General features: G+C 68.5%; 104 protein-coding genes, 1 tRNA gene, 1 other RNA gene and 1 pseudogene (1 of these 107 only partly in view). 46 read left to right on the forward strand and 61 right to left on the reverse strand.

Going from position 1 to position 112143, the window contains the following annotated elements; translation table 11 throughout:
* Positions 1 to 472: 472 nt before the first annotated feature.
* A complete protein-coding gene (gene tyrS / locus BM297_RS11080; RefSeq protein ID WP_092431804.1) occupies positions 473 to 1672 on the reverse strand; it encodes a tyrosine--tRNA ligase in 1200 nt (399 codons plus the stop codon).
* A 178-nt stretch (positions 1673 to 1850) separates the two neighbouring features.
* On the opposite strand from tyrS, the gene BM297_RS11085 reads away from it, so the two are divergent.
* Together BM297_RS11085 and BM297_RS11090 are read left to right on the forward strand one after the other, a co-directional pair.
* On the forward strand, positions 1851 to 3224 hold the full coding sequence (locus BM297_RS11085; protein ID WP_092431367.1) for a peptidoglycan DD-metalloendopeptidase family protein: 1374 nt from the start codon (positions 1851 to 1853) through the stop codon (positions 3222 to 3224).
* Between the two features lie 3 nt (positions 3225 to 3227).
* Entirely contained in the window at positions 3228 to 4316 is a 1089-nt protein-coding gene (locus tag BM297_RS11090; RefSeq protein WP_092431368.1) for an anhydro-N-acetylmuramic acid kinase, read from the forward strand.
* A 60-nt stretch (positions 4317 to 4376) separates the two neighbouring features.
* On the opposite strand, the gene erpA is transcribed toward BM297_RS11090, so the two are convergent.
* From erpA to argC, 3 genes are all read right to left on the reverse strand, one after another.
* On the reverse strand, positions 4377 to 4727 hold the full coding sequence (gene erpA / locus BM297_RS11095) for an iron-sulfur cluster insertion protein ErpA (RefSeq protein WP_090312722.1): 351 nt from the start codon (positions 4725 to 4727) through the stop codon (positions 4377 to 4379).
* A gap of 165 nt (positions 4728 to 4892) precedes the next feature.
* Entirely contained in the window at positions 4893 to 5603 is a 711-nt protein-coding gene (locus tag BM297_RS21865) for a DUF6776 family protein (RefSeq protein ID WP_092431369.1), read from the reverse strand.
* Positions 5603 to 6637 carry an N-acetyl-gamma-glutamyl-phosphate reductase gene (argC, locus tag BM297_RS11105; protein ID WP_092431371.1) on the reverse strand — a complete coding sequence of 345 codons (1035 nt, stop codon included), beginning with the start codon at positions 6635 to 6637 and terminating at the stop codon, positions 5603 to 5605. Before argC ends, BM297_RS21865 begins: the two co-directional genes overlap by 1 nt.
* 141 nt (positions 6638 to 6778) lie before the next feature.
* On the opposite strand from argC, the gene hemJ reads away from it, so the two are divergent.
* Positions 6779 to 7207 (forward strand): protoporphyrinogen oxidase HemJ, encoded by a 429-nt coding sequence (hemJ, locus tag BM297_RS11110; protein WP_092431372.1) that lies wholly within the window; start codon positions 6779 to 6781, stop codon positions 7205 to 7207.
* A 79-nt stretch (positions 7208 to 7286) separates the two neighbouring features.
* Positions 7287 to 8075, forward strand: coding sequence for an SDR family NAD(P)-dependent oxidoreductase (locus tag BM297_RS11115; RefSeq protein WP_092431374.1), 789 nt, complete (start codon positions 7287 to 7289; stop codon positions 8073 to 8075).
* Between the two features lie 9 nt (positions 8076 to 8084).
* On the opposite strand, the gene BM297_RS11120 is transcribed toward BM297_RS11115, so the two are convergent.
* A complete protein-coding gene (locus BM297_RS11120; RefSeq protein ID WP_092431377.1) occupies positions 8085 to 9566 on the reverse strand; it encodes an AAA family ATPase in 1482 nt (493 codons plus the stop codon).
* Positions 9567 to 9664: 98 nt separating this feature from the next.
* Between BM297_RS11120 and BM297_RS11125 the strand changes: the two genes are divergently transcribed.
* Together BM297_RS11125 and coq7 are read left to right on the forward strand one after the other, a co-directional pair.
* Positions 9665 to 10003, forward strand: coding sequence for a histidine triad nucleotide-binding protein (locus BM297_RS11125; protein ID WP_092431379.1), 339 nt, complete (start codon positions 9665 to 9667; stop codon positions 10001 to 10003).
* Positions 10004 to 10087: 84 nt separating this feature from the next.
* Positions 10088 to 10735 carry a 2-polyprenyl-3-methyl-6-methoxy-1,4-benzoquinone monooxygenase gene (coq7, locus tag BM297_RS11130; RefSeq protein ID WP_092431380.1) on the forward strand — a complete coding sequence of 216 codons (648 nt, stop codon included), beginning with the start codon at positions 10088 to 10090 and terminating at the stop codon, positions 10733 to 10735.
* A gap of 65 nt (positions 10736 to 10800) precedes the next feature.
* Here coq7 and speD read toward each other — a convergent pair whose 3' ends face one another.
* Complete coding sequence (gene speD / locus BM297_RS11135; RefSeq protein WP_092431385.1) at positions 10801 to 11595, reverse strand: adenosylmethionine decarboxylase; 795 nt, start codon at positions 11593 to 11595, stop codon at positions 10801 to 10803.
* A gap of 245 nt (positions 11596 to 11840) precedes the next feature.
* A complete protein-coding gene (locus BM297_RS11140; RefSeq protein ID WP_092431390.1) occupies positions 11841 to 12263 on the reverse strand; it encodes an OsmC family protein in 423 nt (140 codons plus the stop codon).
* A 236-nt stretch (positions 12264 to 12499) separates the two neighbouring features.
* On the opposite strand from BM297_RS11140, the gene crp reads away from it, so the two are divergent.
* Entirely contained in the window at positions 12500 to 13144 is a 645-nt protein-coding gene (gene crp / locus BM297_RS11145) for a cAMP-activated global transcriptional regulator CRP (protein WP_092431395.1), read from the forward strand.
* 63 nt (positions 13145 to 13207) lie between these two features.
* Here the strand turns inward: crp and trpC are convergent, their stop codons facing one another.
* The 15 genes from trpC to BM297_RS11220 form a co-directional block, all read right to left on the reverse strand.
* The gene (trpC, locus tag BM297_RS11150) at positions 13208 to 14011 is read right to left on the reverse strand and encodes an indole-3-glycerol phosphate synthase TrpC (protein ID WP_092431399.1); all 804 of its coding nucleotides are present in this window, start codon (positions 14009 to 14011) and stop codon (positions 13208 to 13210) included.
* Positions 14008 to 15054 (reverse strand): anthranilate phosphoribosyltransferase, encoded by a 1047-nt coding sequence (gene trpD / locus BM297_RS11155; RefSeq protein WP_092431403.1) that lies wholly within the window; start codon positions 15052 to 15054, stop codon positions 14008 to 14010. The genes trpC and trpD overlap by 4 nt, the downstream gene beginning before the upstream one ends.
* A complete protein-coding gene (locus BM297_RS11160; RefSeq protein WP_092431406.1) occupies positions 15054 to 15647 on the reverse strand; it encodes an aminodeoxychorismate/anthranilate synthase component II in 594 nt (197 codons plus the stop codon). Before BM297_RS11160 ends, trpD begins: the two co-directional genes overlap by 1 nt.
* Before the next feature lie 13 nt (positions 15648 to 15660).
* Positions 15661 to 17139, reverse strand: coding sequence for an anthranilate synthase component I (trpE, locus tag BM297_RS11165; RefSeq protein ID WP_092431411.1), 1479 nt, complete (start codon positions 17137 to 17139; stop codon positions 15661 to 15663).
* A gap of 176 nt (positions 17140 to 17315) precedes the next feature.
* On the reverse strand, positions 17316 to 17969 hold the full coding sequence (locus tag BM297_RS11170; RefSeq protein ID WP_394328016.1) for a phosphoglycolate phosphatase: 654 nt from the start codon (positions 17967 to 17969) through the stop codon (positions 17316 to 17318).
* A gap of 59 nt (positions 17970 to 18028) precedes the next feature.
* Entirely contained in the window at positions 18029 to 18703 is a 675-nt protein-coding gene (gene rpe, locus BM297_RS11175; RefSeq protein WP_092431420.1) for a ribulose-phosphate 3-epimerase, read from the reverse strand.
* Positions 18704 to 18860: 157 nt separating this feature from the next.
* Complete coding sequence (locus BM297_RS11180; protein ID WP_092431425.1) at positions 18861 to 19688, reverse strand: ABC transporter permease; 828 nt, start codon at positions 19686 to 19688, stop codon at positions 18861 to 18863.
* A 13-nt stretch (positions 19689 to 19701) separates the two neighbouring features.
* Entirely contained in the window at positions 19702 to 20949 is a 1248-nt protein-coding gene (locus BM297_RS11185) for an ABC transporter permease (RefSeq protein ID WP_092431428.1), read from the reverse strand.
* A 125-nt stretch (positions 20950 to 21074) separates the two neighbouring features.
* On the reverse strand, positions 21075 to 22106 hold the full coding sequence (locus BM297_RS11190) for an ABC transporter substrate-binding protein (protein WP_092431430.1): 1032 nt from the start codon (positions 22104 to 22106) through the stop codon (positions 21075 to 21077).
* A gap of 55 nt (positions 22107 to 22161) precedes the next feature.
* On the reverse strand, positions 22162 to 23271 hold the full coding sequence (locus BM297_RS11195) for an ABC transporter ATP-binding protein (RefSeq protein ID WP_092431432.1): 1110 nt from the start codon (positions 23269 to 23271) through the stop codon (positions 22162 to 22164).
* A 333-nt stretch (positions 23272 to 23604) separates the two neighbouring features.
* The gene (locus tag BM297_RS11200) at positions 23605 to 24234 is read right to left on the reverse strand and encodes a response regulator (protein WP_092431435.1); all 630 of its coding nucleotides are present in this window, start codon (positions 24232 to 24234) and stop codon (positions 23605 to 23607) included.
* Positions 24231 to 26660, reverse strand: a complete 2430-nt coding sequence (locus BM297_RS11205) for a PAS domain-containing sensor histidine kinase (protein WP_092431437.1) — start codon at positions 26658 to 26660, stop codon at positions 24231 to 24233. The genes BM297_RS11200 and BM297_RS11205 overlap by 4 nt, the downstream gene beginning before the upstream one ends.
* Before the next feature lie 89 nt (positions 26661 to 26749).
* Positions 26750 to 27499, reverse strand: a complete 750-nt coding sequence (locus tag BM297_RS11210) for a DnaJ domain-containing protein (RefSeq protein ID WP_092431440.1) — start codon at positions 27497 to 27499, stop codon at positions 26750 to 26752.
* Positions 27499 to 28167 carry an N-acetylmuramate alpha-1-phosphate uridylyltransferase MurU gene (gene murU / locus BM297_RS11215; RefSeq protein WP_092431446.1) on the reverse strand — a complete coding sequence of 223 codons (669 nt, stop codon included), beginning with the start codon at positions 28165 to 28167 and terminating at the stop codon, positions 27499 to 27501. Before murU ends, BM297_RS11210 begins: the two co-directional genes overlap by 1 nt.
* Positions 28164 to 29180, reverse strand: a complete 1017-nt coding sequence (locus BM297_RS11220; RefSeq protein ID WP_092431455.1) for an aminoglycoside phosphotransferase family protein — start codon at positions 29178 to 29180, stop codon at positions 28164 to 28166. The genes murU and BM297_RS11220 overlap by 4 nt, the downstream gene beginning before the upstream one ends.
* Before the next feature lie 130 nt (positions 29181 to 29310).
* Between BM297_RS11220 and BM297_RS11225 the strand changes: the two genes are divergently transcribed.
* The 11 genes from BM297_RS11225 (at position 29311) to BM297_RS11275 (ending at position 43367) form a co-directional block, all read left to right on the forward strand.
* Positions 29311 to 32070, forward strand: coding sequence for an LPS-assembly protein LptD (locus tag BM297_RS11225; RefSeq protein ID WP_092431459.1), 2760 nt, complete (start codon positions 29311 to 29313; stop codon positions 32068 to 32070).
* Positions 32051 to 33346 carry a peptidylprolyl isomerase gene (locus BM297_RS11230; RefSeq protein WP_175526639.1) on the forward strand — a complete coding sequence of 432 codons (1296 nt, stop codon included), beginning with the start codon at positions 32051 to 32053 and terminating at the stop codon, positions 33344 to 33346. Before BM297_RS11225 ends, BM297_RS11230 begins: the two co-directional genes overlap by 20 nt.
* Positions 33343 to 34344 carry a 4-hydroxythreonine-4-phosphate dehydrogenase PdxA gene (gene pdxA / locus BM297_RS11235; RefSeq protein ID WP_092431465.1) on the forward strand — a complete coding sequence of 334 codons (1002 nt, stop codon included), beginning with the start codon at positions 33343 to 33345 and terminating at the stop codon, positions 34342 to 34344. Before BM297_RS11230 ends, pdxA begins: the two co-directional genes overlap by 4 nt.
* A gap of 213 nt (positions 34345 to 34557) precedes the next feature.
* Positions 34558 to 35364, forward strand: a complete 807-nt coding sequence (rsmA, locus tag BM297_RS11240; RefSeq protein ID WP_092431468.1) for a 16S rRNA (adenine(1518)-N(6)/adenine(1519)-N(6))-dimethyltransferase RsmA — start codon at positions 34558 to 34560, stop codon at positions 35362 to 35364.
* Between the two features lie 43 nt (positions 35365 to 35407).
* Positions 35408 to 35794 carry a Co2+/Mg2+ efflux protein ApaG gene (gene apaG, locus BM297_RS11245; RefSeq protein WP_090312691.1) on the forward strand — a complete coding sequence of 129 codons (387 nt, stop codon included), beginning with the start codon at positions 35408 to 35410 and terminating at the stop codon, positions 35792 to 35794.
* On the forward strand, positions 35794 to 36618 hold the full coding sequence (locus BM297_RS11250; protein WP_092431471.1) for a symmetrical bis(5'-nucleosyl)-tetraphosphatase: 825 nt from the start codon (positions 35794 to 35796) through the stop codon (positions 36616 to 36618). Before apaG ends, BM297_RS11250 begins: the two co-directional genes overlap by 1 nt.
* Positions 36615 to 36944: a thiosulfate sulfurtransferase GlpE gene (glpE, locus tag BM297_RS11255; protein WP_092431474.1), complete on the forward strand. Its 330-nt coding sequence runs from the start codon at positions 36615 to 36617 to the stop codon at positions 36942 to 36944. Before BM297_RS11250 ends, glpE begins: the two co-directional genes overlap by 4 nt.
* Before the next feature lie 235 nt (positions 36945 to 37179).
* A complete protein-coding gene (locus BM297_RS11260) occupies positions 37180 to 39102 on the forward strand; it encodes a PrkA family serine protein kinase (RefSeq protein ID WP_092431477.1) in 1923 nt (640 codons plus the stop codon).
* A gap of 92 nt (positions 39103 to 39194) precedes the next feature.
* The gene (locus tag BM297_RS11265; protein ID WP_092431480.1) at positions 39195 to 40469 is read left to right on the forward strand and encodes a YeaH/YhbH family protein; all 1275 of its coding nucleotides are present in this window, start codon (positions 39195 to 39197) and stop codon (positions 40467 to 40469) included.
* On the forward strand, positions 40466 to 42025 hold the full coding sequence (locus BM297_RS11270; protein ID WP_092431483.1) for a SpoVR family protein: 1560 nt from the start codon (positions 40466 to 40468) through the stop codon (positions 42023 to 42025). Before BM297_RS11265 ends, BM297_RS11270 begins: the two co-directional genes overlap by 4 nt.
* A 94-nt stretch (positions 42026 to 42119) precedes the next feature.
* The gene (locus BM297_RS11275) at positions 42120 to 43367 is read left to right on the forward strand and encodes a multifunctional CCA addition/repair protein (protein WP_092431486.1); all 1248 of its coding nucleotides are present in this window, start codon (positions 42120 to 42122) and stop codon (positions 43365 to 43367) included.
* Between the two features lie 110 nt (positions 43368 to 43477).
* Here BM297_RS11275 and folK read toward each other — a convergent pair whose 3' ends face one another.
* Both folK and folB read right to left on the reverse strand, forming a co-directional pair.
* Positions 43478 to 44029, reverse strand: a complete 552-nt coding sequence (gene folK / locus BM297_RS11280) for a 2-amino-4-hydroxy-6-hydroxymethyldihydropteridine diphosphokinase (protein ID WP_092431489.1) — start codon at positions 44027 to 44029, stop codon at positions 43478 to 43480.
* Entirely contained in the window at positions 44020 to 44376 is a 357-nt protein-coding gene (gene folB / locus BM297_RS11285) for a dihydroneopterin aldolase (protein ID WP_092431492.1), read from the reverse strand. The genes folK and folB overlap by 10 nt, the downstream gene beginning before the upstream one ends.
* A gap of 74 nt (positions 44377 to 44450) precedes the next feature.
* Between folB and plsY the strand changes: the two genes are divergently transcribed.
* A complete protein-coding gene (gene plsY / locus BM297_RS11290) occupies positions 44451 to 45020 on the forward strand; it encodes a glycerol-3-phosphate 1-O-acyltransferase PlsY (RefSeq protein ID WP_092431495.1) in 570 nt (189 codons plus the stop codon).
* Between the two features lie 19 nt (positions 45021 to 45039).
* On the opposite strand, the gene tsaD is transcribed toward plsY, so the two are convergent.
* Positions 45040 to 46077 carry a tRNA (adenosine(37)-N6)-threonylcarbamoyltransferase complex transferase subunit TsaD gene (tsaD, locus tag BM297_RS11295; RefSeq protein WP_092431497.1) on the reverse strand — a complete coding sequence of 346 codons (1038 nt, stop codon included), beginning with the start codon at positions 46075 to 46077 and terminating at the stop codon, positions 45040 to 45042.
* 240 nt (positions 46078 to 46317) lie between these two features.
* Here tsaD and rpsU point away from each other — a divergent pair, with 240 nt between their 5' ends.
* The 6 genes and pseudogenes from rpsU to BM297_RS11325 all read left to right on the forward strand — a co-directional run bounded on the left by rpsU (position 46318) and on the right by BM297_RS11325 (position 54524).
* A complete protein-coding gene (rpsU, locus tag BM297_RS11300) occupies positions 46318 to 46533 on the forward strand; it encodes a 30S ribosomal protein S21 (protein ID WP_003085057.1) in 216 nt (71 codons plus the stop codon).
* 228 nt (positions 46534 to 46761) lie between these two features.
* Positions 46762 to 48714, forward strand: a complete 1953-nt coding sequence (gene dnaG / locus BM297_RS11305; protein WP_092431500.1) for a DNA primase — start codon at positions 46762 to 46764, stop codon at positions 48712 to 48714.
* Positions 48715 to 48782: 68 nt separating this feature from the next.
* Entirely contained in the window at positions 48783 to 50636 is a 1854-nt protein-coding gene (rpoD, locus tag BM297_RS11310) for an RNA polymerase sigma factor RpoD (RefSeq protein WP_092431502.1), read from the forward strand.
* Positions 50637 to 50865: 229 nt separating this feature from the next.
* Positions 50866 to 53775, forward strand: a pseudogene (locus BM297_RS11315) (EAL domain-containing protein); the annotation flags it as partial.
* A gap of 104 nt (positions 53776 to 53879) precedes the next feature.
* Positions 53880 to 53956 (forward strand) — tRNA-Ile (locus BM297_RS11320).
* Between the two features lie 232 nt (positions 53957 to 54188).
* Complete coding sequence (locus tag BM297_RS11325; protein ID WP_092431508.1) at positions 54189 to 54524, forward strand: DUF2388 domain-containing protein; 336 nt, start codon at positions 54189 to 54191, stop codon at positions 54522 to 54524.
* Between the two features lie 56 nt (positions 54525 to 54580).
* On the opposite strand, the gene gcvP is transcribed toward BM297_RS11325, so the two are convergent.
* The 9 genes from gcvP to BM297_RS11370 all read right to left on the reverse strand — a co-directional run bounded on the left by gcvP (position 54581) and on the right by BM297_RS11370 (position 66526).
* Positions 54581 to 57460, reverse strand: coding sequence for an aminomethyl-transferring glycine dehydrogenase (gcvP, locus tag BM297_RS11330; protein WP_092431510.1), 2880 nt, complete (start codon positions 57458 to 57460; stop codon positions 54581 to 54583).
* Between the two features lie 111 nt (positions 57461 to 57571).
* Positions 57572 to 57955 carry a glycine cleavage system protein GcvH gene (gene gcvH / locus BM297_RS11335; RefSeq protein ID WP_092431514.1) on the reverse strand — a complete coding sequence of 128 codons (384 nt, stop codon included), beginning with the start codon at positions 57953 to 57955 and terminating at the stop codon, positions 57572 to 57574.
* Positions 57956 to 58058: 103 nt separating this feature from the next.
* Positions 58059 to 59144: a glycine cleavage system aminomethyltransferase GcvT gene (gene gcvT, locus BM297_RS11340; protein ID WP_092431517.1), complete on the reverse strand. Its 1086-nt coding sequence runs from the start codon at positions 59142 to 59144 to the stop codon at positions 58059 to 58061.
* Positions 59145 to 59233: 89 nt separating this feature from the next.
* Positions 59234 to 60850, reverse strand: a complete 1617-nt coding sequence (locus BM297_RS11345; protein ID WP_092431520.1) for an ABC transporter permease — start codon at positions 60848 to 60850, stop codon at positions 59234 to 59236.
* Positions 60851 to 61005: 155 nt separating this feature from the next.
* Positions 61006 to 62007: an extracellular solute-binding protein gene (locus BM297_RS11350; RefSeq protein ID WP_092431523.1), complete on the reverse strand. Its 1002-nt coding sequence runs from the start codon at positions 62005 to 62007 to the stop codon at positions 61006 to 61008.
* 76 nt (positions 62008 to 62083) lie between these two features.
* Positions 62084 to 63334, reverse strand: coding sequence for a 2-octaprenyl-3-methyl-6-methoxy-1,4-benzoquinol hydroxylase (locus BM297_RS11355; RefSeq protein WP_092431526.1), 1251 nt, complete (start codon positions 63332 to 63334; stop codon positions 62084 to 62086).
* A gap of 61 nt (positions 63335 to 63395) precedes the next feature.
* Positions 63396 to 64601 (reverse strand): 2-octaprenyl-6-methoxyphenyl hydroxylase, encoded by a 1206-nt coding sequence (gene ubiH, locus BM297_RS11360; RefSeq protein ID WP_092431808.1) that lies wholly within the window; start codon positions 64599 to 64601, stop codon positions 63396 to 63398.
* A 4-nt stretch (positions 64602 to 64605) separates the two neighbouring features.
* The gene (gene pepP, locus BM297_RS11365) at positions 64606 to 65940 is read right to left on the reverse strand and encodes a Xaa-Pro aminopeptidase (RefSeq protein WP_092431528.1); all 1335 of its coding nucleotides are present in this window, start codon (positions 65938 to 65940) and stop codon (positions 64606 to 64608) included.
* A gap of 22 nt (positions 65941 to 65962) precedes the next feature.
* On the reverse strand, positions 65963 to 66526 hold the full coding sequence (locus BM297_RS11370; protein ID WP_092431531.1) for a UPF0149 family protein: 564 nt from the start codon (positions 66524 to 66526) through the stop codon (positions 65963 to 65965).
* Between the two features lie 144 nt (positions 66527 to 66670).
* On the opposite strand from BM297_RS11370, the gene BM297_RS11375 reads away from it, so the two are divergent.
* From BM297_RS11375 to BM297_RS11390, 4 genes are all read left to right on the forward strand, one after another.
* The gene (locus BM297_RS11375; protein ID WP_092431533.1) at positions 66671 to 66880 is read left to right on the forward strand and encodes a TIGR02449 family protein; all 210 of its coding nucleotides are present in this window, start codon (positions 66671 to 66673) and stop codon (positions 66878 to 66880) included.
* Positions 66877 to 67188: a cell division protein ZapA gene (locus tag BM297_RS11380; RefSeq protein ID WP_092431536.1), complete on the forward strand. Its 312-nt coding sequence runs from the start codon at positions 66877 to 66879 to the stop codon at positions 67186 to 67188. Before BM297_RS11375 ends, BM297_RS11380 begins: the two co-directional genes overlap by 4 nt.
* 31 nt (positions 67189 to 67219) lie before the next feature.
* A non-coding RNA gene (gene ssrS, locus BM297_RS11385) (6S RNA) lies at positions 67220 to 67397 on the forward strand.
* 106 nt (positions 67398 to 67503) lie between these two features.
* Entirely contained in the window at positions 67504 to 68157 is a 654-nt protein-coding gene (locus tag BM297_RS11390) for a 5-formyltetrahydrofolate cyclo-ligase (RefSeq protein WP_092431539.1), read from the forward strand.
* Between the two features lie 69 nt (positions 68158 to 68226).
* On the opposite strand, the gene BM297_RS22290 is transcribed toward BM297_RS11390, so the two are convergent.
* The 5 genes from BM297_RS22290 to trxA all read right to left on the reverse strand — a co-directional run bounded on the left by BM297_RS22290 (position 68227) and on the right by trxA (position 73106).
* A complete protein-coding gene (locus tag BM297_RS22290; RefSeq protein ID WP_281250246.1) occupies positions 68227 to 68361 on the reverse strand; it encodes a hypothetical protein in 135 nt (44 codons plus the stop codon).
* Between the two features lie 198 nt (positions 68362 to 68559).
* A complete protein-coding gene (locus BM297_RS11395; protein WP_092431542.1) occupies positions 68560 to 69540 on the reverse strand; it encodes a CDP-6-deoxy-delta-3,4-glucoseen reductase in 981 nt (326 codons plus the stop codon).
* Between the two features lie 76 nt (positions 69541 to 69616).
* Positions 69617 to 71083, reverse strand: a complete 1467-nt coding sequence (ubiD, locus tag BM297_RS11400; RefSeq protein ID WP_092431544.1) for a 4-hydroxy-3-polyprenylbenzoate decarboxylase — start codon at positions 71081 to 71083, stop codon at positions 69617 to 69619.
* Positions 71084 to 71291: 208 nt separating this feature from the next.
* Positions 71292 to 72551, reverse strand: a complete 1260-nt coding sequence (gene rho / locus BM297_RS11405) for a transcription termination factor Rho (protein ID WP_092431547.1) — start codon at positions 72549 to 72551, stop codon at positions 71292 to 71294.
* Positions 72552 to 72779: 228 nt separating this feature from the next.
* A complete protein-coding gene (gene trxA / locus BM297_RS11410; RefSeq protein WP_090312661.1) occupies positions 72780 to 73106 on the reverse strand; it encodes a thioredoxin TrxA in 327 nt (108 codons plus the stop codon).
* A 203-nt stretch (positions 73107 to 73309) separates the two neighbouring features.
* On the opposite strand from trxA, the gene ppx reads away from it, so the two are divergent.
* Complete coding sequence (gene ppx, locus BM297_RS11415; protein WP_092431549.1) at positions 73310 to 74812, forward strand: exopolyphosphatase; 1503 nt, start codon at positions 73310 to 73312, stop codon at positions 74810 to 74812.
* A gap of 67 nt (positions 74813 to 74879) precedes the next feature.
* On the opposite strand, the gene ppk1 is transcribed toward ppx, so the two are convergent.
* Both ppk1 and hemB read right to left on the reverse strand, forming a co-directional pair.
* A complete protein-coding gene (gene ppk1 / locus BM297_RS11420; RefSeq protein ID WP_092431552.1) occupies positions 74880 to 77108 on the reverse strand; it encodes a polyphosphate kinase 1 in 2229 nt (742 codons plus the stop codon).
* 20 nt (positions 77109 to 77128) lie between these two features.
* Positions 77129 to 78142 (reverse strand): porphobilinogen synthase, encoded by a 1014-nt coding sequence (gene hemB, locus BM297_RS11425; protein WP_092431555.1) that lies wholly within the window; start codon positions 78140 to 78142, stop codon positions 77129 to 77131.
* Positions 78143 to 78398: 256 nt separating this feature from the next.
* On the opposite strand from hemB, the gene elbB reads away from it, so the two are divergent.
* The gene (gene elbB, locus BM297_RS11430; protein WP_092431558.1) at positions 78399 to 79052 is read left to right on the forward strand and encodes an isoprenoid biosynthesis glyoxalase ElbB; all 654 of its coding nucleotides are present in this window, start codon (positions 78399 to 78401) and stop codon (positions 79050 to 79052) included.
* Between the two features lie 81 nt (positions 79053 to 79133).
* Here the strand turns inward: elbB and BM297_RS11435 are convergent, their stop codons facing one another.
* The 5 genes from BM297_RS11435 to BM297_RS11455 form a co-directional block, all read right to left on the reverse strand.
* A complete protein-coding gene (locus BM297_RS11435) occupies positions 79134 to 79592 on the reverse strand; it encodes a YaiI/YqxD family protein (RefSeq protein ID WP_092431561.1) in 459 nt (152 codons plus the stop codon).
* 96 nt (positions 79593 to 79688) lie between these two features.
* The gene (locus BM297_RS11440; protein ID WP_092431564.1) at positions 79689 to 80321 is read right to left on the reverse strand and encodes a LysE family transporter; all 633 of its coding nucleotides are present in this window, start codon (positions 80319 to 80321) and stop codon (positions 79689 to 79691) included.
* 104 nt (positions 80322 to 80425) lie between these two features.
* Positions 80426 to 81184, reverse strand: coding sequence for a TerC family protein (locus BM297_RS11445; RefSeq protein WP_092431567.1), 759 nt, complete (start codon positions 81182 to 81184; stop codon positions 80426 to 80428).
* A gap of 6 nt (positions 81185 to 81190) precedes the next feature.
* Complete coding sequence (locus tag BM297_RS11450) at positions 81191 to 81778, reverse strand: mechanosensitive ion channel family protein (protein WP_092431570.1); 588 nt, start codon at positions 81776 to 81778, stop codon at positions 81191 to 81193.
* On the reverse strand, positions 81775 to 83685 hold the full coding sequence (locus tag BM297_RS11455) for an ATP-binding cassette domain-containing protein (protein ID WP_092431576.1): 1911 nt from the start codon (positions 83683 to 83685) through the stop codon (positions 81775 to 81777). The genes BM297_RS11450 and BM297_RS11455 overlap by 4 nt, the downstream gene beginning before the upstream one ends.
* A 65-nt stretch (positions 83686 to 83750) precedes the next feature.
* Here BM297_RS11455 and BM297_RS11460 point away from each other — a divergent pair, with 65 nt between their 5' ends.
* Complete coding sequence (locus tag BM297_RS11460; protein ID WP_092431580.1) at positions 83751 to 84239, forward strand: TIGR02444 family protein; 489 nt, start codon at positions 83751 to 83753, stop codon at positions 84237 to 84239.
* Here the strand turns inward: BM297_RS11460 and BM297_RS11465 are convergent.
* From BM297_RS11465 to BM297_RS11505, 9 genes are all read right to left on the reverse strand, one after another.
* A complete protein-coding gene (locus BM297_RS11465) occupies positions 84227 to 84949 on the reverse strand; it encodes an AlgP family protein (protein ID WP_139231053.1) in 723 nt (240 codons plus the stop codon). The two genes, BM297_RS11460 and BM297_RS11465, sit on opposite strands and share 13 nt — an antisense overlap.
* 98 nt (positions 84950 to 85047) lie before the next feature.
* Entirely contained in the window at positions 85048 to 85506 is a 459-nt protein-coding gene (gene rsd / locus BM297_RS11470; RefSeq protein WP_092431585.1) for a sigma D regulator, read from the reverse strand.
* Between the two features lie 201 nt (positions 85507 to 85707).
* Positions 85708 to 86199 (reverse strand): disulfide bond formation protein B, encoded by a 492-nt coding sequence (locus BM297_RS11475; protein ID WP_092431588.1) that lies wholly within the window; start codon positions 86197 to 86199, stop codon positions 85708 to 85710.
* 129 nt (positions 86200 to 86328) lie between these two features.
* Positions 86329 to 87549 carry a heme biosynthesis HemY N-terminal domain-containing protein gene (locus BM297_RS11480; RefSeq protein WP_092431592.1) on the reverse strand — a complete coding sequence of 407 codons (1221 nt, stop codon included), beginning with the start codon at positions 87547 to 87549 and terminating at the stop codon, positions 86329 to 86331.
* The gene (locus tag BM297_RS11485) at positions 87546 to 88790 is read right to left on the reverse strand and encodes a uroporphyrinogen-III C-methyltransferase (RefSeq protein ID WP_092431594.1); all 1245 of its coding nucleotides are present in this window, start codon (positions 88788 to 88790) and stop codon (positions 87546 to 87548) included. Before BM297_RS11485 ends, BM297_RS11480 begins: the two co-directional genes overlap by 4 nt.
* 51 nt (positions 88791 to 88841) lie before the next feature.
* The gene (locus BM297_RS11490; protein WP_092431596.1) at positions 88842 to 89615 is read right to left on the reverse strand and encodes a uroporphyrinogen-III synthase; all 774 of its coding nucleotides are present in this window, start codon (positions 89613 to 89615) and stop codon (positions 88842 to 88844) included.
* A complete protein-coding gene (hemC, locus tag BM297_RS11495; RefSeq protein ID WP_092431599.1) occupies positions 89612 to 90550 on the reverse strand; it encodes a hydroxymethylbilane synthase in 939 nt (312 codons plus the stop codon). The genes BM297_RS11490 and hemC overlap by 4 nt, the downstream gene beginning before the upstream one ends.
* Positions 90551 to 90709: 159 nt before the next feature.
* Entirely contained in the window at positions 90710 to 91453 is a 744-nt protein-coding gene (locus tag BM297_RS11500; protein ID WP_092431602.1) for a LytR/AlgR family response regulator transcription factor, read from the reverse strand.
* The gene (locus tag BM297_RS11505; protein WP_092431604.1) at positions 91450 to 92529 is read right to left on the reverse strand and encodes a sensor histidine kinase; all 1080 of its coding nucleotides are present in this window, start codon (positions 92527 to 92529) and stop codon (positions 91450 to 91452) included. The genes BM297_RS11500 and BM297_RS11505 overlap by 4 nt, the downstream gene beginning before the upstream one ends.
* A 188-nt stretch (positions 92530 to 92717) precedes the next feature.
* On the opposite strand from BM297_RS11505, the gene argH reads away from it, so the two are divergent.
* From argH to BM297_RS11520, 3 genes are all read left to right on the forward strand, one after another.
* Entirely contained in the window at positions 92718 to 94112 is a 1395-nt protein-coding gene (gene argH / locus BM297_RS11510) for an argininosuccinate lyase (protein WP_092431606.1), read from the forward strand.
* A gap of 158 nt (positions 94113 to 94270) precedes the next feature.
* Positions 94271 to 94732: a hypothetical protein gene (locus tag BM297_RS11515; RefSeq protein WP_175526640.1), complete on the forward strand. Its 462-nt coding sequence runs from the start codon at positions 94271 to 94273 to the stop codon at positions 94730 to 94732.
* Between the two features lie 63 nt (positions 94733 to 94795).
* Entirely contained in the window at positions 94796 to 95032 is a 237-nt protein-coding gene (locus tag BM297_RS11520; RefSeq protein ID WP_090312640.1) for a TIGR02647 family protein, read from the forward strand.
* Between the two features lie 90 nt (positions 95033 to 95122).
* Here the strand turns inward: BM297_RS11520 and rnk are convergent, their stop codons facing one another.
* Both rnk and cyaY read right to left on the reverse strand, forming a co-directional pair.
* Positions 95123 to 95527: a nucleoside diphosphate kinase regulator gene (gene rnk / locus BM297_RS11525; protein ID WP_092431608.1), complete on the reverse strand. Its 405-nt coding sequence runs from the start codon at positions 95525 to 95527 to the stop codon at positions 95123 to 95125.
* A 274-nt stretch (positions 95528 to 95801) separates the two neighbouring features.
* Positions 95802 to 96134: an iron donor protein CyaY gene (gene cyaY / locus BM297_RS11530; protein WP_092431610.1), complete on the reverse strand. Its 333-nt coding sequence runs from the start codon at positions 96132 to 96134 to the stop codon at positions 95802 to 95804.
* Positions 96135 to 96285: 151 nt separating this feature from the next.
* Here cyaY and lptM point away from each other — a divergent pair, with 151 nt between their 5' ends.
* From lptM to BM297_RS11565, 7 genes are all read left to right on the forward strand, one after another.
* Positions 96286 to 96420 (forward strand): LPS translocon maturation chaperone LptM, encoded by a 135-nt coding sequence (gene lptM / locus BM297_RS11535; RefSeq protein ID WP_090312635.1) that lies wholly within the window; start codon positions 96286 to 96288, stop codon positions 96418 to 96420.
* A 55-nt stretch (positions 96421 to 96475) separates the two neighbouring features.
* Positions 96476 to 97723 (forward strand): diaminopimelate decarboxylase, encoded by a 1248-nt coding sequence (gene lysA / locus BM297_RS11540; RefSeq protein WP_092431612.1) that lies wholly within the window; start codon positions 96476 to 96478, stop codon positions 97721 to 97723.
* Positions 97724 to 97736: 13 nt separating this feature from the next.
* On the forward strand, positions 97737 to 98567 hold the full coding sequence (dapF, locus tag BM297_RS11545; RefSeq protein ID WP_092431614.1) for a diaminopimelate epimerase: 831 nt from the start codon (positions 97737 to 97739) through the stop codon (positions 98565 to 98567).
* Positions 98564 to 99250, forward strand: coding sequence for a DUF484 family protein (locus BM297_RS11550; RefSeq protein ID WP_092431616.1), 687 nt, complete (start codon positions 98564 to 98566; stop codon positions 99248 to 99250). The genes dapF and BM297_RS11550 overlap by 4 nt, the downstream gene beginning before the upstream one ends.
* A 139-nt stretch (positions 99251 to 99389) precedes the next feature.
* Complete coding sequence (gene xerC / locus BM297_RS11555; protein WP_092431617.1) at positions 99390 to 100361, forward strand: tyrosine recombinase XerC; 972 nt, start codon at positions 99390 to 99392, stop codon at positions 100359 to 100361.
* A gap of 79 nt (positions 100362 to 100440) precedes the next feature.
* A complete protein-coding gene (locus tag BM297_RS11560; RefSeq protein ID WP_092431619.1) occupies positions 100441 to 101142 on the forward strand; it encodes an HAD family hydrolase in 702 nt (233 codons plus the stop codon).
* Entirely contained in the window at positions 101142 to 101957 is an 816-nt protein-coding gene (locus BM297_RS11565; RefSeq protein ID WP_092431621.1) for a CPBP family intramembrane glutamic endopeptidase, read from the forward strand. Before BM297_RS11560 ends, BM297_RS11565 begins: the two co-directional genes overlap by 1 nt.
* A gap of 76 nt (positions 101958 to 102033) precedes the next feature.
* Here the strand turns inward: BM297_RS11565 and sutA are convergent, their stop codons facing one another.
* The 4 genes from sutA to glnK form a co-directional block, all read right to left on the reverse strand.
* Positions 102034 to 102345 carry a transcriptional regulator SutA gene (sutA, locus tag BM297_RS11570; protein WP_092431813.1) on the reverse strand — a complete coding sequence of 104 codons (312 nt, stop codon included), beginning with the start codon at positions 102343 to 102345 and terminating at the stop codon, positions 102034 to 102036.
* 225 nt (positions 102346 to 102570) lie between these two features.
* Positions 102571 to 103824 carry an ammonium transporter gene (locus BM297_RS11575; protein ID WP_092431623.1) on the reverse strand — a complete coding sequence of 418 codons (1254 nt, stop codon included), beginning with the start codon at positions 103822 to 103824 and terminating at the stop codon, positions 102571 to 102573.
* A 74-nt stretch (positions 103825 to 103898) separates the two neighbouring features.
* Positions 103899 to 105218: an ammonium transporter gene (locus tag BM297_RS11580; RefSeq protein ID WP_092431625.1), complete on the reverse strand. Its 1320-nt coding sequence runs from the start codon at positions 105216 to 105218 to the stop codon at positions 103899 to 103901.
* Between the two features lie 54 nt (positions 105219 to 105272).
* On the reverse strand, positions 105273 to 105611 hold the full coding sequence (gene glnK, locus BM297_RS11585) for a P-II family nitrogen regulator (RefSeq protein ID WP_090312626.1): 339 nt from the start codon (positions 105609 to 105611) through the stop codon (positions 105273 to 105275).
* 465 nt (positions 105612 to 106076) lie between these two features.
* On the opposite strand from glnK, the gene BM297_RS11590 reads away from it, so the two are divergent.
* The 4 genes from BM297_RS11590 to rep form a co-directional block, all read left to right on the forward strand.
* The gene (locus tag BM297_RS11590) at positions 106077 to 106337 is read left to right on the forward strand and encodes an accessory factor UbiK family protein (protein ID WP_092431627.1); all 261 of its coding nucleotides are present in this window, start codon (positions 106077 to 106079) and stop codon (positions 106335 to 106337) included.
* A 41-nt stretch (positions 106338 to 106378) separates the two neighbouring features.
* Positions 106379 to 107875: a YifB family Mg chelatase-like AAA ATPase gene (locus tag BM297_RS11595; RefSeq protein WP_092431628.1), complete on the forward strand. Its 1497-nt coding sequence runs from the start codon at positions 106379 to 106381 to the stop codon at positions 107873 to 107875.
* Positions 107876 to 108068: 193 nt separating this feature from the next.
* Positions 108069 to 110030, forward strand: a complete 1962-nt coding sequence (betT, locus tag BM297_RS11600) for a choline BCCT transporter BetT (protein WP_092431630.1) — start codon at positions 108069 to 108071, stop codon at positions 110028 to 110030.
* A gap of 125 nt (positions 110031 to 110155) precedes the next feature.
* On the forward strand, positions 110156 to 112143 hold the 5' portion of the coding sequence (gene rep, locus BM297_RS11605) for a DNA helicase Rep (RefSeq protein WP_092431634.1). It continues 22 nt past the right edge of the window; 1988 of the gene's 2010 nt are visible here — the first part of the coding sequence; the start codon lies at positions 110156 to 110158; its stop codon lies off the right edge, out of view.

Genomic DNA, 112143 nt, shown 5'->3' on the forward strand with positions numbered 1-112143 from the left:
CAATCTGAGCCATGATCAAACTCTTCAGTTCACATCATTGCGGGTTTTGAGAAAACCCTAAACTTGGCTCAGCAATCGCAAATAAACTCATGAATTCACGAGACTACTTGTGACGCTGATAATCTTGCGACCATCAGTCTTATCTCACAAGCACCCACACGAATTGCTTGATTCAACTTGTTAAAGAGCGTTTCGATCAAGTCTTTCGTCTCAACCGAGGCCGCGAATTCTACAGCAGCCTTGCAACCTGTCAAGCGTTTTTCGAAATTTTCTTTTCTACTCAACCACTTGCGTAACTCTTCCGCTGAGACAACCCGGGGGCCGCTGCAGCGAGGAGGCGAATAATACAGCCTGGAAAAATACTGTCAACGCCCAGAGCACACTTTTTTCAGCAGCCGCATGGTCGACACCATGCCGGCCATGCGGCAGGGCAGGGCTTCCTTTTACAGAAGCCTCACCCCACCTACTCTACTTACTCAGCAAGCACGGCAATGCGCGCAAAGGCTTTCTTCCCCGCCTGACAAACATGCGTCTTGCCCGGCACGAATACGAAGTCACGATCCACCACCGCGCCATCCACTTTCACGCTGCCGGCATTCAGCATGTCGCGCGCCGTGGCCGCATTCTTGACCAGCCCCGCCTTGTTCAGCACCGCCGCCACCGACATCGGCTCGGCAGACACCAACTCCACCTCAGGCAGATCCTCGGGCAGCTCGCCATCCTTCAGGCGATTGCCCGCCGCACGATGCGCACCAGCCGCGGCTTCCTCGCCATGGAAGCGCGCCACAATCTCTTCGGCCAGCTTGATCTTGATGTCGCGCGGGTTGGCGCCCTGCTCGACATCGCGACGGAACTCGTCGATCTCCGCCATCGGGCGAAAGCTCAACAGCTCGAAGTAGCGCCACATCAATGCATCGGGGATCGACACCAGCTTGCCATACATGACGCCCGGAGCCTCCTGGATACCGATGTAGTTGCCGAGCGACTTGGACATCTTCTTGACCCCGTCCACTCCCTCGAGCAACGGCATGGTCAGAATCACCTGAGACTCCTGCCCGTAAGCGCGCTGCAGCTCGCGACCCATCAGCAGGTTGAACTTCTGGTCGGTGCCGCCCAGCTCGACATCAGCACGCAGCGCCACCGAGTCGTAGCCCTGCACCAGCGGATAGAGGAATTCGTGGATGGCAATCGACTGGTTGCCGGTGTAGCGCTTGTGGAAATCGTCGCGCTCGAGCATCCGCGCCACGGTGTACTGCGAGGCCAGCCGAATGAAGTCGGCCGGCGACAGCTGATCCATCCAGGTCGAGTTGAAGGCCACTTCGGTTTTCGCCGGATCTAGGATTTTGAACACCTGGGCCTTGTAGGTCTCGGCGTTCTCGAGCACCTGATCGCGGGTGAGCGGCGGACGGGTGGCGTTCTTGCCGCTGGGGTCGCCGATCATCCCGGTGAAGTCGCCGATCAGGAAGATGACTTGATGCCCCAGCTCCTGGAACTGGCGCAGTTTGTTGATCAGGACAGTATGCCCAAGGTGCAGGTCCGGGGCCGTTGGATCGAAACCGGCCTTGATCCGCAGCGGCTGGCCGCGCCGCAGCTTGGTCACCAGTTCCGCCTCGACCAGAATCTCTTCTGCACCGCGCTTGATCAGCGCCAGTTGCTCTTCGACCGACTTCATGAAGCTGCCCATACCGACAGGAAAAAAGGGGCAGTCACCATACAAGATCGCGCAAAATTTACAAAGTCTGCGCGGCCGTCCGCAACCACGCATCGCAAAGCAGGCACCCTCAGGTTGCCTCAAAGACCCTTTGGTTATAATTTAGGCGGTTATTGCACCCCAAAGAACCCTACCCGCCATGACGGATTCGTCCAGGAACTCACCCCTATACCCGAAAAGCCACCTACTGGCGGCAAGCGGGATTGCGGCGCTGCTGAGCCTGACCCTGCTGGTTTTCCCCAGCAGCCAGGTAGAAGCCAAGAAAACCCTGCTGTCCCTCGACGTGGAGAGCAGCACCAGTCTGTCTACGGACAAAGACGCCCAGCCCGCCGAACTGGTCACCGCCGCCGCAGGTCAAGGCACGCAACCGGGCGCCGGCGCCAACCAGCAAGCCCCCGCAGCAGAGTCTCCGCGCGAGACTCTGATCACCGTTAGTAGCGGTGACACCTTGTCCAGTGTTTTTGCCAAAGCGGCCCTGCCGGCTGACACCCTGCACACCTTGCTGGCCAGCAACAAGGAAGCCAAACAGCTGACCCACATCAAGCCGGGCCAGATCATCCAGATCACTCGCAACGCCCAGGGCGAACTCGAGTCGATGACCTCGCGCCTGAGCAGACTTGAAAGCGTGCATGTCACCCGCACCGCCAAGGGCTTCAGCGTCAAGCGCGAACTGATCAAGCCAGCCATTCGCCAGGCCTATGCCCACGGCACCATCGACAGTTCGCTGTTCGTTGCCACCAAGCGTGCCGGGCTGCCGCACAAGCTGGCCCTGGACCTTGCGAACATCTTCGGTTACGACATCGACTTTGCCCTCGACATTCGCGAAGGCGACGAATTCGAAGTGGTCTACGAGGAAAAAGTGGTCGATGACAAGACGGCCGGCAGCGGCAACATCCTGGCTGCCCGCTTTACCAACCGCGGCAAGACCTATACCGCCGTGCGCCACACCGACCGCCAGGGCAACAGCACCTACTACCGGGCGGACGGCAGCAGCATGCGCAAGGCCTTCATCCGCACCCCGGTCGACTTTGCTCGCATCAGCTCACGCTTCACCAACGCCCGCCGCCATCCGGTGCTGAACAAGATCCGCGCACACAAGGGGGTTGATTACGCCGCCCGCCCCGGCACCCCGATCAAGGCTACCGGCGACGGCAAGATCGTCCTCGCCGGGCGCAAGGGCGGCTATGGCAATACCGTGGTCATCCAGCACGGCCAGCGCTATCGCACCCTGTATGCCCACATGAAGGGTTTCGCCAAGGGCATCCGCAACGGCAGCCACGTCACCCAGGGACAGATCATCGGCTACGTCGGCACTACCGGCCTGTCGACCGGACCGCACCTGCACTACGAGTTCCAGGTCAATGGCACGCACGTCGACCCGCTGAGCCAGAAACTGCCAATGGCCGACCCCATCGCCGGCGCCGAGCGCAAGCGCTTCCTCCAGCAGAGTCAGCCGCTGCTGGCCCGCATGGACCAGGAGCGTACGTCGCTGCTGGCCCTGAACAAGCGCTAGACCATGCCGCTCTATATCGGCGTGATGTCCGGGACCAGCCTGGACGGCCTGGACATCGCGCTGGTGGAGCAGGCGCAGACGACTCGTCTGCTCGCCTCGCACTACACCGCCATGCCGGCCGACCTCGGCTGCCAACTGCTCGAGCTTTGCCACAGCGGCGACGATGAAATCGCCCGCAGCGCAGTGGCCGAGCAACAGTGGGCCCGGCTCGCCGCACAGGCCATTCACGAACTACTCCAGCGCGAACAGCTGCAGCCCCAGCAGATTCGCGCCATCGGCAGCCACGGGCAGACCGTGCGCCACGAGCCGCAGCGGGGCTTCACCGTACAGATCGGCAACCCGGCGCTGCTCGCCGAGCTCACCGGCATCGCCGTGGTGAGCGACTTCCGGCGCCGCGACGTGGCGGCCGGCGGCCAGGGCGCCCCGCTGGTGCCGGCCTTCCACCAGGCGCTGTTCGGCAGCCAGCAGCGCCGCGCCATTCTCAATGTCGGCGGCTTCAGCAACCTGACCCTGCTGGCGCCGCAACAGCCCGTACGCGGCTTCGACTGCGGACCCGGTAACGTGCTGCTGGATGCGTGGATTCACCGCCACCGCGGCGAGGCCTTCGATCGCGACGGCGCCTGGGCAGCCAGTGGCCACGTGGACCCCGCGCTGTTACAGACCCTGCTGGCGGACAGCTATTTCGGCCGGCGCGGCCCGAAAAGCACCGGCCGGGAGCACTTCAACCTCGACTGGCTGCTGGAGCGGCTGCAGCACGCGCCTCCCCTCGCCGCCGCAGATGTGCAGGCGACCCTGCTCGAGCTGACCGCCAACAGCGTCGCCAGCGCCCTGCAGCACAACCTGCCGGGCGCGGAAGAGCTGCTGGTCTGCGGTGGTGGCGCGCACAACCTGCGCCTGATGCAGCGCCTCTCCGAGCTGCTGCCGGGTTGCTCGGTCGCCAGCACCGACACCCGCGGCTTGCCGGCCGACTGGATCGAGGCCATGGCTTTCGCCTGGCTGGCCCACTGCTGCCTGGAGGGCATTGCCGCCAACTGCCCGGAAGTGACCGGCGCGCGCGGCCCGCGCATTCTCGGCGCGATCTACCCGGCCTGATCCGCACCAACGAAAACGCCGCGCAAAGGCGCGGCGTTTTCTCAGCAATACCCCCTCGACTCAGATCGAGAACGATTGCCCGCAGCCACAGGTGGTGGTGGCGTTCGGATTCTTGATCACGAAGCGCGAGCCCTCCAGGCCCTCCTGATAGTCCACCTCGGCACCCACCAGGTACTGGAAGCTCATCGGGTCGACCACCAGCCTCACGCCATCACGCTCGATCACGGTATCGTCCTCGGCCTGCTCCTCATCGAAGGTGAAACCGTACTGGAAGCCCGAGCAGCCTCCTCCGGTCACGAACACTCGCAACTTGAGGCGGGGATTGCCCTCCTCTTCAACCAGGCTCTTCACCTTGTTGGCCGCCCCCTGGGTGAACTGCAGCGAAGCGGGGGTGAAGGTTTCAATACTCATGTCAAAAACTCCAGGCGCGCAGCCGTCTTGCAGCACTGAGGCGACGCATTATCGCTCACCTAGCGAAACGGTCAACTAATCTGCCAAATCAACTGCACAGCGCATATCGGACCGCAGCGATTGCCGCGGCTGTTGTTCGACGGCGTCAATCGCAGTGACGCTCGGTCACTGCAACTCCGCCCAACTGAATCGCCGCTCCAGCGGTTGCGACTGCCCTTTCACGCTTGCCCGCAGACGGACCTCCAGCGGCTCGAAATCCTCCGGCAGCTGCAGCTCGGCAAACCGCACGCCTTCGGGAATGGCCTGAAAATGCCGAAAGGCAAAAGCCAACCCCTCGGCCGGCAGCACCTCGACCAGCGGCAGGGTCTTGACTTGTCCCCGGAGGTGACCGCGCAGCTCGATCTGCAGGCTGCCCTCCAGCATCTGCTCGGCAGCACCGACCCGACTGAGCAGAATCTTGTAACGGAAGCGCCGCGGGTCCTTCGTGCCCTGCAGCTCGAATGCGCGAATCTGCAAGCCATGGCGAACACTCTCCGGCGCCAGCACCTCCTTGTAGGTCGCCAGCTCCTGCTGCAGCTGGAAGATCTGCTCCCCCAGCAGCTTGATGGTCTGACGGCTCCGCTCGGCGGCCTGCTGGGCCAGACGCGCACCACTTTCCTGCACGGCCAGCTGGCGGCGCAGCTGCTCCAGCTCGGCCGTACGCACCTGCAGCTGCTCCGCCTGCACCCGCGCCTGCGCGAGCTGCTCGCCGAGCTTGCGCTCGCTCTGCCAGTAGCCAGCGAAGAAGGCCGCCGGCAGTGCCAGCAGCAGCGCGAGGGGTGCCCCGTAGCGGGCGCGTCCGCGCAGCGCTGGCAAGTCGCCGCGCGGAACCTTCATCAGGGCAGCAGTGCCGCGTGCGACAGCCCCATCCGCTCATCCAGACCGAACAGGATGTTCATATTCTGCACCGCCTGACCGGAGGCGCCCTTGACCAGATTGTCGATCACCGACAGTACCACCACCAGATCGCCGCCCTGCGGCCGGTGCACGGCGATGCGACAGACGTTGGCGCCGCGCACGCTGCGGGTTTCCGGGTGGCTACCGGCCGGCATCACGTCGACGAACGGCTCGCTGGCGTAGCGCTGCTCGAACAGCGCCTGCAGGTCGACGCTGCGGTCGGCCACGCGCGCATAGAGGGTGGCATGGATGCCGCGGATCATCGGCGTCAGGTGCGGCACGAAGGTCAGGCCGACGTCGCCGCCCGCGGCACGGCGCAGGCCCTGGCTGATTTCCGGCAGGTGGCGGTGCCCCTTGACCGCGTAGGCCTTCATGCTTTCGCCGGCTTCGCTGAACAGCGAACCGACACTGGCACCGCGACCGGCACCGCTGACGCCCGACTTGCAGTCGGCGATCAGGGTCGTCGGATCGGCCAGGCCGGCCTCCAGCAGCGGGATCAGGCCGAGCTGGGTGGCGGTCGGATAGCAGCCCGGCACGGCGATCAGCCGTGCGCCCTTGATCGCCTCGCGGTTGACCTCCGGCAGGCCGTAGACCGCCTCGGGCAGCAGCTGCGGCGCGCCATGCGGCTGACCGTACCACTTGCCCCACTCCTCGGCATCCTGCAGGCGGAAGTCGGCGGACAGGTCGATCACCCGGGTGCCGGTCGCCAGCAGCTCGCCAGCCAGGGCATGGGCGACACCGTGCGGCGTGGCGAAGAACACCACATCGCAGGCGCCCAGACGGGAAACGTCCGGCACGCTGAAGCACAGCTCGTCGTAGTGGCCGCGCAGGTTGGGGTACATGTCGACGACCCGCACGCCCTCCTCCGAACGCGAGGTGATCACCTCCACCTGCGCCTGCGGATGCTGGGCCAGCAGACGCAGCAACTCCACACCGGTATACCCGGTACCCCCAACAATGCCGACCTTGATCATCTCGTGTCCCCGCGGGCCATCTGTGAAAAACAATAGTACGCCATGATAAGGCCGCGGCCCGGCCCGGCCAACCGCGGGATGACGTAGCCACCGGCCTGCGACTACCATCTGCGCTGCCCCCATCGAGAAGGACACCCCGGCATGCTCTACCTGTGGCTCAAGGCCCTGCACATCATCGCCATCGTCTGCTGGTTCGCCGGCCTGTTCTACCTGCCGCGCCTGTTCGTCTACCACGCCATGAGCGAGGATGCGCCCAGCCGCGAGCGCTTCTGCATCATGGAGCGCAAGCTGTACCGCGGCATCATGATCCCCTCGATGGTCGCCACCCTGGTGTTCGGCATCTGGATGCTGGCGCGCAACCCTGGCCTGTTCGCCAGCGGCGGCTGGCTGCACGCCAAGCTGACCCTGGTCGTCCTGCTGATCGGCTACCACCACTGGTGCGGCGCCCTGCTCAAGCGCTTCGCCCGCGGCGACAACCGGCGCGGCCACGTGTTCTACCGCTGGTTCAACGAGGTACCGGTGCTGTTCCTGCTGGCCATCGTCATCCTCGTGGTGGTCAAACCGTTCTGATCCCCGACTGCGCGAGGGCGCCGAGCGGAGTACACTGCGCGCCCTCGCGCAGTCGGCGCCCGGCCCTGGAGACCCCCGCATGCCCCGTTATGCCCTGATCACCGGCGCGTCCAGCGGCATTGGCCTGGCCCTGGCCGAAGCGCTGGCGCGGCGTGGTCGTGCCCTGATCCTGGTCGCCCGCGAGCGCCCGGCCCTGGAAAGCATTGCCTGCGAGCTGAACCAGCGCTTCGGCGTCGAGGTGATGTTCCGCGTCTGCGACCTGACCGAGCCGCTGCAGCTGTCCGGCCTGCTCTACGAACTGGAGCAGTGCGACTACCAGGTCGACCTGCTGGTCAACAACGCCGGCGCCGCCTGCGCCGGCAGCTTTCTCGAGCAGGACTGGCAGCGCGAGCGCAAGCTGCTGGAGCTCAACGTGTTCGCCCTGTCGCGGCTGTGCCACGCCCTCGGCAACGCCATGGCCAGCCGCGGCGACGGGCAGATCCTCAACGTCGCCTCGCTGGCCGCCTTCCAGGCCGGCCCGTGGATGAGCAGCTACTACGCCAGCAAGGCCTTCGTCCTGCACTTCTCCGAAGGCCTCGGCGAGGAGCTGCGGCCTCTCGGCGTGCAGGTAGCGGCGCTCTGCCCCGGCCCGGTACGCACGCCGTTCTGGCGCAACGCGCGCCTGGACATGCGCCCGCTGAAGGACAGCCCCTGGCTGATGAACGCCGAGCAGCTGGCCCAGCTCGCCCTGCGCGGCCTCGATCACGGTCACACGGTGATCGTGCCCGGCTGGCGCAACCGCCTGCTGGCCCTCACCACCCGCCTGACCCCGCGCGCCCTGGCACGGCGCCTGACCGCCCGCCTCAACCGGCAGCTGCTGCCGCGCTGAGGTGCCCGCTCAGTCGGCGCGCACCGTGCGCTCCGCCGCCCAGGCGCGCAGCGCCGCCAGCTCCTCGGCCATCACCACCGACAGCGGCGCGGTCTGCTGCAGGGTTTGCAACAGCAGGAGCTGATCCACCGCGCACTGCCGCGCCTGCGCCGCGTACAGCGCACTGACCACCGCCTGCTCGATCTCCGCACCGGAAAAACCCTCGCTGGCCGTCGCCAGCAACGCCAGGTCGAATTGCCCGGGCTCCAGCTCGCGACGCGCCAGGTGGATGCGGAAGATCTCCGCGCGCACCGCCGCGCCCGGCAGATCGACGAAGAACAGCTCGTCGAAACGCCCCTTGCGCACCAGCTCCGGCGGCAGGCGATGGATCGCGTTGGCGGTGGCCACCACGAACACCGGCGCCTTGCGCTCGGCCATCCAGGTCAGCAGGGTGCCGAGCACCCGCTGGCTGACCCCGCCGTCATGGTCACCGCTGGCCAGGCCCTTCTCGATCTCGTCCATCCACAGCACGCAGGGCGCCATCTGCTCGGCCATCTTCAGCGCCTCGCGCAGATTGCGCTCGGTCTCGCCGAAGTACTTGTTGTAAAGACAGGCAAAGTCCAGGCGCAGCAGCGGCAGGCTCCACAGCCCGGCCACCGCCTTGGCCGCCAGGCTCTTGCCGCCGCCCTGCACGCCGACCAGCAGCACGCCACGCGGCAGATCGCCGGCATCGGCGGCCAGGAACGCCTCGCGGCGCTCGCCGAGCCAGCGCTTGAGACTGGCCAGGCCGCCGACCTCGGCAAAGCGCGCCGTCTCGTACTCGAAGCTGAGCACGCCGTCCATGTCGAGCAGCTGGAAACGCGCGCGATTGAGCTCCGGCAGGTCGTCCTGGGTGATCGCGCCATCGTTGCAGATCACGTTGCGCGCCAGCAGGCGCGCCTCGGCATGGGCCAGGCCGCGCAGATTCTTCACCAGCTGCTGCAGGGTACGGTTGTCGGTGCGCACCCGCACGCCGTGGTTGCGCTCGCTCCAGCGCTGCGCCTCCTCGCGGACGATGGCCAGCAGCTCGTCCTCGCCGGGCAACGCCAGGCTGAAGCGCGCGGCCAGGCGCTGCAGCTCGGCCGGCAGCTTGAGCGCATGGGACACCAGCACCAGGGTCGGCCGCTGATTGCCCGGCGCCATCGCCACCTCCTTGAGCAGGCGCACCAGGCGCGGGCTGCCTTCGAGGAACGGATGCAGGTCGCAGAACACGTAGAGATTGGCCTGCGGGTCGGCCTTGACCAGGCGCAGCGCCACCTCCGGCTCGCGGCTGTCGCCCTCGCCCAACGGCTCGCCACCGAAGCCCAGGCGTTGCACGCCCTCGGTCACCGACCACAGGTACAGCCCCAGGCCACGCCTGACCGCCAGCGCGCCGAGGGTTTCCAGCACCCGCTGCTCGTCCCAGGACTCGACGACGATCAGGCGCACCCGCGAATCGAGCACCAGGCCCAGGTCATGAATATCGTTCTTCACACGGACTCCTTGCTGTGTGGCGGCTTGTGGGGGTGGGCGACAGCGGGTGGCGCCGCTACACTCGTGCGACCCGCATCAGCAACTCTGGAGATACGCTTGTGGACTGCCTGTTCTGCAAGATCGTCAACGGCGCCATTCCGGCGCGCAAGCTCTACGAGGACGACCAGGTGGTCGCCTTCCACGACATCGGCCCGCAGGCGCCGGTGCATTTTCTCGTGATCCCGAAAAAACACATTGCCACCCTTCACGATATCGGCGAAGAGGACAAGGCGCTGGTCGGCCACATCGTCCATACCGCGCAGCGCCTGGCCCGCGAGCAGGGCTGCGAGGAAGGCTTCCGCGTGGTGATGAACTGCAACGAGCAGGGCGGGCAGACCGTCTACCACATCCACATGCACGTGCTCGGCCAGCGCCAGATGCACTGGCCGCCGGGCTGATCGCCACTGCTGCCTGATCCCGCGCAAGTCCGGCGCCGGCCGTTTGCGCCAGACTTGCCGACCCAGCCCATCCGGAGGTCGCCGATGACCAGCGAACGCCACTATTCCCCCCTGGATCGCGCCCTGTTGCAGGCCGACGCCGCCCTGCGCACCCTGCTGCCGTTCAGCGGCCAGCCGACCCGCCCGTCACCGGCCCTGCCGCGGGACGAGGTCGCCCTCGACGAGAGCGAGGCGCGGCACGTCTGCGGCCTGATGCGCATCAACCATACCGGCGAGGTCTGTGCCCAGGCGCTGTACCAGGGCCAGGCGCTGACCGCCAGGCTGCCGCAGGTGCGCCAGGCCATGGAGCAGGCCGCCGACGAGGAGATCGACCACCTGGCCTGGTGCGAGCAGCGCATCCGCGAGCTGGGCGGCCGTCCCAGCCTGCTCAACCCGCTGTTCTACGGCCTGTCGTTCGGCATCGGCGCCACCGCCGGACTGATCAGCGACCGGGTCAGCCTGGGCTTCGTCGCCGCCACCGAGGACCAGGTGGTCAAGCACCTCGACGAGCACCTGGCCCAGCTGCCGCACGGCGACCAGCGCTCGCAGGCGATCCTCGAGCAGATGCGCGCGGACGAACTGCAGCACGCCACCGCCGCCCTGGATGCCGGCGGCCTGCGCTTCCCCGCGCCGGTCAAGGCCGGCATGAGCCTGCTGTCCAAGGTGATGACCCGGGCCACCTATCGCATCTGAACCAACGGCGCCAGACACAAAAAAGGGCATCCCGCAGGATGCCCTTTTGCGTAGTGCCAAAAATCTCAGTGCGGCATGTTGCGACCGTAGAAGATCTCCAGCATCTCGTGGCGCACCCGCTCCTCCACCTGGGCGCGCTGCGCGGCGGACAGGTTGCTGGTGGCATCGCCGAACAGGTAGTTGTCCAGGTCGAAGTCCTTGAGCAGCATCTTGGTGTGGAACAGGTTCTCCTGGTACACGTTGACGTCGGTCATCTGGTACGCCTCCTTGGTGTCGTCGGAGAGGTACTTCTGGATCGAGTTGATCTCGTGATCGATGAAGTGCTTCTTGCCCTCCACGTCGCGGGTGAAGCCGCGCACCCGGTAGTCGACGGTGACGATGTCCGAGTCGAACGAGTGGATCAGGTAGTTGAGCGCCTTCAGCGGCGAGATCACCCCGCAGGTCGACACGTCGATGTCGACGCGGAAGGTGGCGATGCCCTCCACCGGATGGATCTCCGGGTAGGTGTGCACGGTGATGTGGCTCTTGTCCAGGTGCGCGAGGATGGTCTCCTTGAGCGGACCCGGCGACTCCTCGATCTGGCTGTCGGTGGGTTCCACCGGCTGCTCGGAGATCAGGATGGTCACGCTGGCGCCCTGCGGATCGTAGTCCTGGCGGGCGATGTTGAGGATGTTGGCGCCGATGATCTCGACCACATCGGTGAGGATCTGCGTCAGGCGCTCGGCATCGTAGACCTCGTCGATGTACTGGACGTAGGCCTGCTGGTCTTCCGGCGTCTCGGCGTAGCAGATGTCGTAGATGTTGAAGCTCAAGGTCTTGGTCAGGTTGTTGAACCCGTGCAGCTTGAGTTTGCTTTTCACCGTCGGTTACTCCCCAGGTCGGCGCGGCGCGGCCGCGGTTGTGGCATGCCCGTCAGATGCACGCTGCACCTGCGTAGGACGGCTTGCACCTCTTCGCGTTGGCGACTGGCAATGAAGAAGGCGCCGCGCCATCCGGGTGGATGGCGCGGCGCCTGGAAAAATGAAGCGCAACATTATGCCGATGGCGGCCACGCTCGCCTAGAGCCTGCCGCCAGTTTGTGACCGGACGGCGATCCCGGCCGCGTTCAGCCCAGCTCGACGATCTCGTAGCTGTGGCTGATTTCCACCCCGCCGCGGGCCAGCATGATCGACGCCGAGCAGTACTTCTCCGCCGACAGCTCGACCGCGCGCTTGACCTGGGCCTCCTTGAGGCCGCGGCCCTTGACCACGAAACGCAGGTTGATCCTGGTGAACACCTTGGGCTCGCTGTCGGCGCGCTCGGCCTCGAGGAAGGCTTCGCAGCTTTCCACCGCCTGGCGCGACTTCCTGAGGATGCTGACCACGTCGAAACTGCTGCAGCCGCCCAGGCCGAGCAGCAGCATCTCCATCGGCCGCACACCCAGATTGCGCCCGCCGCTCTCGGGCGGACCGTCCATCACCACCACGTGGCCGCTGCCCGACTCGCCAAGAAACATGGCCTCGCCGGCCCACTGGATGCGTGCTTTCATCAGCCTGACTCCATGCTCAAAAAAAGTGCAACAGTCTAACATAGCCGCGGGGCCGCTCTCTTTCGTCGGTGCTCTGTGACCGGTAGCGCAATTTTCGGCTATTGTCCCCGGGGGGGCTGTTAAGCTGACGCCGCATTACTGGCACACTGGCCCACCTATATAAAGACACGATAAAAATACGGACTTGATACTGCCTGTACTATCGGGCTTATTTCCTTAACCTTTAGGGACCGGGCATGGTTGCTATCAGCCTCACACCAAAGATCAAGAACCTCGACAAGCTGCTCGCGCACTGTCACCGCCGCCGCTACACCGCCAAGAGCACCATCATCTATGCGGGCGATCGCTGCGAAACCCTGTTCTTCATCATCAAGGGTTCGGTGACCATCCTCATCGAGGACGACGATGGTCGCGAGATGATCATCGCCTACCTCAACCCGGGCGATTTCTTCGGCGAGATGGGCCTGTTCGACCGCGAAGGCCACGAGCAGGAGCGCAGCGCCTGGGTGCGCGCCAAGACCGAATGCGAAGTGGCCGAGATCAGCTATGCCAAGTTCCGCGAGCTGACCCAGCAGGACCCGGAAATTCTCTACACCCTCGGCAGCCAGATGGCCGATCGCCTGCGCAAGACCACCCGCAAGGTCGGCGACCTGGCCTTCCTCGACGTCACCGGCCGTGTCGCCCGGACTCTGCTGGAACTGTGCAAGCAGCCGGACGCCATGACCCATCCGGACGGCATGCAGATCAAGATCACCCGCCAGGAAATCGGCCGCATCGTCGGCTGCTCGCGGGAGATGGTCGGTCGCGTGCTCAAGGCCCTCGAGGAGCAGGGGCTGGTCAACGTCAAGGGCAAGACCATGGTGGTATTCGGCACCCGCTGAGCCCCGGCACAGAAACGCAAAAGGCCGTCCCTCGGGACGGCCTTTTGCTTTCGCCAGTTGAACTCAGCCGGGGAAGAACAACCGGCGCAGCTCCTCGCCGGGTTCCTCGGCACGCATGAACGCCTCGCCGACCAGGAAGCTCCACACGTCGTGGCGCTCCATCAGCTCGACGTCGCTGCGGGCGAGGATGCCGCTCTCGGTGACCACCAGGCGATCGGCCGGAATGCGCGGCAGCAGGTCGAGGGTGGTCTGCAGCGACACCTCGAAGCTGTGCAGGTTGCGGTTGTTGATGCCGAGCATCGGGGTGTCCAGTAGCTTGAGCGCGCGCTCCAGCTCGGCGCCGTCGTGCACCTCGACCAGCACGTCCAGATTCTGCTCTTTCGCCACCTGCGCCAGATCGACCAGCTGGGCGTCGTCCAGGCAGGCGACGATCAGCAGCACGCAGTCGGCGCCGATGGCGCGCGCCTCGACCACCTGGTAGGGATCGATGAGGAAGTCCTTGCGGATCACCGGCAGATTGCAGGCGGCGCGCGCCTGCTGCAGGTAGGCGTTGCTGCCCTGGAAGAAGTCGACGTCGGTGAGCACCGACAGGCAGGTGGCGCCGCCGGCCTGGTAGCTGGCGGCGATCTCGGCCGGCAGGAACGGGTCGCGGATCACCCCCTTGCTTGGCGAAGCCTTCTTCACCTCGGCGATCACCGCCGGCTGGCGCTGCGCCGCCTGCTGCTGCAGGGCGCGGGCGAAGCCGCGCGGCGCGTCGGCGGCGCGGGCGCGCGCCTCCTGCTCGGCCAGGCTCACCGCTGTGCGGGCGGCGGCGACTTCCTCGACCTTGCGGGCGACGATCTTTTCCAGCACGGTCGGCACGCTCATGCCTGGTTCTCCACTTTGAACACGTTGGTGAAGGCGGCCAGCTCGTCCAGCTTTTCGCGGGCCAGGCCGGTGTGCAGGGCGTCGTGGGCCAGCTGCACGCCCTCCTTGAAGCTCGACGCGTGATCGGCGGCGTACAGCGCCGCGCCGGCATTGAGGATGATCATCTCGGCGGCCTTCTGGCCGGCCTCGGTCTGCCGGCGGCCGAGGGCGTCACGGATCAGCGCCAGCGACTGCTCGGCACCCTCGACGTTGAGGCCGATCAGGCTCTGGCTCTTGATGCCGAAGTCCTCCGGCTGCACGCGGTACTCGCTGACCACGCCGTCCTTGAGTTCGGCGACAAAGGTCGGTGCGGCCAGGCTGACCTCATCGAGGCCGTCCTGGGCATGCACCACCAGCACATGCTGGCTGCCCAGGCGCTGCAGCACCTCGACCAGCGGCCGGCACAGCGCCTGGCTGAACACGCCGAGCACCTGGTGACGCACGCCGGCCGGGTTGGCCAGCGGGCCGAGCATGTTGAAGATGGTGCGCAGGCCCAGCTCGCGGCGCGCTGCCGCGGCGTGGCGCATGGCGCCGTGGTGGGCCGGGGCGAACATGAAGCCGACGCCGACCGTCTCGATGCAGCGCGCCACCTGCTCGGGGCTGAGATCCAGGTAGATGCCCGCCGCTTCCAGCAGGTCGGCGCTGCCGCTCTTGCCGGACACCGCGCGATTGCCGTGCTTGGCCACCTTGCCGCCGGCGGCGGCGACCACGAAGGCCGCGGCCGAGGAGACGTTGAAGATGTTCATGCCGTCGCCGCCGGTGCCGCAGGTGTCGACCAGGCGCTCGGCGTCGATGCTCACCGGTGCGGCCAGCTCGCGCATCACCTGCACCGCGCCGACGATCTCGTCGATGGTCTCGCTCTTCATGCGCAGACCCATCAGGAAGGCGCCGATCTGCGCGTCGCTGCACTGGCCGGTCATGACCAGGCGCATCACGTCCTGCATTTCCGCGGTGTTCAGGTCGAGGTTGTTGACCACCCGGTTGAGGGCTTCCTTGATATCCATCAGCGCACGCCTCCGCTCTGCTTCAAGAAGTTGGCCAGCAGCTCGTGGCCCTGTTCGGTAAGAATCGATTCGGGGTGGAACTGCACGCCCTCGACGTTCAGCGTCTTGTGGCGCAGGCCCATGATCTCGTCGACCGAGCCGTCTTCGCGCTGGGTCCAGGCGGTGATCTCCAGGGACGAAGGCAGGCTCTCGCGACGCACCACCAGCGAGTGGTAGCGGGTCACGGTCAACGGATTGGCGAGGCCCTGGAACACCCCCTGATCACGGTGGAATACCGGGCTGGTCTTGCCGTGCATGGCCACCCGCGCGCGCACCACCTCGCCGCCGAAGGCCTGGCCGATGCTCTGGTGGCCGAGGCAGACGCCGAGCAGCGGCAGCTGGCCGGCGAACTCGCGGATCACCGCCAGCGACACCCCGGCCTCGTTGGGCGTGCAGGGGCCGGGAGAAATCACGATGCGCTCGGGATTCAGCGCGCGGATCTGCTCCACGTTCAGCTCATCGTTGCGCACCACCTTGACCTCGGCACCCAGCTCGCCGAAGTACTGCACCAGGTTGAAGGTGAAGGAGTCGTAGTTGTCGATCATCAAGAGCATGGCGGTATCCCCTTCACTCTGCACTTTGTTCGGCCAGGGCCACCGCGCGGAACATCGCGCGGCGCTTGTTGAGGGTTTCTTCCCACTCCAGCGCCGGCACCGAGTCGGCGACGATGCCGGCGCCGGCCTGCACGTGCAGCTCGCCGTCCTTGATCACCGCGGTACGGATGGCGATGGCGGTGTCCATGTTGCCGTTCCACGCCAGGTAGCCCACCGCGCCGCCGTAGACGCCGCGCTTGACCGGCTCCAGCTCGTCGATGATCTCCATGGCGCGGATCTTCGGCGCCCCGGACAGGGTGCCGGCCGGCAGGATGGCGCGCAGGGCGTCCATCGCCGACAGCTCCGGCTTCAGGTGGCCGGTGACGTTGGAGACGATGTGCATCACGTTGGAGTAGCGCTCGATGACCATCTGCTCGGTGACCTTCACCGAGCCGGTGCTGGCGACGCGGCCGACGTCGTTGCGGCCGAGGTCGATCAGCATCAGGTGTTCGGCCAGCTCCTTGCTGTCGGACAGCAGGTCCTTTTCCAGGGCCAGATCCTGCTCCTCGGTCACCCCACGCGGGCGGGTGCCGGCGATCGGCCGCACGGTGACCAGGCCGTCCTCGACGCGCACCAGCACCTCGGGCGAGCTGCCGACCACGTGGAAGTCGCCGAAGTTGAAGAAGTACATGTACGGGGTCGGGTTGATGGTGCGCAGCGCGCGGTACAGGTCGATCGGTGCGGCGGCGAACGGGATCGACATGCGCTGGGAGATCACCACCTGCATGCAGTCGCCGGCGAGGATGTACTCCTTGATTCGGCGCACCGCGTGCTCGAAGTCGTCGTGACTGAAACTGGAACGGAACGCCGGCTCCTTGCCCGGCGGCGCATTCAGGTCGACCCCCAGGCGCGGGGTGATCGGCTGACGCAGGCGCGCCATCAGCGCCTCCAGACGGGCCAGGCCCTGGGCGTAGGCATCCGCCTCGCTGGGATCGGCGAGGACGATGGCGTGCAGCTTGCCGGCCAGGTTGTCGAACACCACCACGGCGTCGGAGACCATCAGCAGGATGTCCGGGGTGCCCAGCGGATCGGGATTGGGGCAGGCGCCGAGACGCTGCTCGACGTAGCGCACGCTGTCGTAGCCGAAGTAGCCGACCAGGCCGCCGTTGAAGCGCGGCAGGCCCGGCAGGGTCGGCACCTGGTAGCGCGCCTTGAACTGCTCGACGAAGGCCAGCGGATCGGCGCAGTCGTGGCTTTCGGTCTCGATGCCGTCCACCGTCACCCGCGCCTGGTGGCCGTGCACGCGCAGCACGGTGCGGCTGGGCAGGCCGATGATCGAGTAGCGCCCCCACTTCTCGCCGCCCTGCACCGATTCGAGCAGGTAGGAGTTGGGGGCGTCGGCCAGCTTCAGGTAGATGGACAGCGGGGTATCGAAGTCGGCGAGGGTTTCGCGGGCAAGCGGAATGCGGTTGTAGCCGGCAGCGGCCAAGCGCAGGAATTCTTCACGGGTCATGATCAGCCTCGGGGCCTGGAAAACGGTCGATATGCAAACGCGCCGGCGAGCCGGCCAGGGACGATGTCAGGCGCGCCAGCGCCAGCGGGCCAGAGCCTTGATGACCTTCATCCACAATTTGCAGGTGACCACCACGATCTGATCTCTTCGGCGGGGTTTGAACACGTGCAGGCACACTAGCGCAGCACTGCGCACGAATCAACCAACTGGCGCAGATCGTCGAGCACCAGCGCCGGACGCTCCAGGGCGATCGGCTCGCCGTGGTTGTAGCCATAGGACAGCGCCACGCAGGCGACCCCCGCCGCCTTGGCGGCACGCACGTCGTTGCGCGAGTCACCGACGAACACGGCTTCGCCGGCGGCGACGCCGGCCTGCTCCAGCACCCAGAACAGCGCGGCCGGATCGGGCTTCTGCTGCGCCAGCGTGTCACCGCCGACGACCCACTGGAAGTAGCCGTCGAGGCCCTTGTCGGCCAGCAGTTCGGGCAGGAAGCGCGCCGGCTTGTTGGTGATCAGCGCAAGCCGAACCTCGCGCTCGCGCAGCCAGTCGAGGGTCTCGATCACGCCGGGATAGACGCGGGTCAGTTCGTGGTTGTCGGCGTAGGCGTCCATGAACAGCGCCAGCGCCTCCGCGGCCACCGTCTCGTTCACCCCGTCGTGGCGCAGATCGCCGGCCAGCGCGCGGCGCACCAGCACCCGCGCGCCGTTGCCGACCCACAGGCGCACCCGCTCGACGCCGGCCGGCGGCCGGCCGAGGGTGGCGAGCGTACGGTCCACCGCGGCGGCCAGATCCGGCACCGAGTCGACCAGGGTGCCGTCCAGATCGAACATCGCCAGACGCGGCAGGCGCCCGGCGAACAGTTCGTGCAACAGGCTCACGCGCGCAGCCGTCATCCGCGGACCCGGGCCAGCTCGGCACGCATGGCGTCGATCACCGCCTTGTAGTCGGGCTGGTTGAAGATCGCCGAGCCGGCGACGAAGGTGTCGGCACCGGCGGCGGCGATCTCGCCGATATTCTGCACGTTCACCCCGCCGTCGATCTCCAGACGGATGGCGCGGCCACTGGCGTCGATCAGCGCGCGCGCCTCGCGCAGCTTGTCGAGGGTGCCGGGGATGAACTTCTGCCCGCCGAAGCCGGGATTGACGCTCATCAGCAGGATCATGTCGACCTTGTCCATCACGTGCTTCAGGCAGTCCAGCGGGGTGGCCGGGTTGAACACCAGGCCGGCCTTGGCGCCGCCGTCGCGGATCAGCTGCAGCGAGCGGTCGATGTGCTCGCTGGCCTCGGGATGGAAGGTGATGTAGCTGGCGCCAGCCTCGATGAAGTCGCCGATGATGCGATCCACCGGCTTGACCATCAGGTGGGCGTCGATCGGCGCGCTGATGCCGTACTTGCGCAGCGCGGCGCAGACCATCGGGCCGATGGTCAGGTTGGGCACGTAGTGGTTGTCCATCACGTCGAAGTGGACGATGTCGGCGCCGGCGGCGAGGACCTTGTCGACCTCCTCGCCCAGGCGGGCGAAATCGGCGGAGAGGATCGACGGGGCGATGGCGAAGGGCTGCATGGATACCTCGGAGCAGGAAGCCGGAAAAGGCAAAGTGTCCTGCTTCGCCGGGCCGCGGGCAAGGGTTGCCGGGCGATTGGTCGGGCCAGCGACCGCCGCCGCACCCGGAACGGGCGCGGCCGGGGTCATCGTCACCGGCCGCGCCACCCCCTGCGTCTCACTCCGGCTGCTGGGTGCGCAGTTTCTCGCTGCGCCCGCGCAGCCACTCGAGGGTCAGCAGCATCACCACCGAGAAGCCGATCAGCAGGGTGGCGGCGGCGGCGATGGTCGGGCTGAGGTTCTCGCGGATGCCGCTGAACATCTGCCGCGGGATGGTCGCCTGCTCGGGGCCGGCGAGGAACAGGGTCACCACCACCTCGTCGAACGAGGTGGCGAAGGCGAACAGCGCCCCGGAGATCACCCCCGGCGCGATCAGCGGCAGGGTGACGCGGAAGAACGCGGTCAGCGGCGGCGCGCCGAGGCTGGCGGCGGCGCGCACCAGGTTCTGGTTGAAGCCCTGCAGGGTGGCGGTCACGGTGATGATCACGAAGGGCACGCCGAGCACCGCGTGCACCAGGATCAGCGACAGGTAGCTGTTGCCCAGGCCCAGCGGGGCGAAGAACAGGTAGCTGGCCACCGCGACGATCACCACCGGCACCACCATCGGCGAGATCAGGATGCCCATCAGCAGGGCCTTGCCGCGGAATTCGCCGCGGGTCAGGCCGATCGACGCCAGGGTGCCGAAGGTCATCGCCAGCACGGTGGCGGCCGGGGCGATGATCAGGCTGTTCTTCAGCGCGCGCAGCCACTCGCTGGCGCTGAAGAACTCCTCGTACCAGCGCAGCGAGAAGCCCTGCAGCGGGTAGACCAGGAAGGTGCCGGAGTTGAACGACAGCGGGATGATCACCAGCACCGGCAGGATCAGGAACAGCAGCACCAGACCGCAGAGGGTGCGCAGGCTGTAGTACCAGATCCGCTCGACGGGCGACATGTACGGGCTCAGCATGACGATTCTCCTCTCAACCCAGGCGCAGGCGGCCGGCGCCGACCAGCCAGTTGTAGATCGCGTAGAACAGCAGGGTGGCGGCCAGCAGCAGGCCACCGAGGGCCGTGGCCATGCCCCAGTTGATGGTGGTGTTGGTGTAGAAGGCGACGAAGTAGCTGATCATCTGGTCGTTCGGGCTGCCCAGCAGCGCCGGGGTGATGTAGTAGCCGATCGACAGGATGAACACCAGCAGGCCGCCGGCGCCGACCCCGGCCAGGGTCTGCGGAAAGTACACGCGCCAGAAGCTGGCGAACGGATGGCAGCCGAGCGACACCGCGGCGCGCATGTAGGTCGGCGAGATGCCCTTCATCACGCTGTAGATCGGCAGGATCATGAACGGCAGCATGATGTGCACCATGGAGATGTACACGCCGGTGCGGTTGAACACCAGCTGCAGCGGCTCGTCGATGATGCCCAGCGCCTGCAGGGTGCCGTTGATCAGGCCGCCCGACTGCAGCAGCACGATCCATGCGGCGACGCGCACCAGGATCGAGGTCCAGAACGGCAGCAGCACCAGGATCATCAGCAGGTTGCTCTGCCGCGCCGGCAGGTTGGCCAGCAGGTAGGCCAGCGGATAGGCCAGCACCAGGCAGATGACGGTGATCACCAGGCCCATCCAGAAGGTGCGGGCGAAGATCTCCAGGTAGATCGCCTGGTCCGGGGTGGCCGGTGCCAGCTCGCCCAGCTCGTCGACGCGATGGTCGAGGGCGGCCAGCAGGTAGTAGGGGGTGACGCCGCTGGCGTTGCGCTGGATCGCCTGCCAGTAGGCCGGGTCGGCCCAGCGCTCGTCGATGCGCTCCAGCGCCTCGCGCCAGGACGCCGGCTCCTCGGCCAGCGGCAGCACGCGCGCGGTCTTCGCCAGCAGGCTGCGGAAGCCGGGCAGCTCCATGTTCAAGCGCTTGGACAGATCGCCCAGACTCTTCTGCTCGCGGGCCTGCGCCAGCTCCTCGCCGAACGCCTGATAGACCGGCTCCGGTGGCAGGCCGCGACCGTCCCAGGCGTCGATCGCCACGACCGTGCGCGGCAGCGCGCCGACCACCTCGGGGTTGTCGATGCTGCGCCACAGCAGCGCGCCGATCGGCACCAGGAAGGTCAGCAACAGGAAGGCCAGCAGCGGCAGGATCAGCGCCTGCGACTTGAGGCGATTCACCCGCTCGGCGCGCGCCAGACGCTGCTTGAGGTTCGGGCCGGCGGTGCCGACAGGGGACAGTGCGAGGGGCATGGCCAACTCCGCGAATCAGGAGAAAAACTGCCCCTCGGGCAACCGCGGCCGAGGGGCCGGAGAGGCGCGACATCCGCGCCGCTCCCCTAGCCTCGCCGGTTCGGACGAGGCGACCTGCATGGGCCTTACTTGGCGGCCCAGGCGTTGAAGCGCTGTTCCAGCTGCTCGCCGTAGTCGGCCCAGAAGGTCACGTCGATGGCCACCTGGTTGGCGATGTTCTGCGGAGTGGTCGGCATCAGCTCGAGACGCTCCTTGGGCAGCAGGTCGATGGCCTTCTTGTTGGCCGGACCGTAGGCGATGTTCTCGGCGTAGGTCTTCTGCTGCTCGGGCTGCACCGAGAAGGCGATGAACTCGCGGGCCGCTTCCTGGTCCTTGGCGCCTTTGGGGATGGCCCAGGCGTCGAAATCGTAGATGCCGCCGTCCCACACCATCTTCAGGTTGCTTTCGTCCTGCACCGCGGCGATGCGGCCGTTGTACGCCGAGCTCATCACCACGTCGCCGGAGGCGAGATACTGCGGCGGCTGGGCGCCGGCTTCCCACCACTGGATATGCGGCTTCAGCTCGTTGAGCTTCTTGAAGGCGCGATCGACGCCCTCCTCGGTGGCCAGTACCTGGTACACGTCCTTGGGCGCCACGCCGTCGGCCATCAGGGCGAACTCGAGGGTGTACTTGGCGCCCTTGCGCAGGCCGCGCTTGCCGGGGAATTTCTCCACGTCCCAGAAGTCGGCCCAACTGGTCGGCGCGCTCTTCAGCTTGTCAGCGTTGTAGGCCAGCACGGTCGACCAGACGAAGAAGCCGACGCCGCACGGCTGGATGGCGCCGTCGATGTAGTCGGCCGCGGCGCCGAACTGCGCCGGATCGAGTTCCTCGAACAGGCCCTCGTCGCAGCCGCGCGCCAGCTCCGGCGACTCCACCTCGACCAGGTTCCAGCTGACGCTGCCGGTGTCGACCATGGCCTTGACCTTGGCCATTTCGCCGTTGTACTCGCCGGCGATGACCTTGTGGCCGCTGGCCTTCTCGAAGGGCTCGTAGAACGCCTTGGTCTGCGCCTGCTTGTTGGCGCCGCCGAAGGATATGGTGGTCAGATCGGCCGCCACGGCCGACAGGGTGCAACCCAGGCCCAGGGTCAGGGCCACGAACCGCAGGGATTTCGACATTTGTTGTTCTCCAGGATGCTGCGTTTGGGGTACTTGCCACACTCGGGTCGCGGCGCTATTCCGCGGTCAGCGGATCGAGGGCGCGGACGTGTTCCACCTGCCAGCCGAGCGGCACCACATCGCCCACCGCCAGGGCGGGGTCGAGTTCGGCAATCGGCTGCTTGACGAAGAAGTTGTTCTGCCCGGCCACCTCCAGACGCACGCGCACGTGGTCGCCGAGGTAGATGAATTCGGCCACCCGCCCGGAGAAGCGGTTGGCGCAATCGCTGCTGTGGCCGTTGATGCGCACCCGCTCGGGACGTACCGACAGGCTGACCTGCTCGCCCGGCTGGCCGACGCGCACCGCCAGCGCCTCGACCTGCTCGCCGCGCGGCAGCTCGACCACGCAGCGCTCGCCGGCGCGGCTGACCAGGCGGCCGTTGATGCGATTGTTCTCGCCGATGAAGTTGGCGACGAAGGCGTTGCACGGCTGCTCGTACAGATCGCGCGGCGAAGCGATCTGCTGGATCTCGCCCTGGTGGAACACCGCCACGCGGTCGGACATGGTCAGCGCCTCGCCCTGGTCGTGGGTGACGTAGACCACGGTGACGCCGAGCCGCTGGTGCAGGTGCTTGATCTCCATCTGCATGTGCTCGCGCAGCTGCTTGTCCAGCGCGCCGAGCGGCTCGTCCATCAGCACCAGCTGCGGCTCGAACACCAGGGCGCGGGCCAGCGCCACGCGCTGCTGCTGGCCGCCGGACATCTGCGCCGGGTAGCGCCCGGCCAGGGCCTCCAGCTGCACCATGTTCAGCGCGCGCTTGACCCGTTCGGCGATGTCGGCCTTGAGCATGCCGCGCACGCTGAGCGGGAAGGCGAGGTTCTCGGCCACGGTCATGTGCGGGAACAGCGCGTAGTTCTGGAACACCATGCCGATGTCGCGCTTGTGCGGCGGCAGCTTGTTGATCGCCCGCCCGCCGAGGAGGATCTCGCCGGCGGTGGGCGTCTCGAAGCCGGCCAGCATCATCAGGCTGGTGGTCTTGCCCGAGCCGGACGGCCCGAGCAGGGTGAGGAATTCGCCCTTGCGAATGTCCAGGTTGAGATCCTTGACGATCAGGTTCTCACCGTCGTAGCTCTTCTGCACGCCACGGAAGCTGACCAGAATGTCGTTGCCTTGCGTCTCGGCCATGACCGCACCTGTTGTCTGTGTAGGCTGTGCGTCCAGACTAGGGCAGACACGGGGTGCGGCAAATCGGCAGGCAGGACGACATTGCCTAGGCGCGGCGGAAGATGTCTTGTAGGGATTGCCCTACAAAACAGCCAAAAGCCTGTCCAGGATCTCGCGAGCTAAGGCCAGGCAAGGCCTCGGCGGCCCCGCGAATCGGCTGAGGACGCGGAGTTTACGAGCTGTAAATGAGCAGTACTCGCTCCGCTCGCCCTGCGGGCCAGCCTGCGGCTGTTACTCCGCTGCGCTGCGTTTCAACGCAGCATGGCCGACGCGCAGCAGATCCTAGGCAGGCTTTCAGACCAGCTTGTGCTCCATGGCGTAGCGCACCAGGTCGGCCATCGAGTGGGCGTCGAGCTTCTGCATCAGGCGCGCCTTGTGGGTGCTCACGGTCTTGTTGCTGACCGCCAGCTGCTGGGCGATCTCGTTGACGTTGGCGCCGCGCACCAGGCGCTCGAACACCGAGAACTCGCGCTCGGAGAGCAGCGCGTGGGGCGGCCGCGAGTCGGTCAGGCCGACCTCGAAGACCATGCGGTCAGCCAGCTCCGGGTCGATGTAGCGGCCGCCGGCGGCGACCTTGCGGATCGCGGTGAGCAGCAGCGCCGGGTCGCTGTCCTTGGTGGCGTAGCCGGCGGCGCCGATCTTCAGCGCGCGGGCGGCCATCTGCGCCTCGTCGTGCATCGACAGCACGAGGATCGCCGGCGGCTGGCTCAGCGCGCGGATCCGCGGGATCGCCTCGAGGCCGTTGACCCCGGGCATCGAGATGTCGAGGAGGACCACCTCGCACGGCGTGTGGCGGAGGATCTCCAGCAGCTGCTGGCCATTGCCGGCCTCGCCGACCACGCACAGATCCTTGGCCATGCCGATCAGCTGCTTGATGCCCTCGCGAACGATGGTGTGGTCTTCGGCCACCAGTACCCGAATCATGCCGTCTCCTCTGCCTGTGCATCGAGGGGAACCCTCACGTACAGGGTAGTGCCCTGCCCCGGGGTGCTGTCCAGCCGCAGGTTGCCGCCGAACATGGCCACCCGCTCGCGCATGCCGACCAGGCCGAACGAGCCCGGGCGGATCTGCGCCGGATCGAAACCGACGCCATCGTCGCTGATGCTGAGCTGCAACTCATCCGCCTCGCGGCTCAGCCTGACCTCCACGCTGTGCGCCTGGGCATGGCGCATGATGTTGGTCAGCGCCTCCTGCAACACGCGGAACAGGCCGGTGGCCTTGGCGTCGCCGAGCGGCGGCAGCTGCTCGGGCACCTCGACCAGGCAGGGAATCTGGGTGCGCGCCTCGAAGCGCCGCGCCTGCCACTCGATCGCCGAGGCGATGCCGGCGTCGAGGATCGGCGGGCGCAGCGCGGTGGCCACGTCGCGCACCACCTGGAACAGCTGGGCGAGCAGCTTGCTCATGTGCTGCAGGCGCTGGCGCAGGTCGGCGTCGAGTTCGCCGTGGGCCAGCTGGCACATGGACAGTTCCAGCTTGAGCACGGTGAGCATCTGCCCCAGCTCGTCGTGCACCTCGCGGGCGATGCGCGCCTTTTCCTCCTCGCGCACGCTTTCCAGGTGCGCGGCCAGCTCGCGCAGCTGCACCCGCGACTCGGCCAGCGCCAGCTCGGTCTGCTTGATCTCGCTGATGTCCCAGACCATGCCGTCCCACACCACCCGGCCGTCCTCCAGGCGCCGCGCGGTGGCCTTGATGTCGACCCAGATCGGCGTGCCGTCGCGGGTCAGCAGGCGCCCCTGCCAGTGCCAGTCGCGGTCGCCGGCCAGCGCTGCCTGCTGCTTGCTCCAGTAGCCCTCGCGCTCGTCCGGGTGGACCAGGCTGCGGATGCCGCGACCCGGCTCGAGCAGGGTCGCCGCCGGGTAGCCGACCAGCCCGGCGCTGCCCTCGCCGATGAACGACAGCTGCACCTCGGCGCCGGGGGCGGCGCGCTCGAGACGAAACAGCAGGCCGGGGACGTTGCCGGCGATGCCCTTCAGGCGCGCCTCGCTCTCCTCCAGCGCGGCACGCGCACGGCGCCGCTCGGTGACGTCGGTGAGGTAGACCACCAGGTACTCGGTATCGCGAAAGCGCAGGAAGCCGATCGAGACGTCGGTCGGCAGCCAGCTGCCGTCGGCGCGCCGGCAGCGGGTCTCGAAGCCCAGCGCCTCCTCGCCGGCGGCGCGGGCGCGCTTCCACAGCGCGAGCCAGCGATCCATGTCCAGCTGCGGCTCGATGTCGCGCAGCGGCCGCTCGACCAGCGCCCCGGCGGCATAGCCGAGCAGCTGCTCGGCGGCCCGGTTGGCGTAGCGCACGTGGCTGTCCCAGTTGACCCAGAGGATGCCGACGGTGCTGTGGTCGATGGAGAACTGGGTCAGGCGCAGCTTCTGCTCGGTCGCCTCGCGGCGCTGCAGATCCTGGCGGGCGGCCGACAGGCGCCGCTCCAGCTCGCTGTGCTGCTCGCGCAGCCACCAGGCCGCGCCGAGCAGGGCCAGCAGCAGCAGCGCCAGCAGCAGGGCCAGACTGCGCCAGAAGCCGGCCGATTCGCCCAGACCCGGCACGGCCGCGCGCAGCCAGCGCCGCTGCAGCGCCTCGAGCTGCGCGGCCGGCAGGTTGCGCAAGGCCTGATCGACCAGGCCGGCCAGCTCCGCCTGGTCGCGCCGCACGGCGATGCGCAGCAGCAGGGGGTAGCCGACATCGCCGAGCACCTGCAGACCGGCGAACTCGGCCTCGAGCGCCAGGCGGGCGTACTGCGCCTCGTCGAGCACCGCGTAGCTGGCCTCGCCGGCCAGCACCTGGCGCAATGCCTGGCGTTCGGAGGGCGCCGCACGCAACTCGAGGTTGGCGTGGCTGCTGCGCAGAAAGCGCTGCACCGCACTGCCATCGCGCACCGCCACCGGCTCGCGCAGGCTCAGGCGATCGAGGCGGACCGCCGCCGCGCCGCTGCGCTCGCCGACGATCAGGTGCGGGATGCGCAGATAGGGGTCGGAGTAGCGCCACAGGCGCAGGCCGCCCGGCGTCTGCTGCAGGCCCGGCGCCAGTTCGATCTCGCCGCGCTGCAGCGCCGCCTCCAGCGCCGCCGGGTCCGGGTAGGAATGCCAGTTCAGCGACACGCCGAGCGAGGCAGCCAGCGCCTCCATCAGCTCGACGTGGGCGCCGCTCAGCTGCTGCTCGCGGCGGCGCCGCTCGAACTGGGCGTAGGGCGCCTGCAGCACCACGCCGACCTGCAGTTGCCGATGCTCGGCCAGCCACTGGCGCTGCGCCGCATCCGGGCTGCCGAGCGACGGTTCGGCAGCCAGCCAGGCGCCGGGCAGGCCGAGACCGACCAGCAGCAGGATGGCCGGCAGACAGCGCGGCAGACGTGCGAGCAGGTGCATGCAAGGACTCCAGAAGCCCGGCGGGGGCGCCCCCGCGACGGGGCACGCAAGTCGCCAGCCTACCCGATCCGCGCGGCAAACCGCAGTCCTCAGCCGCGGCCGTGGCGCGCGCTGATCAGTTCCCAGGCCTCCTGCAGCTGGCGGGTCTTCTCGGTGGCCTGCGCCAGCTGCGCGGCATCGGCGCTGGCCAGCTTGTCCGGGTGATGGCGGCTGCGCTGGCGCCGATAGGCCTGGCGGATCTCGGCCAGCGGGGTATCGGGCCCGACGCCGAGCAGCCGCAGCGCCCGGCGATAGGCATCTTCGCCCGGCGCGGCCAGGCCCAGCCCGCGCGCCGAGGCCTCCAGGGCCGCCAGCTGTGCCGGCGTGCGCCCGAGCAACTCGGCCCACACGCCGAGCAGGGCGCGCGCCGCCGGGGTGCAGTGACCGCCGGCCCAGGCCATGCGCCAGCAGGCACGCAGCACGGTGTCGATGCGCGCCGGACGCTGGCGCAGGCGACGCAGGGTGCGCTCCAGCTGCAGGTCCTCGCGCCCCCGGGCGAAGGCCTCGTGGGCCAGCACCGGACTCAGCGCCAGGCGCTGCGCCTCCTGGCTCAGCAGGCGGCGCTGGGCCGCCGCCTGCGGCGGATCGGCAGCCGCCACGCGGCCGAGCAGTTGCAGCAGCAGGCGGGCATCGCGCTGCTCGGCGGACAGGCCGGACAAGCGCTCGCGCAGGTCATGCCAGTCGTATAGCTGCAGGCGGCGATCCAGCCAGCGGCCGAGCAGGCCGCCGAGCAGCGCGCCGGGAATGCTGGCCAGGGTGAAGCCGGCCAGGCCGCCGAGTACGCTGGCCGGCCACAGCATCAGCCGCGCTCCGCCAGCAGGCGCTCGACCTCGGCGAGACGCTCGTGGGTGCCGACGTCCACCCAGCGGCCGCGAAAGTGTTCGCCGCTGACCTGGCCGAGGCGCATGGCGTCGAGCAGCAGCGGCGCCAGCTTGAACGCCCCCGCCTGGCAGCCGACGAACAGCGCCGGGTCGAGCACCGCGATGCCGCTGTAGGTCAGCCCCGGCTGCGCGCCACGGGCGCCGACCCGACCGTCCTGCAGGCAGAAGTCACCCTCGGGGTGGTGGGCCGGATTGTCCACCAGCACCAGGTGGGCCAGCCCTGCAGGACTGCGGCGCAGGCCGGCGAAGTCGTAGTCGGTCCAGATGTCGCCGTTGACCAGCAGGAAGGGCGCCGCGCCGAGCAGCGGCAGGGCGCGATGGATGCCGCCGCCGGTCTCCAGCGGCTCGCCCTCGGCCGAGTAGGCGATGCGCACGCCGAAGCGCTCGCCGCCGCCCAGGTGGTCCTCGATCTGCTGGCCGAGCCAGGCATGGTTGATCACCAGCTCGCGGAAGCCCGCCGCCGCCAGGGCGCGGATGTGGTACTCGATCAGCGGCACGCCGCCGGCCGGCACCAGCGGCTTGGGGGTGTGCAGGGTCAGCGGACGCAGGCGCTCGCCCTTCCCGGCGGCGAGGATCATCGCCTTCATGCAACAGGCTCCTTGGGCAGGCCGGCGAGCAGCTCGGCCAGCGGCGCCAGCTCCGGCCGGCGGGCGATGACCTCCTGCAGGTAGGCGAAGAAGCGCGGCACGTCGGTGAGGTACTTGGGCTTGCCGTCGCGGTGGCAGATGCGCGCGAAGATGCCGATCACCTTGAGGTGGCGCTGCGCGCCCATCAAGTCGCTGGCGCGCTGGAACGCGGCGAAGCTGGCCGGCAGCGGGATGCCGGCGGCCTGCGCCAGCTGCCAGTAGCGCGCCAGCCAGGCGTCGACGCGCGCCTGCGGCCAGCTGAGGAAGGCATCCTTGAACAGGCAGGTGACGTCGTAGCTGACCGGACCGTACACCGCGTCCTGGAAGTCCAGCACCCCGGGGTTGGGCGTGCTGAGCATCAGGTTGCGCGGCATGTAGTCGCGATGCACCAGCACCCGCGGCTGGGCCAGGGCGCTGGCCACCAGCAGATCGCAGGTGGCGTTCCAGCATTCGAGCGCCGCGCCTTCCAGGTGCACCCCGAGGTGACGCTGCAGGTACCAGTCGGGAAACAGCTGCAGCTCGCGGCGCAGCAGCGCCTCGTCGTAGGCCGGCAGCTGGCCCTGCACCGGCAGGCGCTGGAAGGCCACCAGCGCCTGCAGCGCGTCCTCGAACAGGGCGTCGGCGTTGTCCGCGTCGATCACTTCCAGATAGGTCTGCCGGCCGAGATCGGGCAGCAGCAGGAAACCCTGTTCGAGGTCGCCGGCGAGGATCTCCGGCACGTGCACGCCGGCCGCGGCCAGCAGGCCGGCGACCTTGACGAACGGCCGGCAGTCTTCCTGCGGCGGTGGCGCGTCCATCACGATCAGGCTGCGTATGCCGTCCTCCCAGCGGAAGTAGCGGCGGAAGCTGGCGTCGCTGCTCGCCGGGGTCAGCCGCGCAGCGCCGGGCGTACCCCAGCCGCGCGCGGCAAACACCTGCGGCAGCTCCAGGTCCAGCCAGCGCACCAGATTTTCGAATCGTACATCCACAGACATTCGCGGGCTCCCCTTCGGACCTAGCCGTTGCGTGATAGATTGCTTTATTATCGCGGATCTTACTCCAGCCCATCGAAAGGCGTGCGGCCGCACAGGCTGTTGGCGCGCAGGAAGCCCGGACATCAATAAGATGGCACTTACCCCCCCCTTGTTCCGCAGAAAATTCCCCCTCCTGGTCACCGGCAGCCTGCTGGCCCTGGGTTCCGCTCCGCTCCTGCACGCCGCCGAGCAGTTCGCCTGCCAGGTTTCCGCCACCGGCGGCTGGGCCTGCACGCCGAAGGCCGCCGCCGGCACCCTGCCGCCACGCCCGCAGCCCAGCGCCGTCAGCGGCGACAGCGCGCAGCGCGCCGCGCCGGCAGCGGCACCCGCTGACGCAGCAGCCCCGCTGGCCAGCGACAATGGCGGTCGGGCCCTGGCCTCGCGCAGCGCCGACTACAGTCACCTCGACTGGGTGCCGCGCGCGCAGCTGAGCAAGGCCCAGTTGAAGGAGATCGCCCCCTACTGCGCCGGCACCTATGTCGAGCCGAAGCGGCCGGGCATGGACGACGACACGCCGATGGGCGAGGCGCCGACCTTCGTGTCCTCGCGAGCCACCCGCTTCGAGCAGCAGACCGAGACCACCACCCTCGCCGGTGACGTGGTGCTGCGCCAGGGCAGCATGCAGGCCGAGGCCGACGAGGCCAGCCTGCACCAGCTGGAAAACCGCGGCGAGCTGAACGGCAACGTGCGCCTGCGTGACAAGGGCATCCTGGTGGTCGGCGACCACGCCCAGCTGCAGCTGGACAACGGCGAGGCGGTGGTCGACAACGCCGAGTACGTGGTGCACGCCGCCAAGGCCCGCGGCAGCGCCGAGTACGTCAAGCGCCGCGAGGATGCCGTGGTGCGCCTCAAGGACGGCACCTACACCCGCTGCGAGCCGGGCGAGAACACCTGGCACCTGAAGGGCAACAACATCACCCTGAACCCGGCCACCGGCTTCGGCACGGCGACCAACGTGACCCTGCGGGTGAAGGATGTGCCGGTGTTCTACACCCCGTACATCTACTTCCCGATCGATGACCGTCGCCAGTCCGGCTTCCTGCCGCCGAGCTTCAGCAGCTCGAGCGACAACGGCTTCACCCTGCAGACGCCCTACTACTTCAACCTGGCGCCCAACTACGACGCGACCCTGTATCCGACCTACATGGTCGACCGCGGCCTGCTGACGGAGGGCGAGTTCCGCTACCTGACCCCGGGCAGCGAGGGCCAGGTCGGTGGCGCCTGGCTGGACGACCAGAACGACGACCGCGAGCTGCAGTCCGAGTACGAGGACCAGCGCTGGATGTACAGCTGGCAGCACAGGGGCGGGCTGGACTCGCGCCTGCTGGCCGAAGTCGACTACACCGACATCAGCGACCCGTACTACTTCCAGGATCTGGATACCGACCTGGGCATCGACCAGCCGGACTTCATCAACCAGCGCGGCAGCCTGAGCTGGCGCGGCGACAGCTACACCCTCAAGCTGGCCGCTCACGCCTACGAGCCGACCAACGTGGTCGACATCACCCCGTACGATCGCCTGCCGCAGCTGACCCTCGACGGCGCCCTGCCGTTCCAGCCGGGCGGCCTGCGCGTCAGCTACGGCAGCGAGTTCGTGCGTTTCGACCGCGACCTGCGCAACGGCAGCTTCTTCAACGAAGACGGCGTCGCGGAAAGCTGGTACGACAACAACATCCGCGGCCTGGCCCGCGCCAACGGCGACCGCCTGCACCTGGAGCCGGGCCTCAGCCTGCCGCTGGAGTCGAGCTGGGGCTTCGTCAAGCCGTCGGTCAAGTACCTGTATACCGATTACGACCTGAGCCTCGACGCGCAGGGCAGGAGCCAGATCGCCGCCGCCGGACAGAGCTTCGACGACGCGCCGGACCGCGGCGTGCCGGTCTACAGCCTCGACAGCGGCCTGTATTTCGACCGCGACACCGCGATGTTCGGCCAGGGCTCGCGGCAGACTCTCGAACCGCGCGCCTTCTACCTGTACGTGCCGGAAGAAGAGCAGGCCGACATCCCGATCTTCGACACCGGCGAGAGCACCTTCAGCTACTCCTCGCTGTGGCGCGACAACCGCTTCTCCGGCAAGGACCGCATCGGCGACGAGAACAAGCTGTCGCTGGGCGTGACCAGCCGCTGGATCCAGGCCAACGGCTTCGAACGGCAGACCATCAGCCTCGGCCAGGCGTTCTACTTCGAGGACCGCAAGGTACAGATGCCCGGCATCGACTACCGCACCCGTGCCGACGCCACCGCCTCGCAGTCGCCCTACGCCCTGCAGTACCTGTACCGCTTCAACCGCGACTGGCGCCTGAGCTCCGACTTCAACTGGGACCCGGATACCCACCGCACCCGCTCGGGCAGCGCGATGTTCCACTACCAGCCGGAAGACAACCCGAACAAGGTGGTCAACCTCGGCTATCGCTATCGCAACGACACCGTGCACTACGACCAGTCCACCGGCAACTGGGTGGTCGGCGGCGGCGATTTCGGTACCCCCGGCACGCCTGGCTACATCAAGGACTACTACAAGATCCAGCAGCACGACTTCTCCACCATCTGGCCGGTGGCGCCGCAGTGGAGCGTGATCGCCCGCTGGCAGCACGACTACAGCCGCAACCGCACCCTCGAGGCCTTCGGTGGCTTCGAGTACGACAGCTGCTGCTGGAAGCTGCGCCTGATCAACCGCTACTGGGTCGACTACGACGAAACCAGCCTCGACCCGAGCCGCAACGACGAGGCGGATCGCGGCATCTTCCTGCAGATCGTCCTCAAGGGGCTCGGCGGCATCGTCGGCAACAAGACCGAGTCCTTCCTCGACCAAGGCATTCAAGGTTACCGTGAACGTGAAGACCAAGCTTTCTGATTGTCTGCGCCCGCTCGCGCTGGGTGCCCTGCTGCTCTGTTCCACGGCGTATGCCGAAGTCCGCCCGCTCGACCGCGTGGTGGCCATCGTCGACAACGACGTGATCATGCAGAGCCAGCTCGACCGCCGCCTCGCCGAAGTGCAGCAGAGTCTCGCCAAGCGCAGCGGCGAACAGCCGCCGCGCGAGACGCTCGCCCCGCAGGTGCTGGAGCGCCTGATCGTCGAGAACCTGCAGCTGCAGATCGGCGAACGCTCGGGCATCCGCATCGCCGACGAGGAACTGAATCAGGCGCTGGCGACCATCGCCCAGCGCAACAACCTGACCCTCGACCAGTTCCGTGCCGCCCTCGCCCGCGACGGCCTGTCCTACGACGAGGCCCGCGAGCAGGTGCGCCGCGAGCTGATCATCAGTCGTGTGCGCCAGCGCCGGGTGGCCGAGCGCATCCAGGTCAGCGAGCAGGAAGTGGAGAACTTCCTCGCCTCCGATCTGGGCAAGCTGCAGCTGTCGGAAGAGTTCCGCCTGGCCAACATCCTCATCCCGCTGAGCGAAGGCGCCTCGGCCCAGGCGATCCAGGATGCCGAACGCCAGGCCCGCGAGATCCATGCCCAGCTGCAACGCGGTGCCGACTTCGCCCGCCTGGCGGCGGCCCGCTCGGCCAGCGAGAACGCCCTCGAGGGCGGCGAGATCGGCTGGCGCAAGGCCGCCCAGCTGCCGCCACCGTTCGACGGCATGATCGGCGCCCTCAGCGTCGGCGAGGTCAGCGAGCCGGTGCGCACCCCGGCCGGCTTCATCATGCTCAAGCTGCTCGACAAGCGCGGCGGCGAGCAGGGCGTGCTGCGCGAGGAAGTGCACGTACGCCACATCCTGCTCAAGCCCAACGAGATCCGCAGCGACGAGCAAACCCGCCAGCTGGCCGAACGCCTGTACCAGCGCCTGCGCGGCGGCGAGGATTTCGCCGCCCTGGCGAAGAGCTTCTCCGAAGATCCGGGCTCGGCGCTCAACGGCGGCGACCTCAACTGGATCGACCCCAACGCCCTGGTGCCGGAGTTCCGCGCCGTGATGGCCGACAGCCGGATCGGCGAGTTGTCGCAGCCGTTCCGCAGCCCGTTCGGCTGGCACGTCCTGGAAGTGCTGGATCGCCGCACCAGCGACGCCAGCGGCGAGGCGCGCGAGCAGCAGGCGCGCAACCTGCTGCGCAACCGCAAGTACGACGAGGAACTGCAGAACTGGCTGCGCCAGATCCGCGACGAAGCCTACGTGGAAACCCGCCTGTGAGTGACGCGCCGCGCTTCGCCCTGACCCCCGGCGAGCCGGCGGGCATCGGTCCCGACCTGTGCCTGCTGCTGGCCCGCGCGGCGCAGCCCCACGCCCTGGTGGCGATCGCCAGCCGCGCGCTGCTCGCCGAGCGCGCCGCGCAGCTGGGCTTGGACATCGCCCTGCTGGCGGTCGGCCCCGGTGCCTGGCCGGACACTCCGGCGCCGGCCGGCAGCCTGTACGTCTGGGACACGCCGCTGGCCGCACCGGTGGTCGCCGGCCAGCTCGATCCGCGCAATGCCGGCTACGTGCTGGAAACCCTGCTGCGCGCCGGCAACGGCTGCGTCAGCGGCGACTTCGCCGGGATGATCACCGCGCCGGTGCACAAGGGCGTGATCAACGAAGCGGGCATCCCCTTCTCCGGACACACCGAATTCCTCGCCGAGCTGACCCGCACCGAACAGGTGGTGATGATGCTGGCCACCCGCGGCCTGCGCGTGGCGCTGGTCACCACCCATCTGCCGCTGCGCGCGGTGGCCGACGCCATCACGGTCGAACGTCTGGAGCGGGTCACCCGTATCCTGCACGCCGATCTGCAGGACAAGTTCGCCATCGCCCGGCCGCGCATCCTGGTCTGCGGCCTCAACCCGCACGCCGGAGAGGGCGGCCATCTGGGCCGCGAGGAAATCGACATCATTGAGCCGACCCTGGCGCGCCTGCGCGCGGACGGCCTCGAGCTGATCGGCCCGCTGCCGGCCGACACCCTGTTCACCCCCAAGCACCTCGAGCACTGCGACGCGGTGCTGGCCATGTACCACGACCAGGGGCTGCCGGTGCTCAAGTACAAGGGCTTCGGCGCCGCGGTCAACGTCACCCTCGGCTTGCCGATCGTGCGCACCTCGGTCGACCATGGCACCGCGCTGGATCTGGCCGGCAGCGGCCGGATCGACACCGGCAGCCTGCAGGTGGCGCTGGAAACCGCCTACCAGATGACTGGCGGCGCGCGGCAGGCCGGCTGACACGCCAGGCGCCGGGTGGCGAGCGGCCACGGGCCTTTTCCACCCTGCCAGGCCTGCCGGCCAAGCGTCCGCTAATCTTCCCACCTGCCGCTGGCCCACCAGCCGACAGAGCCCCCGCCGGCCAGCGCGTTCGCTGGTGTAAACTGCGCGCCTTCGTCTTTTTCGCCCTGGACTCAAGCGTGACGCTTGCCGCTCCAGGCCTGGAGTCCCCCGATGTCCGAGCTGTACCAACACCGCGCCCGCAAGCGCTTCGGCCAGAACTTCCTGCACGACGCCGGCGTCATCCACCGCATCCTGCGCGCCATCCATGCCCGTGCGGGCGAGCACATGGTGGAGATCGGCCCCGGCCAGGGTGCACTCACCGAAGGTCTGCTCGGCAGCGGCGCCAGGCTGGACGTGATCGAGCTGGACAAGGACCTGCTGCCCCTACTGGAGATGCGCTTCGGCAGCGACGCGAACTTCACCCTCAACGCCGGCGACGCGCTGAAGTTCGACTTCAATAGCCTGGTGGCGGACGGCAACAAGCTGCGCGTGGTCGGCAACCTGCCCTACAACATCTCCACGCCGCTGATCTTCCATCTGCTGGAGCATGCCGCGATCATCGAGGACATGCACTTCATGCTGCAAAAGGAAGTGGTCGAGCGCCTGGCTGCCGGCCCCGGCGGGGGCGACTGGGGGCGGCTGTCGATCATGGTGCAGTACCACTGCCGGGTCGAGCACCTGTTCAACGTCGGCCCGGGCGCCTTCAACCCGCCGCCCAAGGTCGACTCGGCCATCGTCCGCCTGGTGCCGCACGCGGTACTGCCGCACCCGGCCAAGGATCATCGCCTGCTCGAACGCGTGGTGCGCGAAGCCTTCAACCAGCGGCGCAAGACCCTGCGCAACACCCTCAAGCAGCTGCTCGACGCCCAGGCCATCGAGGCCGCCGGCGTGGATGGCAGCCTGCGCCCGGAGCAGCTGGACCTGGCCGCCTTCGTGCGCCTGGCCGACCAGCTGGCCCTGCAGACACCAGCCGAGTGAATCGCTAAGCTTTTATGTCATGCCGCCCGAAGCCACCTCAACAATGACCACACCGGATCCGCGCTACCAGATCGACGTCAGCGTCGTCACCCGCCACCTGCCCGAGCAGTCGCTGCCCGACCAGGAGCGCTACGCCTTCGCCTACACGGTGACCATCCGCAACAGCGGGCTGCTCGCCGCCAAGCTGCTGACCCGCCACTGGATCATCACCGACGGCAACGCCAAGGTGCAGGAGGTGCGCGGCCCCGGCGTGGTCGGCGAGCAGCCGCTGCTGCAGCCCGGGCAGAGCCACACCTACACCAGCGGTTGCGTGCTGGCGACGCCGGTCGGCAGCATGCACGGCAGCTTCGGCATGCAGGCCGGCGACGGCCACGGCTTCGCCGCGCCGATCCAGCCGTTCCGTCTCGCCGTGCCCGGAGCCCTGCACTGATGACGCTGTACGCCGTCGGCGACGTGCAGGGCTGCCTGCGGCCGCTCAAGTGCCTGCTCGAACGGGTGGCCTTCGATCCGGCTCGCGACCACCTGTGGCTGGTCGGCGACCTGGTCAACCGCGGCCCGCAGTCGCTGGAAACCCTGCGCTTCCTGTTCGCCATGCGCGAGTCGGTGACCAGCGTGCTCGGCAACCACGACCTGCACCTGCTGGCGGTGGCGCACAACGTCGAGCGCCTGAAGAAGGGCGACACCCTGCGCGAAGTCCTCGACGCGCCGGATCGCGACGAGCTGCTCGACTGGCTGCGCCACCTGCCGCTGCTGCATCATGACGAGCAGCGCCAGATCACCCTGGTGCATGCCGGCATCCCGCCGCAGTGGACCCTGAAGAAGGCGCGCAAGCGCGCGGCCGAGGTCGAGGAAGCCCTGCGCGACGACGCCCGCCTGCCACTGTTCCTCGACGGCATGTACGGCAACGAGCCGAACAAGTGGGACAGCACGCTGCACGGAGTCACCCGGCTGCGCACCATCACCAACTACTTCACCCGCATGCGCTTCTGCACCGCCGACGGTCGTCTCGACCTGAAGAGCAAGGAAGGCCTGGGCACCGCGCCGAGCGGCTATGCGCCCTGGTTCAGTCACCCCAACCGCCGGACCCGCGGGCAGAGGATCATCTTCGGCCACTGGGCCGCCCTGCAGGGCCGCTGCAGCGAGCCCGGCGTCGAGGCACTGGACTCCGGCTGCGTGTGGGGCGCCAACCTGACCCTGCTCAACGTCGACAGCGGCGAGCGCCACACCTGCAGTTGCCACAAGGAGCAACCATGAGCGAATTCAAGCGCATCGACCCCGTCAGCGCACACAGCCTGCGCCTGGATGGCGCCACGGTGGTCGACATCCGCGACCCGCACAGCTTCGCCAACGGTCACATCCGCGGCGCACGCCACCTGGACAACCACTCGCTGGCCGACTTCATCGCCAGCGCCGATCTCGATGCGCCACTGCTGGTGGTCTGCTACCACGGCAACTCCAGCCAGAGCGCCGCCGCCTATCTTGCCCACCAGGGCTTCAGCGACGTCTACAGCCTGGATGGCGGCTTCGAGCTGTGGAACAGCCGCTATCCGGACGAGGTCGCCCGCGGCCAGGACGACTGAACCGCTCGCCCTTCCGCTCACCCGTCAGCCGATTTTTCCTGCTGCGCTCGCGACAAAGCAGGTCTATGCTCATCTCAAGCGATTTGCAAAAAGGAAAGCCGGACCACCGGCTTCCAGGCAGGTAGTACGACCATTGGGGGTCGAGAGAGGGGTCAGGCAGGTCGGCGCCGCGCACCGGTCTGCTCATGCCCGCCCGAGGCCCGCGTCCGGTTAAGGCATCGAGCGAGGTGACGTCATGAGCATTTTCAGCCATTTCCAACAACGCTACGAAACGACGCGCCAGGAGGAATACTCCCTGCAGGAGTATCTCGACCTGTGCAAGCAGGATCCGCTGACCTACGCCAGCGCCGCCGAGCGCATGCTCAAGGCCATCGGCGAAGCGCAACTGGTCGACACGGCCAGCGACCCGCGACTGTCGCGGATCTTCTCCAACAAGGTGATTCGCCGCTATCCGGCGTTTGCCGACTTCCACGGCATGGAAGACTGCATCGACCAGATCGTCTCCTACTTCCGCCATGCCGCCCAGGGCCTGGAAGAGAAGAAGCAGATCCTCTACCTGCTGGGTCCGGTGGGCGGCGGCAAGTCGTCGCTGGCGGAAAAACTCAAGCACCTGATGGAGCACATCCCCTTCTACGCGATCAAGGGCTCGCCGGTGTTCGAGTCGCCACTGGGGCTGTTCAACCCGGACGAGGACGGCGCCATCCTCGAGGAAGAGTACGGCATCCCGCAGCGCTACCTGAGCTCGATCATGTCGCCGTGGGCAGCCAAGCGCCTCACCGAGTTCGGCGGCGACATCAGCAAGTTCCGCGTGGTCAAGCTGTACCCGTCGATCCTCAACCAGATCGCCATCGCCAAGACCGAGCCGGGCGACGAGAACAACCAGGACATCTCCGCGCTGGTCGGCAAGGTCGATATCCGCAAGCTGGAGGAATTCCCGCAGAACGACCCGGACGCCTACAGCTACTCCGGTGCGCTGTGCCGCGCCAACCAGGGCATCATGGAATTCGTCGAGATGTTCAAGGCGCCGATCAAGGTGCTGCACCCGCTGCTGACCGCCACCCAGGAAGGCAACTACAACAGCACCGAAGGCCTCGGCGCGATCCCCTACAGCGGCATCCTGCTGGCCCACTCCAACGAGGCCGAGTGGCACAGCTTCCGCAACAACAAGAACAACGAAGCGTTCATCGACCGCATCTACATCGTCAAAGTGCCCTACTGCCTGCGCGTCACCGACGAGATCAAGATCTACGACAAGCTGCTGGTCAACAGCTCGCTGGCCAGCGCCCACTGCGCACCCGACACCCTGAAGATGCTCGCCCAGTTCACCGTACTGAGCCGCCTGAAGGAGCCGGAAAACTCCAACATCTACTCGAAGATGCGCGTCTACGACGGCGAGAACCTCAAGGACACCGATCCCAAGGCCAAGTCGATCCAGGAATACCGCGACGCCGCCGGCGTCGACGAGGGCATGAACGGCCTGTCGACCCGTTTCGCCTTCAAGATCCTCTCCAAGGTGTTCAACTTCGACCCCCACGAGGTGGCGGCCAACCCGGTGCACCTGCTCTACGTGCTCGAGCAGCAGATCGAGCAGGAGCAGTTCCCGGCGGAAACCCGCGAGCGCTACCTGCGCTTCCTCAAGGAATACCTGGCGCCGCGCTACGTCGAGTTCATCGGCAAGGAAATCCAGACCGCCTATCTGGAGTCCTACAGCGAGTACGGGCAGAACATCTTCGACCGCTACGTGCTGTACGCCGACTTCTGGATCCAGGACCAGGAATACCGCGATCCGGAGACCGGCGAGATCCTCAATCGCGGCTCGCTCAACGAGGAACTGGAGAAGATCGAGAAGCCGGCCGGCATCAGCAACCCGAAGGATTTCCGCAACGAGATCGTCAACTTCGTGCTGCGTGCCCGGGCCAACAACAACGGCAAGAACCCGTCGTGGCTGTCCTACGAGAAGCTGCGTGCGGTGATCGAGAAGAAGATGTTCTCCAACACCGAGGAGCTGCTGCCGGTGATCAGCTTCAACGCCAAGGGCAGCAAGGACGAGCAGCAGAAACACAACGACTTCGTGCGGCGCATGGTCGAGCGCGGCTACACCGAGAAACAGGTGCGCCTGCTCGCCGAATGGTATCTGCGCGTGCGCAAGTCGCAGTAGTAATCTAGGGAAAGATCCAGCCCGGAGCACCGCGCGGGAGTCGTCACGCTCCGGGCTGTCCCTCCGGCCTCCAGTCAGCACCGGAGCACGCCATGAGTTACGTCATCGACCGACGACTGAACGGCAAGAACAAGAGCACGGTGAACCGCCAGCGCTTCCTGCGCCGGTACCGTGACCACATCAAGAAGGCGGTGGAAGAGGCCGTCAGCCGGCGCTCGATCACCGACATGGAGCACGGCGAGCAGATCAGCATCCCCTCTCGCGATATCGACGAGCCGGTGCTGCACCACGGCCGCGGCGGCCGGCAGACCATCATCCACCCGGGCAACAAGGAGTTCACCGCCGGCGAGCGCATCCCGCGACCCTCCGGTGGCGGCGGTGGCGGCTCGGGCCAGGGCAAGGCCAGCAACTCCGGCGAGGGCGAGGACGACTTCGTCTTCCAGATCACCCAGGAGGAATTCCTCGACTTCATGTTCGAGGACCTGGCGCTGCCCAACCTGGTGAAGAAGCATCTGACCGGCATGGACAGCTTCAAGACCGTGCGCGCCGGGATCAGCAGCGAGGGCACCCCCGCGCGCCTGAACATCGTGCGCACCCTGCGCTCGGCCCACGCCCGACGCATCGCCCTGTCCGGCTCCAGCCGCAACCACCTGCGCGAACTGAAGGCCGAACTGGAGCGACTCAAGCGCGAGGAGCCGGACAACTTTGGCGAAATCCGCGAGGTGGAAGAGCAGATCGCCGGGCTGCGCGCGCGCATCGAGCGCCTGCCGTTCCTCGACACCTTCGACCTCAAGTACAACCTGCTGGTCAAGCAGCCCAACCCCACCTCCAAGGCGGTGATGTTCTGCCTGATGGACGTCTCCGGCTCGATGACCCAGGCCACCAAGGACATTGCCAAGCGCTTCTTCATCCTCCTCTACCTGTTCCTCAAGCGCAGCTACGACAAGATCGAGGTGGTGTTCATCCGCCACCACACCAGCGCCAAGGAGGTCGACGAGCAGGAGTTCTTCTACTCGCGGGAAACCGGCGGCACCATCGTCTCCAGCGCCCTCAAGCTGATGCAGGAGGTGCTAGCCGAACGCTACCCGGTCAACGAATGGAACATCTACGCCGCCCAGGCCTCGGACGGCGACAACTGGAACGACGACTCGCCGGTCTGCCGCGACATCCTGATGCGCCAGATCATGCCGTTCGTCCAGTACTTCAGCTATGTCGAGATCACCCCGCGCGAGCACCAGGCGCTGTGGCACGAGTACGAGCAGGTCAGCGAGGCCTTCCCCGACAGCTTCGCCCAGCAGCAGATCGTCTCCGCCGCCGACATCTACCCGGTGTTCCGCGAACTGTTCCAGAGGAGGGTCGCCGCATGAGCCCTCGCGCCAAGAAAGGCCAGCCCCTGTCCACCAGCTCGGAATGGTCCTTCGACCTGATCCGCACCTACGACCGCGAGATCGCCCGCCTGGCCGAGCGCTATGCGCTGGACACCTACCCCAACCAGATCGAGGTGATCAGTGCCGAGCAGATGATGGACGCCTACGCCTCGGTAGGCATGCCGATCGGCTACCACCACTGGTCCTACGGCAAGCACTTCCTCAGCACCGAGAAGGGCTACAAGCGCGGGCAGATGGGCCTGGCCTACGAGATCGTGATCAACTCGGACCCGTGCATCGCCTACCTCATGGAAGAGAACACCATGTGCATGCAGGCGCTGGTGGTGGCCCACGCCTGCTACGGCCACAACAGCTTCTTCAAGGGCAACTACCTGTTCCGCAGCTGGACCGACGCCCGCTCGATCATCGACTACCTGGTGTTCGCCAAGCAGTACATCGACAAGTGCGAGGAGCGCCACGGCATCGACGCGGTGGAGGACCTGCTCGACTCCTGCCACGCGCTGATGAACTACGGCGTCGATCGCTACAAGCGGCCCTATCCGATCTCCGCCGAGGAGGAACGCCGCCGCCAGAAGGATCGCGAGGAGCAGCTGCAGCAGCAGGTCAACGACCTGTGGCGGACCATCCCCAAGGGCGCCGGCAAGGGGCGCGAGGATGACGGCAAGCGCTTCCCGGCCGAGCCGCAGGAAAACATCCTCTACTTCATCGAGAAGCACGCGCCGCTGCTCGAGCCCTGGCAGCGCGAGGTGGTGCGCATCGTGCGCAAGATCGCCCAGTACTTCTATCCGCAGCGCCAGACCCAGGTGATGAACGAGGGCTGGGCCACCTTCTGGCACTACACCCTGCTCAACGACCTCTACGACGAGGGGCTGGTCACCGACGGCTTCATGATGGAGTTCCTCCAGTACCACACCAGCGTGGTCTACCAGCCACCGTTCGACAGCCCCTACTACAACGGCATCAACCCCTACGCGCTGGGCTTCGCCATGTACCGCGACATCCGCCGCATCTGCGAGGAGCCGACCGAGGAGGATCGCCGCTGGTTCCCCGACATCGCCGGCAGCGACTGGCTGGCCACCCTCAAGTTCGCCATGCAGAACTTCAAGGACGAAAGCTTCATCCAGCAGTTCCTCTCGCCGCGGCTGATCCGCGAATTCCGCCTGTTCAGCATCCGCGACGACGACCAGCAGGAAGAGCTGCTGGTCGACGCCATCCACGACGACAACGGCTACCGGATCATCCGCGACCACCTGGCGGCGCAGTACAACCTCGGCAACCGCGAGCCCAACGTGCAGATCTGGAACGTCGACCGCCGCGGCGACCGCTCGCTGACCCTGCGCCACTACCAGCACGAGCGCAAGCCGCTGGGCAGCTCCACCGAGGATGTGCTCCGCCATCTGCACCGCCTGTGGGGCTTCGACGTGCACCTGGAAAGCATGCAGGGCGAGCAGCGCGTGGCCGTGCAGCACATGCCGCCGCGCCGCGAACGCGAGGCGGAGGCCAGCCACTTCGACCTAATCGCCCGCCCGGTCTGAGAACCGCCGCGCACTCGCCGCGCCGCCGTCGTCGCCCTGCGCGCGGCGGCGCGTTATCCTCTGCGCCAATCCCATGCTGCTTGCAGGACATGCCATGCAGATCTACAAGGTGGGCGGCGCCGTGCGCGACCGCCTGCTCGGCCGCCCGGTCACGGAAACCGACTGGGTGGTGGTCGGCGCCCGCGCCGAAGAGCTCATTGCCCAGGGCTACCGCCCGGTCGGTGCCGACTTCCCGGTGTTTCTCCATCCGCAGAGCGGCGAGGAGTACGCCCTCGCCCGCACCGAACGCAAGAGCGGGCGCGGCTACGGCGGCTTCACCTTCTACGCCAGCCCCGAGGTCACCCTCGAGGAAGACCTGATACGCCGCGACCTGACCATCAACGCCATCGCCGAGGACGCCGAGGGGCGGCTCATCGACCCCTACGGCGGCCGGGACGATCTCGCCCTGCGCCTGCTGCGCCACGTCTCGCCGGCCTTCGCCGAGGATCCGCTGCGCGTGCTGCGGGTCGCCCGCTTCGCCGCACGCTATGCACCGCTGGGTTTCCGCGTCGCCGAGGAAACCCTGGCGCTGATGGGCGAGATCGCCGCTTCCGGCGAACTGGCCGAGCTGACCGCCGAGCGGGTGTGGAAGGAGATCGCCCGCGCGCTGATGGAGCCACGCCCGGAGGTGTTCGTGCAGATCCTGCGCGATTGCGGCGCCCTGCAGCAGCTGCTGCCGGAGGTGCAGGCGCTGTTCGGCGTGCCGCAGCCGGCCCTGCATCACCCGGAGATCGATACCGGCGAGCACGTGCTGATGACCCTGCGCCAGTGCGCCGAGCACGACCAGCCGCTGGCCGTGCGCTGGGCGTGCCTGCTCCACGACCTCGGCAAGGGGCTGACCGACCCGCAACACTGGCCACGGCACATCGCCCACGAACAGCGCGGCCTGCGCCTGATCGAGGCGGTCAACGCGCGCTGCAAGGCGCCGCGCGACTGTGCCGAGCTGGCGTTGCTGGTCGGCGAGTATCACACCCATGCGCACCGCGCCCGGGAGCTGCGCGCGCAGACCCTGGCCGAGCTGTTCCAGCACTTCGATCTGTACCGGCGGCCGGAGCGTTTCGAGGCCTTCATCGCCGCCAGCGAGATGGACGCGCGCGGCCGCCTCGGCCTCGAGCGCCAGCCCTATCCGCAGGCCGACTACCTGCGCGCGGCGGCGGCCGTGGCGCGCGGCGTCGGCGTGCAGCCGTTGCTGGAGCAGGGCTTCCAGGGGGCGGAGCTGGGTGAGGCGCTCAAGCGCGCCCGGCTGAGTGCGCTGCAGGCGTTCCGCGAGGCGCAGCGCGCCGGCTCGGAACCGGCGCCGTAGTTTCGCTGCTCCATAGTTCCGTATGGGTGGCAAACGAGCGCCGGTCTTTTTCACCAGCGGTGCCGCACGCAGGCTGGAAAATCGCTGGCGCGAGTTTCCAGCCTGCGACCTCAAGAAGCCTGGGGTTGGGGAGGCGGGAAGGCAGCGCGCAACTGCACCGGGGTCAGCTCGGCACCACGCCAGGCGAACGACACCGGCCACAGGCGCTGCTCGATGTGCGCCGCCTGCCACAGGGCGGCGAAGCTGCGCCCCTCGCCGGGATGGCGCAGCTCCGGCGCCAGCAGGGCCAGCGGCCAGAGCACGAAGGCGTTGCGCAGGATTTCCGCGCGCGGCAGCTGCAGGCCGTCGAAGTCGCCGACCAGATCGTCGTAGAGCAGCACGTCGATATCCAGCGGCAACCCCTTGCGGTCGGGAGCGTAGCGGCCGTTGTCCGCCTCGATGGCCTTGAGCCGACGATCCAGCTCGGCCAGTGGCAGGTCGGTCTGCGCCATCACCGCGAGGTTGTAGAAGGGCCCGCTGCGGATGCCTACCGGCTCGCTCTCGAACACCGGAGAACAGCGCAGGTCGACGAGGAACGCGTCCAGCGCCTCCAGTCCGGCGCTCAGATGCGCATGGCGGCGGACATTGCTGCCCAGGCCGAGAAATACCGTGCTCAGCGACATCCGCGCTCGATCTCCACGCCAACACCGCCGCGCGCCGCCGGCACCGCGCCGGGCTTGGTCAGGCGCAGGCGCAGCCAGCGGATGCCGAACTCGGCCATCAGCAGGGCGGCCAGGCGCTCGGCGAAGGTTTCCACCAGCTGGTACTCGCCGGCTGCGGCGAAGGCCTGGATCCGCGCGCTGACCGCCGCGTAGTCGAGGGCGGCGCCCAGATCGTCGCTGGCCGCGGCCGGACGGATATCCCAGCCCAGCTGCAGGTCCAGGGTCAGGCACTGGCGAATGCCGCGCTCCCAGTCGTACACCCCGATCACGGTGTCGACTTCCAGCCCGTCGATGAAGACTATGTCCACGCTATCCTCTTTCGCGTCACGACAAGGGCGCGACGCGTGGTTAGAATCGAGGCTTTACCGCCCCGGAATCGATCATGCCCTGGCTGCTGGCAATCGTTGCCTATCTGCTCGGCTCGCTGTCGTTCGCCGTGCTGCTGGGCCGCTGGCTCGGCACCGGCGACCCGCGCCTGGCCGGATCGGGCAACCCCGGCGCCACCAACATGCTGCGCTTGGCCGGCCGCAAGGCCGCCCTGTTCACCCTGTCCGGCGACCTGCTCAAGGGCCTGCTGCCGGTGCTGCTGGCCCGTCACTTCGAGCTGCCCGCGGTCCAGCAGGGCTGGATCGGCCTGGCGGCCGTCTGCGGCCACCTCTATCCGCTGTACTTCCACTTCCGCGGCGGCAAGGGCGTCGCCACCGCCGCCGGCCTGCTGCTCGGCCTGTACTGGCCGGCCGCCCTGCTGGCGCTCGCCGCCTGGCTGCTGACCTTCGCCCTGACCCGCATCAGCTCGCTGGCAGCGCTGGTCGCCACCCCGCTGACCCTGCCCCTGCTGGCCTGGCAACAGCCCTCGCTGCTGCTGCCGGTCACCCTGCTCGCCGCGCTGATCGTCTGGCGCCACCGCAGCAACCTGCGCGACCTCTACGGCGGCCGCGAACGGCACTTCTGAGCCTGCCGCGCGGCGTGAACTAGCGGTCGACCGGCAGCGCCGGCAGCGACTCCATCGACCAGCGTGGCTGCACGCCAATCGCCGGGCCGTCGTGCTGCCCGGCCAGCAGGCGCTGGCAGCCCGCGTAGGCAATCATGGCGCCGTTGTCGGTGCAGAAGCGCGGCCGGGCGTAGAACACCTGGCCCCTGAGTTCGCCGAGCATCTGCTCCAGAGACTGGCGCAGGGCGCTGTTGGCGCTCACCCCGCCGGCGATCACCAGGCGCTTGAGGCCGGTCTGCTTGAGCGCCCGCCGGCACTTGATGGTCAGAGTCTCCACCACCGCCTGCTGGAAGGCCAGCGCAACATCGCAGCGCGCCTGCTCGAGATCGCCCCCCTCGCGCTCGCACTGCTTCCAGGTGTTGAGGGCGAAGGTCTTCAGGCCGCTGAAGCTGAACTCCAGCCCCGGACGGTCGGTCATCGGCCGCGGGAAGACGAAGCGCCCCGGCGTGCCGCGCTCGGCGAGACGAGCGATTTCCGGACCGCCCGGGTAGCTGAGGCCGATCAGCTTGGCGGTCTTGTCGAAGGCCTCGCCCGCGGCGTCGTCCAGCGACTCGCCGAGCAGCTGGTACTCGCCGATGCCATCGACGCGCACCAGCTGGGTGTGCCCGCCGGACACCAGCAGAGCGACGAACGGAAACTCCGGCGGGCTCTCCTCGAGCATCGGCGCCAGCAGGTGCCCTTCCATGTGGTGCACGCCGACCGCCGGCACGCCCCAGGCCAGCGCCAGGGCCTGGGCGCAGGAGGCGCCGACCAGCAGCGCGCCGACCAGCCCCGGTCCGGCGGTATAGGCCACCGCGTCGATATCGGCGAAACTGCAGGCGGATTCGTCCAGCACCTGGCGAATCAGCGGCAGCATGCGCTTGACATGGTCGCGCGAGGCCAGCTCGGGCACCACGCCGCCATAGACCCGGTGCAGGTCGATCTGACTGAACAGGGCGTCGGCCAGCAGGCCATGCTCGCTGTCGTACAGGGCGACGCCGGTTTCGTCGCAGGAAGTTTCCAGGCCCAGTACTCGCATTGGGAAGTTGCCCCACCTTGCCGTGATCGTTCGCTAAACCGCGCATGATAAGCGGGCCAGCCCGCCGATACCAAGCTTGCCGGCCGGCCGCGGACCACCGGCCGGCGGCTTTTGCCTCAGGAAGCTTTGCATTCCACCAGCCAAGGGGTTAATATCCGCAACCCTTGAAAACCGGTGCGGCCCAAGCCTTTTGCAGGATTGCACCATTCATAATCGGTAATCAGTGAAGGTACGACCTGGATGCCAGCCGTCAAAGTTAAAGAGAACGAACCCTTCGACGTAGCTCTGCGTCGTTTCAAGCGCTCCTGCGAAAAGGCCGGTGTACTGGCCGAAGTGCGTAGCCGCGAGTTTTACGAAAAGCCCACCGCCGAGCGCAAGCGCAAGGCCGCGGCTGCCGTGAAGCGCCACGCCAAGAAAGTGCAGCGCGAACAGCGTCGTCGCGAGCGCCTGTACTGAGTTAACCCTCAGGCAGCAGCGTCTTGTAGAGCACCCGGCCCTGGCCGGGTGTTTGCTTTGCAGACTCCGCCAGGGATCGCCTGATTCGCGAACCTGCGCGGTAACCTGCCATAACACCCGCCACTCCGCCTTGTCCGCGCAAGGGTCGGAGTTTTCGGCATTCCCGGCGGCCGCCTGGCTTTTCAGGCGGGCGGCAGCCATGCTCAACAGCATGCACACGAGCAGCCCATGGCCGGCCTGATCCCCCAACGCTTCATCGACGACCTGCTCAACCGCACCGACATCGTCGAAGTAGTGGGCGCGCGCGTGCAGCTGAAGAAGACCGGCAAGAACTACAGCGCCTGCTGCCCGTTCCACCAGGAAAAGACCCCCTCGTTCACCGTCAGTCCGGACAAGCAGTTCTACTACTGCTTCGGCTGCGGCGCCGGCGGCAACGCCCTCGGCTTCGTCATGGACCACGACCACCTGGAGTTCCCCGAGGCGGTCGAGGAACTGGCCAAGCGCGCCGGCCTCGAGGTGCCGCGCGAGGACGGTCGCCCCGGACAGAAGCCGCGCCAGCCGGTGGACTCGCCGCTGTACCCGCTGCTCAGCGCCGCCGCCGACTTCTACCGCCACGCCCTGAAGAGCCATCCGGCACGCCAGGCGGCCGTTGACTACCTCAAGGGCCGCGGCCTGTCCGGGGTAATCGCCCGCGACTTCGGCCTCGGCTTCGCCCCGCCCGGCTGGGACAACCTGATGAAGCACATGGGCGGCGACAGCCTGCAGGAGAAGGCGCTGATCGACGCCGGCCTGCTGATCGAGAACGCCGAGGGCCGGCGCTACGACCGCTTCCGCGACCGGGTGATGTTTCCCATCCGCGACAGCCGCGGCCGGGTGATCGCCTTCGGCGGCCGGGTGCTCGGCGACGACAAGCCCAAGTACCTCAACTCGCCGGAAACCCCGGTGTTCCACAAGGGCCAGGAACTCTACGGCCTGTACGAGGCGCGCAAGAACAACCGCGACCTCGACGAGATCATGGTGGTCGAAGGCTACATGGACGTCATCGCCCTGGCCCAGCAGGGTCTGCGCAATGCCGTCGCCACCCTCGGCACCGCCACCAGCGAGGAGCACATCAAGCGCCTGTTCCGCCTGGTGCCGAACATCCTGTTCTGCTTCGACGGCGACCAGGCCGGTCGCAAGGCCGCCTGGCGCGCCCTCGAGGCCTGCCTGCCGAGCCTGCAGGACGGCCGCCGGGCGCGCTTCCTGTTCCTTCCCGAGGGCGAGGATCCGGACAGCCTGGTGCGCAAGGAAGGCCCCGACGCCTTCCGCGCGCGCATCAGCCAGCAGGCCCAGCCGCTGGCCGACTACTTCTTCCGCCACCTGATGGAGGAAGCCGACCCGGCCACCCTTGAGGGCAAGGCCCACCTGGCCACCCTCGCCGCACCGCTGCTCGACCAGCTGCCCGGCGCCAACCTGCGCGCCCTGATGCGCCAGCGCCTGGGCGAAATCACCGGCCTCGGCAACGAAGCCCTTGGCCGGCTGGCGAATGCGCCGACCAATGACGTGCCGCCGTCCGACTTTGCGCCGTCTCATCACGACTACAGCCCGAGCCATCCGCCCTATCCGGGCGAGCGCGACGACTGGCCAGGCGGTCAGGGTCGCAAGCAGCAGGGCAAGAAACAATGGCAGGACGGCGACAACCGCAAGGGCGACAAACCCTGGCAGCGCCGCGAGCCGCCGTCGGTGCGCGCGCCGCGCAGCGGCGCCGGCGTCGAGCCGCCGACCCTGAGCGCCTTGCGCACCCTGCTGCACCATCCGCAACTGGCGCAGAAGGTCGAGGATGCCGGGCACTTCGCCGCCGAAGACGACACCTACACCCAGCTGCTGGTGGCCCTGCTCGAATCGCTGCAGAAACACCCGCAGCAGAACTCGCTGCAGCTGATCGCGCGCTGGCACGGCACGGAACAAGGACGCCTGCTGCGTGGTCTAGCGGAAAAGGAATGGCTGATCCGTCAGGACAACCTTGAACAACAGTTTTTCGACACTATAACTAACTTGGCAGACCGTCAGCGTGAGCGCAGCCTCGAAGGCTTGCTGCGCAAAGCGCGGCACAGCGAACTCAGCGCGGAGGAAAAACTCCGCCTGCGTGCGCTCCTGAGCCGGAGCGAAATCCCCGCATTCCCGGGTCCCGCTGGTACCTGAGACCCCGGATCGATTATAATGCCCGGCTTATTTTCAGCCCGCCAAGACCTTCAGTGGATAGGGTGACCATGTCCGTAAAAGCGCAACAGCAGTCCCGTCTCAAAGAGTTGATCGCCCGTGGCCGCGAGCAGGGTTACCTGACTTACGCCGAGGTCAACGACCACCTGCCGGAAGACATTTCCGATCCGGAGCAGGTGGAAGACATCATCCGCATGATCAACGACATGGGGATCAACGTATTCGAGACAGCTCCGGATGCGGATGCCCTGCTGCTCGCCGAAGGTGACACCGACGAAGCCGCCGCCGAGGAAGCCGCCGCCGCCCTCGCCGCGGTGGAAAGCGACATCGGCCGCACCACCGACCCGGTCCGCATGTACATGCGCGAAATGGGTACCGTGGAGCTGCTGACCCGCGAAGGCGAGATCGAGATCGCCAAGCGCATCGAGGAAGGCATCCGCGAGGTGATGGGCGCCATCTCCCAGTTCCCGGGATCGGTGGAAAGCATCCTCGCCGAATACCAGCGCGTCACCACCGAGGGTGGCCGCCTGTCCGACATCCTCAGCGGCTACATCGACCCCGACGACGGCACCCTGCCGGCGGAGAGCGAAGCCGTGCCGACGCCGGCGCCGACCGTCAAGGAAGTCGCCGAGGACGAGGACGAGGACGAAGACAAGGACAAGTCCGACAGCGCCGAAGAGGAAGGCGACGGCGGTCCCGATCCGGAAGAGGCGCTGCGTCGCTTCACCGCGGTGGCCGAGCAGCTGGCGGTGGCCCACAAGGCCCTGAAGAAGTACGGCCGTGGCAGCACCCAGGCAAGTGCCGCGCTGGTCGCCCTGGCCGAGCTGTTCATGCCGATCAAGCTGGTGCCCAAGCAGTTCGACGTGCTGGTGGGCATGGTTCGCGGCGCCCTCGAGCGCGTGCGCCAGCAGGAACGCGCCATCATGCAGCTGTGCGTGCGCGATGCGCGCATGCCGCGCGCCGACTTCCTCAAGCTGTTCCCCGGCAACGAGGTCGACCTGGCCTGGGCCACCGCCCTCGCCGGCGGCAAGGCCAAGTATGCCGAGGCCATCGCCCGCCTCGAGGCCGACATCCAGCGCAACCAGCAGGTGCTCGTCGACCTCGAGAACGAGGTCGGCCTGACCATCGCCGAGATCAAGGACATCAACCGCCAGATGTCCATCGGCGAGGCCAAGGCCCGCCGCGCCAAGAAGGAAATGGTCGAGGCCAACCTGCGCCTGGTGATCTCCATCGCCAAGAAGTACACCAACCGCGGCCTGCAGTTCCTCGACCTGATCCAGGAAGGCAACATCGGTCTGATGAAGGCGGTGGACAAGTTCGAATACCGCCGCGGCTACAAGTTCTCGACCTACGCCACCTGGTGGATCCGCCAGGCGATCACCCGCTCGATCGCCGACCAGGCGCGCACCATCCGCATCCCGGTGCACATGATCGAGACGATCAACAAGCTCAACCGCATCTCCCGGCAGATGCTCCAGGAGATGGGCCGCGAGCCGACCCCGGAAGAGCTCGGCGAGCGCATGGAAATGCCCGAGGACAAGATCCGCAAGGTCTTGAAGATCGCCAAAGAGCCGATCTCCATGGAAACCCCGATCGGCGACGACGAAGACTCGCACCTGGGCGACTTCATCGAGGACTCCAGCATGCAGTCGCCGATCGACGTGGCGACCGTGGAAAGCCTCAAGGAAGCCACCCGCGAAGTCCTCGGCGGCCTCACCGCCCGGGAAGCCAAGGTGCTGCGCATGCGCTTCGGCATCGACATGAACACCGACCACACCCTCGAGGAAGTCGGCAAGCAGTTCGACGTGACCCGCGAGCGGATCCGCCAGATCGAGGCCAAGGCGCTGCGCAAGCTGCGCCATCCGACCCGCAGCGAACACCTGCGCTCGTTCCTCGACGAGTAAGGCTGACCCAGGGACAGAAACCCCGGTGCCGCAAGGCCCGGGTTTTTTTCTTGCGCGCCGTTCAGGCCAAGCCTCTACACTTGCTCGATGAACGCGCAACCGAGGGATCGCCATGTCGCGCCTGCCAGCTTTGCCAGGATTCTGCCTGGCACTGCTTCCCGCCTTTAGCCACGCCGCCCTGCCGGGATGGATCCCCAGCGAATGGCTGGCGCCAACGCCCTACCCCGCGCTCCTGCTGCTGGGTCTGCCAGCCGCCGGCCTGCTGCTGTGGGTCTGGCGCCTGCGCCGGCGTCGCCGGCAGCGCCTCGCCACCCTCGAGCAGAGCCTGCGCAGCGCCGCGCAGCACTACCACGGCCTGATGGCGCAGCTGCCCCTGATCAGCTGGGAAATGCGCCTGAGCGACCTGCGCTTCACCCACGTCTCGCCGCAGGCCGCCGCACTGCTCGGCTATCCCGTGGATGCCTGGCTGGAGGCGGACTTCTACAGCCGAACCCTGTACCCGGCGGATGCTGCGGCCGCCCTCGCCCTTCTGCAGGGAGACGGCGACGCCCAGGCGCGGCTCGAACACCGGCTGATCGCCGCCGACGGGCGCCCGGTCTGGGTGCTGGCCATCGTCCAGCGCCTGCCGAACGGCGACGACAGCCTGCTGCAGGGGCTGTTCATCGACATTGCTCAGAGCAAGCAGATCGAGCAGGCGCTGCGCCTGTCCGAGCAGAAATTCAGCTCGGCGTTCCAGCACAGTCCCGACATCATGCTGCTGCTCGAACGCGACAGCGGGCGCATCCTCACCGCCAACCGGGCCTTCGAGCAGGCCAGCGGCCTGAGCGCCGACGCCGTCTGCGGACGTACCACCAGCGAGCTGGGCCTCTGGTGCCGCCACGAACAGGGCCTGCAGGTACTCCAGCAGCTGCAGACGCACGACCTGCAGAATATCGAGGTCAGCCTGCTCCGCCACGGCAAGGAGGCGTTCACCGGCCTGCTCTCGGCCCGACGCATCGAGCTGGACGGCCAGCCGGCGGCCATCGTGGTGCTGCGCGACCTCGCCGACCTGCAGCAGACCCGCCAGCAACTGCACAGCAGCGAGGAAAAGTTCGCCAAGGTGTTCCACGCCTCGCCCGACGCCCTGAGCATCACCCGCCTGCGCGATGGCCTGCTGCTCGAGGCCAACCCCGGCTTCACCCAGATCACCGGCTACAGCCCGAGCGAGGCGGTCAATCGCACCGCCCTCGAGCTGGGGCTGTGGGTCGACCAGGCCGACCGCCAGCGCCTGATGCGCACGCTCGAGCATGATGGCTGCGTGCAGCACATGCCCGCCTGGATACGCACCAGCGATGGCCGCCAGCGCCTGTGCGAGCTCAGCGCCCAGCCACTGCAGATCGACGATGAGGACTGCGTGCTGATCATCGCCCACGACATCAGCGAGCGCATGCAGATGCAGGAGCGCCTGCTGCAGGCCGCCACTGTGTTCGAGAGCACCGCCGAAGGGGTGATGATCACCGACCTCGACCAGCGCATCGTCGCCATCAACCGCGCCTTCAGCGCCATCACCGGCTACAGCGAAAGCGAGGCCCTCGGCCAGACGCCGCAGCTGCTCGCCTCCGGACAGCATGGTCAGGAGTTCCACGAGGGGATCGTCGCCAGCCTCGAGCGCGACGGCCACTGGCAGGGCGAGATCTGGAACCGGCGCAAGAACGGCGAATCCTATCCGGCCTGGATGACCATCAGCGCCGTGCGCAACGGCGGCAACCGGATCTCCCACCACGTCGCGGTGTTCGCCGACATCACCAGCCTCAAGCACGCCCAGGCGCGCCTCGACTACCAGGCCCACCACGATCCGCTGACCGGCCTGCCCAACCGCCTGCTGTTCGAGAACCGCCTGCAGCAGGCGCTCGACGAAGCGCAGGCCGAGCAGCGCCGCCTCGCCGTGCTGTTCCTCGACCTCGACCGCTTCAAGCACATCAACGACAGCCTCGGCCACCCGGTCGGCGACCTGCTGCTGCAGGGCATCGCCAAGCGCCTGCGCGAGCAGTTGCGGGAGATCGACACGGTGGCGCGCCTCGGCGGCGACGAATTCATCGTGCTGATGCCCACCCTGCAGCAGACCAGCGACGTCGAGCGGGTCGCCAACAAGCTGATGAGCGCCTTCGCCACCCCGTTCAACGCCGGCGGCCACGAGTTCTTCATGAGTTCGAGCATGGGCATCAGCCTGTTCCCCGAGCATGGCGAGGATGTCGCCACCCTGGTGAAGAACGCCGACAGCGCGATGTACAAGGCCAAGGCGCGCGGGCGCAACCGCATCGAGTTCTACACCGCCGACCTGAGCTTCCAGGCCACCGAGCGCATGGCCCTGGAAAACGACCTGCGCCGCGCCGCCGAGCGCGGCGAACTGCACCTCTACTACCAGCCCAAGCGGTGCCTGAGCACCGACCAGCTGGTCGGTGCCGAGGCGCTGCTGCGCTGGCGGCATCCGCTGCACGGCGACGTGCCGCCGGAGCGCTTCATCGCCCTCGCCGAGGAGAACGGCAGCATCCTCGAACTGGGCGACTGGGTTCTCCAGGAAGCCTGCCGGCAGCTGAGCAGCTGGCAGAAGGACTATGCGCCGTTCGGTCCGCTGGCGCTCAACCTGGCCGGCGCGCAGCTGCGCCAGCCGCAGCTGGTCGGGCGGATCAGCGAGCTGCTCGCCAACGCCGGTCTGAAGCCCGGCTGCCTGCAGCTGGAAATCACCGAGACCTTCGTGATGAGCCAGAAGGAAGAGGCCCTGCCGATCCTCCAGGCCCTCAAGGAGCTCGGCCTGCAGCTGGCGATCGACGACTTCGGCACCGGCTATTCCTCGCTGAGCTACCTCAAGCGCCTGCCCGTCGACATCCTGAAGATCGACCAGTCGTTCATCGCCGGCCTGCCGGCCGACCCCGACGATGCCGCCATCACCCGCGCCATCATCGCCCTCGGCCGCAGCATGCAGCTGACGGTGATTGCCGAGGGGGTGGAGACCAAGTCGCAGGAGCGCTTCCTCGCCATCGAGGGTTGCCAGCAGATCCAGGGTTATGTGCTGAGCAAACCCCTGCCGGCCGAGGAGTTCGCCGCCAAGTTTCTCAAGCTCCGGCAAGCCGTTGGCGTTGGTGCGCAGGCCCCGCTATAATCGCCGCGCCCTGCTGCCGCGCCCTTCCGCGCACGGCAGGCATGCAGAGGACGCCCGCCGGCCTCGCCGCATGGAACAGCCCCGCCAAGCCGGGGTTCGCTAGCGGGCCTATAGCTCAGTTGGTCAGAGCAGGCGACTCATAATCGCTTGGTCGCAGGTTCAAGTCCTGCTGGGCCCACCATATGAATCAAGGGGTTAGGCGACTTTCGCCTGACCCCTTGTCGTTTCTGGACCTCCTCCCCCGCGGAGAGCACTTGCACCGGCATGCCCCGGGGCCACTGCTCACCAGGCCCAGCCCGAGGCCGCAGCCGCGCAAGGCTATCTGACGCCCCCGCCGAATCCGCGGCGGGAACTCCCGTGCGACACGCCCGGTCTGAAATGACAGGCATTACCCATTCGTCCAGGAGTTGATCATGCGCCGAGCCCTGCTGTTCGCGACCCTTGCCATTCTGCCCGTTGCCAGCGCCATGGCCGGCCACCGCGGACACAATGTGCATGTCGGCTGGGAGGAGATCGCCACCTCCGCCGGCATCTCCGCCTCGCTGTACTCCACCTTCAAGGACGAGAAGATCGTGATCGCCGCCCAGGACGATGCGTCGAGCTTCATCGCCAGTGGCGGTGCGATTCGTGGCGCCTACCTGGAGGCCGCCCTGCAGCAGATCCGCCGCGACCATCCCGGGCTTGCCGCCAGCGACGAGGAGCTGGCCGGCGCCATTCTCGCCAGTGCCCAGGACGGCAGCCCACGCTGACGCCCCGCCACAGACGCCGAGGCCGCCCGCAGGCGGCCTCGGCGTTCATGCCCCGCTCACTCGCGATAGGCGTCCATCGGCACGCAGGCGCAGAACAGGTGGCGGTCGCCGTAGACGTTGTCGACCCGGTTGACCGCCGGCCAGTACTTGTACGCCCGGGTATGCGCGCTGGGGGTCAGCGCCTCGGCGATGCTGTAGGGGCGCGCCCACTCGCCGGTGACGTCGGCCAGGGTATGCGGCGCATGCTTGAGCGGGTTGTTGTCCGCCGGCCACTCGCCGGCCTCGATGCGCGCGATCTCGGCGCGAATGCCCAGCATGGCGTCGACGAAGCGGTCCAGCTCGGCCTTCGACTCGCTCTCGGTCGGCTCGACCATCAGCGTGCCGGGCACCGGGAAGGACATGGTCGGTGCATGGAAGCCGTAGTCCATCAGGCGCTTGGCGACGTCCTCCTCGCTGACCCCGCTGGCCGCCTTGAGCGGGCGCAGGTCGAGGATGCACTCGTGGGCCACCCGGCCGTTGCGGCCGCTGTAGAGCACCGGATAGGCCGCCGCGAGGCGCGTGGCCAGGTAGTTGGCGTTGAGGATCGCCACCTCGGTGGCCTCGCGCAGCTGCGGCCCCAGCATGGCGATGTACATCCAGCTGATCGGCAGGATGCTCGCGCTGCCCCAGGGTGCGGCGCTGACCGCGGTGTTCTGCGCCAGCGGCCCGTCCAGCTCGACCACCGGGTGGTTGGCGACGAAGGGCGCCAGGTGCGCCTTCACCCCGATCGGTCCCATGCCCGGCCCGCCACCGCCGTGGGGGATGCAGAAGGTCTTGTGCAGGTTGAGGTGCGCCACGTCGGCGCCGATGTCGGCCGGGCGGGTCAGGCCGACCTGCGCGTTCATGTTCGCGCCATCCATGTACACCTGGCCGCCGTGGCCATGCACCGCCGCGCAGATCTTGCGGATGCCCTCCTCGTACACGCCATGGGTCGACGGGTAGGTGATCATCAGGCAGGACAGGCGCTCGCCGGCCGCGGCCGCCTTGAGCTTGAGGTCGGCGAGGTCGACGTTGCCGTGGCTGTCGCAGTCGACCACCACCACCTGCATGCCGGCCATCTGCGCCGAGGCCGGATTGGTGCCGTGCGCCGAGGCCGGAATCAGGCAGACGTCGCGGCGGGCCTCGCCGCGGCTGGCGTGGTACTGGTGGATCGCCAGCAGGCCGGCGTATTCGCCCTGGGCCCCGGAGTTGGGCTGCAGGCTGATGGCATCGAAGCCGGTGATGGCGCACAGCCACTGCTCCAGCTCGGCAATCATCAGCTGGTAGCCGCGCGCCTGCTCGCGCGGCACGAAGGGGTGCAGGCTGGCGAACTGCGGCCAGCTGACCGGCAGCATCTCGCTGACGGCGTTGAGCTTCATGGTGCAGGAGCCGAGCGGGATCATCGCCTGATTGAGCGCCAGATCCTTGCCCTCCAGCTGGCGCAGGTAGCGCAGCATCTCGGTTTCGCTGTGGTGGCTGTTGAACACCGGATGGCTGAGGAAATCCGAGGTGCGCGCCAGCGCGGCGGGAATGCCGCCGGCCAGCCCGGCATCGTCGGCCAGCGCGGCGAGGTCGAAGCCGTGGTCGGCGCCGAGCAGGATCTGCGCCAGCTGCGCCACGGTGTCCAGCGTGCAGGTCTCGTCGAGACTGAGGCCGACCCGGCCGTGGCCGAGGATGCGCAGGTTGATCCGCGCCGCATGGGCGCTCTCGAGGATCGCCTGCTGGGCGCCGCCGACCTCGAGGGTCAGGGTGTCGAAGAACTGCCGGTTGAGGCGCTGCACACCGCGCTGCTCGAGGACGTGGGCGAGGATCGCGGTCAGCCGCTGCACCCGCCCGGCGATGCGCCTGAGGCCCGCCGGACCATGGTAGACGGCGTAGAAGCCGGCCATGTTGGCCAGCAGCGCCTGGGACGTGCAGATGTTGGAGTTGGCCTTTTCGCGGCGGATGTGCTGCTCGCGGGTCTGCAGGGCCATGCGCAGGGCAACGTTGCCGCGCGCATCCCTGGATACGCCGATCAGGCGCCCGGGCATGGCGCGCTTGAACGCATCGCGGGTGGCGAAGAACGCCGCGTGCGGGCCGCCGTAGCCCAGCGGCACGCCGAAGCGCTGGGCGCTGCCGAGCACCACGTCGGCGCCCAGCTCGCCCGGCGGGGTCAGCAGCACCAGGGCGAGCAGGTCGCTGGCGACGCAGGCCAGCGCCTGCTGGGCGTGCAGCTGCTCGATCAGCGGGCGCAGGTCGCGGATCTCGCCGTGGCTGTCGGGGTACTGCAGCAGCGCGCCGAACACCTGGTGCCGGCCGAGGTGCTCCGGCGCATCGAGCACCAGTTCGAAGCCGAAGCCGCTGGCGCGGGTCTGCAGCACGGAAATCGTCTGCGGATGGCAGTTCTCGTCGACGAAGAAGCGGTTGCTGGCGCTCTTCGCCACCCGCCGGGCCATGGCCATGGCCTCGGCGGCGGCGGTGGCTTCGTCGAGCAGCGAGGCGCTGGCCAGGTCGAGGCCGGTGAGGTCGCAGGTCAGCTGCTGGAAGTTGAGCAGCGCCTCCAGGCGGCCCTGGGAGATCTCCGGCTGGTAGGGCGTGTAGGCGGTGTACCAGCCGGGATTCTCCAGCACGTTGCGCAGGATCACCGGCGGGGTGTGGCTGGCGTAGTAGCCCATGCCGATCAGGCTGGTCCAGCACTCGTTCTGTTCGGCGTAGCCACGCAGGCGGGCCAGCGCGGCCTGCTCGTCCAGCGCCGGCGGCAAGGCCAGCGGGCCGTCCAGGCGGATGGCCGGCGGCACGGTCTGCTCGATCAGTTCGGCGCGGGAGGCGACGCCCAGGGCATCGAGCATGGCGCGCTGTTCCGCGGCATCCGGACCGAGGTGACGCGGGAGGAAGGCTTCGGGCTGCAGCAGGGCGCTGGGACGGGACGACTGGGGCATGACGCGGACTCCGGAGCGGATGTCCGGCCGCGCCTGCGGCCGGGCAGACAGTGAACGCGGAGCTGGCGGGCCGGCCGCTGGCAGCGACGCAGGCCACCAGCGGCAGAAGGATCAGGCGTCGCAGCTGGCCTGATAGGCGGCGGCGTCGAGCAGTTGCGCCAGCTCGGCGGCGTTGGCCGGCTGCAGCCGGTAGAACCAGGCCGCGTAGGGATCGCTGTTGACCGCTTCCGGCGCATCGGCCAGCGCCTCGTTGACCGCGATCACCGTGCCGGCAACCGGGGCGTAGATGTCCGAGGCGGCCTTGACCGACTCGACCACGCCGGCCTGCTCGCCGGCAGCCAGCGCCTTGCCGACTTCCGGCAGTTCGACGTAGACCACGTCGCCCAGGGCTTCCTGGGCATGGTCGGTGATGCCCACGGTGACGCTGCCGTCCTCTTCCAGACGGGCCCATTCGTGGCTGGCGGCGTAACGCAGTTCGGCAGGTGTCTTGCTCATTGTTGGATTCCTTGTACGGTTCGGCGCCCACAACGACGCCAGCGGAAAAGTGCGGTCAACAGTACATGGACGCAGCCGCGCCGGCTACGTCCTGCCTGCCGCCTCAGATCAGGGCCTTGCCGTGGCGCACGAAGTTCGCCTTGACCACCCGCACCGGGTACCACTTGCCGCGGATCTCCACCTCGGCGCGCTCGCCGGTCCCGGCCGGCACCCGCGCCAGGGCGATGGACTTGCCGAGGGTCGGCGAGAAGCTGCCGCTGGTGATCTCGCCCTCGCCGAGGCCGGCGACGCGCACCACCTGATGGGCGCGCAGCACGCCGCGCTCCTCGAGCACCAGGCCGACCAGCTTGGTCTCCGCGCCGCCGCCGGCACGCTGCGCCTCGAGGGCACTGCGGCCGATGAAGTCGCGCTCGGCCGGCTGCCAGGCGATGGTCCAGGCCAGGTTGGCCGCCATCGGCGTCACCGTCTCGTTCATGTCCTGGCCATACAGGTTGAGCCCGGCCTCCAGGCGCAGGGTGTCGCGCGCGCCGAGGCCCACCGGGGCGATGCCGGCGCCGACCAGGTCGTTGAGGAAGCCCGGCGCCTCGGCGGCCGGCAGCATGATCTCCAGGCCGTCCTCGCCGGTATAGCCGGTGCGGGCGATGAACCAGTCGCCCTCGGCCAGGCCGTGGAACGGCTTGAGGGCGCGGATCAGCGCGGCGCGCGGCGGGGTGACCAGCGCGGCGCAGCGCTCCAGGGCGTGCGGCCCCTGCACGGCCAGCATGGCCAGGTCGCTGCGCTCGTGCAGCTCGACGGCGAAGCCCTCGGCCTGCGCCTGCAGCCACGCCAGGTCCTTGGCGCGGGTGGCCGCGTTGACCACCAGGCGGTAGCCGGCAGGGGTGCGGTAGACGATCAGGTCGTCGATCACCCCACCCTCGACGTTGAGCATCAGGCTGTACAACGCCTTGCCCACCTCGTCCAGACGCGCCACGTCGTTGGCCAGCACCCGGCGCAGGTACTCTGCGGCCTGCACGCCGCTGACGTCGACCACGGTCATGTGCGAGACATCGAAGACCCCGCAGTCGCTGCGCACCTGATGATGCTCCTCGACTTGCGAGCCGTAGTGCAGCGGCATGTCCCAGCCGCCGAAGTCGACCATCTTGGCGCCCAGCGCCACGTGCAGATCATAGAGAGGAGTACGCTGTCCCATGGGAACCTCTTCCGGGCCTCGAATGGCGGGCATTGTAGCCGCAAATCCGCCAACGGACATGCGGCCGGTCAGTCCAGTGCCCGCACCGCTCAGCCGTAGCGGCGCGCCGAGCGGCGGATCAGGCCGATCACCGGCAGCAGGCCGACCAGCACCAGGGTCAGCGCCGGCAGCGCCGCGCGTGCCCACTCGCCCTCGCTGGTCATCTCGAATACCCGCACCGCCAGGGTGTCCCAGCCGAACGGGCGCATCAGCAGGGTCGCCGGCATCTCCTTGAGCACGTCGACGAACACCAGCAGCGCCGCGCTGAGGGTCCCGGGCACCAGCAGCGGCAGGTAGACCCGGCGGAACAGCCGCACGCCGCCGACCCCCAGGCTGCGCGAGGCCTCCGGCAGCGACGGCCGGATGCGACCCAGGCTGCTCTCCAGCGGACCATGGGCCACCGCCATGAAGCGCACCAGGTAGGCCAGCAGCAGCGCGCTCAGACTGCCCAGCAGCAGCGGCTTGCCAGCGCCGCCCAGCGCCGTGGACAGGGGGATCACCAGCTCGCGGTCCAGCCAGCTGAAGGCCAGCATGATCGATACCGCCAGCACCGAGCCGGGCAGCGCGTAGCCGAGGTTGGCCAGACCGACCAGCGCCTGCATGCGCCGGGTCGGGGTCAGGCGGCGGGCGAAGGCCAGCAGCATGGCCAGCGTCACGGTGATCAGCGCGGCCAGGCCGCCCAGATACAGGGTATGCAGGATCAGGCCAAGATAGCGCTCGTCGAGATCGAAGCGCCCGCGCTGCCAGAACCAGGCCAGCAACTGCAGCATCGGGATGACGAAGGCGCACAGGAACACCAGGCTGCACCAGGCGCTGGCGGCCAGCGCCCTGGCGCCGCGCAGCGGGTACAGCGCCGCGCTGCGCGCGCGCTCGTTGCCGGGGCGGCTGGCGCCGCGGGCGCGACGCTCGACGTAGAGCAGCAGCATCACCGCCAGCAGCAGCAGGCTGGCCAGCTGGGTGGCGCTGGACAGGCTGTAGAAGCCGTACCAGGTCTTGTAGATGGCGGTGGTGAAGGTGTCGAAGTTGAACACCGACACCGCGCCGAAGTCGGCCAGGGTCTCCATCAGCGCCAGCGCCAGGCCGGCGCCGATGGCCGGGCGCGCCACCGGCAGGGCCACCCGCCAGAACGCCTGCCAGGGCGACAGGCCGAGCACCCGCGCCGCCTCCATCAGGCCCTTGCCCTGGGCGAGGAAGGCGGTGCGCGCCAGCAGATACACGTAGGGATAGAACACCAGCACCAGCACCACGATCACCCCGCCGGTGGAGCGTACCCGCGGCAGGCGCAGGCCGCTGCCGAACCACTCGCGCAGCAGCGTCTGCACCGGTCCGGCAAAATCCAGCAGGCCGACGAAGACGAAGGCCAGCACGTAGGCGGGGATGGCGAAGGGCAGCATCAGCGCCCAGTCCAGCCACTTGCGCCCCGGGAACTCGCACAGTGCGGTGAGCCAGGCCAGGCTGACGCCGAGCAGGGTCACGCCGACGCCGACGCCCAGCACCAGGCTCAGGGTATTGCCGAGCAGACGCGGCATCTGGGTGTCCCACAGGTGCTGCCAGATCTCGCCATCCACCTCGCCCCAGCTCAGCAACAGGACGCTGAGCGGCAGCAGGACCAGGGCGGCAATCGCCGCAGCGAGTGGATACCAGCGGCGTTGAGCGGAATGGGCCACGCAGACTCCTTGGCGGGCGGAACAGGAACGGGGCCGACTCCTAACTGCAAAAAGCATGCTCAAACGGCAAAAAGCATGCTCAAACAACGGCGGCCAAAACAAAAACGCCCCGGCTGGCGGACGGGGCGTCGAGTATAACCAAAGGCGGACGGGAATCAGTTCCAGCCGGCACGATCCATCAGGCGGATCGCCTCGGCCTGGCGCTTGCCGGCCACTTCCACCGGGATGCTGTCGGCCTTGAACTCGCCCCAGGCGGCCACTTCCTTGGAAGGCGCGACCTGCGGGTTGGCCGGGTATTCCTGGTTGACGCCGGCGAACACGCCCTGGGCTTCCGCGCTGGTCATCCACTCCAGCAGCTGCTGGGCGGCTTCGGCGTGCGGCGCATGCTTGGTCACGCCGGCGCCAGCCAGGTTGACGTGCACGCCGCGGTCGGCCTGGTTCGGCCAGAACAGCTTGGCCTTGAGGCCCGGCTGCTGCTGGTGCAGACGCCCGTAGTAGTAGGTGTTGACGATGCCGACATCGCACTGGCCGGCGTCGATGGCCTGGATCAGCGCGGTGTCGTCGGCGAACGGATCGGTGGCCAGGTTGGCGACCCAGCCCTTGACGATCTGCTCGGCCTTCGCGGCGCCGTGGGTCTCGATCAGGGTGGCGGTCAGCGACTGGTTGTAGACCTTCTTGCTCGAGCGCAGGCACAGGCGGCCGTCCCAGTTCTGGTCGGCCAGTGCCTCGTAGGTGCTCAGCTCGGCCGGCTTGACCCGCTCGGTGGAGTAGACGATGGTCCGCGCGCGCAGCGACAGGCCGGTCCAGGCGCCGGTGCTGGAGCGGTACTGGCTGGGGATGTTGGCGTCGATGACCTTGGACTGCAGCGGCTTGAGCACGCCTTCCTGCTCGGCCTGCCAGAGGTTGCCGGCGTCCACGGTGATCAGCAGGTCGGCCGGGGTGTTCTCGCCCTCGGCCTTCAGGCGCGCCAGCAGCGGCGCCTCCTTGTCGGTGATGAACTTGACCTTGACCCCGGTCTTGGCGGTGTACTGGTCGAATACCGGCTTGATCAGCTCGTCGATGCGCGCCGAATAGACCACGACTTCATCGGCGGCCTGCACGGTACCGGCCAGGGTGGTCAGCGCCAGGGCCGCCAGGATCTTCTTGTTTGCCTGCATGGAACACGCCTCGTACCAGGGTTGAGTTGAGCAAATGATAGTTAATCCCATTTAGCTTCTCAACCGCTAAGATTACTCAAGCGCGTCTTTTTTGATCCGCGTCAGTGGCGCACGCCCGGGCCAGCTCGGGCAGATCGCCGGAGAGGCCCAGCGCCTGGCGCACGAACAGGCCCTTGGCCTCGTGGTGGCCATTCATCAGGCGCAGGCCGGCATTGCGCAGCCAGCGCAGCGGCAGCGGGTCGGCCTGGAACAGGCGCTCGAAGCCCTCCATCGCCGCCATCATCGCCAGGTTGTGCGGCATGCGCCGGCGCTCGAAGCGGCCGAGCACGCGCACCTCGGCCAGCCGCTCGCCGCGCGCGCGGGCGTGCAGCAGCACCTCGGCGAGGGTCGCCGCATCGAGGAAACCGAGATTGACGCCCTGCCCGGCCAGCGGGTGGATGCTGTGCGCGGCATCGCCGATCAGCGCCAGCCCCGCCTCGACGTAGCGCTTGGCGTGGCGCTGGCGCAGCGGAATGCACAGGCGCGGATCGACCTCGAGCACCGCGCCCAGGCGCCGCTCGAAGGCGCGCTCCAGCTCGCCGGCAAACGCCGCGCTGTCCAGCGCCATCAGCCGCTCGGCCTCGCCCGGCGTGCACGACCAGACGATCGAGCACCAGTGGCGGTCGCCGTCGCGCTGCAGCGGAAGGAAGGCCAGCGGGCCGTCGTCGGTGAAGCGCTGCCAGGCGGTGGACTGGTGTTCTTTCTCGCAGCGCACGCTGGTGACGATGGCGTGGTGCAGGTAGTCCCACTCGCGGGTGGCGCAGCCGGCCAGGCGACGCACCGCGGACTGGGCGCCGTCGGCGGCGACCAGCAACGGCGCGCGCAGCTGGCGGCCGTCGGCCAGCTGCAGCAGCCAGCCCTCGCCGGAGCGGCGCAGCTGCTCCAGGCGCGCTGCGGCCAGCAGTTCGATGCCGCAACCCTGCAGGCGCTCGAGCAGGGCATCCTGCACCACACGGTTCTCGACGATGTGGCCGAGCACCTCGGCATGCACGCTGGCGGCGGAAAAGTGGATCTGCCCGGTGCCGGAACCGTCCCACACCTGCATCGCCCGGTAGGGCGTGGCCCGCCGCGCGGCGATGCCGTCCCAGGCGCCGAGGGCCTGGAGGATGCGCCGGCTGGCCTCGGACAGCGCACTGACCCGCGGCTCGAAGGGCGCGGTAGCGTCGAACGGCGCCAGCTCCAGCGTGCCGCCGTCCAGCAGCAGGATGCGCAGGCCGCTGTCCCTGAGGGCCAGGGCCAGCGCGCTGCCGACCATGCCGGCGCCGACGATGATCAGATCTGCTTGCATCTTCTTCGCTGCTCCTCGCGCCCTGCTGCCGGGCGGGTGAATCGGAAAGTGAACCCCCGGCTCAGGGCCGGGTGCCGAGGCCCATGGCCTGACGGGCGAACCAGTGCTTGGCCGGCGGGCACAGCTCCAGGCCGAGCAGGCCGAGGTTGCGCAGCCGCGCCAGGGCCGGGCGGTCGTTGGAGAACAGCCGGGTGACCCGGTCGGAAAAGCCCACGGTCAGCGTCTGGTCGAGGCGCTGGCGCGCCAGGTAGCCCTGCAGCAGGCTCAGGTCGCCCAGTTGCGCGCCATCCTGCAGCAGGGTCTCGGCCAGCGCCATGACGTCGCGCAAGGAAAGGTTGTAGCCCTGGCCGGCAATCGGATGCAGGCCGTGGGCGGCATTGCCGACCAGCACCAGGTGGCTGCGCACCTGCTCCTCGGCCTCGAGCAGGGCCAGCGGGTAGCTGTGTCGCGCACCGACCTTGCGCAACGTGCCCAGGCGGTAGCCGAACGTCTGCTGCAGTTCGCCGAGGAAGGCGCGCTCGTCGAGCGCCAGCAGGCGCGCGGCGTCGGCATCCGGGCGGGTCCAGACCAGCGCGCAGCGGTTGTCGCCCAGCGGCAGCAGGGCCATCGGCCCGTCCGCGGTGAAGCGCTCGAAGGCCACCCCGCCGTGCGGCTCGGCCGGGGTGAGGTTGGCGATCACCGCGGTCTGCCCATAGGGCGTGCGGCGCAGCCGGATGCCCAGCTGCTCGCGCAGGTCGGAGCGGCCGCCGTCGGCCAGCACCAGCAGCTCGCAGTCCAGCGGGCTGCCGTCGTCGAGGGTCAGCCGGTAGCCGCCGGCCTGCGCCCGCACCGCCTCGACCCGTGCCGGGCAGCGCCAGTCGATGCCGTCGGCATGCAGCGCCTGCCACAGGCAGTGACCGAGCCAGGCGTTTTCCACCACGTAGCCCAGCGCCGGCACGCCTTCCTCCTCGGCCGCCAGGCGCGCGGCGCCGAAACGGCCGCGCTCGGAGACCTGGATGCGGGTGATCGGCTCGGCGCGCTCGGCGATCGCCGGCCACAGGCCGAGACGCTCGTAGATCAGCCGGGTGCCCCAGGCCAGCGCCGAGCAGCGCGCGTCGTAGCTGGGCTGGAAGCCGTCGCCGGGGGCATAGGGCTCGATCAGGCTGATCTGCCAGCCCCGCGCCAGGGCGCCGCCCTGCTGCAGGGCCAGGGCCAGGCTGGCGCCGACCAGGCCGCCACCGACGATGGCGATGCGGCCGCTGCCGGCGGGATGTCCGCTAGCGCTCATCACCTCAGGCCGCCTGGCTGCGCGCGGCAGCCATCAGCGCCTCGATCTCGGCGACCGTCTTCGGCACGCCGCCGGTGAGAATCGCGCAGCCGTCCGGGGTCACCACCACGTCGTCCTCGATGCGCACACCGATGCCGCGCCAGCGCGCCTCGACCGCGTGGTTGTCGGGGGCGATGTAGATGCCCGGCTCGACGGTCATGCACATGCCCGGTTCCAGCTCGCGCCAGGTGCCGCCGATCTTGTAGTCGCCGACGTCGTGCACGTCCATGCCCAGCCAGTGGCCGGCGCGGTGCATGTAGAAGGGCTTGTAGGCCTCGTCCTCGATCAGCTCGTCGACCTCGCCGGCCAGCAGGCCGAGCTCCACCAGGCCGGCGGTGATCACCCGCAGCGTGGCCTCGTGGGCCTGGTTCCAGTGCTTGCCCGGGGCAATTTCGCCGAAGGCGGCTTCCTGGGCGCGGAGCACCAGCTCGTAGATGGCCTTCTGCTCGGCGGAGAAGGTGCCGCTGACCGGGAAGGTGCGGGTGATGTCGCTGGCGTAGCAGTCGATCTCGCAGGCCGCGTCGATCAGCACCAGATCGCCGTCCTTGAGCACGTCGTCGTTCTCGCGGTAGTGCAGGATGCAGGCATTGCGGCCGGCCGCGACGATCGAGCCGTAGGCCGGCAGCTTGGCGCCGCCCTTGCGGAACTCGTAGTCCAGCTCGGCCTCCAGGTGGTACTCGTACAGCCCGGCCCGACAGGCCTGCATGGCACGCACATGGGCGCGCGCGGAGATGTCCGCAGCCTCGCGCATCACCGCGACCTCGCCGGCCGACTTGATCAGGCGCATCTCGTGCAAGCGGTGGTCGAGGGCGACGAACTCGGTGGGCACCGTGGCGCCATGGCGTGCCTTGCTGCGCACGTCGTTGATCCAGCCGACCAGCTGGCGGTCGAACTCGGGGCTGACGCCCATGGCGTAGTAGACGCGCGAGAGGCCCGAGATCAGGCCGGGGAGGATCTCGTCGATGGCGCCGATGGCGAAGGCCTGGTCGGCGCCGTAGCTGCGCAGCGCGCCCTCCTGGCCGGCGCGCAGGCCCTCCCACAGCTCGCGCTCGGGATTGCGCTCGCGGCAGAACAGCACGTACTCGCCCTCTGCCCGCCCGGGGATCAGCGCCAGCACCGCCTCCGGCTCGGGGAAGCCGCTCAGGTACTGGAAGTCGCTGTCCTGGCGATAGGCCTGCTCGACGTCGCGGTTGCGGATCTGCACGGGCGCCGCCGGCAGCAGGGCGATGCTGCCCGGCTCCATCTGCTGCATCAGTGCATGGCGGCGACGGGCATACTCGGACGGGGCAATACGGGTCATGGGCGCGCCTCTCGGGGTCGGATCAGTGCAGGGAAGGTTTGGCGTCGGTCGCGGGTTTCACCGGCAGTCCGCCGCACTCGCTGAGCAGCAGCAGGGGCGCGACCCGCAGGTACTCCATGACCTCCATGTAGTCGGTCTCGGCGTCGTCCGAGTCCTCCAGCGACTCCTCGATGCGCGCGATGGCCGCCAGGTCCTGCAGCACCTCGTTGGCCTCGGCGGACAGCTTGCCCTGACGGGCGGTCAGGCCGAAACCGGTGAGAAAGCCCTGGCACCACTGGCCCAGCGCCGCAGCCCGCTCGGCCAGCGGCGCCTCGTCGGCCGGCAGCAGCAGGACCAGCGACAGCTCGCCGGCCTCCAGCTCGCTCTTGACCATGCCCTGCAGGCCGACCAGGGCCTGGCGCAGGCGCTCGTCGGGCGGCGTGTCGAGCAGCTCGCCGGCGGACGCCAGCCACAGGTCGGCATCGAAGCCGGCGCCGGCGCAGGTGCGCCCGAGCAGCAGGCCATGCAGCTCGGCGGGCGAAATGGACTGGCCGGCGGCGGTCAGCAGGGCAGAAAAAGCGGAATAGGCAGAAGCAGGCAGGGTCATGGCGGCTGGCGGAATGTCTGGATTCGAGGGACCCATGCTAGCACCGGCGCGCCGCCCAAGACCATGGCGCGGCCGGGTCCGGCCGCGCAAATGGCGGTTGTGTTGTATAGTCATTGAACCCTTCAGCGTCCCGAGCATGAGCCCATGGAAGACGCCGACCTCAACGCCCTGACGGCGAAGATCGATCAGCTGATCCGCCTGGCCGAGCGGCTGCGCACGGAAAACCACCAGCTGCGCAGCAGCGAGCGGCAGTGGCGCGAGGAACGCGCGCGCCTCATCGAACAGAACGAACTGGCCCGGCACACGGTCGAATCGATGATTTCGCGCCTCAAAGCCCTGGAGCAGGACTCATGACCCAGCCGCAAACCGTCACCGTGAAGATTCTCGACAAGGACTACCCCATCCACTGTCCGCCCCAGCAGCGCAGCAACCTGGAAAGCGCCGCACGCTATCTGGACGGCAAGATGCGCGAGATCCGCAACAGCGGCAAGGTGATCGGCGCCGACCGCATCGCCGTGCTCGCCGCCCTGAACATCGCCCACGAGCTGCTGCAGCACCAGGGCAGCAGCGCAAGCGCGGGCAACACCCACGAGCAGGTGCGCGAGCTGCTGGAAAAGGTCGACCGGGCGCTGCACGAGGAGGCGGGGCAACAGCAGGGATGACAAGCGCGGAGTTTGCGGTAAACTCACCCACAGCTCCCTGATGTGTTGGCCAGTTGGTGATGTCCCTGAGCCGATTCACACAACCCGGGGGTTGCGGCTGGAAGCCGGTGCGCATGTCCGCTCGACGGAAAGCCTTAACGCTTCCTGCAACCTCCACCTTGAACTTTCGGGTTCAAGGGCTAAGCCGACAGCGGCACCTTGGGGAGTCATCCTTCCTCCGGCTTCAGCGCCGCCTCCTCTCTGCGTACCCGCCCGTCAACCGGACGACTGCGCGCGCCCGTCAGTCGCCAACGACCCGAGCCGAGAACGCCCGCGATGATCCACGCCGACAGCCATTCCCGCCCTGCCCTGCGTCGCCTGCTGCGCGCCAAGCGGCGTGCCCTCACGCCGGCAGAGCAGCGCCAGGCGGCCCAGCGCCTGTACCGCCAACTGGCCCAGCACCCGCTGTTCCGCCGCGCCCGGCACGTCGCCCTGTACCTGCCCAACGATGGCGAGATCGATCCGCTGCTGCTGCAGCGCGAGGCGCAGCGCCGCGGCAAACAGATCTACCTGCCGCTGCTGGCCCGCTGGCCACGCACCCATATGCTGTTCCAGCGCATCGACGCCGGCGAGTCCCTGCAGCGCAACCGCTTCCGCATCGCTGAACCGCGTCCGCAGGCCAGCCGCCAGCGCCGGCCCTGGGCGCTCGACCTGTTGCTGCTGCCGCTGGTGGGCTTCGATGACGGCGGCGGCCGCCTGGGCATGGGCGGCGGCTTCTACGACCGTGCCCTGGCCTACCGACTGCGCCACCGCAACTGGCAGAAGCCGGTATTGCTCGGCCTGGCGCACGCCTGCCAGCAGGTCGACCGCCTGCCGCTGGAGAGCTGGGACGTGCCGCTGCACGCGACGGTGACCGACCGTGGCTGGCATGCCGGCTGTCGCCGGGAAGAACTGGAAGAGGCCCGCGCCGGCCAGCACCTGCGTCGTTAGGCACGGGGTAACCGGCGGCCGCGGCCGGCAGCCATCAGTGCCGCCGGCGCAGGTCGGAGCGGATAGGGGTCAGGGCTGACTGCTGTAGACCGCCGGCATATCGCCCGGCTTCGGCCACAGACTCTGCGCATAGCTGGTGGTGACCACGCCCAGGCCGAACAGGAAAACCAGAACCCAGAGCATGTCGGGTTTCTTGCGTTGCATCGATTGCCTCTCCCCTCGCAGGCAAGCTGAAGTGCACATCGCCGGCGCTTCTTTGGCGACCTGGCGGGCGGCTCGAGGCCGTGCTCGAGCGGGCGCATTCTCCGGCAAGTCCGCCAGGCATGCAATTTGTCCGTGCCACCGGCGGTCGGCAAATGCACTGCCTGCGACCGCCAGCACAATCGACGGGTGACCGACGCCTCAGGCCGGGCGCGGCGCGTAGGCAAACACGTCGGCGCGCATCTGCCGCGCGTCCATGCCGGCCGCGACCAGGGCATCCAGCGTGCCGTAGACCATCGCCGGCGAACCGCTGGCGTAGACGTGCAGCTCACTCAGGTCGGGAAAGTCGGCGCACACCGCCTGGTGCAGCAGGCCGCAGCGGCCGCTCCAGCCATCGTCCGGCTGCGGGTCGCTGACCACCGGATGCAGGAACAGGTTGGGCAGCCGCTGCCACTCTTCCCACACCGGCAGGCGATAGAACTCCTGCGGCCGCCGTACTCCCCAGTACAGGTGCACCGGATGGGCAAAGCCGGCGGCGCGGCAGTGCTCGATCAGGCTGTGCATCTGCGCCAGCCCGGTACCGGCGGCGAGCAGCAGCAAGGGACCCGCGGGCAGCTCGGCCAGATGACAGTCGCCGAACGGCAGCTGCACGCGGGCCAGCCCCTGACGGCGGATGAAGTCGAGCAGGCCGCGGGTGCTGGCGTCGCGGGCGAGGATGTGCAGCTCCAGCTCGCGGCCGCGGTGGGGTGCCGAGGCGATCGAGAAGGCCGCCTGGCTGCCGTCCTCGCGCTCGAGCAGCAGGTACTGGCCGGCGTGGTAGCGCGGCGGCTTGCCGGCCGGCGCGCGCAGGCGCAGGCGGAACACGTCGCCACCCACGGCGACACACTCGACCAGCTGGCAGGCCAGCCGGCGCCGCGGCAGCTCGCCGGGCGCCAGCACCCCGTCCCAGTGCAGCAGACAGTCTTCCAGCGGCTCGGCGACGCAGGTGAACAGCTCGCCATGGTCCAGCAGGGCGCCCTGCTGGCGCACGCGGCCGGCCACCAGCAGCGCGGCGCAGACGTGACAGTTGCCGTTGCGACAGCTCTGCGGGCAGTCGAAACCCAGCCGCCGCGCGCCGTCGAGGATGCGCTCGCCGGGCAGCAGTTCCAGGCTGAGACCGGAGGGTTGCAGGGTGATGCGCATGACGACTCCCGTTGCCAAGGTGGTGGTGACGCTCCCGCGCGCCGGCGGAGCACACGGTTCAATCTGAGCCGGCAGCTCAATCGATGCCGAGCTGGCTCCACAGCTCGTCGACACGCTTGACCACCGCCTCGTCCTTGACGATGGCGCGGCCCCACTCGCGATCGGTCTCGCCCGGCCACTTGTGGGTGGCGTCGAGCCCCATCTTGCTGCCCAGACCGGAGACCGGCGAGGCAAAGTCGAGGTAGTCGATCGGCGTGTTGTCGATCAGCACCGTGTCGCGCGAGGGATCCATGCGCGTGGTGATCGCCCAGATCACGTCGTTCCAGTCGCGGGCGTTGATGTCGTCGTCGGTGACGATGACGAACTTGGTATACATGAACTGGCGCAGGAACGACCACACGCCGAGCATCACCCGCTTGGCGTGACCGGGATACTGCTTCTTGATGGTCACCACCGCCATGCGGTACGAGCAGCCTTCCGGCGGCAGGTAGAAGTCGACGATCTCCGGGAACTGCTTCTGCAGGATCGGCACGAACACCTCGTTGAGCGCCACGCCGAGGATCGCCGGTTCATCCGGCGGACGGCCGGTGTAGGTGCTGTGGTAGATGGCATCGCGGCGCCGGGTGATGCGCTCGACGGTGAACACCGGGAAGCGGTCCACCTCGTTGTAGTAACCGGTATGGTCGCCGTAGGGGCCTTCGTCGGCCATCTCGCCGGGGTAGATGTGCCCCTCCAGGACCATCTCGGCAAACGCCGGCACCTGCAGATCCGAGCCGACCGCCTTGACCAGCTCGGTGCGCTGGCCGCGCAGCAGGCCGGCGAAGGCGTACTCGGACAGGGTATCCGGCACCGGGGTGACCGCGCCGAGGATGGTCGCCGGATCGGCGCCGAGGGCCACCGCCACCGGATAGGGACGGTCGGGGTACTTCAGGCACCACTCGCGAAAGTCCAGCGCGCCGCCGCGGTGGCTCAGCCAGCGCATGATCAGCTTGTTGCGGCCGATCACCTGCTGGCGGTAGATGCCGAGATTCTGCCGCTCCTTGTTCGGCCCCTTGGTGATGGTCAGGCCCCAGGTGATCAGCGGCGCCACATCGCCCGGCCAGCAGTGCTGGATCGGCAGCTTGCCAAGGTCGACGTCGTCGCCCTCCTCGATCACTTCCTGGCACGGCGCGTCCTTGAGCACCTTGGGCGCCATGGCCAGCACCTTGCGGAAGATCGGCAGCTTGGACCAGGCATCCTTGAGCCCCTTGGGCGGCTCCGGCTCCTTGAGGAAGGCCAGCAGCTTGCCGATCTCGCGCAGCTCCGACACCTCCTCGGCGCCCATGCCCAGCGCCACGCGCCGCGGCGTGCCGAACAGGTTGCCGAGCACCGGCATCTGGAAGCCGGTGGGGTTCTCGAACAGCAGCGCCGGGCCGCCCTTGCGCAGGGTGCGGTCGCAGATTTCGGTCATTTCCAGCACAGGGGAGACCGGCGCCTGGATGCGCTTGAGTTCGCCGCGCGTCTCCAGGCCGCGAATGAATTCGCGCAGGTCGCGATACTGCATGCTTGAGCCTCGGTGGGACTGTCGAAGGCGCAGAGTCTAGCGCCGAACGGCGCCCGGCAGAAACAGCAAGAAACCGCCTGCAGGGGCGGACTCGTTCGCCTTGGCGAAACCTGCAGGCGAATGAATTCGCCCCGCCCCCCGTACCACCGTACAGAAACGACAACGGCCGGGATGACCGGCCGTTGTCTGCAGATCCAGGGCAGAGCGCTTACTTGCGCTTCATCGACTGGAAGAACTCCTCGTTGGTCTTGGTATCCTTCAGACGATCGAGGAGGAATTCGATCGCGGAGATCTCGTCCATCGGATGGAGAATCTTGCGCAGGATCCAGATGCGCTGCAGCTCCTCCTCCGTGGTCAGCAGCTCTTCGCGGCGGGTACCGGAGCGGTTGATGTTGATCGCCGGGAACACGCGCTTTTCGGCGATCTTGCGGTCCAGCTGCAGCTCCATGTTGCCGGTGCCCTTGAACTCCTCGTAGATCACCTCGTCCATCTTCGAGCCGGTTTCCACCAGCGCGGTGGCGATGATGGTCAGGCTGCCGCCCTCCTCGATGTTGCGCGCGGCACCGAAGAAGCGCTTGGGCTTCTCCAGGGCGTGGGCGTCGACACCACCGGTGAGCACCTTGCCGGAGCTGGGGATCACGGTGTTGTAGGCGCGCGCCAGACGGGTGATCGAGTCGAGCAGGATGACCACGTCCTTCTTGTGCTCGACCAGGCGCTTGGCCTTCTCGATCACCATCTCGGCGACCTGCACGTGGCGGGTCGGCGGCTCGTCGAAGGTCGAGGCGACCACTTCGCCGCGCACGGTGCGCTGCATCTCGGTCACTTCTTCCGGACGCTCGTCGATCAGCAGGACAATCAGGTGGCAATCGGGGTTGTTGCGGGTGATGTTGGCCGCGATGTTCTGCAGCATGATGGTCTTGCCCGCCTTCGGCGGGGCGACGATCAGGCCGCGCTGGCCCTTGCCGATCGGCGCGCAGAGGTCGATCACCCGGCCGGTGAGGTCCTCGGTGGAGCCGTTGCCGGCCTCCATCCTCAGGCGCTTGTTGGCGAACAGCGGGGTGAGGTTCTCGAACAGGATCTTGTTCTTCGCGTTTTCCGGTCGATCATAGTTGATGGTGTCGACCTTGAGCAGCGCGAAGTAGCGCTCGCCTTCCTTCGGCGGGCGGATCTTGCCGACGATGGTGTCGCCGGTGCGCAGGTTGAAGCGGCGGATCTGGCTGGGCGAGACGTAGATGTCGTCCGGGCCGGCCAGGTAGGAAGAGTCCGCGCTGCGCAGGAATCCGAAACCATCCTGCAGGATCTCCAGCACGCCATCCCCGGAGATTTCCTCACCGCTTTTCGCGTGCTTTTTCAGCAGGGCGAAGATGATGTCCTGCTTGCGCGACCGGGCCATGTTTTCCAGGCCCATCTGGTCGGCCATTTCCAGCAGTTCGGGAATCGGCTTTTGCTTGAGTTCAGTCAGGTTCATAGGATGAGGTACATCGGGGGAGAGAAGGAAAGCGTTGAGCTCGGGAGGCCGCGCCGCAGGAAGACGGCAGGTTCACTGCGCGAATCCGGGCGAGAGGGCGGCGGCGACGGCATGCAGGAAGCAGTCGGATAATGACTGCAGCCCGAATTTATCACTGCATTCGTTGCAGAGTCTAGACGGCACGCAGAAAAAACCCCGTACTGGGACGGGGTTATTCAGGCCTCGGGTTCAGATGTTGCTGTCGAGGAAGGCCGCCAGCTGGGACTTGGACAGGGCGCCGACCTTGGTGGCCTCGACGTTGCCGTTCTTGAACAGCATCAGGGTCGGAATACCGCGCACGCCGTACTTCGGCGGGGTGTCCTGATTCTCGTCGATGTTCAGCTTGCACACGGTGAGCTTGCCCTGGTAGTCCTTGGCGATCTCATCCAGCACCGGGGCAATCATCTTGCACGGACCACACCACTCGGCCCAATAGTCGACCAGTACCGGGCCGTCGGCCTTGAGCACGTCCTGCTCGAAGCTGGCGTCGGTGACGTTGGTGATGAATTCGCTCATGGGGGTTCTCCGTGATTCGGATGCGAAAAAAATGACGGGCCATGATAGCCCCACTCGCTGGCAACCGGAAGGCACAGGCGATTGGCAATGGCTATGACTGAGGTCAACGGCGCCTATCGCCGAGGCCGTCGACGTAACCTGCAGCGGACGCTATTGCTCTATCATGGCAGGATTCTGCCGTTTTGCTGCGAGAAGCACCGACCATGCCGCACACCCCTGCCGAAGCCTTTCCCCTGATCGCCGCCATCGATATCGGCTCCAACAGCATCCACATGGTGCTGGCCCGCGTCGACCAGGGCGAGATCCGCCTGCTCGAACGCCTGGGCGAGAAGGTGCAGCTGGCCGCCGGCCTCGACGAGCAGCGCAACCTCGACGAGGCGGCGATGACCCGCGGCCTCGACTGCCTGCGCCGCTTCGCCCAGCTGATCCAGGGCCTGCCGCAGGGCGCGGTGCGCGTCGTCGCCACCAACGCGCTGCGCGAGGCGCGCAACCGCGCGGTGTTCATCCGCCGCGCCGAGGAACTGCTCGGCCACCAGGTGGAAGTGGTCTCCGGCCGCGAGGAAGCGCGCCTGATCCACCTCGGCGTGTCGCACAGCCTGCCGGTGGCCGAGGGCAAGCGCCTGGTGGTGGACATCGGCGGCGGCAGCACCGAGTTCATCATCGGCGAGCGCTTCGAGTCGCTGCTGCGCGAGAGCCAGCAGATGGGCTGCGTCAGCTACAGCAAGCGCTTCTTCGCCGACGGCAAGCTGAGCCTGGCACGCTACGCCCAGGCCTACACCTCCGCACGCCTGGAGCTGATGAGCTTCGAACAGGCGGTGCGCCGGCTCGGCTGGAACGAGGCGGTCGGCTCCTCCGGCACCATCCGCGCCATCAGCCTGGCGATCCAGGCCGGCGGCCAGGGCAACGGCGAGATCACCCCGGCCGGCCTGGCCTGGCTCAAGCGCAAGATCCTCAAGTGCGACAACCTTGCCGAGCTGGCCATCGACGGCGTCAAGGCCGACCGCCAGGCGATCCTGCCGGCGGGCCTGGCGATCCTCGAGGCGACCTTCGACGCCCTGGAGATCCAGTCGATGATCCACGCCGAGGGCGCCCTGCGCGAGGGCGTGCTGTACGACATGATCGGCCGGCAGAGTCACGAGGACGTGCGCGAGCGCACCCTGTCGGCGCTGATGGAGCGCTGCCACGTCGACCTCGAGCAGGCCGCGCGGGTCGAAACCAAGGCGCTGTCGATCCTCGCCCAGGTGGCCGAGCCCTGGGGCCTCAACGACGACTGGCACCGCGAGCTGCTGTCGTGGGGGGCCAAGGTGCACGAGATCGGCCTGGACATCGCCCACTACCACTACCACAAGCACGGCTCCTACATCCTCGAGCACGCCGACCTGGCCGGCTTCTCGCGCCTCGACCAGCAGATGCTCGCCCTCTTGGTGCGCGGCCACCGCCGCAACATCCCGGTGGAGCGCTTCGCCGAGTTCGGCGAGGAAGGCGAGCGCTTGGTGCGCCTGTGCATCGTGCTGCGCTTCGCCATCCTGTTCCACCACATCCGCGGCACCCAGGAAATGCCCGAGGTGCAGTTCCACGCCGGCCCGCGCAGCCTGGAGGCGGTATTCCCCGCCGGCTGGCTGGCCGCCAACCCGCTGACCGAGGCCGACATCGAGGCCGAGGCGCAGTGGCTGGCGCGGGTGGGCTACCGGCTCAGCGGGCGCTGAGCGCGGCGCAACGCAAAAGGGGCGGCCCCGCAAGGAGCCGCCCCTTTTTTCGTTGCGCCGTGGCGGATCAGCGCGCCGACAGCACCGGGCTGCTGAGCTTCTCGACCATCAGCGCCTGGGCGTTGCGCGGGTTCTGGTTGCCGCTGGGCTGCAGGCGCTGGTAGCGACCGTCGCTCTGCAGCACCCAGGCCTGGGTATTGTCGGCCAGGTAGGCTTCCAGCTCCTTCTTCACCCGGGTGATCAGCTTCTTGCCTTCCAGCGGGAAGCAGGTCTCCACGCGCTTGTCGAGGTTGCGCTCCATCCAGTCGGCGCTGGACAGGTACAGCTGCTCGTCGCCGCCATTGAGGAAGTAGTAGGCGCGGCTGTGCTCGAGGAAGCGGCCGATGATCGAGCGCACATGGATGTTGTGCGACACCCCGACAATCCCCGGACGCAGGCAGCACATGCCGCGCACGATCAGGTCGATGCGCACCCCGCACTGGCTGGCCTTGTACAGCGCCTTGATCACCTTGGGATCGGTCAGCGAGTTCATCTTGGCGATGATGTGCGCCGGCTTGCCCTCGCTGGCGTGCTGCGCCTCGCGGGCGATCATGTCGAGCAGGGTCTTCTTCAGGGTGAAGGGCGCGTGCAGCAGCTTCTTCATGCGCAGGCTCTTGCCCATGCCGATCAGCTGGTTGAACAGCTTGGAAACGTCCTCGCACAGGGCGTCGTCGGAGGTCAGCAGGCTGTAGTCGGTGTACAGCCGCGCGTTGCCGGCGTGGTAGTTGCCGGTACCCAGATGGGCGTAACGCACCAGCTCGCCGTTCTCGCGGCGCAGGATCAGCATCATCTTGGCATGGGTCTTGAAGCCGACCACGCCGTAGATCACCACCGCACCGGCCTGCTGCAGGCGGCTGGCCAGGGCCAGGTTGGACTCCTCGTCGAAGCGCGCGCGCAGCTCGATCACCGCGGTGACCTCCTTGCCGCTGCGCGCCGCGTCGACCAGCGCGTCGACGATCTCCGAGTTGGCGCCGGTGCGGTACAGGGTCTGCTTGATCGCCAGGACGTGGGGATCCTTGGCCGCCTGGCGCAGCATGTCGACCACCGGGGTGAACGACTCGAACGGGTGGTAGAGCAGCACGTCCTGCTTGCCGACCACGTTGAACAGCTTCTCGCTGCTCTGCAGCAGCTTGGGAATCACCGGGGTCAGCGGCGGATACTGCAGGGCGCGCTGGCTTTCCAGACCGGTGATCGAGAACAGCCGGGTCAGGTTGACCGGGCCGTTGACCCGGTACAGCTCGGACTCGGCCAGACCGAACTGCTTGAGCAGGTAGTCGACCAGGTTCTGCGGGCAGTTGTCGGCCACCTCGAGGCGTACCGCATCGCCGAAGCGGCGCGAGAACAACTCGCCACGCAGCGCACGCGCCAGGTCCTCGACGTCCTCGGCGTCCACCGACAGATCGGCGTTGCGGGTCAGGCGGAACTGGTAGCAGCCCTTGACGCTCATGCCGTGGAACAGGTCGTCGGCGTGGGCGTGGATCATCGAGGAGAGGAACACGAAGTTGTCGCCGGGACCGCCGACCTCCTCCGGCACGCGGATCACCCGCGGCAGCAGGCGCGGCGCCGGCAGGATGGCCAGGCCGGAATCGCGGCCGAAGGCGTCGATGCCTTCCAGCTCGACGATGAAGTTCAGGCTCTTGTTGACCAGCAGCGGGAACGGGTGGGTCGGGTCGAGGCCGATCGGCGTCATGATCGGCGCGATCTCCTCGCGGAAATAGCGGCGCACCCAGGTCTTGATCTTGGCGGTCCAGTTGCGCCGGCGGATGAAGCGGATCTGGTGCTGCTCCAGCGCCGGCAGCAGCACGTCGTTGAGGATCGCGTACTGACGATCGACCTGCTCGTGGACCAGCTCGCTGATCCGCGCCAGCACCTGATGCGGCTGCAGGCCGTCGGCGCCAGCCAGTTCGCGGGCGAAGGCGACCTGCTTCTTCAGGCCGGCGACGCGGATCTCGAAGAATTCGTCGAGGTTACTGGAGAAGATCAGCAGGAACTTCAGGCGCTCGAGCAGCGGGGTGGCCTCGTCGAGCGCCTGCTCCAGGACGCGGATGTTGAACTTCAGCTGCGACAGCTCGCGGTGGATGTACAGGCTGCTGTCGTCCAGCCCCGGCACCGGAGCCGGCGCCTCGACGGATTCCGCTGCCGCCTCGGGCTGCGCCTCGGCGCTGACCGGCAGCGCGGCCTCATCCGCCTCGGCGAGCAGGGCAGGTGCAACCGGCTGTTCCGGCAGTTCGCTATCGATCAGTCCTGGATTGTTCATTGCTTCTTCCTGCAGGGCCTTCAGCCCTGTTGTTTCAACAGTTGTGCCGCACGCTTGGCGAAATAGGTGAGGATGCCATCGGCCCCGGCGCGCTTGAACGCGACCAAAGACTCGAGGATCACCGCTTCGCTCAGCCAGCCATTCTGGATCGCCGCCATGTGCATGGCGTACTCGCCGCTGACCTGATAGACAAAGGTCGGCGCGCGGAATTCATCCTTCACCCGACGGACGATGTCGAGGTAGGGCATGCCCGGCTTGACCATCACCATGTCGGCGCCCTCGGCCAGGTCCGCGGCCACTTCGTGCAGCGCCTCGTCGCCGTTGGCCGGGTCCATCTGGTAGGTGTTCTTGCTGCCCTTGCCGAGGTTGCCGGCCGAGCCGACCGCATCGCGGAACGGGCCGTAGTAGGCACTGGCGTACTTGGCCGAGTAGGCCATGATGCGCACGTTGGGATGCTCGGCGACTTCCAGCGCCTCGCGGATCGCCTGGATGCGCCCGTCCATCATGTCCGAGGGCGCCACCACCTGGGCGCCGGCCTCGGCGTGCGACAGCGCCTGCTTGACCAGCGCATCGACGGTGACGTCGTTCTGCACGTAGCCGCTGTCGTCGAGGATGCCGTCCTGGCCGTGGGTGGTGAACGGGTCGAGAGCCACGTCGGTGATGATGCCCAGCTCCGGAAAACGCGTGCGCAGGGCGCGGGTGGCGCGCTGCGCCAGGCCGTCCGGGTTCCAGGCTTCCTCGGCGAGCAGCGACTTCTTCTCCGCCGGGGTGACCGGGAACAGCGCCAGCGCCGGGATGCCCAGCGCCACGCACTCGGCCGCCTCTTCGAGCAGCAGGTCGATGGACAGGCGCTCGACCCCCGGCATCGATGGCACCGCCTCGCGGCGCTTCTCGCCCTCCAGCACGAACACCGGCAGGATCAGGTCGTCGGCGGTCAGCACGTTCTCGCGCACCAGGCGGCGGGAGAAGTCGTCGCGACGATTGCGGCGCAGGCGGGTGGCGGGGAACAGGCGATTGGCGGGGGTAAAGCTCACGGCGCACTCCAGGGCCCGGACAACGGGCGCAGCTTGACAGTCTATGAAGCAATTATGACGAATATGAGACAGCGTGACCCGCCGCACAGTTGCCGACGCGGGCGCTTCAGCGCCCTACCATAGCCCGCCAGCGCCCTCCTCGGCCACTGATGCATGGCCGCCGCCCCCCGCTTGCGGCTAGGATTGAGGATATTCCCCTGCCGCCTGCGCCGGATGCCCTGGCGCGGGCCTGCAAGACCACCAAGGAGTGTCCACCATGAGCAAGAAGGTTGCCGTGATCCTGTCCGGCTGCGGCGTCTACGACGGCGCCGAGATCCACGAAAGCGTGATTGCCCTGCTGCGCCTGAGCCAGCGCGGCGCCCAGGTGCAGTGCTTCGCTCCGGACATCCCCCAGCACCACGTGATCAACCATCTGACCGGAGCGGAAAGCGGCGAGAGCCGCAACGTGCTGGTCGAGTCGGCACGCATCGCCCGCGGCCAGATCCACGACGTGCGCGAACTCAAGGCCGCCGACTTCGACGCGCTGGTGATCCCCGGCGGTTTCGGCGCGGCGAAGAACCTCTGCGACTTCGCCTTCAAGGGCGCCAGCTGCGCAGTGCAGCCCGACGTGCTGGCCGCCGCCCGCGACTTTGCCGCCGCGCACAAGCCGGTCGGCCTGATCTGCATCGCCCCGGCGATGGCCGCACGGATCTACGGCGCCGGCGTGCACTGCACCATCGGCCACGACCCGGACACCGCCGCCAAGCTGACCGACATGGGCGCCGAACACATCGACTGTGCGGTCGACGACATCGTCGAGGACCCGCAGCGCAAGCTGGTCACTACCCCGGCCTACATGCTGGCCAAGTCGCTGGCCGAGGCGGCCAGCGGGATCAACAAGCTGATCGACCGGGTGCTCGAGCTGGCCTGATCGGTCGCGACCGTCCCGCCGGGGGGCGCAGGATTCGCCGGTTTGCCGCGTCGTGGACCCGGGGCGCGGATGAATCCGCGCCTACTCGGCCTTGCGCGCCAGCACGCCGAGCAGGCGATCCAGCGCGTTGGCAAAGGCCTGGCGGTCCTTCTCGCCATAGGCCGCCTGGCCGCCGCCGACCTGGCCCTGTTCGCGCAGGTCGGTGAACAGGTTGCGCACCGCCAGGCGCTCGCCCATGTTGCGCTCGTCGAACTCGCGGCCGCGCGGGTCCAGCGCGGCCACGCCCTTCTTCACCAGGCGGTCGGCCAGCGGCACATCCGAGCAGATCACCAGCTCGCCGGGCAGCGCGTGCTCGACCAGGTAGTCGTCGGCGGCGTCCGGCCCGCTGGGCACCACGATCAGGCGCACGCAGGCGAACGCCGGCTTGACCTGGCTCTGCCCGGCCACCAGCACCACCTCGAACTTGCGCTTCAAGGCGAACTTCACCACCAGATCCCGCGCCGCCCGCGGGCAGGCGTCGGCATCGATCCACACACGCATCAATGGTCATTCTCCTGTGGGTTGAACCAGGCCGGCATGCTAGCGCCAGCCACAGCGACACGGACGTCAACAGCCGCCGCAGCGGACCCGGACAGATCAGGCCGGCGTGCGGCGCACCAGCGCCAGCAATCCGGCCGCGGCGACGAACAGGCTGGCGAAGGTGCGGTTGAGCAGACGCTGCTGGCGCGGCGTGCGCAGCAGGCGCAGGACCCGCGCGGCCAGGCCGGTATAGCCGGCCATCACCAGCAGGTCGACGCCGATCATGGTCGCCGCCATCAGCAGGTACTGGGCCAGCAGCGGCCGCGCCGGATCGAGGAACTGCGGCAGCACGGCGAGGATGAACACGATCGCCTTGGGGTTGCTGGCGTTGACCACGAAGCCGCGCAGCACCAGGCTCAGCGGCCGACCCAGCGGGCGCACCGCGCTGGCGTCGGCCAGCTCGCCTACCGGGGCGCGCCACTGCTTCCAACCCAGATACGCCAGGTAGGCCACGCCGAACCACTTGATCACGGCGAAGGCCAGTTCCGAGGTGGCGAGGATGGCGCCGACCCCGGCGGCGACGATGGCGATCTGCAGGGCCAGCGCCAGCTGCAGGCCGACGGCGTTCCAGTAGCCGCGACGGAAGCCGTAGTTGAGGCCGCTGGACATCGAGGCGATGGCGCCGGCGCCGGGCGACAGGCTGATCACCCAACAGGCGGCGAAGAAGGCGAGCCAGGTTTGCAGGGCCATGGATGAACTCTCCGGTGGCGAATGGCGGAAACGACGCCGGCCCATCACGGGCCGGCGCGACTACAGCAGGCATGCGGGCAGGCCTCAGCCTGTCCCGCCAGCACTCAGTCCGGCAGGTCCTTGTGCAGCTTGACCGGCTCGTTGAGCTTGCGCTTCATCGCGGTGCGCACGCGGATGTTGAGCGCCTCGACGGCCAGCGAGAAGGCCATGGCGAAGTAGACGTAGCCCTTCGGCACGTGAATCTCGAAGGACTCGGCCACCAGCAGGGTGCCGACCACGATGAGGAACGACAGGGCGAGCATCTTCAGCGACGGATGCTTGTCGATGAAGTCGCTGATGGTGCCGGCGGCCATCATCATCACCAGCACGGCGATGACGATCGCGGCGATCATCACCGGCACGTCCGACACCAGACCGACGGCGGTGATCACCGAGTCCAGCGAGAAGATGATGTCGATCACCGCGATCTGCAGGATCACGCCCATGAAGCCGGCCTTCTTCTTGCCGTCCGGCTGGCTCTCGTCCACCTCGCCCTCGACGCTGTGCCAGATTTCCATGGTGCTCTTGAACAGCAGGAACAGGCCGCCGAAGAACAGGATCAGGTCGCGCCCGGACACGCCCTGCTCGAACACGGTGAACAGGTCGGCGGTCAGGCGCATCACCCAGGCGATCGACAGCAGCAGCAGGATGCGCGTGCCCATGGCCAGCGCCAGGCCGAAGAAGCGCGCCTTGGGCTGCTGCTCCTTGGGCAGGCGGCCGACCAGGATCGAGATGAAGATGATGTTGTCGATGCCGAGGACAATTTCCAGGGCAGTCAGGGTAAGGAAAGCAACCCAGATTTCCGGGTTAGAGAGCCATTCCATGAGGGGTCACGTCTCGTTGTGGGTGGGGATTGGGGTTGGATGCTCGGCCGCGCGCCAGCGGCGCACGACCTTCTGGAAGAACAGGCTGTTGGGGATCTGCACCAGGGCAGCGGTACCGGCCTCGGCGTCCTCTTCCAGGGTGGTGTACAGCAGGTTGATGGCGATCACCCGGCCCTTGGCGCCGGGCTTGTCGGCGGCCTCCAGCACCTCGACCCGGTCGCCGAGGCGAAACGGGCCGACAGTGAAGATCAGCACCGCGCAGAACAGGTTGGACAGCACGCTCCACACGGCGAAGAAGGCCACCGCGGCGACCGCGACGAAGCCGGAAAACGCCGCCCACAGCACCCCGGCGGAGACACCGAGGTGCTCGAGGGCGAGCAGCAGCGCGCTGCCCATGATCAGCCAGCGCAGGGCGCCACGCAGCGGCAGCAGCAGCTCGGCGGGCAGTTGCTGGTAACGCCGGGCGAGGCGGCTCAGGCCGCGCGCCACCAGGCGCTGCAGCACGTAGCCGGCGAGCAGGATCAGCAACAGCTGCACGCCGAGCAGCAGCGTTTCGCTCCACTCGCCCAGCCACTGCGCCAGCCAGGCTTTCACGCCGCGCCGCCCAGCTCGGCTTCCAGCGCCTCGAGCTGCTCCAGGGCCAGCAGCCAGGCCTCTTCCAGCTCGGCCTCGCGTTGCTTGAGGGTGGCCTGCTCGGCCAGCAGGCCACGCAGTTCGTCCTTGCGCGCCGACTCGTACAGCGCGCTGTCGCCCAGACGGGTTTCCAGTGCGGCGAGCTGCTCGTGCACGCCGCCGAGGTCCTTTTCCAGCTTGTCGGCCTGGCGCTTGAGCGGCGCCAGCTGCTGGCGCAGCACCGCGGCGGCCTGGCGCTGGGCGCGCTTGTCGGTCTTGTCGGCGCTCGGCGCGCTGTCGACCACCGGCTGCTGGCGGACACGGTAGTCGACCAGCCAGCGGCTGTAGTCCTCGAGGTCGCCGTCGAAGGCCTGCACGCGGCCGTCGGCCACCAGCAGGAACTCGTCGGTGGTGCTCTTCAGCAGGTGACGGTCGTGGGATACCACCAGCACCGCGCCCTCGAAGTCCTGCAGGGCCATGGTCAGCGCCAGGCGCATCTCCAGATCGAGGTGGTTGGTCGGTTCGTCGAGCAGCAGCAGGTTGGGCTTCTGCCAGGCGATCAGCGCCAGCGCCAGGCGCGCCTTCTCGCCGCCGGAGAAATTCAGCACCGGCTCGTCGCAGCGATTGCCGCGGAAGTCGAAACCGCCGAGGAAGTCGCGCAGGACCTGCTCGCGCTCGCCGGCGGCGATGCGCTGCAGGTGCAGCAGCGGGCTGGCCTGGGGGTCCAGCGAGTCCAACTGGTGCTGGGCGAAGTAGCCGACCGCCAGGTTCTCGCCGCGGGTCAGCCGCCCGCCCAGCGGCTCCAGCTCGCCGGCCAGGGTCTTGATCAGGGTCGACTTGCCGGCGCCGTTGGGGCCGAGCAGGCCGATGCGCGCGCCGGGCACCAGCTGCAGCTTGACCTTGTCGAGCACGGTCTTGTCGCCGTAGCCGAGGCGCCCCTCGGCCAGATCCAGCAGCGGGCTGGACACCTTGTCGGCCTCGCGGAACACGAAGTCGAACGGCGAATCGATGTGCGCCGGGGCCAGCTCCTCGAGACGCTCCAGCGCCTTGATGCGGCTCTGCGCCTGACGGGCCTTGCTGGCCTTGGCCTTGAAGCGGCGGATGAAGTCTTCCATGTGCGCGCGCTGCGCCTGCTGCTTCTCGTAGGCCTGCTGCTGCTGGGCCAGGCGTTCGACGCGGGTGCGCTCGAAGGCCGAGTAGCCGCCGCGATACAGGTTGAGTTTCTGCTGCTCGAGGTGCACCACGTGGTCGACCACCGCATCGAGGAAGTCGCGGTCGTGGGAAATCAGCAACAGGGTACCGGGGTAACCTTTCAGCCAGCTTTCCAGCCAGAGGATGGCATCGAGGTCGAGGTGGTTGGTCGGCTCGTCGAGCAGCAGCAGCTCGGACGGGCACATCAGCGCCTGCGCCAGGTTGAGGCGCATGCGCCAGCCGCCGGAGAAGTCGCCGACCGCCTGCTCCATCTGCGCCGGCAGGAAGCCGAGGCCGGCCAGCAGCTTGCGCGCGCGGGCGTCGGCGTCGTAACCGGAGGCCACGTCCAGCTCGTGGTGCAGGTGGGCAATCGCACTGCCGTCATGGGCCGCCTCGGCGACCGCCAGCTCGCGCTGGATGCGCCGCAGCTGCTGGTCGCCGTCGAGCACGTAGTCCACCGCGCGACGCTCGAGGGTGTCGACCTCCTGGCGCATGTGCGCCACGCGCCAGTCCGGCGGCAGCTGGCAATCGCCGCCGTCGGCGCTCAGCTCGCCACGCAACAGGGCGAACAGACTGGATTTGCCGGCACCGTTGGCGCCGACGAGACCGACCTTCTGGCCGGGGTGCAGGGTCAGCTCGGCGCCATCGAGCAGGCGCTGCGGGCCACGCTGCAGGGTAAGATTCTGGAGTCGGATCATGATCGTGGGACTGGATTCTGCGGTGGCGAAGTTTACCAGCTTCCAGACCGCGCCCGGAGAACAGCATGCAGCAATCGTTGTGGGATTTCGCCGTCGCCCTGTACGCCCGGCCCGGCGTCGCCGAGGCCTGCCTGCGCCGGCAGGACGAAGAGGGGGCGGATGTCTGCCTGCTATTGGCCGCGCTTTGGCTGGAGCAGCGCGGCGTCGCCGACAGCGCCACGCGGGTGGCACAACTGGAGCGCCTGGCCAGGCCCTGGCAGGCCGGCGTCAGCGGGGCGTTGCGCCAGCTGCGCCGGGCGTGGAAGAGCGCCGCCGCGGAGGATGCCGAGCTGGCCGAACTGCGCCGCCAGCTGGCGACCCTCGAGCTGCAGGCCGAGCGCATCCTGCTCGCGCGCCTGGAGACGCTGAGCGCCGCCTGGCCGGCCGATGCGCGGACCGCGGGGTGCTGGCTCGAGCGCCTGGACCCCGGCCGCAGCGATGGCAACCCGGCGCTTCGCGCAGCAGCCCATGCGCTGCTGCGCGAAGCGGCAAGGGCGCTCGGCTACTTCTGCTGAGGCGTCGGCTTGGCAGGCGTCGCGGCGCTGGCCGGCTTGCGCGGCGCGCGCGGGGTCGCGGGCTTGCTCGGGCTGGCCGGCTTGGTCGCGGCAGGGGTCGCCGGGGCACGCTTGCGCGCCGGCTTGGTCGCTGCCGGCGCCGCGGCGATCGGAGCGGCGGGAGCCGCAGGCTGAGCGGCCGCCTTGCTGGCCGCCGGCGCACGCCGCGTGCGCGGAGGCTTGACCACGGCGGTCGGCGCGGCTGCCGCCGGGGCCGCTGCCCGTGGAGCGCGCGGCTTGCTGGCGGCGGCCACCTTGGTGCCCTCCACCTCGCGGCGGGCGAGCAGCGCGCCGACCGCTTCCTTGACCTTGCCGACCCCCTGGGCCAGATGCAGGCTCTGCTCGGCGTCGGCCTTCAGGCCGGCGATGTAGGCACGGGTTTCCGCCTGACGCTGCTTGAGGGTATCGAGCAGCTCCTCGATCTCGACGATGCTGGCCCGCGCCCTGGTCTGCGCCTTGGCCTTGCCCTCGGCAGCCGCCGCTTCGAGCCGGGCACCGGCCTTGTGCAGCTTGTCCTGGGCCTTGCTGCGCTGCTTCTCCAGTTTGGCCAGCAGCTTCTCGGCATCCACCAGCGCCTGACTGCAGGCCTGCTCCAGATGCTCCAGCAGACTGTGGGACAGTTGCTGCAGCAAGTGCAGCGGGGTGGGGACCGGCTTTTTCCTGGTTGCCATGAAGACGCCTCCGGGCGATGAGTGTCACCCCATACTAGCCCCCCCGGCGTGCCACATCCAGACGGACGGCACGTCCACGCCCGGCAGCGGGTCTGCCGTCAGGCCGGAGAGGCCTGGCGATGCGCGTTGTGCAGCACCTCGATCAGGCAATCCTCCAGCTCGAAGCGCTGCTCCAGCAGCTGGCCGAGGCGCGTCAGCTCGTGAACCAGGCCGGCGCTCTCGCGACAGTCGCCGTTGTCGCAGCGGTCGTTGAAGTCGAGCATCACCGCGGTGCTGGCCTCGATCTGCGGAAAGACCTTGGCCGCCAGGCTCAGCGCCTGCTCGTCGCCGAAGGCGCGCGCTTCGCTGAGCAGCTGTTCGTAGATTTCGAAATGGCCGGCGGAGACGTAGTCCATCAGCTGGGCGCAGAAGTCTTCCAGCAGCGGGCCGCTGGCCTGCGGGCGAGCGTTGAGATCCTGGAAGGCGCTGACCAGCTGGTGCCGGCACTGCAGCCAGCGATCCAGCAGCAGATGAACCCCACCCCAGCGTTCCTGGGCACTGCGACAATTCTCGAGCATGGTATTCCTCGCTTCCCGCGTTGGACGATGTTGTTATGCGCAAGGGAAAACGATGCCACCCGGCATCGCCTCAGGCCATGGCAGGGACCTCCCACGGGCAATATCCTGCAGTAGCCAGTACCGGCGAGACTATGCCGGCTGCCTGCCACCAGCAAGCCATCCTCGGGAAAACTTTGATACGGCCGTTTGAGGCCGCAGCGCTCAGTCGCGGCGCAGCAGCTGCAGCAGCGCCACCGCGGCAAAGCCGACGAAGGCCAGCAGGCTCCACTCGGGAATGCTCAGGCCCAGCAGGGTCCAGGTCACCTCGGCGCAGTCGGCGGTGCCGTGCAGCATCAGGCTCACGATGTCCTGGAATGGCAGCGCCTCCATCATGTACTCGAGGCTCGGCAGGCAGGCCGGCAGCTGGTCCGCCGGCAGGCCCTGCAGCCAGATCTGCCGGCCGGCCGAGGCGATGCCGGCGGCAGCGAACAGCAGGGTCAGGCCGGCATACAGGCGCCGACCGAGGCGCTGCGGGCCGTGCATGGCGGCCACCAGGCAGGTCAGGCCGACGCCGATGAACTCGATGCGCTGGACCACGCACAACGGACAGGGCTCGAGACCCTCGACATGCTCCAGATACAGACCGAAGGCCAGCAGCGCGGCACAGGCGAGGAAAATGAGGAAATTCAGCAGGCGGGGGTTGGCCAGCGGCATGGCGGCTCCGGAGGGAGGAAACAGAAGGCCGCTACGGTAGAGGAAAGCCGGGCGGGCTTTCAAGGCTGCCCACCCGGCGGGTGCCGACGACCGTCGCGCGAAACGTGCCGTCCGTCACCTTCAGCCCGTTCAGCGCCCCGGCTGCGGCAGGGCCGGCAGCTCGCGGGCGAGCAGGCCGAAGCCTTCCTGGAGCAGACGGTTGCTGCGCTCCACCTCGCCGAGACGGGTCAGCAGCCGCGCCAGCTCGCCATAGGTTTCGGCGCTGCGCTCCAGGCGCAGGCTGTGCTCGAAGTAGTCGCGCGCCTTGCCCCACAGCTGGTTGCGCAGGGCCAGACGACCGAGGCAGAGCAGCAGGCCGGGATGCTCGGGATGCGCCTTCAGCCAGGCCTCCGCGCTGGCCAGCTGGCGGGCCGGCTCGCGCCCCTCGGCCAGGCCGTAGAGATGGGCCAGACGCGCGTCGAACTGGCTCTTGAGCGCGCCACGCAGCACTTCCTCGGCCTCGCTGCCGGCGCCCAGTCGCAGCAGCTGCTCGGCGTAGCAGGCCACCAGCGCCGGCGTCTGCCGCGCCGCCTGCGGCAGCTGCTGCCAGGCTTGCTGCAGCGCCGCCAGCGGCCGCTCGTCGCTCTGCGCCGCCCGAGCCAGCAGCGCGCTGCGCGCCTGCAGCTCCAGGGCGTCCAACTCGCCGTCCTTGAGCAGCTGCTGGCGGCGCAGGTCGGGCAGCAGCTCGCCCAGCGCCGCCCAGTTGCCGAGGCGCAGGTGCAACTGCTGCAGCAGGCGCAGAGCGAGGGGGTGGCGCGGGTGCTTGTCACGCACCGGCTGCAGCGTGGCCACCGCTCGCTCGTCCTCGCCGCGCGCCATCAGCAGCTGGGCCTGGGCCAGCGCGACCGCCACCGCAGCCTTCGGCTCGCGCAGGCGGGCCTGTTCGAGCAGCTGGTCGGCGGTGGCATGCTCGCCCAGCTCGCTGGCCGCGCGGGCGGCCGCCAGGTAGGCCACCAGCGGCTGCGGACTGTGCTCGGCAGCCCGACGCAGCAGGCGCAGGGCATGCGCCCAGCGTCCGGCGGCGAGCTCGAGCAACCCGCGCTGGGCGGCCAGCTGCACCCGCCGCGAGCGGTTGCGCCCCGACCAGGGATTGACCAGCCGTCCCGAGGCGCCCATCAGGCCGAGCAGCAGGCGCATGCCATAGAGCAGCGCCCACAGCGCGGCACCGAGGGCGAGAAACACCCACAGGCTGGACTCGTAGCGAAAGCCCTTCCAGGCGATCAGCACGTAGCCGGCATGCTCGGCCACTGCCAGACCGAGCAGGGCGGCGACGAGGATGGCCAGCAGGAACAGCAGGAAGGTCCGGTTCATGCTCCGCCCTCCTGCGCCGCTTCGCCGGGCGCCGGCGCGGATTCGGATTCGGATTCAGGTTCACCCTCGGCGGGCGCCGTCTCCGCCGGCGCGGCGGCCGGTGCCGCCTTGAGCGCGCCCGGTTCGCCCGCCGGAGCGGCCGCTTCCAGCTCGGCACGGGCGCGCTGCGCGAGGTAGGCCTGCAGGGCACTCAGCGCCGGGGTCAGGTCGGGCAGCTCCTGGGCCACCGGCTGGCCGGCCAGCTGGCCTAGCCGCTGGTAGAGCGCCTGGTTTTCCGGGGTATCCAGACCGAAGTAGCGCTGCAGCACTGCACGTCCCTGCTCCAGGGCGCCCTGGTAGACCTGCGGCTGGGCATGCAGCGCGGCCCACTGGGCCTGTTCGAGGGCCAGGCGCAGGGTCAGGCGCAACTGCTCGAGGGTCTGTCCGGCGAGCAGCGGCTTGACCTCGTCGCTAGCGGTGAACTCGAGGCGCACGAAACCGCTCAGGCGCTGCCACCAGTCGGCCCACACGCTGGCGCCATCGCCCTCGGCGACCTGCGCCGCGGCGGGCACGCCGCTGCCTTGCTGCGCCTGGAACTGCGGCTGGCGGGTATTCAGGCGCGCCGCCTGCTCACCGAGCGCGCCGAGCTGCAGGAACAGCCCGGTGCGGTCGATCACCGGCAGGGCCTGCAGGGCCTCCAGGCTGCCCACCAGCCGCTCGCGGACGGCGAAGGCAGCGGGATCGTCGTGATCGCGGAGGATCTGGTCGGCCGCGCTGACCAGGAAGCGCGCGCTGCCGACATCCTGCAGCGCCGACAGGCGCAGGCTGGCCAGGCGCAGCAGGTGCTCGGCCTCGGCCAGACGCCATTCCTGGCGGCTGGCGCCGAGCACGTTGTCGACCCGCTCGCTCAGCTGCTGCTGGCCGGCCTGCAGCTCGGCCAGCAAGCGGCGGCGCTCCTCCAGTTCGTCCGGTGACGGCAGACGGGACAGCTGATGGCTCATCACCAGGTCACGTTCGGCCAGCCCCAGGGTCTGGGTACGCGCCTCCTCCAGACGGGTCTGCTGCTGTTCGGCGGCGGTCTGCAGGCTGCGCACCTGCCACAGGCTCCAGCCGGCCACCAGCAGACCGCCGGCGCCCAGCAGCAGGGCCAGCAGCGGCAGCGCGCGGCCATTGCGCGACGCCACCTGCCGCGGCGCCACGGGGGTGGCGCTCGGCGCGGTCGCGGCGGAGGCTTGTTCGGTTTGCGGGGCGGGGTCGGTCACGTCGGCATCCTTTTGATCGGTTTACACGGCCGGCAGCGCTGCCGGCCGCTCTCAGCGTTCCATGGCGCCGGTTTCGGCCGCCAGTTGCGCCAGCAGGGCCGCAGCGCTGGCCCCGCGGCAGTCTCGTACATCCAGGGCGCCGGCCTCGCGCGCCAGCGCCGCCACCCGCGGGCTGGGCACGAACAGCGGCAGCCGCGCCAGAGCCGGCCAGTCGTCGCCGGCCAGCTGGCGCAGATGGCTCAGGCCCTCGCCGCTGCTGACCACCAGGCCATTCAGCGCGTGCTCGCGCACCGCCTGCAGCAGGCTGCCGGCGGGGTATTCCGGCAGGCGCCGCCGGTACAGGGAAAGATAGTCCACGGCGACGCCGCGCTCGCGCAAGCGTTCGCCCAGCCAGTCGCGCCCACCCTCGCCGCGCAGGATCAGCAGCCGCGGGTTGGGCACGTCGATGGCCTGCTGCAAGGCGGGCAGCGCCAGCAGCGCCTCGCTGTCGTCGCCGCTGTCCGGCCAGCTGGCCTCCAGGCCGTAGCCCTCGAGCAGCGCGCCGGTGGCGGCGCCGACGGCGAACCAGCGCTGGCGCGCCGGCGGCAGCGGCCAGTAGCGGTCGAGCAACGCGAGGCCGAGGCGCGCGGCCGGCTTGCTGACCACCACCACCGCGCAGTAGCGATCGAGGTCGAGGAACAGCGTGCGCTGCTCCGGCGTTTCCGCCAGCGCCTCGATCTCCAGCAGCGGCAGGCAGTGGCCGAAGACGCCCTGCGCCGCCAGCGTCTGCGCCAGCGCGGCGCAGTCCTCGGCCGGGCGGGTCAGCAGCAGGCGCCAGCCGGTCACTGCGCAGCGGCCTCGCCATAGACCTCGGCGAGGATACGCGCGGCGCCCTGGGCCAGCAGCGCCTCGGCCACCTGCACGCCGAGGGCCTCGGCCTGAGCGCGCGGCGCGCGGGCTTCGGCACGCAGCAGCAGGCCGCCGTCGGGCTGGCCGACCAGGCCGCGCAGCCACAGCTCATCGCCCTCGAGCAGCGCGTAGCAGGCGATCGGCACCTGGCAGCCGCCATTGAGACGCTTGTTCAGCGCGCGCTCGGCGCTCACCCGGTCGCTGGTGTCGGCGTGGTGCAGCGGCGCCAGCAGGGCGTGCACCTCGGCATCCGCCGTGCGGCACTCGATGCCCACCGCGCCCTGGCCGCCGGCCGGCAGGCTGTCCTCGGCACTGATGAAGGCGCGGATGCGCGCCTCGAAGCCGAGGCGGATCAGCCCGGCGGCGGCGAGGATGATGGCGTCGTACTCGCCGGCGTCCAGCTTGGCCAGGCGGGTGTTGACGTTGCCGCGCAGGAACTGGATCTTCAGGTCGGGGCGGCGCGCCAGCAGCTGGGCCTGGCGGCGCAGGCTGGAGGTGCCGACCACGCTGCCGGCGGGCAGCGCATCGAGACTGGCGAAGGTATTGGAGACGAAGGCGTCGCGCGGGTCTTCGCGCTCGCAGATGCAGTACAAGCCCAGGCCCTCCGGGAAGTCCATCGGCACGTCCTTCATCGAGTGCACGGCGATGTCGGCTTCATTCTCCAGCAGGGCGGTTTCCAGCTCCTTGACGAACAGACCCTTGCCACCGATCTTCGCCAGCGGCGCATCGAGCAGTTTGTCGCCGCGACTGACCATCGGCACCAGGCTGACGGTCAGTCCCGGATGGGCCTGTTCCAGGCGGGCCTTGACGTGTTCGGCCTGCCACAGGGCGAGGGCACTCTTGCGGGTGGCAATGCGGATTTCGCGGGACATGGGCAATTCCAGAAGCAGATGGACTGCCGCGATGATAACAGGCTCGGGGCCGAGGCTGGATTGGCCGGGGGGATGGAAAAGCACGCCTCATCACGTGCCGCTTGCGCCCCGCGCGCCCAAGCACCCCGCGACAGGCAGGACGCCCCGGCAGCTCAGCCCTCAGAGCTGGTTCATCAGCTTGCGCACCCCGGCCACATGGCGACGGCTGACGGTCAGCGCCTCGTCGCCGAGGCCGCGCAGGTACAGCTGAAAGTGCCCCATCGGCGTGCGCTGCAGGCGCTCGATGCGCGAGCGGGCGACCAGCGCGTTGCGGTGGATGCGCACGAAGCGCTCGCCGAACTCGTCCTCCAGCGCCTTCAGCGGCTCGTCGAGCAGCACCTCGCCGTGCTCGTGGCGCAGGGTCACGTACTTGTGATCGGCGATGAAGTAGATCACCTGTTCCAGCGGGATCAGGTCGATGCCCTTGCGGGTGCGCGCGCCGATGTGGCTGCGCGGTGCGCCATGCTCCTCGGCCGGACGGGTCAGCGCCGCCAGCTGCATGCGGTTGGGCCGCTCGGCCTTCTTCAGCGCCTCCTCCAGCGCCTCGGGACGCACCGGCTTGACCAGGTAGCCGACCGCGCTGACCTGGAAGGCCTCGAGGGCGAATTCGTCGTGGGCGGTGCAGAAGATCACCGCCGGCGGGGCTTCGCGCTCGCACAGCCGCGCCGCCACCTGCAGCCCGTCCAGACCGGGCATGCGGATATCCAGCAGCACGATGTCCGGCCTGAGGCTGTCGATCAGCGTCAGCGCCTCTTCGCCGTTGCTGGCCAGCGGCTCGAGCACGCGATAGCCATCCAGTTGCCCGACCATCCGGGCCAGGCGCTCGCGCGCCAGGGGTTCATCGTCGACGATCAGGACATTCATGATGCTCTGGCTTCCTGCGTAGGTCTTGCACAAGCATAGCGTAGACAGGTGAAGTGCCGTCCGTCACGGCGCTCGATGTTCAGACCGGCCTCTGGCCCGAAAAGTGCCGCAAGGCGTGCCTGGATATTGCCCAGCGCCAAGCGGGTGCCGCCCGACTCGGCCGCCTCCTCCGCCGCCAGCGGATTGCTGACGCACAGTTCGAACAGGCCAGCGTGGTAGCTGGCCCGCACCTCGACCCGGCCGCCGTCGATGCGCGGCTGGATGCCGTGGATGATGGCGTTCTCCAGCAGCGGCTGCAGGGTCAGCTGCGGGATCGGCAGGTCGTCCGGCACGCCGTCGATGCGCCAGTCCAACTGCAGCCGGTCGCCCAGGCGGTACTGCTCGATCGACAGGTAGCGCCGCGCCAGGGCCAGCTCTTCGCGCCAGGCCACCAGGCTGCCCGGCCTGGCCAGGCTGGCGCGGAACAGGTCGGAGAGGTCGAGCACCGCCAGCTCGGCCTTGTCCGGATCGCTGGCGATCAGGCTGGCGATGCTGTTCAGGCTGTTGAACAGGAAGTGCGGACGGATGCGCGCCTGCAGCGCCTCCAGGCGCGCGCGCAGCTCGGCCTGCTGCTGGCGCCGCCACTGGCTCTGCAGGTAGAAGTAGCGCAGCACCAGCCCGGACATGATCAGCGCGATCAGGCCGTGGCGCAGGTACAGGTTGAGCTGGCCCTCCTGGGGGCGCGGCACGGACAGCCCGAACCAGCCGGCCGCCCAGGTGCAGGCCAGGGTCAGCGCCACCACCAGCGCGCCGCAGAGGATGCCGGCCAGCGCCTGCGGCAGGCCCATCAGCCAGGGGCGCAGCCGGCACAGCGCCGCCGCCGAGAGCAGCACCAGCCACTGCACGAACAGCGAGGTCAGCGCCAAGCGCACCCAGTCGAAGGATGGCTGCAGCGGCTCGGCCAGCACCAGCACCAGCACCAGCAGCTCGGCGAGCAGCACCAGGCTGAGCAGCGCCTCGGGCGCGCACAGTTCGGGCAGGAAGAAGTCGTCGGACGAGGCCGGCGGTCGGGTGCCGGCAAACCAGGATTTGCGCATCCGGCCAGTGTCCGCCGCGACCGTTCGTCCGGCAAGCCCGCAGCGCAGCAGGCGGTGACCTGGATCACCGAAAGGCCGCCAGCGCCGCGTATCGCCGACACCGGGTTTTGCCGGGCGAGCTGGTATCATGCCGGGCACACGCCCCGCGGGGCCTCCGTCCTTTGCATGAACACAGCACGAGACACCTGATGAGCAGCGAAAAAACCAACCAGTCCTGGGGCGGCCGGTTCAGCGAACCGGTCGATGCCTTCGTCGCCCGCTTCACCGCTTCCGTCGACTTCGACAAGCGCCTGTATCGCCACGACATCATGGGCTCGATCGCCCACGCCACCATGCTGGAGCAGGCCGGCGTGCTGACCGCCGCCGAGCGCGACGCGATCATCGCCGGTCTGCAGCAGATCCAGGTCGAGATCGAGGCCGGCCAGTTCGACTGGCGCGTCGATCTGGAAGACGTGCACATGAACATCGAGGCGCGCCTGACCGACCGCATCGGCATCACCGGCAAGAAGCTGCACACCGGCCGCTCGCGCAACGACCAGGTGGCCACCGACATCCGCCTGTGGCTGCGCGACGAGATCGACGTGATCCTCGCCGAGATCACCCGTCTGCAAGAAGGCCTGCTGGCCCAGGCCGAGCAGCACGCCGAGGTGATCATGCCCGGCTTCACCCACCTGCAGACCGCCCAGCCGGTGAGCTTCGGCCACCACCTGCTGGCCTGGTTCGAGATGCTCTCGCGCGACTACGAGCGCCTGGTCGACTGCCGCAAGCGGGTCAACCGCATGCCGCTCGGCTCCGCCGCGCTGGCCGGCACCACCTACCCGATCCAGCGCGAGATCACCTGCCAGCTGCTCGGCTTCGAGGCCATCGGCGGCAACTCGCTGGACGGCGTGTCGGATCGCGACTTCGCCATCGAATTCTGCGCCGCCGCCTCGCTGGCGATGATGCACCTGTCGCGCTTCTCCGAAGAGCTGGTGCTGTGGACTTCCGCGCAGTTCAACTTCATCGAGCTGCCCGACCGCTTCTGCACCGGCTCGTCGATCATGCCGCAGAAGAAGAACCCGGACGTGCCCGAGCTGGTGCGCGGCAAGAGCGGCCGCGTGTTCGGCGCGCTGATGGGCCTGCTGACCCTGATGAAGGGCCAGCCGCTGGCCTACAACAAGGACAACCAGGAGGACAAGGAGCCACTGTTCGACGCCGCCGACACCCTGCGCGACTCCCTGCGCGCCTTCGCCGACATGATCCCGGCGCTCAAGCCGCGCGTCGAGGTGATGCGCGAGGCGGCCCGCCGCGGCTTCTCCACCGCCACGGATCTCGCCGACTACCTGGTGCGCAAGGGCCTGCCGTTCCGCGACTGCCACGAGATCGTCGGCCACGCGGTGAAGTACGGCGTGGCGACCGGCAAGGACCTGGCCGAGATGTCGCTGGACGAGCTGCGCCAGTTCAGCGACCAGATCGGCGACGACGTGTTCGCCGTGCTGACCCTGGAAGGCTCGGTCAACGCCCGCGACCATATCGGCGGCACCGCGCCCAACCAGGTGCGCGCCGCCGTGGCCCGCGGCCAGGCCCTGCTGGCCAGCCGCTGAGCAGGTAGCGCCGGCATTCGCACTTGCCCCCTCTCCCCTCGGGGAGAGGGCCGGGGTGAGGGGGAAACCCGCGCGACGGCCGAGCGCGACCAACGAGCGCTTGCCGCCCTCACCATCGGCGGGTTATGAAGGAGCCATCAGCTGCTCCGGAGCCCGCCATGTCTACCGCCGACCGCCCGCGCTTTCGCGTCAGCGCCGACCGCCAATCGGCCAGCCGGCGCCTGCGCTACGTGGAAACCAGCCGCCCGGATGACGGCAGCTGCACCCTCTGCCAGCTGGACGAAGAAAATCCTCCGGCGCTTGACGAGACCCCTGCCATGAGTCACAACTCCGCCGAAGACGATGCGGTCTTCGCCGAAAACAAGCTGATCGAAGCCATCGAGAACCAGATCGCCGCCGGCGAGCCGGTCGCGGCGCAGGCGACCCTCAACAAGCTGACCCTGGTCGGCTACGCCCGCGAGGACGCCGTGCGCCTGATGGCGCTGATCCTCGCCCACGAGATCGAGAACATGCTGGCGGAAAACCGTCCGTTCGACGGCGCCGGCTACGAGCAGATGCTGCGCGCCCTGCCCGAGCTGCCGGAAGCGCTGGGCGATGCGGACGACGAAGAAGACGAATAAGACAACCGGCACCATCCCTTGAGCGCGACCCTGTCGGTCGCCCTGCCCTGCACTGGAGGCACCATGAACCTGACCCCCGAGCTGATCGCCGAAGTGGAACTGCTCGCCCTGTTCAACCCGGACAACACCCAGGAGGGCCTCAAGATCCACCACGACGCCGCCCCGCAGAAGATCGCCGCCGGCGAGCGCCTGCACGCCAAGGGCCTGATCACCGAAGTCGACGGCGGCTACCTGACCAGCCTCGGCCTGGACGCGGCCGAGCAGGTCCGCGGCCTGCTGACCATCCTCCAGCCGGCCTGACCGCCGCCGCAAACAGCGCCGCACAACGCAAACAGCCCGCGACCGGTCACCCGGTCGCGGGCTGTTTGCATTCGCCAGGCTGACGAGGGCTCAGCGCACCTCGCCGGCGGCTTCCGGCTGGTAGTCGACGCCGAGCAGGCTCAGCTGCAGGGTCTTGCCACCCGGCACCGCCCAGTCGATGGTCTGCCCCACCGACAAACCGAGCAGGGCGCAGCCCACCGGCGCCAGCACCGAAACGCTGCCCTCGCGCCCGGAATCCTGCGGGTAGACCAGGGTCAGGTGGTACTCCTTGCCGCTGGCTTCCTCGCGGCAATGGGCGGTGGAGTTCATCGTCACCACCCCCGGCGGCACCTCGTCGAGACCGACCACCTCGGCGCGGCCCAGCTCGCGCTCCAGCGCCTCGGCGGTGGGACTGAACGCCTCCAGGCTGTCCAGCATCTTCTCCAGACGCTGCAGGTCGAGGCGGGTAATGGTAATCGGCGGCGACAGGCTCATGATGTCGGCAGGGCTCCTGGTGGATGGCTCGCGAAAAAGGAAAACCCCTCCCGCACCGGCTGTGTGAAAACATCGCGGACGTCGGCGAGGCAAAGCAAAACCGCGCCCCGCACCTTCTCCCGGGCGGGACAGGTGCGGGGCGCGGCTTCAACGGCGCATCGCCCGACGCGGTGTCTTTATACAACCGGCGCAGGCGGGGTCTGACCTGACCCTACCACAGCGCGACAAATAAGCAACCCGAGCGCCGCTGACCGGCGGCGCCAGCGGGGCGCGCTCAGAGCCCGGCGAAATCCACCGCGGCGCCGCCCTGCTCGCCGCTCAGGCGGGACAGCATCGCACCGAGGGCCTCGCCGTTGCCGTCGCAGATCCAGGTGCCGGCCGCCTCGTCGTAGTCGAAGTGGAAGCCGCCGGAGCGCGCCGCCAGCCACAGCTGGCGCAGCGGTTCCTGGCGACTGAAGATCAGCTGGCTGCCGTTGTCGAAACGCACGGTCAGCACGCCGCCGCTGTTCTCCAGATCAACATCCAGGCCGCTGGCGTCGAAGGCATCCTCGACCGCCAGTTGCAGGGCATCCACCAGGGCGTGGAACCGGGCTTCAGTAAGACTCATGGACTCTTCTCCGCTCGAACAGGAAATGGCATCGCCCCGCGTGCCGGGCGCACCGCGCAGGCCGCGTCCGCCGTGCGTCCTGGCGCATAGGCAAGCCCTCGGGGGGTCGGTATACTCCGGCGCAATCGATGCTTTTACAAGGATTTCCGCCATGAAGCGCCTGCTGCTTCCGTTCCTTGCGCTGATCGTGCTCAGCGCCGGCCTCACCGGCTGCGGCCAGAAGGGTCCGCTGTATCTCCCGGGCGATGAAAAAGCCGGTAGCAGCAAAGACCGTTTCGAATTCTAAGAGTCCGGCGCGCCTCGCCCAGTCGCGGGCGCCCGAGCTCCTTCAGGAGGCCTGCATGCAACCTTTCAACTACCGCGACGGCGAGCTGTTCGCGGAAGGCGCGGCGCTGTCCGCGATTGCCGAGCGCTTCGGCACCCCCACCTACGTCTATTCGCGCGCCCACATCGAGGCGCAGTACCGCGCCTACGCCGACGCGCTGACCGGCATGCCGCACCTGGTGTGCTTCGCGGTCAAGGCCAACTCCAACCTCGGCGTGCTCAACGTGCTCGCCCGCCTCGGCGCCGGCTTCGACATCGTCTCGCGCGGCGAGCTGGAGCGCGTGCTGGCCGCCGGCGGCGAACCGGGCAAGATCGTCTTCTCCGGCGTCGGCAAGAGCCGCGACGACATGCGCCGCGCGCTGCAGGTCGGCGTGCACTGCTTCAACGTCGAGTCCGACGTCGAGCTGGAACGCCTGCAGCAGGTGGCCGCGGAACTCGGCGTCAAGGCGCCGGTGTCGCTGCGCGTGAACCCCGACGTCGATGCGCAGACCCATCCGTACATCTCCACCGGCCTCAAGGAGAACAAGTTCGGCATCGCCATCGACGCCGCCGAGGCGGTCTACGTCCGCGCCGCCGAGCTGGCCAACCTCGAGGTGGTCGGCGTCGACTGCCACATCGGCTCGCAGCTGACCCAGCTCGAACCGTTCCTCGACGCCCTCGAGCGCCTGCTGGCGCTGGTCGATCGCCTGGCCGCGCGCGGCATCGCCATCAAGCACCTGGATCTGGGCGGCGGTCTGGGCGTGCAGTACCGCGACGAGGAGCCGCCGCTGGCCGGCGACTACATCAAGGCGGTACGCAAGCGCCTGGCCGGCCGCGAGCTGGCCCTGGTGTTCGAACCGGGCCGCTCGATCGTCGCCAACGCCGGCGTGCTGCTGACCCGCGTCGAGTACCTCAAGCACACCGAGCACAAGGACTTCGCGGTGATCGACGCGGCGATGAACGACCTGATCCGCCCGGCGCTGTACCAGGCGTGGATGGACGTCAGCGCCGTGCAGCCGCATGCCGGCGAGGTGCGCGTCTACGATCTGGTCGGGCCGATCTGCGAGACCGGCGACTTCCTCGCCAAGAACCGCGAGCTGGCCCTGGCCGAGGGTGACCTGCTGGCGGTGCGTTCGGCCGGCGCCTACGGCTTCGTGATGAGCTCCAACTACAACACCCGCGGCCGCGCCGCCGAGGTGCTGGTGGATGGCGAGCAGGTGCACCTGGTGCGCCGCCGCGAGAGCATCGAAGAGCTGTACGCCGGCGAAAGCCTGCTGCCCAACTGATCCGGAGGCAGGCATGCTGCTGCGTTTCACCAAGATGCACGGGCTGGGCAACGACTTCATGGTCCTCGACCTGGTCACCCAGCACGCCCACATCCAGCCCAAGCACGTGCGCCAGTGGGGCGACCGCCACACCGGCGTCGGCTTCGACCAGCTGCTGATCGTCGAGCCGCCGAGCCGCCCGGACGTGGACTTCCGCTACCGCATCTTCAATGCCGACGGCTCCGAGGTGGAGCAGTGCGGCAACGGCGCGCGCTGCTTCGCCCGCTTCGTCATCGACAAGCGCCTGACCGCCAAGAAGCGCATCCGCGTCGAGACCAAGAACAGCGTGATCGAGCTGAACGTGCGCAGCGACGGCCAGATCACCGTGGACATGGGCGCGCCGCGCCTGGAACCGGCGGAGATTCCCTTCGTCGCCCCGGAAGCCGCGCTTGCCTACGAGGTCGAGGTCGGCGGGCAGACCGTCGCGCTGGCCGCCATCTCGATGGGCAACCCGCACGGCGTGCTGCGCGTCGACAACGTCGACACCGCGCCGGTGCATGAACTGGGCGCGCAGCTGGAAGTCCACCCGCGCTTCCCGCAGAAGGCCAACATCGGCTTCCTGCAGGTGGTCGACGCCCACCATGCGCGCCTGCGCGTGTGGGAGCGCGGCTGCGGCGAGACCCAGGCCTGCGGCACCGGCGCCTGCGCCGCCGCGGTGGCCGGCATCCGCCAGGGCTGGCTGCAGTCGCCGGTGCAGATCAGCCTGCCCGGCGGCACGCTGAGCATCGAGTGGGCCGGCCCCGGCGCGCCGGTGCTGATGACCGGCCCGGCGCTGCGCGTGTTCGAAGGCCAGGTGCGCCTGTGAGCGAGCTGCCGGAGCTGGACGCCGAACAGGTCGCCGCCTGGCTGGCGGCGCACCCGCAGTTCTTCGTCGGCCGCGACGAGCTGCTGGAGACCCTGCTGATCCCCCACGAGGCCGGCCACGCGGTGTCGCTGGTCGAGCGCCAGCTGCGCCTGCTGCGCGAGCGCAACCACGAGCTGCGCGCGCGGCTGACCCAGCTGATGGACATCGCCCGGGACAACGACCGGCTGTTCGAGCGCACCCGCCGGCTGATCATCGCCCTGCTCGACGCCGACAGCCTCGAGGAACTGGTCGCCGCGGTGGAAGACAGCCTGCGCCACGACTTCCAGGTGCCCTTCGTCAGCCTGCTGCTATTCAGCGACAATCCGCCAGCGGTGGGCCACTGGGTCAGCCAGAGCGAGGCCCAGCAGGCGGTCGGCGCCCTGCTCGCCGGCAACAAGACGGTATGCGGCGTGCTGCGCGCCGAGGAGCTGGCCTTCCTGTTCCCCGCCGCAAACATCGCCAGCATCGGCTCGGCGGCGGTGGCGGTGCTCAGCCATCAGGGCCTGCACGGCGTGCTGGCCCTCGGCAGCCCCGATCCGCAGCACTACAAGAGCTCGCTGGGCACGGTGTTCCTCGGCCACGTGGCGGAGATCGTCGCCCGCCTGCTGCCGCGCCTGGTGCCGCCGCTGCGCGCGGTACGCTGACAGGCGGCCGCTGTTGTCGGAGGCCCGTCCTCGGGACGAAGCTGCTTCTGGCGGGCCTGCGGCCCGCATCGCCGCGAGGTCGCGCCTCCCACAGACTGGCCGCACGCGGCACCCCAGCCGCCACCACCAGGAGTCCGCCATGCACACCGAACTGGACGCCTACCTCGAACACCTGCGCAGCGAGCGCCAGCTGTCGCCGCACAGCGTGGCCGGCTACCGCCGCGACCTCGACAAGCTGCTGGGGCTGATGGCCGAGGCCGGCCTCGAGCGCTGGCCACAGCTGGAAACCCGCCAGCTGCGCCACATGCTGGCCAGCCTGCACCAGCAGGGCCTGGCCGCGCCCAGCCTGGCGCGCTTCCTCTCCGCGGTGCGCGGGCTGTACCGCTACCTGATCCGTGAGAACCACTGCCGCCACGATCCCAGCGCCGGCCTGCGCCCGCCCAAGGGCGAGCAGCGTCTGCCCAAGCTGCTGGACACCGACCGCGCCCAGCAGCTGCTCGACGGTGCGCCGGGCGTCGATACGTCGGGCGACGCTGCGCCGGCCGACGACTTTCTCGCCCGCCGCGACCAGGCCATGCTCGAGCTGTTCTACTCCTCCGGCCTGCGCCTGTCCGAGCTGACCGGGCTGGACCTGGCGCAGCTGGACCTCGCCTCCGGTCTGGTGCGGGTCCACGGCAAGGGCAACAAGGTGCGCACCCTGCCGGTCGGGCGCAAGGCGCGCGAGGCCCTGCAGGCCTGGCTGGAGATCCGCCAGGGCGCCGCCGTCGACCAGGCGCTGTTCATCGGCCAGCGCGGCCAGCGCCTCAGCCCGCGGGCCGTCCAGCTGCGCGTGCGCCAGGCCGGGGTGCGCGCCCTGGGCCAGCACCTGCACCCGCACATGCTGCGCCACAGCTTCGCCAGCCACCTGCTGGAGTCCTCCCAGGACCTGCGCGCGGTGCAGGAGCTGCTCGGCCACGCCGACATCGGCACCACGCAGATCTACACCCACCTGGACTTCCAGCACCTGGCGCGGATCTACGACCAGGCCCACCCGCGCGCGCACCGGCGCAGCGAGGCCGCGCCGGTGCGCGACGCGGCGCCCGGCGACGACGAGGATGACGGTCAGGACTGATTCCAGCGCGGAGCGACGGCGGTATGATGAGCAGATCGACCGAAGCACTCGGTCTCGCCACCCGAAGCGGAGAACGCCCGTGAGCCTGCACCTGATCACCTTCGACCTCGACGACACCCTGTGGGACGTCGCCCCGGTGCTGCAGGCCGCCGAGGCCGGCCTGCTGGCCTGGCTGGCCGAACACGCCCCACGCCTGGGCGAGACGGCCAGCGCGCACCTGCAGCACAACCGCCAGTGGCTGCTGGAGCAGGAGCCGGGCCTCAAGGGGCGCATCAGTGAGCTGCGCCGCCGCGTGCTGCGCCACAGCCTGCGGCAGGCCGGCTACGCCGAGGACGAAGCGGCGCGGCTGGCGGAAGCGGCCTTCCGCCACTTCCTCGCCGCGCGCCAGCAGGTCAGCCTGTTTCCCGAGGTGCGACCGACCCTCGCGCAGCTGGCCGAACAGTTCAGCCTGGGCGTGCTGACCAACGGCAACGCCGACGTCGAGTGCATCGGCATCGCCGGCTATTTCCGCTTCGCCTTCAGCGCCGAACAGCTCGGCGTCAGCAAGCCCGATCCGCGTGCCTTCCACGCCGCCCTGCAGCACGCCGGCGTCCCGGCGCAGGCCGCCGTGCATATCGGCGACCATCCCCGCGACGACATCCAGGGCGCCCAGGCCGCCGGCATGCGGGCGATCTGGGTCAACCCGCAGGGCAAGGTGTGGGACGGCGAACACGTGCCGGATGCGCAGATCGCCAGCCTCGCCGAGCTGCCGGCGCTGCTGGCGCGCTGGCAGGCCGCCTGATGCGGCGCGACGGCGCCGCATCCGCGGCGCCTGCCGATCACTACCGACTCCGTCCGGGGCAGCCGACCTGGGCGCTGCTGGCGCCGGCGCTGGTGCTGCTGGCCGGGCTGCTCGCCGGCGGCATCCAGCTGCCCGGAGTGCTGCAGGGCGCGCTGTTCGCCGCCTGGGTGCTCTGCGCCCGGCCGCGGCTACCCGAAGGCCTGTGGCTGGGCGGCACGCTGCTGGCCAGCCTGGCCCTGGCCGCCCACGCCCTGCCCGGCTTCAGCCCGCTGCCGCTCGGCGCACCCCGCCCGATCAGTCCGGATGCCGCGCCCTATGCGCTGCGCCTGTCCTGGGACAAGCTGCTGGTCGGCGCCACCCTGCTGGCCTGGTGGTGGCAACAGCCGCGCCGGCCACGCGTTCAGCCGGGGCGCGCGTGGCTGTGTGGCCTGGCCACCCTGCTGGCGGTGCCGGCCCTGGCCCTGGCCCTCGGCGTGGTGGCCTGGCAGCCGAAGTGGCCGGCCGAGCTGGCCGTCTGGCTGGCCCTCAATCTGGGCGTGACGGTACTGGCCGAGGAGCTGCTGTTTCGCGGCCTGCTGCAGGGCGCGCTGGTCGCCCGCCTCGGCGCCGCGCGCGGCATCGGCCTGACTGCCGCGCTGTTCGGCCTGGCCCACGCGCCCTTCAGTCCGGCCTTCGCCCTGGTCGCCGGGCTGGCCGGGCTCGGCTACGGCGGGGTCCTGCAGCTGTCCGGGCGCCTGAGCGCGGCCGTGCTGCTGCACGCCGCGGTCAACCTGCTGCACTTCTTGCTGCTCAGCTATCCGCTGCGCCTGAACTGACGCTCGGCGGGCACAAAAAAGGCGACCCCGGATCAACTCCGGGGTCGCCCTTGCGCCAGCCAGTGATCGGGATCGATCAGATGGGGCGGCTGCCGTACTTGCTGTCCGGCTTCTTGGGCGGATCGGCAACCACGTTGGATTCGACTTCCTGTACCTTGCCGCCGCGGGCGAGGAACTCTTCCATCGCCCGCGCCAAGGCGTCGCGCTCTTTCTGCTTGGCCTCGATGGTCGGCAGTTCCTCGGGCTCGGCTTCCTTCTTGCTCTTCTTGGCTACCGGGGCAACCACTTCGTCGTCGCTGTCGCCATCGTCATCCGGCGCAGCGCCCAGCTCCTCGTCGGCCTCGTCGGCACCTTCCAGCTCGTCCTGTTCCAGTTCTTCGTCGCTCATGATGAACCCCATGCTGCTCTGCAAAGGCAGATTGTTTATAGCCCAGCAGCGTCACTTGCGCGCGCTGCCGGTGTGCATTCGTCGGGTTCGCCGCCGCTCGCCCCCTGCCCTCGGGCATGACGGCCACGGCTGTGCGACCCATTCGCGCGCATTCTAGCGCGCCGCCAGAAAAAGCAAAGGGCACCCGAAGGTGCCCTTGTGCATTGGTCATGAAAAGCCGGCCGGTCAGCTCTTGCGGGTGAACTCCGGGTAGGCTTCCATGCCGCACTCGGCGATGTCCACGCCGGTGTACTCGTCCTCGGCATCCACGCGCACGCCCATCACCGCCTTGAGGATCGCCCAGACGATCAGGCTGGCGGAGAACACCCAGCCGAAGATGCAGACGATGCCGAGCAGCTGGGCGGCGAAGCTGCCGCCGTCGTTGGTCAGCGGCACCGCCAGCAGACCCCAGATGCCGGACAGGCCGTGCACCGAGATGGCGCCCACCGGATCGTCGATCTTCAGCTTGTCGAGCAGCAGCACGCCGCCCACCGCCAGCACGCCACCCACGGCACCGATCAGCACGGCAGACAGCGCCGACGGGGTCACCGGCTCGGCAGTGATCGCCACCAAACCGGCCAGGGCGCCGTTGAGGGCCATGGTCAGGTCGAACTTGCCGAACAGGATGCGCGCCACGATCAGCGCCGCCAGCAGGCCGCCGGCCGCCGCCATGTTGGTGTTGAGGAAGGCCGCCGCCACCGCGTTGGCGTTCTCGATGCTGCTGATCGCCAGCTGCGAGCCGCCGTTGAAGCCGAACCAGCCAAACCACAGGATCAGCGCGCCCAGGGTCGCCAGCGGCAGGTTGGCGCCGGGAATGGCGTTGACCTGGCCGTTCGGGCCGTACTTGCCGCGCCGCGCACCGAGCAGCAGGACACCGGCCAGGGCCGCGGCGGCGCCGCACAGGTGCACCACGCCGGAGCCGGCGAAGTCGAGGAAGCCCGCCTGGTTGAGGAAGCCCGAGCCCCATTTCCAGTAGCCCTGAACCGGGTAGATGAAGCCGGTCATCACCACCGCGAAGGCGAGGAAGGCCAGCAGCTTCATGCGCTCGGCCACCGCGCCGGAGACGATCGACATGGCGGTGGCGACGAACACCACCTGGAAGAAGAAGTCGGCGCGCTTGGAGAAGGCCGGCGCATCCTCGCCGCCCGCGGCCACCAGGTCCACGGCATGCTCGTCGCCGATCAGGAAGCCCAGGCTCGGCAGGAAGCCGCCCTCGGGGCTGGAGTACATGATGTGATAGCCGATCAGCAGGTACATCACGCAGGCCACGGCGTACAGGGCGACGTTCTTGGTGAGGATCTCGGTGGTGTTCTTGGCGCGCACCAGACCGGACTCGAGCATGGCGAAGCCGGCCGCCATCCACATCACCAGGGCACCGCAGATCACCAGGTAGAAGGTGTCCAGGGCGTATTGCAGGGGAATCAGAGCATTGGTATCCATGAGAAATGCCTTGTGCAGGGGGCGCTGGCGCGCCGGTGTGCGGGCACCCGACCTTGGGTGCCCGCCACATTGCCTCAGAGGTTGTAACCGCGTTCGTTGTGCTCGGCGAGGTCGAGGCCGACGCTCTCGGTTTCCTCGCTGACGCGCAGGCCCATCACCACATCGAGCACCTTGAGGATCACGAAGGTGACGATGGCGGTGTAGACCACGGTGAACGCCACGCCCTTGAACTGGGTGAACAGCTGGGCGCCGATGTCTTCCACGCTGCCGAAGCCGCCCAGCGCCGGGGCCGCGAAGGCGCCGGTGAGGATCGCGCCGACGATGCCGCCGACACCGTGCACGCCGAAGGCGTCCAGCGAGTCGTCATAGCCGAGCTTGCGCTTGAGGCTGGTGGCGCAGAAGAAGCAGATCGCACCGGAGGCCAGACCGATCACCAGGGCGCCCATCGGACCGGCGGTGCCGGCGGCCGGGGTGATGGCGACCAGGCCGGCGACCACCCCGGAGGCGATGCCCAGGGCGCTGGGTTTGCCGTGGGTGAGCCACTCGGCGAGCATCCAGGCCAGCGCCGCGGCGGCGGTGGCGATCTGGGTGACCAGCATGGCCATGCCGGCGGTGCCGTTGGCGGCGATCGCCGAGCCGGCGTTGAAGCCGAACCAGCCGACCCACAGCATGGCCGCGCCGATCAGGGTGTAGCCGAGGTTGTGCGGCGCCATGTGGGTGGTCGGGTAGCCCTTGCGCTTGCCCAGCACGATGCACGCCACCAGGCCGGCGATACCGGCGTTGATGTGCACCACGGTGCCGCCGGCGAAGTCCAGCACGCCCCAGTCCCACATCAGGCCGCCGTCGCCGGCCCAGACCATGTGCGCGATCGGTGCGTAGACCAGGGTGAACCACACGGCCATGAAGATCAGCATCGCGGAGAACTTCATGCGCTCGGCGAAGGCACCGACGATCAGCGCCGGAGTGATGATGGCGAAGGTCATCTGGAAGGTGATGAACACGCTTTCCGGGAAGGCGCCGATCAGGCTGTCGGGAGTCAGGCCGCTGAGGAACGCCTTGGACAGACCGCCGATGAAGGAGTTGAAGTTGACGACCCCCTGCTCCATGCCGGTGGTGTCGAAGGCCAGGCTGTAGCCGTAGAGGACCCACAGCACGCTGATCAGACCGGTGATGGCGAAGCACTGCATCATCACCGAGAGAATGTTCTTGGAGCGGACCATGCCGCCGTAGAACAGCGCCAGGCCGGGGATGGTCATGAACAGGACCAGCGCCGTCGCCGTCAGCATCCAGGCGGTATCGCCGCTGTTCAGGGTCGCTTCTTCGGCAGCCAGGGCCAGGCCCGGGCTGACGAGAGACAATAGGGCTCCTAGCCCTGCGATTTTGCGCAGAGTCATGTGTTACTCCTGGGGCGTGGGGTTCGGTGGAGTAGCGGTTCTAGCGGCCGGGGGTCAGACCGCGTCGGTGCCGGTCTCGCCGGTGCGGATGCGGATCGCCTGCTCCAGATTGACCACGAAGATCTTGCCGTCACCGATCTTGCCGGTGTTGGCGGCCTTGGTGATGGCGTCGATGACTGCATCCAGCTGGTCGTCGGCGATCGCCACTTCGATCTTCACCTTGGGCAGGAAGTCGACCACGTATTCGGCACCGCGATACAGTTCGGTGTGGCCCTTCTGGCGGCCGAAGCCCTTGACCTCGGTGACGGTGATACCCTGCACGCCGATTTCCGACAGCGACTCGCGCACGTCGTCGAGCTTGAACGGCTTGATGATGGCAGTGACTAGCTTCATGAATGTTTCTCCCGTAATGGTGGACTTGCCCCAGGAACAACGAACCCGTAACAAGTCTAAGCGCAGAGTCCCACGTTTGTAACAGGCGACAGACACTACGCAGGCTGGATTCAACGTTGACCGGCAGCTGGTGGCTAAGCCCTCCCCGCTTCGCCCGACCCACCACAGTGGCATTCGGCACCGGCTGCACAGCTCTTGCAGAAACCTTGCCAGCTTTTCACAAACACTTGTTTTTCAGTGATTTGCGCGAGATCGTCGGTTTTACCGGCAAAATACCCGGCAACTCCGCACCATTACAGTGCGCAACCCCAGTCTAGTTGCGCAAAAAGCGCGCCGCCAGCTACCACGACGCACCATGCGTGCACCAGCAATGGGCACGGCGGTCGGCAGCGCGTGCAGGACCTGCGTCGCAGGTCCGCCAAGCCAATCTGTTAGACTCACGCCTTCTGTTGATGGAATGCCGCCATGCTGCCGCCCAAAGCCGTTCTCGACCTTCTCGCCAGCCAAGCCAGCCGCCTGTTCGGCAGCGATTCGCCACTGCCGCGCGGCGAACTGGAAAGCCAGTTCAAGGCCCTGCTGCAGGGCGCCTTCGGCAAGCTGGACCTGGTCGGCCGCGACGAGTTCGACGCGCAGATGGCGGTCCTCGCCCGCACCCGTGCCCGCCTGGAAGCCCTCGAGGCGCGGGTCGCGGAACTGGAAGCCCGCCTGGAAGCGCCGCACGAATAAGGGGCAGCGCCTTCCGCGGGACACTTGATCAAGGAGCGATCATGTCCCTCGCCATCGTCCACAGCCGCGCCCAGCTCGGCATCGATGCCCCGGCCGTCAGCGTCGAGGCACACCTGGCCAACGGCCTGCCCTCGCTGACCCTGGTCGGCCTGCCGGAAACCGCCGTGCGCGAAAGCAAGGACCGCGTGCGCAGCGCGATCCAGAGCTGCGGCTTCGAGTTCCCCAGCCGGCGCATCACCCTCAACCTGGCCCCCGCCGACCTGCCCAAGGACGGCGGCCGCTTCGACCTGGCGATCGCCCTCGGTCTGCTCGCCGCCAGCGGACAGCTGCCCGCCAGCGCCCTCGAACCGCTCGAATGCCTCGGCGAACTGGCTCTCTCCGGTGCCCTGCGCCCGGTGCGCGGCGTGCTGCCGGCGGCGCTGGCCGCCCGCGCCGCCGGACGCGCGCTGCTGGTGCCGCGGGCCAATGCCGAGGAGGCCTGCCTGGTCTCGGGGCTGACCGTGTACGCCGCCGAACACCTGCTGGAAGTCGCCGCCCATCTGGCCGGCCACACCCCGCTCGCGCCCTGGCAGCCCCGCGACCAGCCGCTGCCGGTCGCCAGCCCGGGCGACATCGCCGAGGTGCAGGGTCAGCTGGCCGCCAAGCGCGCCCTGCTGGTGGCCGCCGCCGGCCGCCACAATCTGCTCCTCAGCGGCGCGCCGGGCACCGGCAAGACCCTGCTGGCCAGCCGCCTGCCCGGCCTGTTGCCGCCGCTGTCCGAGGGCGAGGCGCTGGAGGTGGCCGCCATCCAGTCGGTCGCCGGCTCCGCGCCCCTGCTCGGCTGGCCAGCGCGGCCGTTCCGCCAGCCGCACCACAGCGCCTCCGGTCCGGCGCTGGTCGGCGGCGGCAGCCGGCCGCGTCCCGGCGAGATCAGCCTGGCCCACCACGGCGTGCTGTTCCTCGACGAGCTGCCGGAGTTCGATCGCAAGGTCCTGGAGGTACTGCGCGAACCGCTGGAGAGCGGCGAGATCGTCATCGCCCGCGCCCAGGACAAGCTGCGCTTCCCGGCGCGCTTCCAGCTGGTGGCGGCGATGAACCCCTGCCCGTGCGGCTACCTCGGCGATGCCGAGCAGCGCTGCCGCTGCACTCCCGAGCAGGTGCAGCGCTACCGCGCCCGGCTGTCCGGGCCGCTGCTCGATCGCATCGACCTGCACCTGCACGTGCGCCGCGAGCCGACCCGCCTGCACGCCGCCAGCGAGGGGCCGGACAGCGCCGCGCTGGCGCAGCAGGTGGCCGCCGCGCACGCCGTGCAGCAGACGCGCCAGGGCTGCGCCAACGCCCACCTCGACCTACCCGGCCTGCGCGCCCACTGCCCGCTCGGCGAGGCCGACCGCCTGTGGCTGGAGAGCGCCGGCGAGCGCCTGCGCCTGTCGCTGCGCGCCCTGCACCGGGTGCTCAAGGTGGCGCGCACCCTGGCCGATCTCGCCGGCCACGCCGATATCCAGCGCGCCCAGCTGGCCGAAGCGCTGCAGTATCGCGCGGCCGGCGAGCCCGGCTGAGCGCCCGCCTCTCGATGCAGCCAAGCTATCAATGAATGACTAAAGCCCAAAAAAAACTATCGACTTGTTAGAATAGCCGGCCTCAACCTCCTGCCGGCGGGTTGCTGCGCGCGTTTGCGCATGCCTGGCGGCCGGTCCAGTCTGTCTGCTATCCGCCCTTGGCGGCCATCCGCGCATACGGAGAGCTTGCTCAATGGAAACATCCCCACGCCCTACGGCGACCCTCAACCCGCCGGTATTCTTCACCTCGGTCCTGCTGATCCTCGCCCTGGTGGTGTTCGCCGTGGCCTTCCCGGGCAGCGCCCAGAGCCTGTTCAGCCTCGTGCAGGGCTGGATCATCACCAACGCCAGCTGGTTCTACATCCTCGCCGTCGCCCTGATCCTGATCACCACGGTGTTCCTCGCCGTCAGCCGCTACGGCGACATCAAGCTCGGCCCCGACCATAGCCAGCCCGACTACAGCAACGCCACCTGGTTCGCCATGCTGTTCTCCGCCGGCATGGGCATCGGCCTGATGTTCTTCGGCGTCGCCGAGCCGGTGATGCACTTCGTCGCCCCGCCGGTGGGCGAGCCGCACAGCGTGCTGGCCGCCCGCGAGGCGATGAAGCTGACCTTCTTCCACTGGGGTCTGCACGCCTGGGCGATCTACGCCATAGTCGCGCTGATCCTCGCCTTCTTCTGCTACCGCCACGGCCTGCCGCTGACCCTGCGCTCGGCGCTCTACCCGCTGATCGGCGAGCGCATCCACGGCCCCGTCGGTCATGCGGTGGACATCTTCGCCATCCTCGGCACGGTGTTCGGCGTGGCCACCTCGCTGGGCTACGGCGTGCTGCAGATCAACAGCGGCCTCCACCACCTGTTCGGCCTGCCGGTCGGCACCGCCGTGCAGATCGCCCTGATCGTCGGCGTCACCGCGCTGGCCACCCTGTCGGTGGTCACCGGCCTGGACAAGGGCATCCGCCGCCTGTCCGAGCTGAACCTGGCGCTCGCCGCCATCCTCCTCCTGCTGGTGCTGGTGCTCGGCCCCACGGTGTACCTGCTGCAGACCTTCGTGCAGAACACCGGCAGCTACCTGTCGGAGATCGTCAGCAAGACCTTCAACCTGTACGCCTACGAGCCGACCGACTGGCTGGGCGGCTGGACCCTGCTGTACTGGGGCTGGTGGATGTCCTGGTCGCCGTTCGTCGGCATGTTCATCGCCCGCGTCTCGCGCGGGCGCACCATCCGCCAGTTCGTCTGCGGAGTGCTGTTCGTCCCGGCCGGCTTCACCCTGCTGTGGATGACTGTGTTCGGCAACGGCGCCATCCACATGATCATGCAGCAGGGCCTGACCAGCCTGGCCGACACGGTCGGCCAGGACAGCTCGCTGGCGCTGTTCGCCTTCCTCGAGCAGTTCCCCTTCGCCTCCGTGCTGTCGCTGCTGGCGGTGCTCATGGTGGTGGTGTTCTTCGTCACCTCGGCCGACTCCGGCTCGCTGGTGGTCGACATGCTCGCCTCCGGTGGCAGCAACCACACCCCGCTGTGGCAGCGGATCTTCTGGGCCAGCTCGATCGGCGTGGTGGCCATCGCCCTGCTGCTGGCCGACGGTCTCAGCGCCCTGCAGACCGCCACCATCGCCAGCGCCCTGCCGTTCTCGGTGATCCTGCTGGCCTCGATGTGGGGGCTGCTCAAGGCCCTGCACCTGGACGCCACCAAGCGCGTGCTGCGCCACCAGACCTCCGGGCATACGCGTCAGGCGCGCAGCCCCGGCGGCTGGCAGCGCCGCCTGCGCAACATGGTGATGTTCCCGCGCCGCGCCCACGTCAACCGTTTCCTCGACGAGGTGGTGCAGCCGGCCTGCCTGGCGGTGACCGAGGAACTGCGCAAGCAGGGCCTGACCGCCGAGGTGCAGAGCGGCGACGACCACCGCGTGCGCCTCGAGGTCCGCCACGGCGCGGAAGTGGACTTCGTCTACGAGGTGCACCCGCGCGCCTACGTGCAGCCGAGCTTCGTCATGCTCGCGGGCGACGAGGAGCGCAAGTACTTCCGCGCCGAGGTGCACCTGCTCGAGGGCGGCCAGGACTACGACGTGATGGGCTGGTCGCGCGACGAGGTGATCGACGACATACTCGACCAGTACGAGCAGCACATGCACTTCCTCCACGTGGTGCGCTGAATGCAGCGCTGCTCCCTCTGCCGCCGGCAGCAGAGGGAGCAGCGCGGACCGTCGGCCCGCCCCTGCCCACGTCGGGCCAGCCTGCTAAACTGCCGCCTCCCTCGCAGCCAGACACCCCTGCCCGCATGTCCCGACTCAATCCCCGCCAGCAGGAAGCCGTCCACTACATCAGCGGCCCGCTCTTGGTGCTGGCCGGCGCCGGCTCCGGCAAGACCAGCGTGATCACCCGCAAGATCGCCTACCTGATCCAGCAGTGCGGCATCCGCGCGCAGAACATCGTCGCGGTGACCTTCACCAACAAGGCCGCCCGCGAGATGAAGGAGCGCGTCGGCAGCCTGCTGCGCGGTGGCGAGGGCAAGGGCCTGACGGTGTCGACCTTCCACAACCTCGGCCTCAACATCATCCGCAAGGAGCACGCCCACCTGGGCTACAAGAGCGGCTTCTCGATCTTCGACGAGCAGGACGTCAAGGCGCTGCTCGCCGACATCATGCAGAAGGAGTACCAAGGCGACGACGGCGTCGACGAGATCAAGAACCAGATCGGCGCCTGGAAGAACGACCTGATCCTCCCCGAGCAGGCGCTCGAGCAGGCGCGCAACCCGCGCGAGCAGACCGCCGCGATCGTCTACCTGCACTACCAGCGCACCCTCAAGGCCTACAACGCGGTGGACTTCGACGACCTCATCCTGCAGCCGGTCAAGCTGTTCCAGGAGCACCCCGAGGTGCTGCAGAAGTGGCGCAACAAGGTGCGCTACATGCTGGTCGACGAGTACCAGGACACCAACGCCAGCCAGTACCTGCTGGTCAAGCTGCTGGTGACCGAGCGCGCCCAGTTCACCGTGGTCGGCGACGACGACCAGTCGATCTACGCCTGGCGCGGCGCGCGGCCGGAAAACCTCATGCAGCTCAAGGAGGACTTCCCCAGCCTCAAGGTGGTGATGCTCGAGCAGAACTACCGCTCGACCAGCCGCATCCTCAAGTGCGCCAACGTGCTGATCGCCAACAACCCGCACGTGTTCGAGAAGCAGCTGTGGAGCGAGATGGGCCACGGCGACGAGATCCGCGTGATTCGCTGCAAGAACGAGGACGCCGAGTGCGAGCGCATCGCCATGGAGATCCTCACCCAGCACCTGCGCACCGACCGCCCGTACAGCGAGTTCGCCATCCTCTACCGCGGCAACTACCAGGCCAAGCTGATGGAGCTCAAGCTGCAGCACCACCAGATTCCCTATCGCCTGAGCGGCGGCACCAGCTTCTTCGCCCGCCAGGAGGTGAAGGACCTGATGAGTTACTTCCGCCTCTTGGTCAACCCGGACGACGACAACGCCTTCCTGCGGGTGATCAACGTGCCGCGCCGCGAGATCGGCTCGACCACCCTGGAAAAGCTCGGCAACTACGCCACCGCGCGCAAGATCAGCATGTACGACGCCAGCGACGAGATCGGCCTGGCCGAGCACCTCGACAAGCGCTACTGCGAGCGCCTGGCGCGCTTCAAGCACTTCATCGACCGGGTACGCCGCGAGTGCGCCCAGGACGACCCGATCGCCGCCCTGCGCGGGATGATCGCCGACATCGACTACGAGAACTGGCTGCGCGAGAACAGCTCCACCGACAAGGCCGCCGACTACCGGATGAGCAACGTCTGGTTCCTCCTCGAGGCGCTGAAGAACACCCTGGAGAAGGACGAGGACGGCGACATGACCATCGAGCAGGCCATCGCCAAGCTGGTGCTGCGCGACATGCTCGAACGCCAGCAGGAGGAGGAGGACGGCGCCGAGGGCGTGCAGATGATGACCCTGCACGCCTCCAAGGGCCTGGAGTTCCCCTGCGTGTTCATCATGGGCATGGAGGAGGAAATCCTCCCGCACCGCTCGAGCATCGAGGCCGACACCGTCGAGGAGGAACGCCGTCTGGCCTACGTCGGCATTACCCGCGCCAAGCAGAACCTCGCCATCACCTTCGCCGCCAAGCGCAAGCAGTACGGCGAGGTGATCGACTGCGCGCCCAGCCGCTTCCTCGACGAACTGCCTGCCGAGGACCTGCAGTGGGAAGGCCTGGAGGACACCCCGGTGGAGGTCAAGGCGGTGCGCGGCAACAGCGCGCTGGCGGATAT

This window comes from Geopseudomonas sagittaria, assembly GCF_900115715.1.
Lineage (GTDB): Bacteria > Pseudomonadota > Gammaproteobacteria > Pseudomonadales > Pseudomonadaceae > Geopseudomonas > Geopseudomonas sagittaria.

What these genes read in the sequence shown, in the direction of transcription:
- ppk1 (WP_092431552.1), bottom strand. Translation starts at nt 77,108, where the DNA reads ATGAACAATCCAGGACTGATCGATAGCGAACTGCCGGAACAGCCGGTT.
- rnk (WP_092431608.1), bottom strand. Translation starts at nt 95,527, where the DNA reads ATGAGCCTGTCGCCGCCGATTACCATTACCCGCCTCGACCTGCAGCGT.
- BM297_RS11565 (WP_092431621.1), top strand. Translation starts at nt 101,142, where the DNA reads ATGCGGCGCGACGGCGCCGCATCCGCGGCGCCTGCCGATCACTACCGA.
- BM297_RS11200 (WP_092431435.1), bottom strand. Translation starts at nt 24,234, where the DNA reads ATGATTCGGGTACTGGTGGCCGAAGACCACACCATCGTTCGCGAGGGC.
- gcvH (WP_092431514.1), bottom strand. Translation starts at nt 57,955, where the DNA reads ATGAGCAAGACACCTGCCGAACTGCGTTACGCCGCCAGCCACGAATGG.
- BM297_RS11375 (WP_092431533.1), top strand. Translation starts at nt 66,671, where the DNA reads ATGGAAGACGCCGACCTCAACGCCCTGACGGCGAAGATCGATCAGCTG.
- BM297_RS11515 (WP_175526640.1), top strand. Translation starts at nt 94,271, where the DNA reads ATGTCTACCGCCGACCGCCCGCGCTTTCGCGTCAGCGCCGACCGCCAA.
- BM297_RS11395 (WP_092431542.1), bottom strand. Translation starts at nt 69,540, where the DNA reads ATGCGCATCACCCTGCAACCCTCCGGTCTCAGCCTGGAACTGCTGCCC.
- dnaG (WP_092431500.1), top strand. Translation starts at nt 46,762, where the DNA reads ATGGCCGGCCTGATCCCCCAACGCTTCATCGACGACCTGCTCAACCGC.
- BM297_RS11140 (WP_092431390.1), bottom strand. Translation starts at nt 12,263, where the DNA reads ATGAAAGCACGCATCCAGTGGGCCGGCGAGGCCATGTTTCTTGGCGAG.
- ubiH (WP_092431808.1), bottom strand. Translation starts at nt 64,601, where the DNA reads ATGAGCGCTAGCGGACATCCCGCCGGCAGCGGCCGCATCGCCATCGTC.
- BM297_RS11220 (WP_092431455.1), bottom strand. Translation starts at nt 29,180, where the DNA reads ATGTCTGTGGATGTACGATTCGAAAATCTGGTGCGCTGGCTGGACCTG.
- BM297_RS11390 (WP_092431539.1), top strand. Translation starts at nt 67,504, where the DNA reads ATGATCCACGCCGACAGCCATTCCCGCCCTGCCCTGCGTCGCCTGCTG.
- BM297_RS11180 (WP_092431425.1), bottom strand. Translation starts at nt 19,688, where the DNA reads ATGCTGAGCCCGTACATGTCGCCCGTCGAGCGGATCTGGTACTACAGC.
- BM297_RS11210 (WP_092431440.1), bottom strand. Translation starts at nt 27,499, where the DNA reads ATGCTGTGGCCGGCCAGCGTACTCGGCGGCCTGGCCGGCTTCACCCTG.
- trpE (WP_092431411.1), bottom strand. Translation starts at nt 17,139, where the DNA reads ATGACCCGTGAAGAATTCCTGCGCTTGGCCGCTGCCGGCTACAACCGC.
- sutA (WP_092431813.1), bottom strand. Translation starts at nt 102,345, where the DNA reads ATGAGCGACGAAGAACTGGAACAGGACGAGCTGGAAGGTGCCGACGAG.
- BM297_RS11595 (WP_092431628.1), top strand. Translation starts at nt 106,379, where the DNA reads ATGTCCCTCGCCATCGTCCACAGCCGCGCCCAGCTCGGCATCGATGCC.
- BM297_RS11370 (WP_092431531.1), bottom strand. Translation starts at nt 66,526, where the DNA reads ATGACCCTGCCTGCTTCTGCCTATTCCGCTTTTTCTGCCCTGCTGACC.
- BM297_RS11250 (WP_092431471.1), top strand. Translation starts at nt 35,794, where the DNA reads ATGACGCTGTACGCCGTCGGCGACGTGCAGGGCTGCCTGCGGCCGCTC.
- BM297_RS11465 (WP_139231053.1), bottom strand. Translation starts at nt 84,949, where the DNA reads ATGGCAACCAGGAAAAAGCCGGTCCCCACCCCGCTGCACTTGCTGCAG.
- BM297_RS11455 (WP_092431576.1), bottom strand. Translation starts at nt 83,685, where the DNA reads ATGATCCGACTCCAGAATCTTACCCTGCAGCGTGGCCCGCAGCGCCTG.
- BM297_RS11575 (WP_092431623.1), bottom strand. Translation starts at nt 103,824, where the DNA reads ATGGATACCAATGCTCTGATTCCCCTGCAATACGCCCTGGACACCTTC.
- BM297_RS11435 (WP_092431561.1), bottom strand. Translation starts at nt 79,592, where the DNA reads ATGCGTGTGTGGATCGATGCCGACGCCTGCCCGCGGGCGGCGCGGGAT.
- ppx (WP_092431549.1), top strand. Translation starts at nt 73,310, where the DNA reads ATGCCGCACACCCCTGCCGAAGCCTTTCCCCTGATCGCCGCCATCGAT.
- plsY (WP_092431495.1), top strand. Translation starts at nt 44,451, where the DNA reads ATGCCCTGGCTGCTGGCAATCGTTGCCTATCTGCTCGGCTCGCTGTCG.
- BM297_RS11460 (WP_092431580.1), top strand. Translation starts at nt 83,751, where the DNA reads ATGCAGCAATCGTTGTGGGATTTCGCCGTCGCCCTGTACGCCCGGCCC.
- glnK (WP_090312626.1), bottom strand. Translation starts at nt 105,611, where the DNA reads ATGAAGCTAGTCACTGCCATCATCAAGCCGTTCAAGCTCGACGACGTG.
- BM297_RS11500 (WP_092431602.1), bottom strand. Translation starts at nt 91,453, where the DNA reads ATGAATGTCCTGATCGTCGACGATGAACCCCTGGCGCGCGAGCGCCTG.
- BM297_RS11270 (WP_092431483.1), top strand. Translation starts at nt 40,466, where the DNA reads ATGAGCCCTCGCGCCAAGAAAGGCCAGCCCCTGTCCACCAGCTCGGAA.
- rpoD (WP_092431502.1), top strand. Translation starts at nt 48,783, where the DNA reads ATGTCCGTAAAAGCGCAACAGCAGTCCCGTCTCAAAGAGTTGATCGCC.
- BM297_RS11225 (WP_092431459.1), top strand. Translation starts at nt 29,311, where the DNA reads ATGGCACTTACCCCCCCCTTGTTCCGCAGAAAATTCCCCCTCCTGGTC.
- BM297_RS11520 (WP_090312640.1), top strand. Translation starts at nt 94,796, where the DNA reads ATGAACCTGACCCCCGAGCTGATCGCCGAAGTGGAACTGCTCGCCCTG.
- glpE (WP_092431474.1), top strand. Translation starts at nt 36,615, where the DNA reads ATGAGCGAATTCAAGCGCATCGACCCCGTCAGCGCACACAGCCTGCGC.
- rsmA (WP_092431468.1), top strand. Translation starts at nt 34,558, where the DNA reads ATGTCCGAGCTGTACCAACACCGCGCCCGCAAGCGCTTCGGCCAGAAC.
- coq7 (WP_092431380.1), top strand. Translation starts at nt 10,088, where the DNA reads ATGACCAGCGAACGCCACTATTCCCCCCTGGATCGCGCCCTGTTGCAG.
- BM297_RS11445 (WP_092431567.1), bottom strand. Translation starts at nt 81,184, where the DNA reads ATGGAATGGCTCTCTAACCCGGAAATCTGGGTTGCTTTCCTTACCCTG.
- trpD (WP_092431403.1), bottom strand. Translation starts at nt 15,054, where the DNA reads ATGGATATCAAGGAAGCCCTCAACCGGGTGGTCAACAACCTCGACCTG.
- BM297_RS11205 (WP_092431437.1), bottom strand. Translation starts at nt 26,660, where the DNA reads ATGCACCTGCTCGCACGTCTGCCGCGCTGTCTGCCGGCCATCCTGCTG.
- BM297_RS11325 (WP_092431508.1), top strand. Translation starts at nt 54,189, where the DNA reads ATGCGCCGAGCCCTGCTGTTCGCGACCCTTGCCATTCTGCCCGTTGCC.
- BM297_RS11355 (WP_092431526.1), bottom strand. Translation starts at nt 63,334, where the DNA reads ATGCAAGCAGATCTGATCATCGTCGGCGCCGGCATGGTCGGCAGCGCG.
- BM297_RS11170 (WP_394328016.1), bottom strand. Translation starts at nt 17,969, where the DNA reads ATGTTCGATCTGGACGGCACCCTGGTCGACTCGGTGCCGGATCTGGCC.
- BM297_RS11440 (WP_092431564.1), bottom strand. Translation starts at nt 80,321, where the DNA reads ATGGCCCTGCAAACCTGGCTCGCCTTCTTCGCCGCCTGTTGGGTGATC.
- lysA (WP_092431612.1), top strand. Translation starts at nt 96,476, where the DNA reads ATGCAACCTTTCAACTACCGCGACGGCGAGCTGTTCGCGGAAGGCGCG.
- rsd (WP_092431585.1), bottom strand. Translation starts at nt 85,506, where the DNA reads ATGCTCGAGAATTGTCGCAGTGCCCAGGAACGCTGGGGTGGGGTTCAT.
- folK (WP_092431489.1), bottom strand. Translation starts at nt 44,029, where the DNA reads ATGTCGCTGAGCACGGTATTTCTCGGCCTGGGCAGCAATGTCCGCCGC.
- erpA (WP_090312722.1), bottom strand. Translation starts at nt 4,727, where the DNA reads ATGAGTATTGAAACCTTCACCCCCGCTTCGCTGCAGTTCACCCAGGGG.
- xerC (WP_092431617.1), top strand. Translation starts at nt 99,390, where the DNA reads ATGCACACCGAACTGGACGCCTACCTCGAACACCTGCGCAGCGAGCGC.
- rpe (WP_092431420.1), bottom strand. Translation starts at nt 18,703, where the DNA reads ATGCAGCCCTTCGCCATCGCCCCGTCGATCCTCTCCGCCGATTTCGCC.
- crp (WP_092431395.1), top strand. Translation starts at nt 12,500, where the DNA reads ATGGTTGCTATCAGCCTCACACCAAAGATCAAGAACCTCGACAAGCTG.
- hemJ (WP_092431372.1), top strand. Translation starts at nt 6,779, where the DNA reads ATGCTCTACCTGTGGCTCAAGGCCCTGCACATCATCGCCATCGTCTGC.
- BM297_RS11115 (WP_092431374.1), top strand. Translation starts at nt 7,287, where the DNA reads ATGCCCCGTTATGCCCTGATCACCGGCGCGTCCAGCGGCATTGGCCTG.
- BM297_RS11350 (WP_092431523.1), bottom strand. Translation starts at nt 62,007, where the DNA reads ATGCAGGCAAACAAGAAGATCCTGGCGGCCCTGGCGCTGACCACCCTG.
- BM297_RS11195 (WP_092431432.1), bottom strand. Translation starts at nt 23,271, where the DNA reads ATGGCCGAGACGCAAGGCAACGACATTCTGGTCAGCTTCCGTGGCGTG.
- trpC (WP_092431399.1), bottom strand. Translation starts at nt 14,011, where the DNA reads ATGAGCGTGCCGACCGTGCTGGAAAAGATCGTCGCCCGCAAGGTCGAG.
- BM297_RS11265 (WP_092431480.1), top strand. Translation starts at nt 39,195, where the DNA reads ATGAGTTACGTCATCGACCGACGACTGAACGGCAAGAACAAGAGCACG.
- BM297_RS11380 (WP_092431536.1), top strand. Translation starts at nt 66,877, where the DNA reads ATGACCCAGCCGCAAACCGTCACCGTGAAGATTCTCGACAAGGACTAC.
- rpsU (WP_003085057.1), top strand. Translation starts at nt 46,318, where the DNA reads ATGCCAGCCGTCAAAGTTAAAGAGAACGAACCCTTCGACGTAGCTCTG.
- BM297_RS11590 (WP_092431627.1), top strand. Translation starts at nt 106,077, where the DNA reads ATGCTGCCGCCCAAAGCCGTTCTCGACCTTCTCGCCAGCCAAGCCAGC.
- BM297_RS11085 (WP_092431367.1), top strand. Translation starts at nt 1,851, where the DNA reads ATGACGGATTCGTCCAGGAACTCACCCCTATACCCGAAAAGCCACCTA.
- gcvP (WP_092431510.1), bottom strand. Translation starts at nt 57,460, where the DNA reads ATGCCCCAGTCGTCCCGTCCCAGCGCCCTGCTGCAGCCCGAAGCCTTC.
- BM297_RS21865 (WP_092431369.1), bottom strand. Translation starts at nt 5,603, where the DNA reads ATGAAGGTTCCGCGCGGCGACTTGCCAGCGCTGCGCGGACGCGCCCGC.
- gcvT (WP_092431517.1), bottom strand. Translation starts at nt 59,144, where the DNA reads ATGGGACAGCGTACTCCTCTCTATGATCTGCACGTGGCGCTGGGCGCC.
- BM297_RS11090 (WP_092431368.1), top strand. Translation starts at nt 3,228, where the DNA reads ATGCCGCTCTATATCGGCGTGATGTCCGGGACCAGCCTGGACGGCCTG.
- pepP (WP_092431528.1), bottom strand. Translation starts at nt 65,940, where the DNA reads ATGACCCGTATTGCCCCGTCCGAGTATGCCCGTCGCCGCCATGCACTG.
- dapF (WP_092431614.1), top strand. Translation starts at nt 97,737, where the DNA reads ATGCTGCTGCGTTTCACCAAGATGCACGGGCTGGGCAACGACTTCATG.
- argH (WP_092431606.1), top strand. Translation starts at nt 92,718, where the DNA reads ATGAGCAGCGAAAAAACCAACCAGTCCTGGGGCGGCCGGTTCAGCGAA.
- BM297_RS11505 (WP_092431604.1), bottom strand. Translation starts at nt 92,529, where the DNA reads ATGCGCAAATCCTGGTTTGCCGGCACCCGACCGCCGGCCTCGTCCGAC.
- hemC (WP_092431599.1), bottom strand. Translation starts at nt 90,550, where the DNA reads ATGTCCCGCGAAATCCGCATTGCCACCCGCAAGAGTGCCCTCGCCCTG.
- BM297_RS11160 (WP_092431406.1), bottom strand. Translation starts at nt 15,647, where the DNA reads ATGCTCTTGATGATCGACAACTACGACTCCTTCACCTTCAACCTGGTG.
- cyaY (WP_092431610.1), bottom strand. Translation starts at nt 96,134, where the DNA reads ATGAGTCTTACTGAAGCCCGGTTCCACGCCCTGGTGGATGCCCTGCAA.
- elbB (WP_092431558.1), top strand. Translation starts at nt 78,399, where the DNA reads ATGAGCAAGAAGGTTGCCGTGATCCTGTCCGGCTGCGGCGTCTACGAC.
- trxA (WP_090312661.1), bottom strand. Translation starts at nt 73,106, where the DNA reads ATGAGCGAATTCATCACCAACGTCACCGACGCCAGCTTCGAGCAGGAC.
- argC (WP_092431371.1), bottom strand. Translation starts at nt 6,637, where the DNA reads ATGATCAAGGTCGGCATTGTTGGGGGTACCGGGTATACCGGTGTGGAG.
- murU (WP_092431446.1), bottom strand. Translation starts at nt 28,167, where the DNA reads ATGAAGGCGATGATCCTCGCCGCCGGGAAGGGCGAGCGCCTGCGTCCG.
- BM297_RS11580 (WP_092431625.1), bottom strand. Translation starts at nt 105,218, where the DNA reads ATGACTCTGCGCAAAATCGCAGGGCTAGGAGCCCTATTGTCTCTCGTC.
- BM297_RS11190 (WP_092431430.1), bottom strand. Translation starts at nt 22,106, where the DNA reads ATGTCGAAATCCCTGCGGTTCGTGGCCCTGACCCTGGGCCTGGGTTGC.
- tyrS (WP_092431804.1), bottom strand. Translation starts at nt 1,672, where the DNA reads ATGAAGTCGGTCGAAGAGCAACTGGCGCTGATCAAGCGCGGTGCAGAA.
- apaG (WP_090312691.1), top strand. Translation starts at nt 35,408, where the DNA reads ATGACCACACCGGATCCGCGCTACCAGATCGACGTCAGCGTCGTCACC.
- BM297_RS11480 (WP_092431592.1), bottom strand. Translation starts at nt 87,549, where the DNA reads ATGAACCGGACCTTCCTGCTGTTCCTGCTGGCCATCCTCGTCGCCGCC.
- BM297_RS11475 (WP_092431588.1), bottom strand. Translation starts at nt 86,199, where the DNA reads ATGCCGCTGGCCAACCCCCGCCTGCTGAATTTCCTCATTTTCCTCGCC.
- rho (WP_092431547.1), bottom strand. Translation starts at nt 72,551, where the DNA reads ATGAACCTGACTGAACTCAAGCAAAAGCCGATTCCCGAACTGCTGGAA.
- BM297_RS22290 (WP_281250246.1), bottom strand. Translation starts at nt 68,361, where the DNA reads ATGCAACGCAAGAAACCCGACATGCTCTGGGTTCTGGTTTTCCTGTTC.
- BM297_RS11260 (WP_092431477.1), top strand. Translation starts at nt 37,180, where the DNA reads ATGAGCATTTTCAGCCATTTCCAACAACGCTACGAAACGACGCGCCAG.
- betT (WP_092431630.1), top strand. Translation starts at nt 108,069, where the DNA reads ATGGAAACATCCCCACGCCCTACGGCGACCCTCAACCCGCCGGTATTC.
- lptM (WP_090312635.1), top strand. Translation starts at nt 96,286, where the DNA reads ATGAAGCGCCTGCTGCTTCCGTTCCTTGCGCTGATCGTGCTCAGCGCC.
- ubiD (WP_092431544.1), bottom strand. Translation starts at nt 71,083, where the DNA reads ATGCAGTATCGCGACCTGCGCGAATTCATTCGCGGCCTGGAGACGCGC.
- BM297_RS11185 (WP_092431428.1), bottom strand. Translation starts at nt 20,949, where the DNA reads ATGCCCCTCGCACTGTCCCCTGTCGGCACCGCCGGCCCGAACCTCAAG.
- tsaD (WP_092431497.1), bottom strand. Translation starts at nt 46,077, where the DNA reads ATGCGAGTACTGGGCCTGGAAACTTCCTGCGACGAAACCGGCGTCGCC.
- BM297_RS11275 (WP_092431486.1), top strand. Translation starts at nt 42,120, where the DNA reads ATGCAGATCTACAAGGTGGGCGGCGCCGTGCGCGACCGCCTGCTCGGC.